The following is an 81,476-nucleotide window of genomic DNA, read 5'->3' as shown; positions in this document are numbered from 1 at the left end:
GGATCCGGATCGGCCAAGACGGCCTGGCTTTGGGCTTATGCCCGCGATGACAGGCCCTTCGGTGGCAGTAGCCCGCCGATGGTTGCCTATCGCTTCGAAGATAGCCGTGCTGGCGATCGGGTCGCCCGGCATCTGAGTGGCTATCGCGGTATTCTGCAGGTTGACGGACATGGTGCCTATAACAAGCTTGCCAGATCTGACGGAGGCAATGACGGCGTGATGCTGGCCTACTGCTGGTCCCATAGCAGGCGCAAGTTCTACGAGCTCCACGCCTCAGACAGCTCCAGGATCGCCACCGAGACGGTGGAACTGATGGCGAAGCTCTGGCAGGTGGAAGAAACAGCTCGCGGGCAAAGCCCTGACGCCCGTGTCGCCGCGCGCCAGGCGACATCTGCTGCGGTTGTCACGAAGCTCTTCGCCCTCTGGCAGAAGACCCTACCTCGGATCTCTGCCAAGTCGAAGCTGGCCGAGGCGATCCGCTATGCCACCTCGCGTCGCTCCATCTTCGAGCGCTTTCTAACCGACGGCCGCATCGAGCTCGACAACAACATAGTCGAGCGTGCAATCAGACCCCAGACAATTACGAGAAAGAACAGCCTCTTCGCCGGCAGTGATGGCGGTGGAAGGACCTGGGCGACAATTGCCACGTTGCTCCAGACAGCCAAGATGAACGACGTCGATCCGCAGGCCTGGCTCACCCAAACCCTCGAGCGCATCGCCAAAGGATGGCCCAGCAGCGATCTCGATGCACTCATGCCGTGGAATTACACGCGCTGAACGGTCTCAGCTTGCCGCTTACGTACTAATGAACGCGCTTGAACCTCAAATCTGTTCAGCAGAAAATGGCGTTGGAATTGCTTGCGTGCCAGATATAGCAGTATCGGGACAGTTAGAAACCGGCTCTCTGATTAGCGTATTAGAGCCCTATCTTGAGGACCGAGCCAAGGTCAGCATTATGTGGCCAACAAGTCGGCATCTCTCGCCTAAACTGCGCGCTTTTTTAGACTTCGCAAGTACGGAACTATCCATGATATTGTCGATGTCTTGAAAGTTGATTGATCGCTCCGCGATGCATAACCCCCTACGGGTTAATCGCGCGCGGCATGCCACCGCGAAACTTCCGATAACCGCTCCTTGTCCATGTCCATGGTAAGAGATGCCTTTGCCCGGTCAAATGCAAGCCGAGCCTGTTTCAGTGCCGCAGCCTTGAAGTCATCGTCCCCCATAAGAGCGAGGGCGGCCAAAGTCTTCTGCATACGCAGTTGCACTTCGATCAGGCCAGCGCCGTCCCGCGCCATCAGCATGAAGGCATCCTCAAAAAGATCATCCGAATTGAGCGGTGGAACATGAACACGCGGATAGTCCGGCTCATAATCACTATCTTCGCGTTTGCTCGCGCTCCAAAGACTTAGCAGGCGCGTGTTGCGACCAATGACGTCAATCGCTGCGCCTGGATCGTTCGTGGCGGGAGAAAGTGCGCGTGAGCCGATTTCGCTCATCACCGCCAATCCGAAACGTGGATCCTGATCAAAGGACCGCTCATCTCCGACAGTGAACGCAGCTCTTACCCGCTCCACAGCGGCATCTGCGCCCTCGATTTTCCCATCTGCGATCCAGGCAAGAGGCGTATGCGGATAGACGAAGGTGCCGGGAACGGCGTTGACATACAGATCTTTGTCGTACTCTTCAGAGAACCGGGCAAGTGCGGGTATGTCCACATGCTGGATATACCCGATCGTGTCAGTCGTCACCTGAAAGGAGGCTGGCGGATCCTGCGCATCAGCATTCGGCAAAGGCACCCCGCCGAGATAGGGCTGTCGTAACCGACCCTCAAGAGCTTCGCGCGTCGCCTCCTCTACCCTGTCGGTCGTCTCCCCGACGCGGCCAAGCCGAGTCAAATGATCGATCCATCGTAAGAGAGAGATGACAACAAGTGCGATGACGGCGATCGTCACGATGAAGAGAACAACCCGCCCACGTTCGCCATAGGCTCCCGTTCTAAGGACGATCAGGCCGACGATACCAAACAGAAAAGAGCCGATGAATGTCGACAGAACCGTCTGTGTCAGGCGATCCTCAATCAACAGCTTCGTTGCACGTGGCGTGACATTGTTCGTCGCAGAGCCATAGGCGGACACCATAATGCTCAACGAAAACGTCGTCACGGCGAGCATGCTGGAGGCAATTATCGAAAGAATGCTGTCGACCGCATCAGCTCCGATACTACCCGGCATATCCCACGGAATATACCTCTCCGCGACAGCAGCGAGAATGGCAGCGAAGATGCCTAACGCGCCGATCAATGTGGCCCGAACCCACAGCCGGCGCGTCATTTGCGCCATCAACCATCGCCATTTTGGCATTTGTTCCCCTTCGCATACTGCAACTCAGAGGAATATTTAACGGAAAAAACCGCTTTCAAAATATTAATTCACGACGACGCTATAATCTGGAGCGAGATACGCCCTCATTCTTGCAAATCGAGTTAAAAGGCTATTTAGATTTTTTGAAAGATAACGCTTCATCCCGGTCACGTAGACTTCTGCTCCGCGGTCCTGCGGTATCGTAGGTGAGCGCAGTGTCGTGTTTTCTGCGACGAGGAGTTTGACACTTTCTCTTATGCTGCGCTTGATCGCGGTATATTTGCGCGTGGTGCGCTGGCCGCCGCGCGATTGCTCCCTGGACGAGCGCCAGGCGAATACGACATGCAGGATGTTTTGGGCCTTTGATCGCAACAACCCTATGATGTAGCGAGATATAGGTGGAGCTGAAACCGTCAATCGAGCTTTACCTCAGTCCGCCGATTGGAGAAGGCACAAACTAGCTGCAGGTTTGCTCAGGGCGTATGGAGCAATGAAGCGGGAGGAAATTGAAAGCCGCCTTCTCTGCACACTACGCAACCGGACGACCATCATTTTTTATCTCACCGAAAGTCGAACTCAGCATTCATCGAGCGACACCCTCATCCTGCTTGGATTCCTCTTTCAGCCAGCCGATGAAGTCCTGCACTGCAGGCCGCCTGCCAGCATCAGGCGAAGTCATTGCATAATATGCGAACTCTGCAGGCCATGGCCGATCCAGTGCAAGCGCCAAACGTCCGGAGGCGATTTCTTCGGCAGCATAGACATCCCGCACAAGGGCGAGCCCCTGACCGGCAATTGCCGCCCGAACAAGGCCGGCAATAGATCCCGCGAGGTCGAGACAGGATTTCGGGGAGAAAGAAAGATGGAGGAGGCGCATGGCCTCGATAACGTGAGGCAATGCAGAGCGGCGGCGAGGGCGGCGTTCCTGCGTTAAAGACTCCCACGTCACCACGAAAAAGTCAGCTTGCCCATCACCGTTCGCCCGTCGCCGTAGGTGCAGCCGAATGTGCCGCAGCTGGCAAGAAATTCCCTGTTTGCGATATTTTTCAGGTTGAGAGAAGCTGTAATGCCGTCCTTCTTGTAGGTCAGCGCTGCATCAAACAAAGTGACTGCCGCCAGATCATAGGTATTTGCGCTGTCGCCATATCGCTGGCCGACATACCGAACGCCGGCCCCGATGCCAAAGCCCTGCAGCGCTGTGTCTTCGTTGAAGCTATAGTCCAGCCAAAGGCTTGCAGCATTTTCTGGAATATTATCCGGCCGTTTTCCATCGTTCAGCCGACCTTCGATTTCCGCATCCATATAGGAATAGGCAGCGCGTAGGTTGAGACCGTCCATCAGGCTGGCAACGCCCTCAAGTTCCAGCCCTTTGACGCGAACACCGTCGAGCTGTGTCGTCACGCCGCCGACCGTCGAAGAAACGTTCGACTGACGCAGGTCATAGAGAGCGGCCGAGAAGAAACCATCCCAATCTTCCGGCTGGTATTTCACGCCGACTTCGACCTGCTCACCCGCCGTTGGTATGGGAGATGAGAGCGTTGCCGTCGGAAGAACAGGCTCGAAGGATGTGCTGTAGCTCACGTAAGGGGCAATGCCGTTTTCAAAGACATAGCCAAGGCCCGCCCGGCCGCTCAGCTCGTGATCATCCTGGTCAAGCGACCGCGGATTGATCGCACTTGTTAAGGCGAGCCCGTTAAGCGATGTCCCACGCGTGCTTGCCCAGTCCTGCCGGAGGCCGACCGTTGCGCGCCAATTGTCGTAGGAGAGCTCGTCCTGTACATAAATGCCGACTTGCGTAAGGTCGGATTTAACCGTCGTATCGAGTGTCGGCGCAATCAGCGTGATCGGGCCGCCGTAAACGGGATTGAGAATATCTAGCGGCGTTGCCCGGAAGAACTGGGTGCGGACGTTGTTGCTGAAGTGGCGATAGTCCAACCCGACCAGAAGCTTGTGTTCAATGTCGCCGGTATCGAATTCGCCAAGTAGATTATTATCAACGCTAAACGTGTTCAGGGATTCGTCTTGCAAGGTCGCGTTTCGCAAGATCGATTGACCGTCCGACCCGACGCCGGGTCCAAGAACCGCACTCGCAACCGTCGAGGACATGCCAAGCGACCGATAATCCCAGTCGAAGTTCGAAAAGCGCAGGTTCTGGTTGAAGGTCCAGGTGTCACCCAGGTGATGCTCAAGCTCGTAGCCGAAATTGGTGAGGGTGCGGTTGGAATGATCGAAGCTCTTGTCGCCGACGTAGAAATCCGGGCCAAGGGTTTTGCTTGTGGCGTTGTAGGAGAAACGTGGCGGTATGCTTGACGGCGTGCTCGGATTGTCGTGTTGCACACTGGTCAGCACCGTTAACGTGGTATCTTCATCAGGCTGCCATGTAAGCGCAGGCGCGACGAAATAGCGGTCGTTGTCCAATTCATCGACTTGCGCGCTGGCGACCCTTGCCAGTCCTGTCATGCGATAGGCAAAATCCGAACCCTCCGTGAAAGGCCCACCGAAATCGAAGTAAATGCCATAGGTATCATAGGAGCCGATTTGGAAGCCGACTTCACCGAAACGGTCAAAGGTAGGACGCTTGCTGATAAGATTGATGATCCCACCTGGATTCCCTTGGCCGAACATGACCGACGCAGGTCCACGCAGTACTTCGATGCGCTCCAGTTGATAGGGATCGACCGACGGCGCGCCTGCCGTGCGCATCATGCGTAACCCGTTGAGGTATTGCGCCTGGCGACCATCGAAGCTGCGAATTCTGGGAGAATCGAAGCGGGGGTCCGAGCCGTTCGGCTGGCTGACGACGCCGGGTGTATAATCCAAAGCCTGGCTAACGGTTTCCGCGTCCTGGGCTTTGAGCTGATCGGTCGTTATGACGGATATTGATTGCGGTGTTTCGAGAACGGGCGTTCCGGTCTTCGTGGCGGTGGAGCTTGTCCTAGCGACAAAGCCCTTGATCGGCGCCTTGGGGTTTTGGGACTTCTCGCCTGTGACGATGACGGGGGCAAGTACGGTTGCGCCCTCCGTGCTTTGTGCCAGCACCACCGATGACGTCGTCGACATCAAAACAGCAAATGCGAGCGACGTGGGATAACGAGAAATCGAGTTCATTTGAAAAGCCCAGGCGGAAAACTGGATTTTTCTATTCATATTAATGGGAATCTTCCAATAAATGGGTTAGGGAGTTTTCAGAACTATGACTTCTGAAAACTCGACCAGCTCTGGCTTACAGATGGTCCCGGAGACCCTATGGACACCAAATCGCAAAAAGTCCCCGCATTGGAGCTTCGACATCTTCGTTACTTCATTGCACTTGTAGAAGAGCGGAATTTCGAGCGTGCGGCTTTCAGATTGGGTATCGCGCAGCCGGGCCTCAGCCAGCAGATTCTCAAGCTGGAAGAAATCGTTGGCGTGTCGCTAATTGATCGAGCGCGCCGATCGGCGAAACTGACGCAGTCAGGCCATACTCTTTACGAGGAGGCGCTGAAGATCGTTGCTCAAGCGGATGCGGCTGTGACGGCGATCAAGCGGATAGGCCGCGGCGAGATGGGGCGTATATCGGTTGGCTATGTTGCATCAGCCGCCTATTCAGGGGCGGTGGTGGACTCAATTCGGGAATTTCGGCTTGAGCATCCCAAGGTCGATGTTCATCTGGTCGAAATGGAGTTGCGCCAACAGCTGTCGCGCATCGGTGAGGGACTTCTGGACTTTGGCTTCATTCGCTCGCCAGCGCCAATTCCAGAAGGTATTTCAATCCATGTGATCCGCCGCGAGCGGCTCATACTAGCGGTGTCGGAAGAGGAGAAGCGCTCCCTTTCCGGTGGTGCAGATCTCGAAACATTCGCAAACCACAGGTTTCTGGTACCCAACCAGCCAAGAGACGTTGGTTTTCATGCCACAACAATCGAAGCGTGTCAGCTTGCTGGTTTCGCACCCGAGATCCAGATCGCAGGATTCGACTTCACCGGCGTCGGCAGCATGGTCGCAATTGGCGGGGGTGTCGCTCTGGTGCCTGCTTCGCTGGCCAATGTCACTTTGCCGGGACTTTCGTACATTGAACTGCCAACCCAATCCGTCACATCCGACATCGCGGTTGCCTATCGAAAGATCGAACCATCGAGAGTCGTACGCGCATTCATCACCCAGAGCAGGCGGATAAAGCCATGAGCGGAGGGTTGTCTGATCAGTAGGTGCTCATTGGCGAGCATACCAAGCTGTCACCGGTCAACTTCGTTATTGTTCCAGCTCCGAGCGTGAGTGAGGTCAAGTATGTCGAAGCGGGATCGGCAGGGCATTTTTGCGACCCCTTGACGACATCACTCGGCTTCGCGGTCCCGGAAATGGTAAAGGCCTTGGCGGCAGAAGCTGCGAGCAATCGAGGGTCAACTGGCGGCAGATCTGATCACGAGACCATCGCGGCAGCTGCATAGCTGCGTTGCACAATAAATGTTTTCCTATTGGTCAAAAATCAGGCATAACGCCTCTAGCTGATGCACATGACGGTCACCTCCCAGTTCCGTCGCAACAGCTGTTCCCCTCTGGAGGTTTGATAACTCCACACTTCATGGGCCGCGGTTTCCGCAGGCCCATTTTTTTATTCTTCGTTCGCCTCGTCCAATGAACCCAAGGGATTTTTGCCGAGGCCAGTTTTGCGTAAGCACCGCCGGTCGGCAGATTGAAGAGCAATTATTTCAAGGTACCGGTGGCGCATAGCCTTCATGTCGATATCTCCTCGGATCCATTCTTCCACCGCGGCGAGGAAGGCGGGATCAGCGTCAATCGGCGCACCGCGCGTTATCGCACGATCAAAGACACGCTGCGCGATGGCTCTCCGGGTCTCGGGTGTTGTGCTCATACTGTTTCGCCTGGCATTCCTGATGAGGCGAGATCTAGCAGTCGATGATACAAATCGCGACTTGAAATTGCCCTTCGTCAACAATATCTGAGGAACACTCCCCGATGAGACGGTGTCCTGCTTGCTGCAATCGCCGCGGCGTTTGACGTTGTCCCGGGATACAGAAGAAGGCGCTCCTCTCACGGGTCGAGCGCCTTTTTTGTGTCTGATGCCACCGCAAATGCGGTGCTGCACCTTGACCTTGTCACCTTTGCGAATGAGATCTGCACTAAAACACTTAGTGGGAACACATGCCATTTTTTCTCGTGACGCATACATTGCTGGTTGAAGCTCAAGATGAGCGGGAGGCCGCTCAAATTGGCGTCGATCGCCTCCGCTCCGGAGGAGAGATTACCGTCGCGGTCAAATCGGATGAAACAACGATCACGCACGTTGTGGTCGCCGCCGTGGTCGAAGAGCCTCTGCCGGTCTCGCCATCCGAGGCCGCCGACCCGCCGCGTGCTACTGCCGCTATCTCCGAAGCTGGTCCTGCTGCACCGGAAACCAAGAAGCTGATCCTGAAGCGTATGCTTGCCGATGGTCTGGCTCTTCTTCGGCGCCGAACGTAGTCTCTTCCTTGATGGTCGAGCCTTCACCATTCTATCGTCTTCGAGCGCCGGTTCGAATTGAAAGTGGGTTTACAACGCCGATAACCTCTACGTCGCCGGCAGTTGCGTTCTTCCGACCGGCGGGCACGCAAATCCGACGATGCCTGCAGTGGCTCTTGCCATGCGCCTGGCGGACCATCTTGCTGAAACAATCAGGGCTGTCCAATCTATCGAGTTGGCCAAGTCCCGAAACGCTGGTACCTGCGACACCTAGACTCGACTTTTGCGAGGGTGCGACAGGGGATAGCCATTCTTTTTTTCAAAACTGGGGCTGAAGATCTCGCTCAGCATATCAAGGACGCGCTGAACGCCTGGATTTCGGCAGATGTAATAAACCGTCTGGCCGTCCTTGCGCGTCGCGACTAGTCCATCGCGGCGAAGCTTGGCAAGGTGCTGTGAGATAGCCGACTGGCTCATATTCAGCCGCTCAGCCAGACTGCCAACCGAGCTCTCATTTTCGCAACAAAATCTCCAGCCTGACCTCGTTTGAAAGATTGGATAACAATCTCGCCTTAGAAGAATTTGAGTACATGGTACCGATCCGGAACTGTTCAACCTTGTCCTGACCTCGTTTGATCAACATCGGACAAGTAGCGATCAGATACGCCAAGCTGCGCTTTGCCCTCAACTCTGAGCTTTCCCATACTATGCAACAAACTTAAGGCGGGCAAGTTATGCATATAGTGCCGTCATAGGTTCAACTGACAGCAATGGAAAAGAGATGCGCGACTTCAACGATGACATAAAGTATGTCGGCGGTTTGAGCGATTCCATCGGGTTCTTTAGCTGGGTTCTTGCCGACAATCTTCTTTTTGCCGATGCGGTATTCGCGTCACTCTATGAGATACCCGTTGACGATGTAGTCAAGGGCATGCCTGTCGAGACCATCCTCTCAAAGATCGTTGAGGAGGACAGGGCGGTGATTGCCCGGAATACGCATGAAGCAATAATTTCCGGCAATACATCCGCGTCATCTTACGCCGTGCAGCTCAAAAATGGCGGGCGAAAATGCCTCGTCGCCTATGGGCGATGTCTGAGGGACAGCAATGGCGAACCGTCTGTGTTCACGGGGGCTGTGATGGATGCCGTCATGCCGGACGTTACATTTGGCTCCAATGCGCTTGAAGCCCATTGTCGCGCGGCCTATGAGATTGCAAGCCGAAACGGTGACGTTCTTGCTGCGCGCTATCTCAAGTCGGCGTTGGCACTCGTATCGGGATCGTGACACGCGCCTCAAGAATACTGAAATTCGATGCGGGCGTTGGAGGTTCAATGACCACGCGACATCTACTGATCCTGTTTTTGGCAAGCGTCTTCATCTCTGGCGCGGGTGCAATCGATGCGGCGGAGCAGGCCCGCAAGGACGATCACATTATCGTCTTTATGCGCCACGGAGAAAAGCCGTCAAATGGCTTGGGCCAGCTGAGCTGCCGGGGCTTGAACAGGTCCTTGGCACTGCCGGCAGTTCTCACGAGATTGTTTGGCAAACCTGATCGTATCATTGCGCCCGATCCATCCCGGCTAAAGCAAGATGGTGGTGAGAGCTACGCCTATGTCCGACCGCTTGCGACAATCGAGCCAACAGCGATTGCAAACGGCCTGCCAGTAGAAACGTCGATAGGCTACGACGACGTCAAGGAATTGGTGAGCACTTTGGATCCCACCGATCATCCAGACCATGTGACCTTCGTCGCATGGGAGCACAAGAAGCTGGTCAAGGCTGCAAGGGCGTTGATGGAGGCTGAAGGCGGGGACCGTGATGAAATCCCTAAATGGTCAGGCGATGATTTCGATAGTCTTTATGTTCTCAACTTTCCTGGGAACGGCGGGAAGCCGCAGTTCAAGCATATAACGCAGGGACTGAGTGCATTGGCCGAAACATGTCCTTAATGGTCGCGGCTTATAAGGCGCTCCGTCCATTGCACCCGTAATCCTATTGACTGATTTGGTTCTGCAAGACTTGCCCGTGTCCTGCTGGCGGTCCTTGTGCCCCTATGTATTCACGGAGGTTTTTCTTTTTTCCTGGTAGCGGCTCTGAGCCCGCGGAGCGCGGTCCGCGATGCCGTCAGCGCAGGTGCCGTCGCTTCATGGTGACTTACACAGATATCTCCACCTCCAAAATATCGCCCATCCAAAAGCAGAGTGGGTCGCTACCCGCAATTTCTCTAAATAAGAGGCGACTGATAGATAGCCAAATCGATGTTTGAGGATCCCTTGAATAAAATCAAATCGTCCATCGTTGCGAAGATTTTTCTTGTCTGCTTCGTCAGCGTCCACGTGCCGCTCATTGCTCTTGTTACGTTTCTGTCGCTCGGCTTCCAACCAAGTGCCCTGTCGATTTTTGGTCTTGTCCTCAGCGCAACACTGGTCGGGACGGTTCTGTGTCTTTACGCGATCTGGCGTCTTATCAGTCCACTTAACCGGCTTGCATCGGTTTTGAAGCGTTATCCGGACGACAAAACGATCCTGACCCTCCCAGCAACTGCACCAGATGAAATCGGCACCGTTACCGATAGTGCGCGTTCCATGCTGCTGAAGGTCGAGGACTTGACCAGGAAGCTCAAGCATCAAGCAAGCACGGATTTTCTCACGGGCCTCGGAAACCGCAGGGCACTGATGGAACGCATGCCGGTTATTCAGGCCCACGCCAGCCGGTCTGGAGAAGCGGTTTCCATCATCCTCTTCGACCTAGACCACTTTAAGCGGATCAATGACGAATATGGACATGAGACCGGCGACAACGCGCTGATGGCGGTTGCCGAGGCCGTCAAGGATCACTTGCGCCCCTATGATTATGCGGCAAGGATCGGCGGCGAAGAGTTTTGCATCGTGTTGCCCAGGGCTGACATGACCTCGGCGCTGGTCGTGGCTGAACGGCTGCGTAACGCCGTCGCTGAATGTGTTGTCGAGCCGCTCGCGAAAGGCCGCATCACCTGCAGTTTCGGCGTTGCTGATGCTCGACAGAACGAGAAGCTCCAGGAGCTCCTTCTGAGGGCAGATGCCGCGCTATACCAGGCTAAACACGGTGGGAGAAATCTCGTGAAGAGCGCCCAGTCAAAATGACTTGGGGTGAACAAGATAAAGAGCCGTCCGACGGATAGTAAGTGTCACGGTCGACGGCCTTTTCCTGTGGCCAGAGAGGCACGGCCCTCCGGTTGAGAGCATGAGCAGCATTTTGACCCTCAATTCATCTCTCAAAGAATGAAGTGAGCCCCTGCGCCAGTTCTAAAGGTGCCTCTTCCGCCATGTGGTGCCCGCTGTCTATTCCCCGCCTTGAAACCGGATGCGTTGACCAGGGTTGCCATATTGCCAGGACATCTCCGTATAGTTCTTCAAGGTCGTCCTGCATCGACCACAATACCTGCAGCGGGAGACTCAGCGGCATCTGAAATGCCTGACCTGACAGCTCATGGCGCGCGACTAGGCAGGCGACGACAGTGAACGTCCAGAGCCGGACGCGTCGAAGATCTCGCCCTCGTATTTACTATCAGGAACTCATCGACCGCCGCAGCTTCGAGCGCTGTTCGAGATGGACATGATCACCTGCAAGCACGCGATGCAAGAGCAGGTCATCAGTGAACTCCAGCATCGCGACGATGCGCCTATGCATCATCCGGCGGCAGGGGCGACCCTAAACGAAGGCGCTTGATGCGAAACTTGCCTAACTTCGATGTTTGCGGGATGGCGGGCAGGGCGATAAACCGTTCCTTGCCCCTCAAGACGAAAATCCGGCCCGTGCCGGACTGCCCTTCTTATTCGCTGCGGTCTGAACCGGCGGCCGGGCGTTTCAAGGCCGCTGTCGCGCCGCGGAGCGGCCGATCCAGCCTCCCTGCGCGAGAGCAGGCTCGCGGTCCCAAGCAGGTCGAAACCTGCTGGCACGCAAACCTGCCCTGCTTGCTCAGCCGGCTCGGACCTGTGAAGCCGCCCGTCCTTTGCCGGTTCCTGTCGTCCGCATCGAAGGGCAGACCGGCATCGGCCGGAACCGCTTCGGCAGCAAAGGAAGGAACAGACATGGCCAAGCCCGCAACTCCCAACCGCTCCAACGCACGGATCTCGCAAGCTCGCCGCGGAGCAACCCTCGAAATGGTCCGCCTCTCGTGCCCCGACGCCTCCCAGGCACTCAAGATCGCCGAAAGCTTCGGTACAGCAGTCGTCGACAGCGATGGCATCCGCAGCCTGCATGAACGGCTGATCGTCGAAACCGCCGACAGCCTCTCCGAGGGGTTGGGCGAGAGAGCCATGCAGATCCATCTGCAGCGCATCGTCGGGGCCTTCGTCGGATCGGCGCACGGCGCCGGGCAGTTCTACTCCCGCGCCGTGACCGAGGCGCGCGACGCAACCGCCAAGGCATACAACGACGCCCGCGACGAGGATCTCGACGGCCCGGTCGGCTATAACAGCGCCGCCCAGCGCAAGCGGGAATTCGCGGCCGATATGGGTATCCAGTCCCATGCGCTGCGCATGGCAGCCGAGGGCGCGGTGGCAGCCTATGAACATGTCGTCGGCGAGACCTGGAAGCCATTCGACCGGCCGGTCGAAAATCCGGGTGCATCCCTCGACCGCAAAGCGGCGGAAGTTCAGATGGCCGCTTTCGGTTGACGCACTTGGCGGGGTCGCGCCCCGCCATTTCTCTCTTTTCAGGCTGGCGCCCACGGGCGCCGGCTTTTTTCATGTCGAAAATAAGGCTGGCCACACCCCGATCGCGGCCGTCCCGATCGGCGGTCCTGCAGGAGCCGGGTGCCCATGCAACGGCTTCGCCGTCCTCCACGCTGTTGCGGCCGTTCCGGTGCATGGCCACACCATCGGCCCCTGTCTTCGGACCTCCGTGACGGACCGCGATCGGCGCGTTCCTGAAAGGAGAGGAAAGTCATGGCAAAGAAATCAGAATTGGATCGTGTGGACATCTACACGCGGATCACCGGTCGGATCGTCGAGGATCTGGAAAAAGGCGTCCGTCCCTGGATGAAACCTTGGAGTGGGGCCAACACCAACGGCCGCATCTCGCGGCCGCTGCGCCACAACGGTCTGCCCTATTCAGGCATTAACGTGCTTCTCTTGTGGTCCGAACAGTTGTCGCGCGGCTTCGCCTCGTCAATGTGGATGACGTTTAGGCAGTCCCAAGAACTGGGCGGGGCCGTGCGCAAGGGCGAGACCGGTTCGACCGTCGTCTTCGCCAGCCGCTTCACCAAGTCTGAAGCGGACGGGCATGGCAACGAGGTCGATCGGGAGATCCCGTTCCTGAAAGCCTATTCAGTGTTCAACGTCGAGCAGATCGATGGGTTGCCTGATGAATATTATGCCGCTCCGGCCAAGGTCCTTAATCCGATCGCGCGGATCGAGAGCGCCGATCGCTTCTTTCTGCATACTGGCGCAGTCATTCGGCACGGCGGCAATCAGGCATACTATTCCCCGGTTATGGACTACATCCAGATGCCGCCTTTCGAGGCGTTTCGCGACGCTGCCGGATACGCGGCTGTCCTCAGCCATGAGGCAACCCACTGGACGGCGGCGGAACACCGTCTAGGGCGTGACCTGTCGCGCTATGCCAAGGACCGGACCGAGCGGGCCCGGGAAGAACTGATTGCCGAACTTGGCAGTTGCTTCCTTTGTGCCGATCTCGGTATCGCACCGGAGCTTGAACCGCGGCCGGACCACGCTTCTTATCTTCAGTCGTGGTTATCGGTGCTGGCCAACGACAAGCGGGCGATATTCCAAGCAGCGGCTCACGCACAGCGTGCGGTTAGCTTCCTTCATTCCTTGCAGCCCGAGACGGATGTGCAGGCTGCGGCCTGACGCTCGAGCGCGGTCGTCACCACCGGTGGCGGCCGCGTAGTCTATATCACGCTATTCGCTAAGACCTTGCGCAATGTGAGCATTCAGCCTTCCCCAGATCGACGGTTTTGCAGTGTCGGACTGGGGTTTGCGGGACGGTTTGCGTTCGACGATGAACGGCTTGGTCTGCTGACGCATTGATCCTCCCGGCTAAGATTCGTGAGGGCAACGATATCGCACCGGGCGCAGTCAGCAAGCGGGCCAATGTTAGCTGGAACGCTTGTCCCCTGATGAAGCCGACGATGAGCGGTCCCGGCCTGCGTGGCGCGGGATGGCCTTCGTACCCAAGGCAGGCGCAGCGGAACGCCGTTGCCATATCCCTTCCCGTCGGAGTTTCAGGCAACCCATCTGCGGGCTCGATGAGGCATGTCTGACCGGAGACCGGCTGCGCCTCGATCGTCTTCCCGCAACGGCCACAACCACTTTTCTTACCCCTGCCGGCTACGCCGCCATTCCTCTCCGACTAACAAAAGTGGCAGTTGCCGCCCTCCACTTTGTTCCGGCCTTATCAGGTGCGGTCCGATCGTCACCGGTCTTTGCGACAGCCATCGAGGCCGCGATGGGCGCGGCCCGAACTTAAGAAAAGGAATACGACGATGGCAACCATCGGCACCTTCACCTCCACCGAAAAGGGCTTCACCGGCTCCATCTGCACTCTCGCCCTCAACGTCAAGGCTCGCATCGCCCGGGTCGAGAACCTCTCAGATAAGGGCCCGCAGTTCCGCGTCTACGCCGGTAGCGTCGAGCTGGGTGCGGCCTGGCAGAAGACCTCCGAGCAAGGCCGCGACTATCTCTCGGTCAAACTCGACGATCCGAGCTTCCCCGCGCCGATCTACGCAACGCTCGCTGAGGTCGAAGGCGAAGAAGGCCTCCAGCTCATCTGGTCCCGCCCGAACCGGGACTGATTGAGGTCACGGGGCTCCGCGGCTGGCGGAGCCTTTCCTCTGACCGAAGTGTCAAAGCCGCACCCGGCATGGAGCCAGGTCCGGCTCTTTGGTTCCATACGGAGGGGAAGGAAACCTGCTCAGTATCCGATGATGATGCCGACGGGATTGCCGTCGTCAAGGATGAGCGGTGCCCCCAATTTCGAATTGGCAGCGAAGCCGCCAACACGAAATCGGCTTGGGAATTGCGGCGGCCGCGACGACTACGATACAGGAGCATCTGTCATCTACGCTGGAGAGGCTTTAGGGCGGGTTTGGCAAATAGAAGCCGAATAGGGCCGGTAAGAAAACGTCTGAGTCGTCAAGGCCCCAGCTTGGCGAACCTGTTGGGCCTGGCTTGCATATCCATTTCCTTCCTCCTGAAGTAGATCGCCCGTCCGCAGCGGATCGGACTGTGGCCCTGGACGATAATGATCTGCTCGTCCTTGCGCATCGATTGTGTGATTTCGTGCGGCATAATGAGCGGTCGGCGCTGGAAAGTGATGCTTTCTGATTTCCGCGATGCGCTGTTTTTCGTACCCCAGCCGAGATTGCGAGAACTGCCTTTGACTTCGACAGTCATTTCTCCACATTGGGCAGAGACGTTGCGGGCGGTATCCAGTGCCTTGATCGCGGCGTAACTCGCGAAAGCGCAGCCGTCGATCCACGACACCGCACCGTCTTTTCCGAAGTGCCGTTCCAGTTGCCCGACGGACTGGTACATCAGCATCATGCTAATGCCATACTTGCGACCGCGATCGCGCGCCTCTTCAAGCACGCGCATGTAGCCAAGCAGATCGACTTCGTCCAAAATGAATAACGCTCGCCTCGTGAACGCACCATCCGCTTCGATCATCGCGTTGATCAGCGAGCCGATGATCACCCGACCGATACCGGGATAGGACCGCAGGATCGATGCGGGGATGTTGATAAAGACGTCTTTCTTTCCGCCAGCGATCTCGCTCGATTTGAACGTGTTGCCGCAAACCAGTGCCGCGTAATTATCGAGCGACAGCCATTGCGTATCCTTCGATGCCGTCGAATAGACGCCTGAAAACGTTTGCTCGGTCATGTTAACAAAGACGCCGAGTGTTTCGCGGATGAAGGCGGACGCGGAGTGTTCCTGTACGTCGCGCAGCATGGCGAGCACGGAGGTTTCCGGCTCGGAGACGATCTGGCGCAGGCTGCGCAGATTTCGCTGTCCTGCATATTCCGGTGACAGCATCACATGCGCCAGAAGACCAGTCAGCAGATTGTGCGCCTGCGATTGGAAGTAAGAGCCAGTCGACGATTCGAAGCGTAAGCTTTCCGAGAGTAACATGTGCGCAATGCCGACAATGTCCTCTTCCTTTTTTAGCGAGTGCTCGATTCCGTCGAGCACGTTAAATCCCATGACCGGATCTGCCGGATCGAGCACAACAACCTCTCGGTTGAGTTTATCTCTTCGGTGGTCAACGACCATCGGGGCCACCTCGGTGGAAGGATCCAGGCAAATGAGGGGACCCGTATATCTGAGCGCCGTCGGCACGACGTTGCTGGTGGTCTTGAAGCCACCGGAGCCCGCGAAGAAAAGCATGTGAGTCGAATCGAAATCCTGGGCGTAGGTCAGCAGCGGGGCTTTGCCGCCACGTCCCCAGGTGGCCGGATTGTTCGGATCGAACGGCAGCTCATGGACGAGTTCCTTGTCGACCCTGTAGCGCTCGCCGATGACGATTTCGCCATCATCGGGAAACAGCCGTGCCGCCGCCGACATCGGCAGCCAGTCTGCATCTCCGAATGTTCCGCGCCTGGCGCGCGTCACCTGTTCGGGCACGACGCTGGAGATGCGCGCCGCGACCGCGGCCGCCACGAATCCCATCGCTGCGCCAATGACCGCAATCATGTCGACGAATGAGAGCGCCCGATCCCAGGTCAGCACACCGCTCTCTACGAGCGGCTGAAGCCGCCCGAACTCGCGCAACGCGTAAAAGCCGGCCATCAGGAGAAAGCAGAGAAAGCTTGCCAACGCCACGGGTCTTCGCCGATGCAGGGGCAGCGCCCAGACCGCCAGCAATCCAGCCAGCGGCCCGAACAAAAGGACGGGCACCGGTGACGCCCGAAGGAACCAGTATTGCGTCTTGCCTGTGATGCCGGTCGCCAATTCAGGCCAACGCCAGTGGGCGACGTAAAAGGAAAATCCGGTGACGGCGATGGGAATGATCATGAGCAATTAACCGACAATCTGGCAAAGGTTCGTGCCAGCCTGACCAATGGCGGGGCAGTCGTTGCGCGCGAGGATCTTGGCCTCGAAGCGGCATGGTGGGCGCAACTTCCGGGCAATTTTCGTCACCGCGCGCGCTCGGGCGCGATCAGCTCGAAGAATTTCGCAGCATTGTCACCGTTCCATTCCTATCCGGTCGGACAGAAGGACGGCAATGAGTGGGGACCTGCCGTCGCCGTGCTCAAGACCGCTTCAGGCTCGCCTTACTACTTCAATCTCCATTATGGCGATCTGGGCAACACCTTCATGTGCGGTCCGTCCGGAGCGGGTAAAACCGTGATTGTCAATTTCATGCTGTCACAGCTCGAAAAACACGACCCGCACGTGGTGTTCTTCGACAAGGATCGCGGCGCGGACCTTTATGTTCGCGCCGCCGGAGGCACCTACCTGCCACTGAAGAACGGGGTCCCCACCGGCTGCGCTCCCCTGAAGGCCCTCAACCTGACGCCGGAGAACAAGGTGTTCCTGGCGCGCTGGATCGGCAAGCTTGTGGGTTCAGGGGCGCGGGAACTGACTGTCACTGAACTTCGCGACATCTCCGGCGCGATCGACGGCCTTGCCGACCTGCCCGCTGATCGACGGACAATAGGGGCGCTGCGGGCTTTCCTCAACAATACGGATCCGGAAGGTATCGCGGCGAGGCTCCGCCGGTGGGAGGAGGGAGGGCCGCTCGGCTGGGTCTTCGACAATGTCATCGAAGATATCGGATTTGGCGATTTCGGCGAATCAGGGAAGTTCATCGGCTACGACATGACCGACTTCCTCGACAACGAGGAAATTCGCACACCGCTGATGGCCTATCTCTTCCATCGCGTCGAGCAGGTGATCGATGGGCGACGGATCATCATCGTCATCGACGAATTCTGGAAGGCGCTACAAGACGAGGGGTTCCGCGATCTTGCGCAAAACAAGCTGAAGACAATCCGCAAACAAAATGGGTTGATGCTGTTTGCCACGCAAAGCCCACGCGACGCGCTGAACTCGCCGATCGCGCACACGATCATCGAGCAATGCCCGACACAGATCTTCCTGCCCAACTCGCGCGGCAACCATGCCGACTATGTCGATGGCTTCAAGCTCACCGAGCGCGAATACGAATTGATAGCGCGCGAGCTTTCCGTTGAAAGTCGGAGGTTCCTGTTGAAGCAAGGACACAACAGCGTCGTAGCCGAGCTCGATCTCAACGGTTTCGATGACGAGCTCGCCATCCTATCCGGCCGGACCGCCAATGTCGAACTTCTCGACTCGATCCGCGCGGAGGTTGGAGATGACGTTGAGAACTGGCTTCCCATTTTCCAACAGCGAAGGAGTGCTAGCTGATGACACCACCCTATCGACTTCATGGCGTACTGCTCAGCGCGGTGCTCATGTTTGCCGCTGAAGGCGCGTCAGGGCAGGGGATTCCTGTCAACGATCAGGCTGCGATTGCCAAGCAGATCGAGAGCATCGCGCAGCTCAAGTCGCAACTCGACGCGCTCAATGAGCAGATCGGCCAAGCTCGGCAGCTTTATGGCTCGCTGAACAAGCTGACCGATATGGCGGATGTCGCCAAGGTTCTCAACGATCCGTCGATCCGCAGGGTGCTTCCCTCCGACTTCGCTGCCATCGAGGGTTTGCTCAAAGGCAACGGCACCGGCGTGTTCGGTGATTCCGCCTCAAGGTTTCTGGAAGGCAACTCGACTTACCGCACTGATGCCGATGATTTCTACGCTCAGGAATTGTCCCGGCTTCAGAACAAGAATGCCGGGCAAATGAGCCTTGGTGAGCAGATCTACGATGCGGCGACCAAGCGCATCGACGGGATTGATCAGTTGCGGGAAAAGATTTCCACGGCTGGCGACGCCAAAGAGATTGCCGACCTGCAGGCTCGGCTGCAGGCCGAACAGGCATTTCTTCAGACCGACGTTTTGCGGATGGAGGGGCTGAGGATGGTGCAGCAGGCGTACAACCAGGTCGACGAACAACGCAAGGCGGAGGACTGGCGCCAACGGATGGACGCTATGAAGGCGGCGTTGCAGTGAGTCGCCCTATCATCGTCTTTTCCCTCGTGCTTTTGGCGGCTTGCTCGCAAGAGGCGGACAGGACTCATACCGTGGACGAGTTCGTAGCCGACACCGAATTGCTGTCCCGCACGATTACCGAGTGCCGCAACAACCCGGGTGAATTGCGCCAGACGCCCAATTGCCTGAACGCGGAAGCGGCCGAGGTTAAGCTCCGGCTGCAGAACATGCGCAAGGCATTGGGAGGCTGATCCAATGTACCAGGTGTTTGAGTTTATCGATGGTCAGTTCAAGCGGCCGTTGGAGATTTTCGTCTCGGATGGAACGTCGAACATAGCAGAATGGGTCACTGGTCCGTTGACGGTGGCAGTGACCCTTTACGTCGTCCTCTACGGCTATCTCATCCTTCGGGGCTCGGTCCAGGAACCCATCCTTGACTTTGCCTTCCGCGCGATGAAGCTCGCGATCATAGTGATGCTGGTGAAGAACGCCGGCGAATACCAGACCTATGTCACAAACATCTTCTTCGATGTATTGCCACGCGAGATCGCTCAGGCGCTGAATGCAGGTACGGCGCCGAGTGCCAGCACCTTTGACAGTCTGCTAGACAAGGGCCAGGCCTCTGCGACCGATATCTGGACCAGGGCTTCCTGGCCGATTGACATCGTCACGGGTGTGGGCGGCATAATGGTGATCGGCGTCAGCTTTCTGGTGGCGGGGATAGGTTATGTTGTTTCCCTTTATGCACGGTTGGCGTTGGCGGTCGTCCTGGCGATCGGGCCGATTTTCATTGCGCTTGCCATGTTTCAATCGACGCGCCGTTTTACCGAGTCGTGGATCGGGCAGCTCGCAAACTTCGTGATCCTTCAGGTCCTTGTCGTTGCCGTCGGTTCGCTTTTGATCTCCTGCCTCGACTCGACCTTCACCGCAATCGACAGCTACAGCGACGTCCTTATGCGCCCTATTGCTTATTGTGCCATCGGGATAGCTGCCCTGTACGTATTCTACCAGCTACCCGGCATTGCATCGGCGCTGGCGTCCGGCGGCGCCTCGCTGGTCTATGGTTACGCGGCCGCACGCGATGCGCATGAAGGCATGCTGGCCAGAGTAGCCTCCCACACCGGCCGGATGATCGGTCGCGGTGCCCGGTTTGCCCGCAGCGCCTTCGGATCAAGAAATGCGGGCTTATGACACCCATTCCAGAACATTAGATAAAGGCCCGCTGAATGATTAAGCCTGCCCTGTTGATCGTCTTTTCAGCCGCACTTGTCGGCTGCGCTTCAATGACCCACCCCTTGCCGAACTGCGACGGCTATTCGCGCCGCCCAATGAACCGCTCGATGTGGGACTGGGAGGGCGGCAGCAAGCTGAAACAGCAGCAATCCAACACGAGTTCGTCCACTTCTCTCACACCTTTCGTAAAAGAGACCAACGAGACTTCCGCTTTTGCGCATCTGGACATCGACGGCTCCTATCGTCGCTGTGAGGTATGACACATGGTGACGACAGATAATCTCAAGAGCTACTTCGACAAAGCACGTCGTTTCGACCAGGACCGGATGATCCAGGTCGAACGATCGAACAGCATTGCCTGGTCGATCGCCATAGTTTCAGGCATTGTCGCCGCTGTAGCCGTCTTCGCGGTCGCGTGTCTCACACCCCTCAAGACGGTTGAGCCCTTTGTGGTGCGCGTCGACAATTCGACCGGCATCGTCGACGTCATTTCGGCGCTGACATCGACGGCTGGCACCTACGATGAGGCGGTGACAAAATACTTCGCTGCAAAATATGTGCGGGCCCGCGAGGGTTACGTCTGGAGTGAAGCAGAGGGAAATTTCCGCACCATCGCCCTCTTGTCGACGCAAGCGGAGCAAACGCGTTTCGCGGCCCTCTACCGTGGCAGCAACCCGCAATCGCCCCAGAATACTTATGGTCGCGGGGCGACAGCAAGGATCGATGTTGCTTCAATCTCCCTCATCAACCAAAATGTCGTTTCCGTACGCTACATGCGAACCATCACTCGTGGCGAGGAAGTACGAACGACCCATTGGGTTGCGTCGATTACCTATTCCTACGCGAACGCTCCGATGTCCTCGACGGACCGGCTCGTAAACCCGCTTGGCTTTGTCGTCAGCGAGTATCGGGCTGATCCGGAGGAGGTGAGATGATGCGCATCCCTCGAATTTCTGCACTCATCGTGACCCTTTCGATGTCGCCAGCGTTTGCGCTTGAGATTCCCCGAGGTGCCTCGCAAGACAGTCGTATCCGGTTCGTGAACTACCAACCCTACAACATCACGAGGGTGGTCGGCACTCTGCGGTCATCCGTACAGGTCGAGTTCGCGGCGGACGAGGAAATCGCCCACGTCGCGCTCGGCAATAGCGTCGCCTGGGAAGTTGCGCCAGCCGGCAACATCCTGTTCCTGAAGCCACGCGAGAGCCAGCCGGTGACGAATATTTCCGTGGTTACGACGCGCAGGGACGGCTCGACACGGAGCTACCAGATGGAACTGACAGCGCGCGACGGTTCCGTAGAGGCTGGTCAAAACACCTACTTCTACGTGAAGTACAGGTATCCAGGTGATGACGCCGAGCTTCGCCGCCAACAGGCAGCGTCGAGGGCTCTCGCGGCCCAGGCGAAGGACGCCGACAATGTGCTGGCGCTTCACGAAGCCTATGGCCCTCGAAACTGGCGCTATTCTTCTCAGGGATCGCAGGCACTGGAGCCGCAAAGCGTCTACGACAACGGCAAGATTACGACGTTCGCCTTTGTGGGTAACCAGGAAATGCCCGCGATCTATATGGAGAATTCCGACGGTTCCGAAAGCCTTGTTCCGAAGTCGGTAGATGGAGATCTGGTGATGGTGCATGCGATCAGCCGCAAGTTCATCCTGCGTCGGGGCAAGGATGTGCTCTGTGTCTTCAACGAAGCCTACGACCGCGTCGGTATCAATCCTGACACCAACACAACGTCTCCTTCGGTGGAGCGCGTCGCAAAGAGCGACATTACCGGGCAATAAGGAAGGAACAGTCATGGCTCAGGAAGACGAGGATCGCATCCCCGGAGAGCGTGCCGAAACCCTCACCAATCGTCAGATCGACAACAGCCCTCTTTTGAAACGCGGCGCTGTCGCTGTTGCGATCATCGCGTTTGTCAGCTTCGCGCTCTGGTCGACGACGGGAAAGAAGGGAAGGGATGAAAATGTTCAGCCCCAACGGATCATTATTCGTCAGACGACCCCCTTCGAGGCCGCAAAAGAGAAAGTTGAACCGGACCAGGCGCTCCCTGAAGTAAAATTGCCAACGCCTGTCGTCGAACCGGTCATTGAAGAGCAGGACAAGCTGCTCGATTCCGCCCGTCGCGCCCCCGTGATGGCCTTCAGTGCAGGGCAGAGGAATCGGAAAGAGCTGAGGGAAAGCGACAGCTCTTATCCTTCCGACAACAGTAATTTCGTGCCGCTGGACAACAATTCCGTTCAGAACCGGCAAAACAATGAGCATCAGCGTTTCGATGACCTGCTGCGGCCAACACGGCTTGAAGGATCAAGGGCCGGTGCACTCGGAAACCGCAATTTCATCGTCGCGATGGGAACGTCCATTCCCTGCGTTCTTGAAACCGCGTTAGCATCCGACCAGCCGGGATTTACCACTTGTGTGATCAACCGCGATGTTCTTTCTGATAATGGCAGAGTGGTCTTGATGGAAAAGGGCACGCAGGTTGTCGGCGAATATCGTGAAGGGCTTCAACGCGGGCAAAAGCGCCTGTTCATTCTCTGGAATCGCGCGAAAACGCCGAAGGGCGTTATCGTCACTCTCGCATCACCATCAACCGACGCACTTGGTCGTGCCGGTGTCGACGGCCATGTCGACACCCATTGGTGGGAGCGGTTCGGCAGCGCTCTTCTGCTTTCCGTTGTCGGGGACGCGACGAACTATGCAAGCAGTCGGCTGCGGGACAGCGATGGCGACGCGCAAAAAACAACGAGTACCAGTCAACAGGCGGCCGCCATAGCGGTCGAGCAGTCCATCAATATCCCGCCGACGCTCAATAAGCACCAAGGTGAAGCGGTTTCGATCTTTGTCGCTCGCGATCTCGACTTTTCCGGCATCTACGGTCTTCGGGTGAGCGAACCCAGAAACCGCGTTTTCGATCGTGCAGTCCTGGGGGATTTCGCGCCACGATCAACGCTCCTGACGAAATAGCGCGCGAAATGTCAGACATGCAGGAATCGGCTGTCGTCAGCGAGCTGTTGAAGCCGCTTTCGACATTCCTTCAGGACGGGTCCCTTTTTGAAGTCGTTGTCAATCGGCCCGGCCAGGTGCTGACGGAAGGTCCCGGTGGTTGGCGGACCCATGAAATGCCGGACCTGACCTTCGAAAAACTCATGCGTCTTGCCCGGGCAGTCGCGAGTTTCTCTCATCAGTCGATTGATGAGACGCATCCAATATTGTCTGCGACGCTACCAGGGGGTGAGCGGATCCAGATCGTCATTCCCCCGGCGACCATCAATGAGACTGTCAGCATGACAATCCGCAAGCCTCCCTCGGTCGACTTCAGTCTTGATGATCTGGAGGAAAAGGGATTTTTCCAGACAGCGTGCGCAGCGACCAGTACCTCCTCCTCCGCGCAGGATGAGGAACTTTGCGAAACATATCGTGCCGGCCATTTCAAGGATTTCCTGCGACAGGCGGTCATCGCTCGAAAAAATATCATTATTTCTGGCGCTACAGGTTCGGCGAAAACAACGCTTTCCAAAGCATTGATCAAATATATTCCCGAAAACGAGAGGGTCATTTCAATCGAGGATACTCCCGAGCTCGTTATCTCACAACCGAACCACGTGCGCTTATTCTACTCGAAAGGAGGGCAGGGGCTTTCGCGTGCCGGACCGAAAGAGCTTCTCGAATCCTGTCTTCGTATGCGGCCAGATAGGATTCTGCTTCAGGAGCTTCGCGATGAGACGGCCTTTTTTTATATCCGGAACGTGAATTCGGGCCATCCTGGCTCGATAACTACTGTCCACGCAAACTCGGCCGAATTGGCTTTTGAGCAGCTGGTCTTGCTCGTTAAGGAGTCGGAGGGCGGAGCAGGCCTGGACCGGGCTGACATCGTGGCTTTGTTGAAGGCGAGTATCGATATCGTTGCTCAGTGCAGGCGAGAAAAAGGGAACTTTCGGCTGTCTGAGGTGTATTTCAGGGGCGAGCGTAGAGCCAAGGAATAGCAAACTGAGCGGTTCACGCAGTTTCGCGGAGGTGAGACGGGATACTCAACTTTGCCCAAGTGGCCGGCACGCCATCGCCAAACAGCGCGATGGCAAATGCCATTATTCCCGTCCGCGAGCAATCCCAGCCAAATTGCTTTCACAAGGTCCGATCGGCCTTACCCAACACCTGTCGCAGGCCATCGATACTGAAAGGCTTGGATAATTGCTGCGCATCGGAAATGCCCGAGGCTGTCTTGGCGTTGTCGTCACCGCTTGCGAAAACGATCCGCACGTTTGGCCAGCGTTCCCTTACATGCCTGGCAAGTTCGATCCCGGACATGCCGGGCAGACCGACATCTGTCAGCAACATGTCGATCCTGTTGGTCTCAAGGACGCTGAGGGCATCTTCCGCTGAGTTAGCCTCATGCACCGTGTGACCAAGCTCCTCTACCATGTCGACCGTCGACATCAGGATAAGCGGCTCATCCTCAACGATAAGGACATGCGGTTTTGTGGACACCGTTGGGCGGCTATCACGCGGCTCCTGCTCGGGTGCAGGCGCGGGCTCCTGGTGCTCCATCCGTTGCAAGGCAATCCTGTGTTGCTGCGCGTTGTTCAGGACGTGGCGGACTTTGCGGGCCAGTGCCTCGCGCGTGTAGGGTTTGGATAGCAACTCGACACCAGAGTCCAACCGGCCGCCGTGGACGATCGAATTTTCGGTGTAGCCTGAGGTAAATAACACGGCCATGCCAGGGAACTGAGCCTTGGCCTTCCTCGCAAGATCTGTGCTGCGCATCGGGCCTGGCATCACGACGTCCGTGAACAGCAGGTCGATCTGAACGCCACTGCTGACGACGGCGAATGCGGACTGTGCGTCTCTCGCTTGGAGGACGCGGTAACCAAGGTCCGTCAGCAGCGCCACCGATGTTTCCCTAACGCCGTCATCGTCTTCCACCACGAGAACAGTTTCAGTGCCACCCGTCACCGCAATGGCCTCTGGATCACTCAGGCTGTCTTCGACCTGCACCGTGCGCGGCATATAGAGTTTCATGGTCGTCCCATGCCCGACCTCGCTGTAGATTTTGAGGTGGCCGCCGGACTGCTTAAGAAAGCCGTAAACCATCGACAAACCGAGGCCGCTTCCCTTCCCGTCCGTTTTCGTGCTGAAGAACGGTTCAAGGACATGTTCGATGATATCCGGCGATATTCCTGACCCCGTATCGGTCACTGCAACGAGTACATATTGTCCGGGACGGACATCGTCGTGCGAACGGGCGTAATTGTCGTCGAGAACCGCATTTCCGGTCTCGATTGTCAATCGTCCGCGGCCTTCCATCGCGTCCCTCGAATTGATTGCCAGGTTAAGGATGGCGTTCTCCAACTGACTCGGATCGATCAGCGTATTCCATAACCCGCCGGAGACAACGGTTTCGAGTTCTATCTCTTCGCCCAGTGCCCGGCGCAGCATATCGTCCATATTCTGGATGAGTTTTCGAACATTGACGACCTTGGGCTCGAGCGGCTGACGGCGACCGAAGGCCAAAAGCTGCGATGCAAGCTTTGCGCCGCGGGCAACGCCGGCCAAGGCATTATGCAGGCGTTGTTCTGCCCGCCTGTTGCCGTCGATATCTTTGGAGAGAAGCTGCAGGTTGCCGCTCACGACCTGGAGAAGATTGTTGAAGTCGTGCGCCACGCCGCCTGTGAGGTTACCTAGCGCTTCCATCTTTTGCGCCTGCCTCAGCGCGATCTGTGCGGTTTCGCGCTCGACAGTTTCTTTCTCTAGCTTCAGAAGCGCAGTTCTCAGTTCAATAGTGCGTTGCTCGACTTTTTCCTCAAGGGTGTGGTTAAGGCTCTGAAGCTGATCCTCAGCCCGCTTTTGGTCCGTGACATCAAAACCATCAACGAAAATCCCAGTCACCGATCCCTTGAGGTCAAAGATGGGCTGATAGATCAGGTGTACGAAGCGCTGATCCGGCTGCTTTTTGCCATTCCGTTCTAGAAACACCGGCACATAACGGCCGATATATGGTTTGCCCGACTGGAAAACGCCGTCGAGCAATTCGAAGAAACCCTGTCCGGCGATCTCGGGAAGTGCGTCTCTGACGCTGAGGCCGACGAGCTTGCGGTGCCCGACAAGCTGCATGTAGGCATCGTTGACCAGCTCGAAAGTGTGCTGAGGCCCGCTGAGGATGCACATGAAACTTGGGGCTTGCTGGAACAGGGCGCGCATCCGATCTCGCTCCGCGGTCCGAAGTTCCACTTCTGAGGAGAGTTGACGATTGAGCTGCTCGAGTGCCAACGCTGCTTTTTCCCGGATCTCAGCAGCCTCTGCAAGCGCCGCTGCCCGTCGGCGTTCCGTTTCGAACGCTTTGGCGCTCGCCAAGCGCGAGGTGATCTGGCCGGCAATCAATTTAAGGAAATCCAGGTAATCGTCGCTGACCGCCCGATGCGGATTGAGCCCGGTGATTATTACCCCTTTGGGTTGGTCGCTGGCTTGTCCGACCAAAGGAACGACCGCAGCCTGAGATGGCGCTCTTTGCCAGGGCCCCGACGGGATGGCGTCTGTGGCCGACAACTTTATCAGATCCATGGCCTGTTCTTGCCAGGCGCGTTCAAGGTTCCAGATGCCCACACCACGGTTTATTGTTACGGGCAATAAAGTGTCGTCTTCAGTTGTGCCGCAAACCCACCGGCGCATCGCATTGCCGTTCTCGTCAAAGACATAAAGCGCGCAGAAGGGAAGATCCTGAGGGTTGTCGTTAAGCGCTTTGCGTGAAGCGTTGAGGACTTCGACCTCGGTGTCAGCCACGGCAAGACCCGACGCCAGGGAGCGCATCGTTGCCAGCCGGCGCTCGCTGATGACCCGTTCGGTTTCTTCCGTGACCGCGCAGAAGACGCCCTCGACCTTGCCACTGTCTCCGATCAGCGGACTGTAAGAGAAGGTATGATACGTTTCTTCCGGATACCCGTCGCGTTCGAGAAGCAAGAGCAGCGCGCGGTCCCAGGTTGCCTCTCCGCTTGAATAAACGGTTTCCAAGCGCCCTTTGATATCATTCCAGATTTCAGACCATAAAATCTTCGTTGGCACCGCAAGCGCGTTCGGGTGCTTGCTACCCAATGTTGGACGATAGGCGTCGTTATAGAAAAATGCGATCTCTGGGCCCCAGCCGAGCCACATCTCGAATTTCGAGGTGAGCAGCAGCCGGATCGCGACCTTAAGCGCTTGCGGCCATTCGTCCGGGCAACCGAGCGAACTATTCGTCCAATCATGGCGCCGCATCATCTGCGCCATTTCCCCTTCACCAACAAATATGTCCCGATAACGGTCCGAAACCAACGCCATTCCACTTCCATCCCAATCAAGCAAATCTGCCCAGAACATTGATAACGCTTCGCTGGCCGGCTAGTTCTAGATCAACGGCAGATTTTGTATAGCGCGGGAGACATTTGAAATTGAGCGAACAAACGTCGCGACCCGAATGGAGTACAGAGGAACTCAGGCGCGCCATTCGGTCGGCCGGGGTGGCACTTTGGACCTGGATCGTCAACGACGACACGTTTGTGATGGACGCCACGGCTTATGAACTTTGGGACATTCCTAGCGAGACGAACCTTACCTTCGAGCATCTTTCCGCAAAAGTCCATCCCGCCGACCGGGACCGCGTCAGGGCTGCGTTCGTCGCAACTCGCGCCATTGATGGGCCGTTTGAAATCGATTTCCGTATTTTGACGGACGCTTCCGACGTTCGTTGGATTTCTGCCCGAGGTCAGGGCAACGAGGGAGACGCCACAACCGAAAAAATGACAGGCATTTTCCTCGACGTGACGGGCCGCAAGCAGGCGGAGGAAGGCCACGAGCTCCTTGCAGGCGAGATGAGCCATCGCGTCAAAAATATTCTGGCTCTGGCGTCCGGATTGACAAACATCACCTCGCGGACCACTGAGACGAAAGAGGAAATGGCGAAGCAGTTGACCCAGCGGCTCACGGCCCTGGGCCGTGCCCACGAACTGGTGCGCCCGCTGCCCGACGGTCAGGGGCGGGCGGCGCTGCTCGGAGACCTCTTTGCGGTGCTCCTTGCCCCTTACGACGATGTCGGCGCTTTTGCCGGTCGCATCCGCGTGGCTGTTCCGCGCATGGGTCTGGGAGAGCAGGCCGCAACCAGTCTTGCCCTCGTTATCCACGAGCTGGCAACGAACTCGCTGAAATACGGTGCTTTGTCGAATGATGCGGGGCTGCTCGATATCTCCGGCTCCATCATTGAAGATGAGGTTGAGATTGTCTGGAGCGAACACGGAGGCGATGCTGCCCAGTCGCCGAGATCGGCAGACGGGTATGGCAGCAAGTTGTTGCACAGGACAGTCTCCGGACAACTCGGTGGCTCTATCGACTATAACTGGGTCGAGGGCGGCGTCGTCGTGACCCTGAGGATGAAAGAAAGCCATCTTTCCGGCTAAAGAGCGAGCTTCTTGGTTGTTACAGCGACAATGCCGGGACTGCCACGTCGATCTTGATCACCTCTCGGGCTGTGTAGCCCTCAGAATCCTCCGAAAACCGAAAGTCTTCTTCCAGACTGTTTTAAAACAGGGACCTCCGCCCAGATATCCCTCTTCCGGGACAGGAGGTCATAAATGAATGTACAAAGGTTCAGTATTTCAGATGCCAAGCTGGCCAAGTCACCCGGGCAGAATGCCGAAATTTACGTTCGAAATCTCGTGGATGAAAATCACGGCGGCTCAATCACCATCGGCTACGGTCGATATGAGCCCGGCCAGTCTCTGGCCGAGACGTTGGCCGTGGACGACACGATGATCATTCTCGAAGGGAGTCTTTCCGTGTCAACGAGCGACGGCACAGTGACCGCGGGACCTGGAGACATCGTGTACATGCCGAAGGGTCAGTCCGTCACGATCACCACACAGGGCGACGGTGCTCTCACAGCATATGTCACCTATCCCCATTGGCCACAATTTCACAACGACTGAACAGGAGCCCAACGGCCTATCTTCGGGCGAGGCCGTCCCACCCGTTTCTGACGCAGTCGGCAACGAAACGAGAAAAGAGCTTCCTCATTTGACAAACGTACCGCTTTTATAAATCGGCCAAACCGGACTGGCCTTTAAGGGGAGCATGTACTTGCATAATGCGAAACTTTCTCGAAGGACACGGCCACTGAGCTGAGGGTCGGCGGTTCGATACCATTCAAGGCGTTAAATTCTTCCATTGTACAGCTCAGCATCGTATTCAGCATAAACACAAATTGTCTTCCTCATCATTCTTGACCATCCTCTCGGCGCGTTTCACCTAAATCAGTTCGGGTAATTGATTAGCGAAAGGCGGTGCCCGTGTACCTCTCGCTTACCTCGTGCCACCGAGTTCGGACCTCAATTTTCAATCAGACGGCAAATGAATTTCAAATGGTCAAACCTTGACTTTCAATTAGTCAATAATATATTTTCAAACGGTCATTGAGAGGAATAAGGCTGTGATGCTCTATCCAAGGCACGTCGAGCAACGTGTTGCCGATGCCATGTTAGACACAAGGGTGATTCTGATCGTCGGTCCCCGACAATCAGGAAAAACGACACTGGCAAAGAAGATAGCCAAAGAGGCCATGGAGTATTACACTCTAGACAATGCGACGACCCTGGATGCAGCGCGACAGGATCCAGTTGGCTTCGTAAGGCGTATAGATCGCGCCGTCATCGATGAAATTCAACGCGCCCCCGAACTGTTGCTCGCAATCAAAGAAAGTGTGGATATTGACCAGCGCCCGGGACGTTTCCTCCTGACCGGTTCAGCTAATATTATGACGCTGCCACGCGTGGCGGACTCGCTCGCAGGACGCATGGAGGTCGTTCGATTGCTGCCGCTTGCGCAGAGCGAGATCAGGAGCGCGGGCAGCAGCTTCTTGAGCGACGCCTTTCAAAATGAACCAAAATCCGGAGAGCCCGTCATCGGTGACGACTTGATGGCTGCGGTCCTCGCCGGTGGATATCCCGAGGCATTGAGCCGCAAAACGTTGAGCCGCAAACACGACTGGTATGCGGACTATATCCAAGCGATCGTTCAACGCGACGTTCGTGATGTTGCCCAAATCGAGCAGATTGCGCAAATGCCGCGCTTGTTGCGGATTCTAGCTGAGCATTCGGGACAGCTCGTGAACTACTCCAGAATTGGCGCCCCCATCGGGATGAACCACGTCACAACCCAGAAATACGTCGGTATATTCGAGAGCCTGTTCCTCGCCGGAAGTGTTCAACCTTGGTTTTCCAACAAACTAAAGCGCTTGACCAAAACCCCTAAAATACATTTCCTCGATTCTGGTCTGCTCGCATCTCTTCGTGACCTGTCTCTCGAGAGAATGCGGGACGACAGAGGGCAGTTCGGGGCGTTGCTTGAGACTTTCGTTTTTGGGGAGATACTCAAACTCGCCAGTGCCGCACATACACGATTTGAGTTTTCGCATTTCCGTGACAAGCAGCAGAATGAAGTCGATATTGTCATTGAAGACAGGCGAGGGCGGATTGTCGGCATCGAGATAAAAGCCGCAGCATCCGTCACAAATTCCGATTTCTCTGGCTTACGAATTTTGGCCGAAGAATGCGGAGAGCGCTTCGTATCAGGCATGGTCCTTTACGACCACCACAAGGTAATTCCATTCGGAGAACGATTAGCGGCGGTTCCAATTTCGGCGTTGTGGCATTAGCGCCTGGGAATTCTCTCTAGGCTCCAGACGCGCGAGCGGTCCTGGAAGTCCGGCGGAAAAATGGGAGTTAGGTTCAATTCCCTTCACGAGCTAAGATCTGACCAAGGACCCAATTTCCCACGAGGGCATTGCGTATTGAGGGCGGGGGTCATATATGTAGGTACGTTTCTACATGGAGCTTCGTATGGGTACCATCAGTTTGACCAGCCGCGAATTGAACCACGATGTTGGCAGAGCAAAGAAGGCTGCTGAGGCTGGACCTGTCGTTATTACTGATCGGGGCAGGCCATCCCACGTCTTGATGACTTACAGTGAGTTTGAGCGTCTGACAGGGAAACGCCATAATCTTGTTGACGCGCTATCAATGCCGGGTTTGTCGGCCATCGATTTCGATCCTCCTCGATCGATTATAGCAGCCCGCGAAGTTGATCTGTCTTGAAATATTTGCTCGATACAAACGTTGTCTCCGAACTTCGAAAGGTGGGCGACGGTAAAGCCGATCCGAATGTAACGGCTTGGATAGGTGCGCATGATGCTCGTGATATGTGCATTTCTGCGATAACAGTCTTAGAGCTTGAGCGCGGAATACTTAGCGTTCAGCGCCGCGACATTGCGCAGGGCTCTCGTTTACGCGCATGGATGGATGGCCGGGTTCGCCCGGAGTTTGCTGAGCGCACCATTGTAATCGATGATGCGGTGGCTACTCGTTGCGCCCATTTGCACATACCAGATCGCCGTAATGAAGCTGATGCAATCATTGCCGCCACGGCGCTTGTCCACGGGCTGGCGGTGGTGACACGGAATATTCAGGATTTCCAGGGAACAGGGTTAGTCCTTGTGGACCCTTGGAGCGTCTAAGGCCAAGATCGCAGGGGCTCGGATCGTCCCTGCGAGTTGGGCAGTAATTGACGTGTCGCCGGTTCATATCCCTTCAAGTGCTTACCATGCAATTTTCACAGTTTGACAAACTTTGCCATCACTGGGTATCTTGAAGCATCAAGGAGACTCGAATGGCGACGATGAATGTATCTCTGCCGGACCCCATGAAAGACTGGGTTGAATCACAGGCAAAAACGGGTCGGTACTCGAACGCGAGTGATTACGTCAGAGACCTGATCCGCAGAGACCAGGCCCGCACGGACAAAATCGCCGAGATGCAGCGCTTTGTCGACGACGGGCTCAAGAGTGGCGTAGGCAGCCGTTCGCAAGACGGACTGTTCGCTATCGCTACCGCGCGAGCAGAAATCAACACTGGACGCGATTAATGCCCTTCAATCTGCTTGCCGAGGCGGAGGAGGATATCGTCTCGATTGCGGAGCAAGGCATTCGCAGCTTTGGCCCACAGGTCGCCAAACGATATCACGATGAGCTTTTCGCGATATTCGAGCTGATTGCTTCGAACCCGCGAATGGCTCGTGAGCGACACGAAATTTCTCCTCCGGTCAGGATCCATCCGTTCAAGGCCCACTTGGTTGTCTATCAGATCAACGACGACGGGAGTATTTTTGTCATCCGTATTCGCCATGCGCACGAAGATTGGGTTGGAGATTCCTTCTAACGTCCCCAGGATGCCGGTAGATTGGCAACCGGCCATCTTGCCACGGCTGACCAGCCGAGGGGTTACCTCCTCCGCTCAAGAGAAGTTTTCCAGCACCGCCAGATCCACCTTGGGGAAAAGACGATGGATGAAATCCTTGAAGAACTTCCCGAATTGACCGACGATGATCCAGTCGATGCAGATTTGCTTGCAAGGATGCGGCCTGTGGCACTCTGGGAAATTCGCGTTCATGATCAACTGCCAGAAGACGTCCATCATGAGCGCTGATCCGACAACTTGAGCGAAGATCAATGAAGAGTGGACGATATCCCCGGTGGGCCGAAGAGTGCATCAGCTATTTCCCGAAGCGCCGCACTATCGCCGCTCATAGAGTAGCCGCCCCGGCTCGACTTGGCACGGGATGCAAAGACAAACGGCACGTCCGCTCCTTCAAGAATAATTGACGCTGAGACGAGGGTTTCATCATCGGCGCTAACGTCGAGGATCGCGGCGTCCACGCCTCCCTCCATCACTGCATCAAGAACGTCTGCGAGTGATCGGAGTGGCCCTATAAGAGTTGCCTCCGCGGTCACTAGCCGATCACGGCATGCCGCAGTCAGCATAAGTCGCTGCTCCACAATTAGGAGCTTCTTGCCTCTGAATTGCCGTAGCACGAGAATCTCCTCGCTCTGGTTGGCGCGGTCCCCACGCCCGGCGATGGTGAAGGTCTCTCCCCCGCCTCCGCACAACCATCAGCTTCTGCGTCGAAAGGCAAGGATAACAACGAGACCCTATCGTTAGCCACGACCCGAACCACAATGCCGGTTAACTGTTCCCCAAATCTCAGACCGTCCTTCGGGGGTAGTGCGCTCCCTCGGAACAAAACACACAGGATGATGTGTGAGAAAATATGCAGCGATACTGCTGCCACGTGCGCGAGGCTGACGGTCTCTTGGTTGATAAAGTGGGCACGATGCTTTCGAACGCGAGCGCGCACGTGTCGAAGCTGCGCAAACGGCCAGAGAGACTCTAGCAGAGAAACTTCTGAAGAACGAAGTCGTAGATGGAGCAGAGTTTGAAGTTGTCAGGGGCGACGGTGTTTTGATCCCGGAAATCCCGCTGAAATCGGTGATGCGGTTTGAGTAGGCTCTGACCCAGTATGCCAAGAACCCGTTTGAAAACGTTTGCCTTCAAATATCTAACTCGGAATATTCCTCTTACTCATTCTGCAGTCGCCCGCGGTATGTTAGAGATAGATTTCCACTGGAGAAAACGCGCCGTGCAATTCGGTTGTATTGCCGCGTGCGCACGAATTGACCAGCGCATTCCCGGGCCAACCCATCAAACGTCGATCACTGGTCGGGCTCGTCGCATTGGGATTCGGTATCTTTTTTCAGCGCCTCGTCAATCTCGTCTGCGGAGACCTGCAGAAACTGGCGCGTCACTAATTGGGCGGAGACAGCAGGTATCTCAAGATGTGTTGCTATAGGTTGATACGATGGGAAACTGAGACCCTCGACAAGTTGTTCATCAACAACCAGACGATATGTTCCAGCTTCCAAGGGCGTTACCAAGCCTTCCAGTACGAACGGATTAGCGAAGGTAATTTCAGTGTATGTCTTTCGTTCCTTCATAATCATATCCTCTTTTCAGCCGCGAGAGTTCGGGCACCCTGGGGATTAATAAGGGCATCGCTTGTTGTGCCTGCCCCACCTTTGTTCGTCCTGGACTGTTCATCGACCCTTAATCGATCGATCGCCCGGTTTCCTGAAAAAGTTCAAGACGTATATCGTGTTGCGGGGGACGGTTTTGAGGACATCAATCACCGGCGGTGATTGGTAAGAACGGTCAAATGAGTGCGCTCTCCCTAGACGGCGCCTCAATTGCCCTGCGAGAGCATCGGCAGATGTTTCTCCAGCGAGGAACAGTCTCATTACAAGAAACGCGGCCGTGTTGTATTGTCGCTGGTCGTTATGCAGCAACGCGGCGTTATAGCCAGCACTCTTTAAGACCGACTGGATCATCTCCATCTCATCTGGGGAGATGGCTGCGAAGCTGGGGTGGGACGACATCCTGCCCTCCTCTCGTTGGGGCCAGGGTAACCGACCCTCAACCAGTAGTGCCCGTGACATCGCTACCGACGCTTTACAGTGCGCTTGAATAGCTCCAGACGCAAGCGATTACGGGTAATGGTAGAACCTTAGCGAAGCTCACCAGCCAGTCGCTGGGCACCATGGAGTGGCGGCTGCATTCCAGCGCATTGGAATTCCCTTGCTAATGAACCTCAGAACGCGCAGGCTGATTCGTCGGCAGCTTTTTAAAAGGGCGTTGCCGCTTCAAGGTGAAATCCCTTGGCCCCAACGAAAGGAGGACGCAATGTCGTCCGCCACAGAATACGGCCCGATTTCGTCTCACGACCTGAATATGTTACGGTCCCTATTGTCAGAGGTTGGCTTTGAAAACGACGCGCACGTGAATGGCGATCGGTCATTCAACAAGCCCACCCGAAAGATAATTGATCTTTTTCAGGGCGGGATGACCGACCCTTCAAAACTCAAAGGCGAAATGCTGTTCCTGTTCGGGGTACAGAAACGGGAAAGTGTGTCGTCTCGCAAACCACTCCCGAGATATGCAATCCAGGGTCTCCCGGGGTTCGGCAGATAGCGGGGAAAGACCTGTGCGCGCATATGTTCTTGGAAGCATGATGCTTTGGTCCGCTTTCTTCCTGGTCTGGTATTTTTTGACGCTTTATACCGCGAGTGGCGAGCTTGAAAAAATGCAATTCGGACCCTCAGGAGCACCAGTTATGTCCGCGGCCGGATGCGCTGTCGAAGTGGCGGCTCTTCTCGCGATGAGCGACAAACTCCTGAAAGCGGGCGGACCAGAAGTGCCAGCAGAGTTGCGCACCACCATTGAGGGCTGCATCTCCTTTGACGCGGTGAGTAGAGATACGCTTGCGAAGACGCAGCTCATAAGGTTTTTCCCGGGAAAAAGATAAGCTGCGGAAAGCGGCTTCATGCCGCGGCCACATACTGTTTATCGGGTGCGGACCGTGCGGTGATGTCGTACCTTTTCCAGCGCTTAGTTTATGGAACCGCAAGACCGCCCCTTCGGGTCAGCGTGGTAGCAACGCTGATCTTTTATCGTTGACTGTCGCAGATCGAAGCTCATCCAGTCGTTACGAGAGTCCGTCAGATATTTCGCCGATCATCCGAGCCGGCGCGAAAGCGGGTATCCGGGCGCGTCGTAGAGGACGCGGATCTGCCTTTGACTGTATCGGGCCTCGCCAATCTCCAGAAGAGAGCCCCGTTGTTGACTGTACGGCATGTCCTCTACCGCGAACCGCAGAGCTTAGGCTGCTGTTTCGAACCGTCGGTAGCGAGGGCCCCTTGTCTCGACTTTCGACTTGCCGGCGTAAACGCCAGCTTCGCCTGTATAATCGAACCGGGTCAAGCTAACGCCATCGCTTCTGTCGCGACAGGCAGCGTCTTGAATGGCCCACTTGCTATCCCGCAGTTCGAGCTTGCGTCGCTGCAACCCCGTCGGAACGTTCAAAAGCTTTTCGTAATTGGATCCGGCTTCTTGGGCGGGCGCGCTGAAGAACGCCTTTGCGGATTTTAGGATGGTGTAGTTTGGCATTGATTCCTCGAAAAAATGAGCGGGTATTGTGCTCTCTGGCAATGACATTGGCCTTAACAGCCCCCGCCGTGCTATTTCCTGCTGAAATTCGCAGAGTGTCGGGCCGCAACGCTTACCCTGAGCGCCAGATGGCGCGGGTCCTCGCTGCGGTTTCGTCTTTCGTCGGTTTGCGGCATTCTCGGTTGCTGCGCGCTTGGCTTTTGGCCATGCTTTTTCCTGTCCGAATGTAGGCGCTTTTTGAGCTGATAGACTTGGCCCGGCGCTTGTCTCGAATCAAATCGGCTAAGTGAGGAGGGGCGTCCTTCCCAATTACGCACTCACGTTAAGCAATCGGGAATCGGCTTGTTGCTCCATGGAGCGGTGCAGGATTGTCGCCGAAAGCGGTCTCTTTATTCCTGAGCCGTATGCTTTCCGAGCCGCTCAATCAGCACCCGAGCAGCCTTGTCCCTTACGGCCTGTTGTTTCTCATCGCGGAAGCGATGCATCCCAGCGTCCTCAAGGAGCTCATCGAGTCGGTTGAATTCGTATAGGGAGAATAGCGCGGTGGAAGACATAGCGTCCTCCTTTTCTAAGCTGGGGCTAGGGCACTTGGGCCACCCTTGACGACAGCGCCCATATCATTGGCTGCCGATAGTTCTACCTAGGACAGGATTGTGCTCGGACGAAGGCGGACTTTCTAAAATGGCTAATTGGATCGTTGATGGCGGATCCAAGGGGAGACACTGTCGGAAACGCTTTGCCCACCTACGCAGCTGTCGCTTGCGCAATAGATCCGGGCATGAGGCGCAGTGAGTCCAGAGCTCGGCGGGCCAAGCCGACCGTCCGCTTCTCCAGGGTTTCTTATATCGGTCTTCAGGGCGCAATAGCGAGCCTCGTCCTCCTCCAAAGCAAGGATTGCCTCGCCTGCATTCGATACGACGAGGTTACTCGAAGCCCACTTCCCTCACAACGTCCTCAAGATTTACATTGATGAGGATTTCATCTTCAACGATGAGAACAAGCAGTTTGCGCGCGTATCCGCTGACGATTTTCTGAGATGTCGCGGCGGAACCATCGACTATCAACAAGCCCTGCGATAGGCAGCGACACGGTATGTCTATCGTCGCGACTGCTTAGAATGTGGGGGATTGGTCAGGGATGGCTGAGCGTCCTGATATGATTATCAGTTGCGCATCGGTTTTTCGTCATGCTCCGTGAAGAGCCGACGCCTCGCCAAAATTGGTCCGATGCGCTTCGATACACCATAGGGAGCGCGACCGCGCGAGAATGGCGCTACCTCAATCCTTCCATCCCACGGGCGCGCCGCTCAGGCCGGGTCGAGTGCGTTGACTTCAACGGCCACGTTCATCGACAGGAAGGTGTCCGTCGCGCCTGTGAAACTACCTGAAACCGGCACTGCATGGGTGATGTCGCGGCTCACCGCGACCGGAATCAGGTTGGCACCACCCATACTGCGGTTCGTCGGATCAAATGTGATCCAGCCGGCGCCGGGAACGAAGACCTCTGCCCAGGCGTGCGTAGATCCCTGGTCCGCCGAACCAGTGAGTGTCACGTCCGGACTGAACAGATAGCCTGAGACGATCCTGGCCCCGAAGCCCAAGCTGCGCAACGCCTCGACGAACAATACGGCAAAATCCCTGCATGAGCCCCAACCCCGATCAAGGGTGTTGAGCGGCATCTGCGTGCCTTCCTCTTCCCGGCTCTGGTAGGAGATAGATGATGCGATGCCCAGACTGATATCCTTGAGCAGGGATAGCGTATCCGTCGGGCTTCCGGCGACAAAGGCGCGCGCCCATGTTGCAAGGCGCTGCTCGGCATCGTCATGCTGCTGAACGGTCAGCGCTCCGAGGTCGATCCAGTCGTTATCGGGGTAAAGGAAAGGATAGTTGATTGCCGACGCTGCGATGTCGAAGACAGGCCATGCCGACGCCGTCAGGTCTACGGTCGCCGCGCTGTCCACAACAAGGCTGTCGCTGCGGGTCTGAAATGTCGCTGAAGCGATCGCATTGCCGAATACGTCGTGCGACCAGCTCAGTTCAGCCTCGGGGGAAGTGAAAATCTCATGTCGCAGCAGCCTAAGTTCGCGGCCTTCACGTGGCCTGAGGATAAGGCGATGCGGCATCAGCGATACGTTCTCTCGAAAAACGTATGTCGTACGATGATGAATGTTGAGCATCGGCATGGAAACGGACCCCTAAAAGCTGATGGTGAGACCGATGCCCCGGGACAGGGTAAAGGCGAATCTTCTGCGCGCCGCTCCGGCTCATTAAGGCACCAGTCCGGCCGCCCGAAGTGCATCGTTGATCACCTTGCCGACGCCTTAGTCCCGAACGTCGGCGTTTTGGACCGCGCTTGATTTTGCAAGCCATTCCTCTGGCGAGAACAGCTTCAATGCCTGAGAGACTGTTGATCTGGTCCGGGCCAGGCGCGAACGCGCCTTCGGTCACGGCGACATCAGCGTCACCGGCAAGACCCCAGAACCAAGCTTGGCTTTCCCGAGAAATGTTCCTCGGTCGCCGGTTCGGCGGGTCAGAAGAGTCGCGAGATTGCTCAAGGGGCAATAGATGGCGCCAACGTTTTTTCAAATTCCTCCCTCGATACCGGCCACGCCTCGGTGCGCCCGTTGGAGTTAAGGAGTAAGGTCATTGTCGTATGATAAGCCTCCCATGTGACATCGATGGGCTCCTCATCAATCTGAAGCTCGAAGACGCCTGGTGGATGAGGTTGCGCCATCCCGGGAAGCTGAAATGGTCGAACGATAGTGATGCTTTTCACTGTTGTCTTCATGATGGCACCGTTCCTGTCGGGAGAATGCTGGAATGCCGTGTGGCGGGGCAATCCTCTATCTGCCGGCATTTCGGAGGAGGTCTATTTCCCTGGCGATGGGGCCCAGGAGCTTCCGCAATCGGTTCTCCTCCATCTGGCCGAGGCGAAACCTTTTCGCGAATTCGCTCACAAGCACAGTTTTCGCTGCTTCTGGTTGGAGCGGTGGAACTGATTTGGCTGGACGATGCACGATCATATCCTTTCAGAATCAAGTTATGCTCAACGAAAATGCGTAAGATCAAGCATAATGGCGCCGGATCGGGCTTTTGAATAAGCAGAGATCGCAGCCTTCAGAATTCTTGGTCGTAACGCGTCGAAGGACGCTAGGTAGTCTGCCTCGCTGGTATCTCGATGAGACTTCTCGCAGGCCAGGACTTCGGTCGCTAGATAGAATTTGATCTCGAACATCCCGTCGTATCCGGTGAAACGGACACAGCGGTTTCTGTTGTCAAAACTACGAGCTTCGTTTGGGAAGGAGATTCCCATCAGCGCCCGCCCTCATCTTGCCAGCGTTCAATAGCGCTACTCTTGGATTGGGGATCAAGGCTCGCTCGTGTCGACGACCCTTCACAGTTGGCGAGTGAATTCAGGAGAGCCGATTTTGTCCTCACACCCCTGCGGAATTCGGTTGAGAGAAAGAGTAAGGCGTCACGTTTCACGTCGGAACTCGCGTACGACTGAAATCCCCGGAGGCCGGCGGATCTTAAGACTTCCCTGACCAATTTGAAGCCGGCGGGTTCGATATGCGATGCTGCTGGGTTGGAAGACATCACATCCTCATTTGTTGGGGCAAGGTTCTGCACCCTTGGAGACAGCGCCCTGAAGACGAGCCGTCACTGCCATCTTAAGTCGTAATGAAAAACTGGATTACAAGGGGCAAAGAGTGCGGAACTATTTCCAGGGTCGGTCACTACGCTCGACAACTGAAAAGGGGATAGAATTTTTGGCCTCGACGCGCGACGAAATAGCCGGCCAGAAGGTCAGCCCCTTCAAGAGCGAACGAACGCCCACAATTGCCCGTTTCCTTCTCGTAGTACGACTTGAAAATGCTATCATTTTTGTGCTGGTGATATCACAATGAAAATGTTGATAGGATCGGATAAATGGCGGCGGTGACCATACGAAACCTCTCTGATGAAACACATCGGGCGTTACGCGCGAGAGCAGCGTACCACGGTCGTAGTACCGAGGCCGAAATTCGTGACATTCTGGAAGCCGCTGTTCGTCCATCTGGACGCGTGAAACTCGGCTCGCTTCTCGCGGCCATTGGCCGTGACGCCGAAATGTCAAACCGTGACGTCGAAGTGCTGCAACAACAGCGTGATCGGACACCGGCAGTACCTATGACTTTCGAATGATCTTGCTAGACACCAATGTAATATCTGAGCCTTGGAAGCCGGCTCCTGATGCTGCTATGCCCGCTTGGCTGGATGCACAAGCCATCGAAACGCTATTCATTTCCGCGATTTCAATTGCCGAACTTCGTTTTGGGGTTGCCTCAATGCCAACGGGGAAGCATCAGACGATTCTCCACGATCGCCTTGAAGGTGAAGTCCTACCGATTTTCGACGGGCGTATTCTGCCTTTTAAGGCAGGCACTTCCAAATTCTACGCGGACCTGATGACCAGCGGGCGAACGTCCGGAAAGGCGATCGGGAAGGCTGGATACATTGCTGCTACGGCTACAGAAAACCGTCTCGCGGTTGCGACGCGAGATACAAGCCCATTTGAAGCAGCCGGATTGAGAGTTATCAATCCCTGGGCCGCCTAAGCCTCCAAAATTGCAGGTCGCTAGGTCGACTCTCATCAGGAGCTGAAATACGATTTGAATCATCACTCCAACACGCCTCCGCTCACTCTTCTCGATAGCTGGCGCGTCCCTCCAAGTTTCCGAAATGGACGGCTGCAAGTTCCGGATTGGACGAAGTTGCAATCCGAATTGGACGCATATAAGCTCCGACCTGAATGCATCGGCCATCCTAGCATTTGGTAGCGATCAAGGAGGAAAAATAGATTGAAAGGGGAAATTCCTTCTGACCTCCTTTATCCGAGAGGCACAGCCGAGCGAATTAGGGGCGCGCTCGAAGATACGCCAGTCGTACTTGTGAACGGACCGCGTCAGTGCGGCAAGACGACGTTGGCTCGAACCCTGCTCCAGGCAGATCGTCCGTATTTTACGTTAGATGACGAAACGACTTTACTATCTGCAAAGACCGATCCAGTCGGCTTCGTTCGTCAGATTGATACCGCCATCATAGACGAGGTGCAGCGTGCACCGGAGTTGCTGCGTGCCATAAAACAGGCTGTAGACAACGATCGGCGGCCTGGGCGATTTTTGTTAACCGGCTCAGCTAACATTCTCGCGCTCCCAACGATTTCCGATAGTTTGGCCGGGCGGATGGAAGTCGTAACCTTGTTACCCCTGGCTCAGTCCGAAATTCGACGCAACCAGTCGAACTTCCTCGATTCGGCTTTTGCCGGAACGGTCACAGCCCCTCGCAATCCAACGGTCGGAAGCGACCTGATGGAGCGAGTGCTCATCGGCGGATATCCTGAGATGGTCAGTCGTGGCAATCCCCGCCGTCGATCCGCATGGGCTAGAGAATACATAAGAGCCATTGTTGAACGAGATGTGCGCGAAATTGCCGACGTCGAACGCCTGGACCAAATGCCGCAGCTTCTTCGGGCGCTCGCGCACCATTCGGGACAGTTGCTCAATTTCACCCAATTGGCCGGCCAGGTCGGCATCGATGACAAGACCGCCCGGCGATACATCGGGCTCTTTGAACAACTGTTCCTAGTTCGTCGCATCGAGCCCTGGTTTCGAAATCCTTTGAAGCGTCTTATTAAGACACCAAAGCTCCTGTTTCTCGATAGCGGTCTCTTAGCTGCGTTTGTCGGAATGACGATCGATCGAATTTCAAGTGACCGAGGACTATTTGGTTCATTGCTTGAGACGTTTGTCGCCGGCGAAATCCTCCGGCTTGCGACCTGGAGCGAAGTCCAATCAACCTGCCATCACTATCGCGACAAGGATCAGGACGAAGTAGATATCCTTCTCGAAGACGAAGCTGGCAATATGGTTGGACTTGAAGTCAAGGCCGCGGCAACGGTGACCGCAGCAGATTTCAAAGGCTTACGCAAAGTAGCCGTGGCCACCGGGCGCAACTTCAAGGCAGGCTGGGTGCTGTACGACGGCGACAAGATTCTGCCATTTGGCGATAATCTTGCGGCGATACCGCTATCTTGTCTATGGGGCGATTAAGCTAAGGGCAGCAATTAAGTTCGATTCCCTTCAAGAGCAGTGGGAGGACATCCTCGGCTCCCGCCACCGGGCGCTTGTAAGCTGCTTGCCTGTTCATAAGTCATTCCTTTCAAACACGGCTCAATTGTGCGAATGTCGCCTCGTAAAACGAGGCCATCGTCTCACAAACCGAAAGGACGACAATGGCGCTGATAGACTACTCTGCCAAACCTCGGACGTCACTTGCCAGCCTGATCAAAGCCACATCAGTCATCGAGCGAGCGCGCCGCATCGATGAGGTGATCGCCACTATCCGCTCCAGCGCTCGATCTCTGATCGGGTGCGAGGGCATTGCCCTCATCCGCCTTGAAGGCGACCTCTGTCATTACATCGATGAGGACGCCATCGGCACCCTCTGGAAGGGACAGAAATTTCCAGCGACAGCCTGTCTGTCCGGTTGGTCGATGATTAACCGGCAGACCGTCGTGGTGCCAGATATCGCCAGGGACGACCGAATCCCACACGAGCTTTACGCGGGAAGCTTTGTAAAGGCCGTCGCGATGGCGCCTATCCGCACAGAAGATCCCGTCGGCGCGATTGGGGCCTATTGGTCGAAACCACACGAACCGACGCAGTGGGAGGTTGAAACGCTGGAGGCGCTGGCGGAGGCCATCGCGACCGCCGTCGAAAAGATCGGCTTCGCAGCGACAAACGAGCTATCAGAGGGCGCGGCGTCCGTTCCGGGGGAACCTGCTAGCTATCAGTCAGATATCGACGCCGTAGCCGCCATCGCGGCGGTGCCGACCATACTCGACGTTGCGCTCCGGATGACCGGAATGGGTTTTGCTGCAATCGCGCGCGTAACCGAGACTCGCTGGATCACCTGCAGCGCGCTTGATCACGTCGGGTTTGGTCTAAGGCCCGGCGACGAGCTACCAATCGAGAGCACGCTTTGCAATGAGATTCGCGACCATCGCCAGGCAATCGTCTTCGATGACGCTTTCGCCGACGGCAGGTACCGCGACCATCACACGCCCCGCATCTACGGTCTGCGAAGTTATATATCGATGCCGATCATCCGGGCGGATGGCTCATTCTGGGGAACTCTCTGCGCTATTGATCCGAAGCCGGCGGAGGTCGACAATCCTAAGGTCATTGGAACGTTCAAGCTGTTCGCTGAGCTGATCGCACATCATCTGGATGCAGGGGAAAGGCTGCGTGCGACGGAAGTGTCGCTGCAGCGCGAGCGCGAGTTGTCGGAACTGCGTGAGCAGTTCATCGCCGTGCTCGGTCATGACCTTCGCAATCCGCTGGCGGCGCTTGACGCGGGGACCAAACGTTTGCTCAAAGAAGGCTGGACGGCTCGCAGCCCGCTGGTCTTGAACCTCATGAAGGCCAGCATCTCCCGGATGACTGGCCTCGTCGACAACATCATGGATCTGGCACGAGCGCGGCTTGGGGGCGGTATCTCCCTTGATGTAAGCGAAACCGACCTAGTAGAGGTTCTGCAGGTGGTGGTGGACGAAATCCGTTCGGCACATCCAAACCGCGACATCCGTCTCAATCTGGACCTGCCGCAGCAGGCACTTGTGGACCGACTTCGGATCGCGCAATTGTTTTCGAATCTCGTTTCGAACGCTGTCAGCCATGGTGCCGAAAAGCAACCCGTGGAGATCAACGGTCAGCAGAACAAGCAGGGTATCGAGATCTCTGTGCGCAACGGAGGCACTCCCATTCCCAAAGACGATATTCAGAGGCTTTTTCTTCCGTTCAAGCGCGGAGACGCGTCCCGCAGCGGCCAGGGTCTGGGACTCGGTCTTTTCATTGCGCTAGAGATCGCTAAAGCACACGGCGGGACAATTGATGTCTCCTCTGATGAGATGGCAACATGCTTTTCCTTTAAGGTGCCGCATAAGCGATTGACCTCCCTCTAAACGCTGCTGTCGAGATTAGTACGGATATGTGCTTCCAACCTGAGGCCCTATCGGCTCCTCACATCGCGCCAAGTGTTCAGACAGGGTTATCATCGAAACCGCTCAAGGCTCGCCCCAACCAATGTGTGGAAAGCAGGCCAAGAAGAAGGCAACCGCCGTTCATAAACCGATCAGCCGAGCCATCGTTATTAGAATGAACGAAACTGTTGGGATTGAGTTTTGATGGGGCATCCAACGGCTTTCGGCAACGAACATCCTAGCAAAGGTTGCTCGGGAGCATGAAATGCTCCCGAGCTCGGTTTTCAGAATTCTTCCCAGTTGCCTTGCGTAGCGCTGCCAGAACCCGAAACTCGGCGTGGCTTGGATCTGCCGGCAATGTCGCTAGATGGCAGCGGCGGTACTGCCGCCATAGCACGGGCTGAAGTGCGAAGTGCTGCGGACTGCGCCGAGGCCATCCCGGTCAGGTTGAATTGCGAAAGCTGGGCGGTCAGTGACGCAGCTTCTTTTGCAAGGCTGTGACTGGCAGCGGTGGATTGCTCAACCATAGCGGCATTCTGCTGCGTGCCCTGATCCATCGCGTTTACAGCTGTATTGATCTCCTGGAGACCGATTGACTGTTCTCGCGATGCTTCAACGATCGCACTAACATGCCGGTTGATTTCCTGAACTTCCGAAGAGATGTTCTCCAACGACCTGCCAGCCTCTCCCACCAAATCGACGCCGGCCTGCACATGAACACCCGAACCGCGTATGAGTGTCTTGATTTCCTTTGCAGCAAGAGCCGAGCGTTGGGCCAACTCTCGTACCTCCTGAGCGACGACTGCAAAGCCCTTTCCAGCTTCGCCCGCGCGCGCGGCCTCGACACCGGCATTCAATGCCAGAAGGTTCGTCTGGAACGCAATCTCGTCAATGACGCCGATGATGTTGCTGATCTCCATGGAAGACTTTTCGATCGCTTGCATTGCAGCAACGGCGTTGCGAACGACCTCACCCGATTGTTCCGCTCCCTGACGCGCGCGCCCTACCAGGGCCCCAGCTTCTTCTGCACGCCGGGCGGAGTCCTTTACCGCTGTTGTGATTTGTTCGAGCGCCGCGGCCGTTTCTTCGACAGAGGCAGCCTGCTGTTCCGTTCGTTTCGAAAGATCGTCTGCAGCAACGCGAATTTCGTTTGCACCGGCGTCGATCCCATGGGCGTTCTGACCGACCTGAAGCAGCGTATGCTCAAGTTTTTCGAGCGAAGTGTTAAAATTCTCTCGCAACCGATCAAGCTGTGTCACGAAGGGAGTTGTGATGCGATAGGCGACATTGCCCTGGGATAGCTCCTCCAGGCCGGTTGCCAAACCATCGACAGCGAACTGTGTGTCCGCAGCCTCACGGGCTTTCTGTGCCTCGCGTTCAAGCCGCTCTTTGTCAGATAGCGACCGGTTGTTATCCGCCTCCTGTTCCAGCCGCAAGCGCTCGATAGCGTTGTCGCGGAACACGGCCACGGCTTTGGCCATCTCTCCGACTTCGTCACGCCGATCTGTGCCATCAACCGGTGCCTCGCTCTGGCCTGCAGCGAGCGACAACATGCGTTCGCGAAGTGCAGCGATTGGGCCGGTAATGCCGCGCGAGATAAGAACGAGCGTCAGCGCAATGCCAACGGCAAAAACAGAGCCGACGACGAGAAGGCTGTAAAAGATTGTGTTTCTCGTTTCCACGCCGAGCGCGGCAGCCTTTTCGGCTATACTTTTGGAGTAGCCGTTGATCCAGCCTCGCATTTTCGGCAGGGCGACGGCAACCTTTTCATCGGCCTGGGCGAGAAGCTGCTTTGCCTCCGTGTCGCGGTTCGCAGCCCCTGCTTCAATCGCCTTGTCAGTGATGCTGAAGACTTCCTTCGCGTCCGTTTCAAAGGCGGTGAAACTGCTTGCCTCGCTCGGAAGCAGGCCCCTGGACTCATTGATAAGTTCAAAGAGACGCTTCTTGCTTTGCTGGTAATCGTCCTGCGCTACTTTAAAGCCACTAGTAGCCGCGTCGTACGCGAAAGCCTGGTAGGCATCGTAGACGACAGCGACCAACCTTTGGCTGGCAATCGCCATGTTTATCTCGGCAGAGGTCTCGTTTGAAATGAAGTCCGTATACGTCTCACCGGACGAGCTGTAGTTTTTCGCAATGAGAATGTCGCCTCCAATACCGACAAGACAGAGTGGAAGTATGAGCGAAAGGATCTTCGTACGAATGCGGGCATGTTGAAGGAACGACATGGGGGGTTCCCCTTCGATTCAATGCGGGGGACTGAGCAAGACATTCATCGTCCTGGTCGCGCGCGGGGCGTAGCAGCTGGATCGCTGTCATAATTGTTGTATGTTAAATTTGTTATTTTATTCTTAAATATTAATTAACGTATTAGTTGCGCCTCTGTGAAGATTCAAACCTTGATTGCTTTGCTTTTTGCTGCTCTACGCGGCTCTGTTCGACCAAGATCGACGCTTACCCCATTGTGCTGCCGATGATCTTCATCATGGTTCAGATTGCAGACAACCGGGAATGCACTGGGTCTGCATTGACGTTTGTTTAGTTTCTTATCGGGAACTATATCGAGCCCAAAATTTCGGGAAGTGAATTGCGATTTCGCCTTTTGTGGTCCTCAAAAGATTTTTGTTGCAGCTTCCGTCGGGCTTGCATGGCCCGTTTATCGGGGTGCCGATCACAATTGCTGGCTCAGCATACGGATGCCGTACCAGCTCGAGCGAGCGATGCCGGCGGTGATATCAGCAGCAAATCGCTCTTCCTTCCCATTAGAAGATTGTGAGCACTTTTAGCGCGACGACAGGGTCGGTGAGCGCGCTTTTAACGACGTTCAATATCATCATAACGCTGCCTCAGTTGAAGAGAGGCTTCCCGCCATCGGAACGATGGCAGGAAGCGCGTTATCGATGCGTTTGTTGGAATTTCGCGTAGTACTCGTCAGCCATTTTACGGAGCGATCGGCCAATCGCCGCGTACTCGTACTCGTTGAGATTGGCAAGCGACGCCCGACCAGAGGGGTGCTGGGTGCCAAAGCCGCGTCCCGGCAGCAGAACGATTCCGGTCTCATCGGCAATTCTGAACAGCAACTCGTTCGGCGAAAATTCGTGTCTGACCCATGCTGCGAACTCGTCGCCAAAAAGCCGGCGGGAAATCTTCTCAAGATCCAGCAAGGTATAATAATCGACCGAATTCTGGTCATCCGGAGCGTCCAGGCCGAGCTCAGCGTACAGGGCCGCCTGTCTACGCCGGATAAGTCGCTTCAGTGTTTTCTTGTAGTTGTCGTTTTCGTCCATAAGGGCGAATAACGAAAACAGCACCGTTTGGACCTGCTGAGGCGTTGATAGCCCTGCGGTGTGATTGAGAGCCACGGTACGGCTGTCAGCAACCAAGCGATCGATAAACCTCAATGCCGAAACGTCCGTGACAATCGATGAATACCGCCTGTCGAGCGAGGCTTTGTCTTCCTCCGGCAAGTTTCTGATCGCCCGATCAATCACGTTGTCCCGTCTCAATGCGACGGTTCCCAGCCGCCAACCCGTAGCTCCGAAGTATTTCGAGTACGAGTAGACCAGGATCGTGTTTTTTGGGCAGACAGAGAACAGCGATTTGAAGTCGTCTGCGAAAGTCCCGTAGACGTCGTCGGTTAGTATCATCAAGTCTGGCCGATGATTGTCGACGATGTCGGCGATCTTTTCCAGGCTCCGTTGATCGAGCTTTACCGACGGAGGGTTGCTTGGGTTGATGCAGAAAAAGATCTTGATCGAGGGGTCTTTAAGCTTTTCGAGTTCGGAGTCCGGATATTGCCAGCCAGCCTCTGGGTCCGCCCTGATCGAAACCTCTTCAAGCCCGTATGCGTCCAGTTGTGGAATCTCGATATACGGCGTGAACACAGGCATACCGATAGCGACCTTGTCCGATTTTTTGATCAGACGGTTTTTCTGTAGCGTGTCGAAAACATACGTCATTGCTGCCGTTCCGCCCTCAGTGGCAAAAACGTCTATATCCTGTGGCGATATTTGTCCGCCAATCATCTCTTTCGCCAAATACTGACGGACGATCTGTTCACTGACACGCAGCATGCGCGGCGGAACAGGATAGTTGCAGCCCAATATGCCTTCCACCATCTCGTGGAGGAAATCGGAAGCGGAAAGTCCGAGCTGGTCACGCACGTAACTTATGGCGCGACCAAGAAACACGACGCCTTCCTGGTCTCGATTGTCTGAGACGAAGCGTTCGAATCGCGCTTCGATGCCTTCTATGCGCGGTAAGCCACCTAGGTGCTGCTCCATGTAGGAGTATGAAAGCTCTGATTCCGCGACAGCGAATAGGCCGAGCCTGAAGAAGCCTCGCCGGGGCAGGGTTGCCAGAAAATTCGGGTTGCCGCGTCCCGCGTTCAACATTTGTTTTTCTTTTTTCGTGGACGCCAGTTTGATGAGCTCGTCTTTAAGTTCGAAAGGGCTGAGTTTTGCGAACTGACTGTAATCGTTCATACTTCTCTCTCCTGTCTGTTAAACGAGTGCCACCACGAGTGGGCCCAGCAACGTCAGGAAAACGTTGGCAAGTGCGTATGTTATGGCAAAAGGGGTCGTGGGAATGGAGTTTCCCGCTTTATCGAGAATTTCTCCGAAGGCGGGATTTGCGCTTCGCGATCCGCTCAGAGCACCGGCGAAAACCGCGACATTGTCGTACTTTAGAAGGTAGCGACCAACGAGCATTGTTATCAACAGCGGTAGCACCGTGACGACGACGCCTATCGCAAATATCGAAAGACCACTTTCAGCGACGGTGTGTACCGCTTGTTGGCCTGACTGCAGGCCGACCACGGCCACGAACCCTGCCAAACCGAGATCTCTCAGGAGAGTTGAAGCGGGTGTCGGCATGTTGCCAAGCGTCATATTACGGCTGCGATACCAGCCAAATACGAGACCGGCGAGCAAAGCTCCGCCGCCTGCACCAAGCGTTAGCGGGACCGAACCGATCCTAACCACGAGAAGACCAACCAGCAGGCCGATGGCCACACCAAAGCCGTGGTATACGAAGTCTGTCTTGTCACTGGGAGTTAAGACGCTGCCAACTCTGTTCGAGAGGCGCTGTAAATCCTCCTGTACTCCGTGCACGGTCACTATGTCGCCGGCACGTATAACGGTATCGTTGTTCAATTCCAGTTTCACACCGGCCCGAGTTACCTGTATCACGTAGATTCCGTGGCGCAGTTCTTTGCTTCGCTCCAATATCCGGGAGACGGTTTGGTCGGCGAAGTCCCTGTCTTTTACGACGATGTCACGCGTTGTGACCACGAGTTCCAGGCCTTCCGCCGCCGCCACCTCCCTGCCGATCAGGTTTTCAAGACCGACGACGCCCGCACGACGTCCGACTATCAGCACGAGATCACCGTCCTGCAGACCAAGACCGGGTTCAACGCCAACCAGAGCGCTGCCTCGTTTCACGCGTTCGATCGTTATAGGCCCTTTTTTCGACAGTGCTTCCAATTCGGCAATGCTTTTCCCAGCCGCGCCCTCGACCCTGAATATCCGTCCGACGAGATCCGGAAGGGCCGGTGCTTCACCGACGCCATACACTCGGGCGCCCTTGAGCATCTCTGCTTCCGCCTTCACGGCGTCATCCCGGATTCCCCGCTTCATGAACCAGGGAAGAATATTCACGCAGACGATGATCGCTCCAAAAGAACCGAATATATAGGTGACCGCGTAACCGATCGCGACGTTCGCCTGGAGCCTCTGCGTCTCATCGGCGGCAAGGCCAAGTTTTTCAATAGCGGAGCTCGCCGTTCCGATAATGGCTGATTGTGTCAGCCCCCCAGCCGCAATGCCCGCGGCGATGCCCTTATCAAGACCTGTCAATTTTGCGAGCACGACCACGGTGGCAAGACCGCTGATCGCAAGAACCGCAGCCAAGACGATCTCTCGTATAGATTGTTTTCCCAAGGAGCGAAAAAACTGCGGACCGCTTTCAAAACCGACGGCGTATATGAAAAGGGCAAAGAGAACGGATTTGATCCCATTGTCGATTTGAACTCCCACCTGGCTTATCACGACAGCTACGAGGAGGGAGCCCGCAACACCGCCGAGCTGAAACCTGCCAAACTGGACCTTTCCGATCCAATAGCCAAAAGCCAATGACAAAAAGAGTGCGATTTCAGGGGATTGGCGGAAGATTTCGGCAACGGACGACATTCGACATCCTCTCAAGACGTGTAATCAAGCGTACAACCGGACGGTTAGAGCTAGGCGCATGATGGATAAACTGTCTAGGCGTAAACCCACGAAAACTGTGGTCGGGATCAGTCACGGTTAACGAGAGATTTGGACCAGACTTATCTTGGACGGTTATGCGACATTGTCATATGGAAGATTTTACCAGTGACTATTTCAGCAACCAAAGGTTAAAACAATCGTTTCTTTTCTTTTCCTTATCAACTAACTTTCGTCCAATGATTGTCTGCGAGGAGCTATAGCCGCCGCAAAATTCATGGGATGCGTTTGAAGCATCAACCGATTTGCGCGGGAGATTTCAGATCAGATAAAACTCTGATTTTTTGCAGGTCTTGTGCGGGGGCACGTTTGATGCGTAATTCAAGCCAGAGCAGAATACCCGGTTTCTTTTCCTTTTCGCACGCCGGTGCGTTTCAGTTGAAGCTTGGACTGCCGCTTACCAGCGCCTTGCTTTTCTTTCCCTACACCGGAACGGCACTTGCAGATTGTACGCCGACCACGCCGTCTTCTGGTGATACGGTTGTCTGTGATGGCAATCCGGCGGGCTTCACCACAATCGGTCTGGGCAGCCTGAATGTCCAGATACAACAGGGCACCAACCTCAATGGTCCGTTCACGGCCAGCACCATGGACACTCTGACGGTCGACTCCTCAGGCAATCTGCAGAATGTTCTTATCACTGACGTCAACCGGCTCGTCTTCGACAACCGCGGCACCATCAATGGTGGTCTGGTGGTGAATGGCGATGGCGCCTACATCGTCCACAACTACGCCAACTCCTTCATCAATTCGGCCTTCAGCTTCACCGGCAACAGCACCAACGTCATCACCAATGACGGCACGCTGAACAATGGCATCACCGTCAATGGGAACGGCCAGACCAACATCACCAACAACACTGGTGCATCGCTGAACAGCGGTATCTTCGTGACTGGCGCCAGCCAGACCTATGTGCAGAACTACGGCACGATCCAGAGCACCGTTTCACTTGGAACGGGCAATGACACGATCATCAACTACGATCCGGGCCAGATCAACGGCAGCGTCTCGCAGGGGGCCGGCAACGATATTTTCGACATGCGCGGCGGCCGCGTCAGCGCGACGGTCAATCAGGGCGATGGCGACGACCAGTTTCGGCTGTCTGGCGGCGAAGTCACGGGATCTCTGGTAGCAGGCTCTGGCGCCGATTCTATGGTCTGGATCGGCGGCCTGATCGGCGGTATCGACATGAGTACCGACAACGACACGGCCTATTTCTCTGGTCTCACCGAGGACCATCTCCGCGGTATTCAGATCGATGGCGGACTCGGCACAGACATTCTGACCTGGTCGAATACCAAGGGCAGCAATCCCGGACGGCTGATCAACTGGGAACGTATCGAACTGACGAACGGCTCCGAACTGACGATGAACAATACCCTGACATTGGGGGACACTGGAACCCTGACAGGTGGTCTCGTCATTGACGGTTCCAGCTATCTGCGGGCCGGTAGCGGCACGTGGAGCATCAACCCGGCGGTTGGCGGTAATCTGGTACAGGTTCAAAACTCCGGTTTCATCGATCTGACCAACGGTTCCAACTCGACATCGGACAGCCTCACCATAGTCGGCAACTATCGCGGCTTTGGCGGCCAGCTCTGGCTCAATACCGTGCTGGCGAGCGACAGCTCCCCCTCCGACAAGCTGGTGATTTCCAACGGCACGACATCTGGCACCACCGGCCTCGTCGTCACCAATGTCGGTGGCGCCGGTGCGGAGACGACGCAGAACGGTATTCTCGTCGTGGAAGCCATTAACGGTGCGACCACAGGCTCGAGTACCTTTAATCTCGCCCGCCGTGCCTCTGCCGGTATCTACGAATACCAGCTCATTAGGGGCGGCGTGACCAGCGGCACCGAAAACAACTGGTACCTGCGCAACAACTTCCAGGGCATTGATGCCAGCAACCCGAACCTGCCAGACTGGCTGCTGCCAGGTGGCGGTGGCGAAGAAGGTGGCGGTGACAATAGTGGCGGTTCGGGCGGCGGCGGTAGCGGCGATGGCGGTGACGACGGCGACATCACACTGATCCGCCCTGAAGTCCCGATCCTCAGCGCGACGCCGACGGTTGTTCGCGGCCTGCTGCGCGTCGCGCTTGGCACGTTCCATGAGCGTCATGGCGAACAGGCCTGGTTCGGTGACGAAGCGGACAAGGATATCGTCTGGACCCGCTTCTTCGGCGATCAATACCGCCAGGACCTCAGCTCCTTTGCCGATCAGCGCTTCAAGGGCAACCAGTGGGGCCTGCAATTCGGTGCGCCGGTCTATCGTGCCGAACATGATGATGGCCAGCTTGATACCTTTGGTGTGATGGCCGGTTATGCCCGTGGCTGGGGCGATATGCGCGCTCGAAACATCTACGACCGGGTCATCGAAATCGGCAACATCGATGTCGACGCCTATAGCCTTGGTGCTTACTGGACGCACACCTGGGAAGACGAGTCCTACATCGACGCCATTCTCATGCATTCCTGGCTCAGTATCGATACGGACTCAGTTGCCGATTACAGCACCAGTTTCCGCGGTCGGGAATGGACTGCTTCGCTGGAGGCCGGCAAGAAGTTCGACATTTCCGAAAACTGGGTTATCGAACCACAGGCGCAGGTCTATTGGCAGTACCAGAATTTCAACGAGGCCAACGATCCGGGCGGCCGGATCAGCTATGACAACAACGATTCTTGGACTGGCCGTGTCGGCATGCGTCTGGAAGGCGACTACACGATCAACGAGCGACCGTTCAGCCCCTTCGTGCTGGCCAATCTCTGGCATCAGTTCAAGGCCAGCGACACGATCCACTTCAATGAAACCGCCATTCGTCCATCCTGGGAAGAAACCAGCCTCGAACTCGGCGTCGGCTTCACCACCAAGGTCTCGGAAAATGCCTCGATCTATGCGAACGCGTCCTACGAGTTCAACCTCGGCGGAGAAAACTTCCGCCTCTTCTCCGGCCGCGTCGGCGCCCGCATCATCTGGTAGAACCGGTTGATACCGAAACTTCTCGCCGGCCGCCTCGACCTGGTTTTGATCAGGCCGGGCGAAAAGCTCAGTCGCAACGTCACGTAAAGAGGTTGTTTTCGGAAACTGTCGTCGTTGCCGTGCCAATTCATAGCATGATTGCGCAACAGGAGGAAATTTCGATCAGCGATCTTGCAGACGAACCGCTCATGTCCCCGAAAGGCGATCGCGGCCGGGACCCGCCGGGACCAGATGCTGGAGGTATCGGACAGCAATCTTGAGCGTAAGCATCCAATGCATGAACTTGCACAAGCGATTCATTGAGTCAGTCAATTTGGGTTTCGCCGCGGCCGGCCCGGCGAATAGCCGAAACAAATGCCCCGCGGACACTTGATCGCTTGCCCCTGTTATCAGGTTGGGCGAAGCCTCTGAATGGGTTGATTTCCATTCGTAAACGAAACACGTCGCTGGTTCGTGTCCGCTCAAGGCGTAACCAACAGCGATGTAGCGTGCCTATGTTGTCCTGACACATAGGGCTCGCTCAACGTGCTGTACCGTAGGGATGGCTAAGCCTACTCAAGTGCTGATGTATCCGGTCTATGATCGCAGCGCGTGTGCCTGCCCGCCTTTCCAGCAGCCCGATCGGTCGTAGTATCTGAGGTTCGCCGAACGGCACCGAGACGATCGGTACGGCGACGTCTCTTAACGCGATCCAGGGAACCACGGAGACGCCCAGACCGTGAATGACGCAAGAGACTACCGAAGCAATCGTGTCTATCTCGGCTATCAGATTTGGCACGATTCCGGTTTTTGCAAGCTCGATCTCTATGAGCTGGGCCAGCCTGAATTTACTGTTGAACCTGACATAAGGCATCGTCGACAGCAATTCGAGGCCGGACATTCGAGGCGTTTCCTCCGGACCGATGACCAGGAGAGGTTCATTGATAAATGGGTGCCATCTCAATGCTGAAGGAATTCCTGAATACTCGGCAACCATCGCGCAATCGAGACGGCCGGACATGACGTCGTTCAGCAGTTCGTCCGTATTGGCTGTTGGTTTCCACGCAGAACTGAGCCGGTTAGGCGCATAAGGGGATGCGGACGAAAACTTGGACCACTAGGAGGTAGTTCATGTATTCCTACGCAGACAGACTTCGAGCCGTTGAGCTTTATATCCGCCTTGGCAATCGGCTTAACGCGACCATTCGCCAGTTGGGTTATCCCACCAAGAATGCGCTGAGGGGCTGGTACCGTGAGTACTTACAGCATCTCGACCTACGTACTCAGCCGGTAGCGCGAGCGCCAAAATATTCAGAGGCTCAGAGGCAGGCGGCACTTGAGCACTTTCGCACCCCAATCGTTGCATCTCTGCGACGATGCGGGCACTTGGCTATCCTGGACGAGGAACTCTAACCGCCTGGGTCCGGGAGGCCTTTCCAGAAACGCGAACATCGATGGTCGGTCGATCGTGGCACCCTGGTTATTGCGAGGAGATCCGGAAGACGGGCGTTATCGGACTATGCGGTGGAGATGAAAGCGCTCAACAGGTGGCTGACCGGCTAGGCGTCTCAAGGCCGACATTGTACGCTTGGAAAGATCAGCTTCTCGGTCATGAGGCTCCTTCATCCATGAAACGCCGCAAAGCCAACTCCAAAGCGACAGAACGGGAGGAACTCGAGCGACAGCTTGAAGCTCTTGAGCGTGATGTCCGCCAGTTGTAACTCGAGCATGATCTCCTGAAGAAGGCAAACGAACTCCTAAAAAAAGACCTGGGCGTCGATCTGCAGATCCTGAGTAATCGGGAGAAGACCCAGCTGATTGACGCCCTTAAAGAAGTTTATCGCTTGCCAGAGCTGCTTGCCCAGCTTCGGATTGCCCGCAGCTCCTACTTTTACCATCGCGCCTGCATGTGCCTGGCAGACAAGTATGCCGCCGTCCGCCACAGCCTAGCTGAGATCTTTGAAACGAACCGTCGTTGCTACGGTTATCGACGACTGCAGGCGTCGCTGACCAGACAAAACGTGGTAATCTCGGAAAAGGTTGTCCAGCGATTGATGAAGCAGGAGCAGTTAGTTGTTGCCAGGCCGCGTCGACGGCGTTTTGGATCATATATGGGAGAAATCAGTCCGGCACCCGAGAACCTGATCAATCGCGACTTCCATGCTGAGGCGCCGAATGTGAAATGGCTGACAGATATCACCGAGTTCCAGATCCCAGCCGGGAAGGCGTACCTTTCGCCTATCATCGACTGCTTTGACGGCATGGTCATCAGTTGGTCGGTCGGGACGCAACCAGATGCTGGCCTAGTCAATACCATGCTGGACGCCGCAATCGAGACCGTGACCGACGTAGCGGAACGGCCAATCATCCATTCTGATCGTGGAGCGCATTATCGATGGCCCGGCTGGTTAACCCGTATCAGCGAAGCAAGACTGGTTCGCTCGATGTCTCGAAAGGGTTGCTCGCAAGACAACGCCGCGTGCGAAGGGTTCTTCGGTCGGTTGAAAACCGAGCTCTTCTATCCACGAGACTGGAAGGTCATCACGATCGAGCAGTTCGTGGCAGAGGTGGACGCCTACATCCGATGGTACAATGAAACGCGCATCAAAATATCACTGGGATCACTTAGCCCGGTCGAATATCGTAAGAGCCTCGGCCTGAACTTATAGAGCAGTCCAACTTTTTATCCGCACCCCCACCGGCTCAGTTCCGCGTGGAAACCAACAGTATAGACGTCTCGCGCTCGCAAATTAAATATATTGTACTTTTTTAACCGCATGTCTGCCTTCAACCGACAGCAGACAGGGTAGCGGTAATCGGTTGGTGACCCAACCATTTATTCAACTCCTCGCGCGGCATCGGCTGGGCGAACAAATAGCCCTGGAAGTGGTCGCAACCAAGTCGGGTCAATAGTTCCCGCTGGTCAGTCGTCTCCACACCTTCGGCCAAGGCACACATACCCATGACATGCGATATCTCGATGATCTTTCCGAGAAGCTGCTGCGCGCGCTCTTGCCTTGTGGCCTCGATAAGGAACTGCCGATCAATCTTTAGCTTGCGCACCGGGAGGGTACGCAACGTTGCCAACGAGGAGTATCCGGTCCCAAAATCGTCAAGCGCCCAAGAGGCGCCACTGGACGCCAGCACTTCCATCCGCTCAAGCACGGCCGAAGTATCGGTGGCCAGTGCAGTTTCGGTGAGCTCGAACTCCAGCAAGGACGGATCAATACCCGCCTCACGAATGATCCTCGAAACCGACGACACCAACGAAGGATCCTGAAGTTGGACAGGACTAATATTCACCGCGAGGCGTAGCGCTTGCGTGCGTGGGTTGGCTGACCAGTGACTGAGGGTCTCGCAGGCCTGACGAAGCACTTCCAGCCCAATCTCGCATATCAGAGTGCTTTCCTCCGCGAGATCGATGAAGGCATCGGGTGACAGCAGCTTACCGGACGGATGCCGCCAGCGCACGAGCGCCTCAGCACCAGTTACAATGCCACTATCACGCACTTGTGGCTGAAAGTACACCTCGATCTCACCGTTACGGACAGCTCGACCCAACTCGCGCTCCAACCGCAGGCGCTTTCCACTATCGATGCGGTAGATGGCAAACACGACGGCCAGCAGCAGCATCGACGTCGTCGTATTCAGCTTTGCACCCCATGCGCGCACCTCCAGTGGCGGGGAGATAGCTGGTGCGAGGGGGTCTAGCGCGCCCATCGCGAACGCAACGAAAGCGGCGATGCAAATCAGGGGGAAGATAAGCGTTCCATAGCGCTCGTGTCGCTCAAAAGTAAAAGCCGCTCCAGCGGCAAGCGGAAGCAGAAATAGGTGGGCCGACCGAGGAACCCAGGCGATGGGTGCATCGATCAGCGAAATGGCGCAGACGACCACAAAAACCCCGTGGGCAACGACAAGAAGCGATGAGCTATCGCTTCGCTTGCTGCGATGGCGGGCGAGCACGCCCACGCCGGTCAATCCGATGAACACTACCGACAGCTCGTAGCGACCAAAATAGAGGTAGCAGAGCGTCCACGCCAGCCCGAGACCGATGCAGGCCACGCCAGCCAGCTTGAGGATCACCGCCACCTTCTGTCTTCGCGGCTCGCTTTGCAATCTCATCTGAAGCGTAGGTAAGTCCGCCGGGGGCCCATCTTCTTCTCTTCTCACCATTCGTTGAGGCACCTTTTGTCGCGATTCAAAGGTGATATCTCCAACCGCCGCGGGATTAACCGGCGCGAGTGTCGACTATAAGACCATGGCCGTATCCGCCAACCCAGATAGCTGGATTTCTACTGTGCGACCAGTTCCCGATCTGATCAGGGCTAACGAAGACTTTTATCATAGAGGCAAATTTCACCTAATCAGGTGCCCTGGGCCGCTGAGAAGGGATGGAATCGTCAACCGCGGAGTAAAGACCTCCCAAGAGGTGGAGAAAAAGTCGGCCACTTTTGCGCCCCATCTTCGCGACGCAGGCGGCACTCATACGATTGCCGGCACTTCGCGCTACCTTGCGCCAAGGCAATGCGGGCATGACAAAAGGGCTGTCGCAGAAGAGGTCGATAGGCTGGTGTCGCTACTTCGCCAGGTGCTTGATGACGTTGGGACACGTGAGTCGTGACTAGCTCGCCAAGTGCCCTTATCAGGAAAGCTTCATTCTTGCTGGCAGCCTCAAATGCACGTGATGTGCAGCGGGCTATTGAGCACAGTAATAGCAGGGTGCCTTGCCCCACCAGCTCGCCGGATTTCGACACAATCAATGACCCAAGCGCTACATCGAATCAGGGCACCCCGGTCGTCACTAACCGCAAATGATGAGGTACGGGATCGGCTGAGGGTTGTTGCCTCGTTTCGGTTGACCGTGCTGCCTCAACGCGGTTCCGTCCAAGGGATTTCGCGCGGTACAGCGCGCCATCGGCGCTTGCAAGCATCCCGGCGAGGTCGTGGCAGTCTGGTGCCGCAAGGCCGATACTGACGGTGGCATGGGTTTTCAAACCCTCTGCCCGAGCGGCTGCTTTGGCGAACCGGCTTGCAATGGCCGAGCCGCGACTGAGAGCTTGGGAATGGTCGCACCGTGGCAGAAGCGCAGCGAATTCCTCCCCGCCCAGCCGGACAATAAGCGCGTCGGGTCCCGCTTCTTCGCGGGCGGTTTCGGCGAACAACTGCAAGACCTTGTCTCCGGTTGGATGTCCATGAAGGTCGTTGATCGCCTTGAAGTGGTCGAGGTCGAAGGCGAGCAGTGAGACGGGGTCACCATGCCGTTCCCGGAGGATCCGAGATGCCTGCTCAAAAAAAGCGTGACGGTTAGCAAGTCCGGTCAACTGATCGGTTTGTGACAGGCGGAGCAGGTGGAGCTTTTCCTCCTCTCGAATAATCATCAGAAAGGACATCGGCATCGCTACCGAGTACAAGACGGCCTCGTACATCGTCGCCTTCCCGACCATGGAGATTATATCTTGCCCGTACCGTTCAAGGAGAACAGGGGCAATGAACGCTCGGCCAAGGTAGAACAAGGCATGGACGGCCGAGATCGATACTGCGATCGGACGTGAGCGCAATCGCTGGACCGTGCGGCTGCGCAAAAGTGTCCATGCCGTCAGGCCGCAGGTCAGCGCGATGGGGATAGACGAGACATGGTTCCAGAAGGCGGTCGGGAAGTGCGTGCCAGCGATCGCCCAGGCGATGGCTAGGAAGCTTAGCGTTGCGACGGACGACCAGAGATACCGGTGACCGTCGAGGCCGGCGATGGCGTTAAAGACCAGAAGGTAGCCCAACATCATTAGGATGTTGATCGCCCCCATGCCGAGCGCGACCGGAAAGGGGCTGCGGTTCATTGCAAGCACGCAGCCGAGAATGAACGCGAAGAGTGCTGCGGCTAGAACACCGAGCACGCGTGCGCGACCTGGATGAGCCTGCCTTTCCCAAAGGAGAAGCGACGCTGACACCAGGAGCGTTCCGACGGTTAAATACCAAAGGGTTTGTAAATCGATCTGCATTGCTCTGCCTGCCTTACGTCACAGCCTACAGGATCGCCCCTTTAAGATTCTTTACGCCACCTCTCATATTGCCGACATGGTTGGCGTAGCGTTAAACATGCTGTTGATGCCGGCGCTAAAGCTAGAGAAGCGTTCCGTAAACGTGTTTGCCCGTTGATCGAATTCGACGATATGAGGGCGGCCTGTCTCGCGAGAGTGGTAGCGGTGCTTGGACCATCGCTCTATACAGGGAGCCCGCTGCATTTGCTTGCCGAGTAAGTCCGCGCATTTTTGGGCTGCCTTAACAATGAGCAGGGTGTGCAAAGATGGAGTAGACTATGGCGGGAAGCAGGCCACACACTCTCGACAGTGGGTGGCTTTGGGATAGCCGGCTACAGCATGAGCTGCCGCTATAGCGAGCCTAGAAGAGGCTATGTTTTCACGAGCCCAAAACCGGCGCCTCTTGATCAACGCAATAGATAAAGCGCCGATGCATATCAAACCGGTCAGAGGTTCGAATCTTTTCTGGAGCCGTTGATTCGGAGATCTTTATTCCCAACCGCTCTGAGGGGTTCGCCATCTCACATCTACCAAGCTTTCTCATGGACCTCTTTATTTTTGCCGATGGCAAAACATACGGCGGCTGAACGTGGTATAGTAGGTTGCGGCACGATGAGGTGCCCATGGAGATGGCCATGACCAAATTCGCACTTTACGTTCCACTTGAAGCAAAACCCGGCAAGGAACAGGAGGTCGCCGATTTCCTGAGATCAGCCATACCTCTCGTCAACGCGGAGCCGGGCACGATTTCCTGGTATGCGATACAGGAAGGCCCAAGCTCGTTTGCAATCTTCGATACGTTCGACGATGAGGACGGAAGGGATGCCCACCTAAATGGCCAGGTGGCTGCGGCTTTGATGGCGAAGGCCGCCGAAGGCGACTTATTCGCCAAGCCACCACAGATACACAAGTTATCCATTATCGCCGATAAGCGGCCGTAAGTGTCGGGCTGTTGTCGTGGTCATTCTTGGCGGCGCTTTCGTTCGCCTGAGAAGCAGAAAGAGCGAGCGTCCTAGCCGATCCCTTCAGGTCAGTCTGGCGAACTATTGCGATGCTGCTGGTGGCAGCGTCGTTGAGAAGAGTGGTCAGTGCTGTGGCGAGCTGGGCGTGAACGAAAGGCTTCTGGAGCAGAACGCTGAAATAGAGAGGCTGGATGCATGGAGTGATGGACATGTGTCTGTCGACGCTTGGCTGGGTCCGCCAGGCGTGCAAGCGTCCCTGCGATCAAACGGTCGGGGCGCCGTCGACGAGGTCAAAATTTTTCGACCGGTGCTCTTACGACATGATCAGCCCGCCATCGACATTGATGGTTTGCCCGGTGATATAAGCCGCATCGTCGGAAGCCAGAAACGCCACCAGTGCGGCGACTTCGGCGGGCGTTCCGGCGCGGCGCATGGGGATGTTGCGCACCCATTCGGCCATCAGTTCGCCGGGCTTGTACTCACCCAGCATCTGGCCCCAGACGCGGTCGTTATAGTCCCACATTTCGGTGTGGATGATGCCGGGGCAAATGGCGTTGACGGTAATGCCTTCCGGCGCGAGTTCCTTGGCAAGGCTTTGCGTCAGGCCGATAACGCCGAACTTCGAGGCGGCGTAATGCGGGGTATAGATGAAGCCCTGCCGTGCCTGACCGGAGGCGGTATTGACAAGGCGGCCCATGGTGCCGCTTTCGCGGAAGCGGCGGATCGCCTCCTGGCAGCAGAGGAACGCGCCCTTGGTGTTGACGTCGAGATTGAAATCCCACTGTTCCTGCGTCAATTCCTCGATCTTCGAAATGGTGATGACGCCGGCGTTCTGGACGGAGATGGAAAGCGGGCCGATCGCTTCTTCGGCGGAACCATAGGCCTCGCGCACCGCTGCCGCATCCCGAACGTCGAGGATCACGCCATGGGTGACGCTGCCGGTTTCGTCAGCGAGTTTTTTCGCGGCATCCTGCGTGTCCTTGTCGACAGAGGCGATGGCGACTTTCGCGCCTTCCTCGGCAAAACGGCGGGCGATGCCGTAACCGATGCCCTTGTTGCCTCCGGTCACGAATACGGATTGACCTTCAAAGCGCCTCATGTCTCCTCCTTTATGGGATTTTGGCTATGGTTCCTGGCCGACCAATCGTTCGGCGGTGAATTTATCGGTGACGAGAACGTCGATGACACCTGTTCTGAGCGCACCGGCGATTGCCTCAGTCTTTTTGGAGCCGCCCGCGAGCGCAATGACGCGATCGACATTCGAGAGGTTTTCCAGCGGCAGCCCGATGACTCGGTCGTCAAGCGGGGTCTTAACGGGCTTGCCTTGCTTGTCGAAGAACCGCAGCGATATGTCGCCAACTGCGCCAGCATGGGCGAGATCGGCGAGTTCCTTGGCGGAAAAGATATTGCCGGAACGGGCGAGAAGCTCCGATGGTTCGACCGCGCCGACGCCAACGATCGCGAGCGTGATCGACCCGAAAAGATCGATGGTTTCGCGCACGAAGGGATCGGCGAGCATCAGGAGCTTTGCCTCCCGCGAGGTGGCAACGCCGGGTACTGGTAACAGTTTCGGTTCGGCCTCAGTAAGCCGCGCCAGACGCGTGGTGATCTGGGTCGCATGCGTCTGCACGGAGGGATCGCCCATGCCGCCCAGTGTCTGGACAATATACCGCGCTTTCGCGCCTTTCAGCGGGTGAATGTTCTCCACCATCTTGAAGATCGTCTGGCTCCAGCTGGAAACACCGATGATCTCGTTCTGCGACAGCGTCACCTCAAGGAAATGCGCCGCTGCCTCGCCAATGCGGGCCATGATCGCGCCGTCGCGATCCTCGCTGCAATCGACAACGATGGCTTCCGGCAGGTCGAAACGTTCGCGCAGCTGCGCTTCCAGATCGCTATAGGTGCCGGGCGGCGGAATGATGCTGGTGCGGACGATGCCTTCTGCCTCGGCACGCTTCAACATGCGTGAGACGGTGGCCTGCGACAGGTTGAGATGCTGCGCAATTTCCGCCTGCCTTTTGTGCTCGCTGAAATACATCTGCGCCACGCGGGATATCATTCGAAGTTCGTTAAGCCTGCCCATAAGCCCTCCAGGGTGAATTTTTATTCACCATTACCCGAGGTTACAGGCAAGGTCGAGCGGGCAATCGCATCGCGCCAGATGCCGAGCTGCTGGCTGTTTTCGCTCGCGGACGGCGCGATGGTGTTGCCGTTGCTGTTCAGCGCCGCGATGGCATCGAGATCGCTCCAGACACCGAGGGCGAGGCCGGCGAGATAGGCAGCACCCAGCGCCGAGGCTTCCGGCGCATCGCGCTGGATGACGGGGTGTTGCAGCATGTCGGCGACACATTGCATCAGGAAACGGTTCTGGCTCGGGCCGCCATCCACGAACAGGCGTCCAAAGCCCAAAGGCGACTGCGCGCGCATGGCGGCGAAGACGTCATGGACCTGAAAGGCGATGGAATCGGTGACGGAGCGGGCCATCTGGGCGCGGGTAGTGCTAAAATTGATCTGAGAGAAAAGCGCACGCGCATTCGTATCCCAATAGGGTGCGCCAAGACCAACGAAGGCTGGCACGAAACCGGGGCCATCAGGCTCGGCGGTGGAGGCGAGCTCCACCAGCGCGGCGACATCCGGCAGGCCGAGAATCTCCGTCATCCAGGGCAGGGAGGCGGCGGAAACGAGAATATTGCCCTCGAAGGCGAAGGTGGGTTTGCCGGCGAGCCGCCATGCGACGGTGGTGGTGATGCCGCGTTCGGGCGCGATGAAATGCGGCAGCGTCGTCATGACCGAGGAGCCGGTGCCGAAGGTTACCTTGCCATCACCCGGATTGAAGGCGCCATGGCCGAAGAGAGCGGCGTGGCTGTCGCCGATGGCGGCGAGGATCGGCGTGCCGTCCTTGATGCCGGGAACGCCTGATGTCACGCCGAAATCGCCGCTGCTGTCGCGCAGATCGGGCAGGGTGTCGATATCGATGCCGAAGAGTTCGCAAAGCTCATCGCTCCAGACTTGCCGATTGAGATCGAGGACCTGGCTGCGGGCGGCATTGGAGGCGTCGCAGGCATGGACCTTGCCGCCGGTGAAGCAATGGATGAGCCAGCTGTCAATGGTGCCGAGGCGGAGCCTGCGGCCCTTCGGCGCGCGCTCCAGCAGCCAGCGCATTTTTGCGCCCGGAAACATCGGGTCGATCGGCAGGCCGGTCAGCGCCATGACGCGCTCGGAATGGCCCTTCTCGATCAGCTCGGCGCAGTCCTGCGCCGTGCGGCGGCATTGCCAGCTGAGCACCGGGCCGAGCGGCTCGCCGGTCTCGCCATCCCAGATGGTGACTGATTCGCGCTGGTTGGAGATCGCGATGGCTGCGACATCGACGGCGGAGGGCGCGGCGGCAAGGCAGGCGGAGACTGCCTCGCAGACCGAGGCCCAGATGCGCTGCGGCTCCTGTTCCACCCAGCCGGGCTGCGGATAGGCGATGCCGACTGGTGATGAGCCGCGCGCCAGCAGCTCTCCGCTTTCCGAGACGAGAATGGCCTTGGAATTGGTGGTGCCCTGATCGATGGACAGAATCGCGCGCATCATGGGAGTCTTTCGTCGGCAGTTTTCGTTTCCGCCTTGCGGCGATTAAACGACGATATTGCAGAAAGGGTGTCGCCGCGCATCCGAAGACACGCGACGACTCTGGGAGGAGACTTTATTTTCTCTTGATCAGCGCTTCGGCCGCATCCGCAATGGCGGCCGGCGCCATGCCGAATTCATCGAGCAGCCATTCGGCCGAACCGGTATGGGCGAAGACACCCGGAACGCCGAGGCGCTTCATCGGTACGGGGGCCTGTTCGACCACGACTTCGGCAATGGCCGAGCCGAGGCCGCCGAAGATCGAATGTTCTTCAGCCGTCAGGATCGCGCCGGTGTCCTTCGCTGCTGCGACGATCGCCGCCTCATCGATGGGACGCACGGTCGCCATGTTCAGCACACGCGCCTTGACGCCACGGCTGGCGAGAATATCGGCGGCCTTGACGATGCGGTGCGTCAGCGTGCCGTTGGCGATCAGCGTCACATCGGAGCCTTCGCGCAGCAGGTTGGCGCGGCCAAGTTCGAAGACATGGCCTTCCGGCAGCAGATCCGGCACGCCGACGCGCGACAGGCGCAGGAAACAGGGCCCGGCATAGTCTGCCGCCCATTTGACTGCGGCCGCCGTCTCAATGCGGTCGCAAGGGGCGATGACCGGCAGGTTCGGCAGAACGCGGGTCCATGCGAAATCCTCGATGGAATGATGCGTCGGGCCGAGTTCGCCATAGGCCATGCCTGATGAAATGCCGATCAGCTTCACATTGGCGTTGGAATAAGCAAGGTCGGCCTTGATCTGCTCCAGCGCGCGGCCGGTGAGGAAGCAGGATGCGCCGCAGACGAAGGGCAGCTGGCCGCCATTGGCGAGACCGGCGCCAACGCCGACCATATTCTGTTCGGCGATCCCGACATTGACGAGGCGCTCGGGGAATTTCGACTTGAAGCCGCCGAGCTTTGAGGAGCCGACCGAATCGTTGCAGACGGCGACGACCCTGTCATTGCCGGCGGCCAGCGCTTCCAGCGTTTCGGCGAAGGCGTCGCGGCAGTCATACAGTTTGGCGGCGGTTACGGGCGCGTTCATTACAATGTCTCCGAAAGTTCTTTGACGGCGATTTCATATTGTTCCCTGCTCGGAACCTTATGGTGCCAGTCGACGCGGTCCTGCATGAAGGAAATTCCGTGGCCCTTGTTGGTGTGGGCGACGATGCAATGCGGACGGTCGCCGCGATGCTCCAGCGCCGGCACGACTTCCACCATGGCATTGCCGTTGATTTCGCTGACTTCCCAGCCGAAAGCCTCCAGCTTCGGGCGAAGCGGTGCGATATCATTGGTTTCCGAAAGCGCCGCACCCTGCTGGAAGCGGTTGTGATCGACGATCAGCGTCAGGTTGTTCAGGCCGAACTGTGCGGCGGACATGATGGCTTCCCAGTTGGAGCCTTCCTGCATCTCGCCGTCGCCGGTCATCACATAGGTGTGGTAGTTCGCACCAGAAAGTTTGGCTGCTTTTGCCATGCCGACGGCAACCGGCAGTCCGTGACCGAGCGGGCCGGTATTGGTTTCCACACCCGGAACCTTGTTACAGTTCGGATGGCCGTTGAGGCGCGAATTCGGCCGCAGGAAAGTGGAGATTTCCTCTTCCGGGATGAAACCGCGCTTGGCAAGCGTCACATACAGCGCGCAGGCCGTATGGCCCTTGGAAAGCACGAAACGGTCGCGGGCAGGGTTTTTCGGATCATCCGGCCAGATGCGCAGGACGCGGAAGTAAAGGGCCGTCATGATGTCGATAGCAGACATTTCGCCGCCGACATGGCCCGCACCCGCTTCGAAAACAGCCTGTACGTCGCGAAGGCGAATCTGGCGCGCAATGCGCTCTAGCTCCTGGGACTGCATGGAATCCTCTTCAAAACATGCGTGTGAATATTTATACAGCTATTTATATAATTGCAGAGATGCCGTTTCTGTCAAGCTCGAATTGTAAATTGTCCTGTTTAGATCCGCGTGAGCGGGCATGGGGATGGTGCAACATCCCAAGCGGCGGATACCCACGCAGCCCTCATTCCTGCGCTTGTCACAGGAACCAGCGAGCCTACGTCCTTGGGCTGTAGGGGGTCTTTTCGCCTCGCAGACGTGCGTCGGCTGGATTCTTGTGACAAGCACAGGAATGAGGGGAGGGGCGACAGGCCTCGCCATTAAGGCCCTATTGACAACCTTCTCGAAACTAGCTTATGCATGTTTCACCGATGATGAATAATTATTCTAATCGGTTTAAAAAAGGCAAGACTGTCACCGGGAGGAGCCATGTCCGCGATTGAACGCAATGAGGGGGTCACGCACACCAGGAGCCCGCTTGCCTGGTTGAGCGGAGCGACCGGACCTCTTTTGGGCCTGCTGCTGCTCTGCGTGTTTCTGACCTTCGCCAGCGAGAATTTCCTGTCGCTGCGCAATGGGCTCAACATTCTCGACCAGATCACCGTTCTCGGCATCATGGCCGTCGGCATGACCTTCGTGATCCTGCTTGGCGGCATCGATCTGTCTGTCGGCTCGGTTCTGGCGCTGTCGATGATGATCGTGGGCTGGACGGCCAATGTGGCGGGCATGCCGATGGGCATGGCCATCGTGCTGGCGCTGATCGCGTCCGCCGCCTGCGGCCTCGTGGTAGGTATTCTGGTTACGGCTTTTCGGGTGCCGGCCTTCATCGCCACGCTGGCCATGATGTCGGTGGCGCGCGGTATCGCCAACATGATCACCGATGGACAGCAGATCGTCGGTTTCCCTGACTGGTTCATGATGCTGGCAATCGACCGCCATTTCGGCGTGCTGACAGCGACCGTGCTTTTGATGCTCGTCGTCGTTCTTGTTTCCTGGCTGTTCCTGCGCTTCCGTTCGGAAGGCCGGACGGTCTTTGCGGTCGGCGGTAACCCGGAAGTGGCGCGCCTTGCCGGCATCAATGTGCCGCTGGTGACGATCTGCGTTTATGTAGCCTGTGCGGTTCTTGCCGGTCTTGCCGGTATCGTTCTTGCGGCACGTCTCGACTCGGTGCAGCCCTCCAGCGGCTTCGGTTACGAGCTGGATACGATTGCGGCCGTCGTCATCGGCGGAACCTCGCTTTCGGGCGGTGCAGGCGGCATCGGCGGAACGCTGATCGGCGTGCTGATCATCGGCGTGCTGCGCAACGGCCTCAACCTGCTCAACGTCTCTCCCTTTCTGCAGCAGGTCATCATCGGTGTCGTCATCGTGCTGGCCGTGGGTGCTGAAACATTGCGTCGCCGCAGAAGCTGAATTTGCTTGCGGATGGCGCTGAGCCGTCCGCGCAATAAACGACCCTCCCGGCAAGGGAGGCGTGAAAAACGGCCGGAGGGGAGGAGGTTCGATCTGCCCGAAGGTCAACAATCAACAAATGGAGGAATAATCATGAAATTTTCACGCATTCTGCTGACATCCGCCGCCCTTCTCGCCCTGTCGCTCGGCCAGGCCAATGCCGCAGAAGTCAAGAAGATCGGCCTTGCCGTCGCCAATTTGCAGGCGAACTTCTTCAACCAGATCAAGCAGGCCGTCGAAGCCGAAGCCAAGACGCGCGGCATTGCCGTCGTGACCGTTGACGCCAAAGGTGACGGCCCGACGCAGGTCAACCAGATCCAGGATCTGCTGACCCAGAATATCGACGCACTGATCTATATTCCGGCTGGCGCCGCTGCCGCCACCGTTCCCGTGAAGCTTGCGAAAGCCGCCGGCGTGCCGGTCATCAACATCGACCGCAATGCCGATGGCGCGCCGGGTGATACCTTCCTCGCCACCGATTCCGTCGCTTCCGCCAAGGCGGTTTGCGATTACATCATCAAGCAGGCTGGCGGCTCGGGCAAGATGGTCATCATCCACGGCCAGAAGGGCACGACGCCGGAAGTCGACCGCACGAAGGGATGCATGGAATCGGTGAAGGCCAATTCCGGCGTGAAGATCGTTGCCGAACAGTGGTCCAACATGTGGAGCCAGGATGAAGGCTTCCAGATCATGCAGAACATGCTGCAGGCCAATCCTGATATCTCCATCGTCTTTGCCCAGGCTGACGGTCTGGCGCTCGGCGCGGCACAGGCGATCAAGGTTGCCAATCCCTCGCAGAAGATCGTCGTTGGCGGCTTCGATGGTGATACGGCGGCCCTTGAGGCGCTGAAGAATGGTGTCTTCGACGTGACCGCGACGCAGCAGACCCAGAAGATGGGTCGCACGGCTGTCGAGATGGCCGTCAAGATCGTCGGCGGCGAGAAAGTTCCGGCCGTGCAGCTTTCCGATGCGACACTGACCACCAAGGAAAACGTCGCGGGCTTTATCGCCAACCATCCCTGATGCATCCGCCCCGCGCGTCCGCTGGGATGCGCGGGGCTCTCACTGGTTTGTTTTTATGCAATTTGGACAAAGGCGTGGCGTATTTCCGCCGCGATCGTGTCCTGGGAGGTCCCGTCATGCGCGAGCCGGTTCTTTCGCTCCGTGGCATCAGCAAACGTTACGGTCCGCTTGAAGTCCTGAAAAACGTCGATCTCGACGTTTATTCCGGTGAAGTGGTGGCCTTGCTGGGTGAAAACGGTGCAGGTAAGTCGACGCTTTCAGGCATCATCGCCGGTTCGCGTGAACCGTCCGAGGGCACGATGACATGGTGCGGTGAACCCTATGCGCCGTCCTCACCGCGTGCGGCGATCGACAAGGGCGTCGTTCTGATTCACCAGGAGCTCAAGCTTCTTCCCGAGCTTTCCATAGCCGAGAATGTGTTTATCGGCCGCTGGCCGATGAAGAACGGCATCGTTGACCGGGCTGAAATGGTGCGCAGAGCCCAACAGCAGCTGGCACGCCTCAACCTTCACATTCCCGCAACCCGCAAGGTGGCGGGTCTCTCGACTGCCAATCAGCAGCTGATTGAAATCGCCAAGGCGCTGGCGCTGGACGCCAAGCTCCTGATCCTCGACGAGCCGACGGCCGCACTTGGCGGCGCAGAAACGCAGGCGCTCTTCGAGCAGGTGCGCAAGCTGCGCGCCGAGGGTGTGGGCATCATCTATATTTCCCACCGCATGGAAGAGATCAAACAGATCACCGACCGCATCGTTGTTTTACGCGATGGCGAGCGTGTGCACGAGTTTGCCGATAGCGCGACGCCGGTGCGCACCATCGTCGAAAGCATGGTCGGCCGCTCGTTGGAGCGCCTGTTCCCGGCGTTGCCGGAGCCGCAGGACAAGGTAGTGCTGGAGGTCAAGGGACTGACCGGCGCGACCAACGCCTTCCGCGACATCAGCTTCGGCGTTCGCGCCGGCGAAATCCTTGGCATTGCCGGTTTGATCGGTGCCGGTCGCACCGAGCTGGTGCGCGCCATTTCCGGCGCCGATCCGACCAGTGCGGGCGAGGTTCTTCTGGATGGCAAGGTGCTGACGCTGAAAGGCCCGGCAGACGCAATCGCCAGGGGTATCGTCATGGTGCCGGAAGACCGCAAACTGCAGGGGCTGGTTGTGGAGCACGAGATCGGTGAAAACCTGATCTATGCCAATCTTGACCGCGTCGGCTCCGGCTGGATCACACCCGGCATCAAGCGGGCCTTCACAAAGGAGGCGATCGCAAAGTTCGGCGTGAAGGGGCGCAGCGAACAGCCGGCCTCTGATCTTTCGGGCGGCAACCAGCAGAAGGTGGTGATTGCCAAATGGCTTGCCCGCAATCCCCGCGTTGTCGTGCTGGACGAGCCGACGCGCGGCATTGATGTCGGCGCGCGGGCTGGCATTTACGATATCATCGTCGGTCTGGCGAAAAGCGGCGTTGCCGTTATCGTCGTCAGTTCCGATCTGGAGGAAGTGCTGGGCGTTTCCAACCGCATCCTCGTGCTCGCGCAGGGAAAACAGGCCGGCATCCTCAACCGCGACGAAGCAAACGATGTCTCGGTCATGGAACTGGCAACCATCTGAAGAAGGAAATAAAGATGTCCACCATCACCCTCAATGCGCCGAAACTGTTCGATCTCTCCGGCCAGGTGGCGCTCGTCACCGGCGCCGGTTCCGGCATCGGCCAGCGGATCGCCATGGGGCTTGCCCAGTCCGGCGCGAATGTCGCGCTGCTCGACCGCCGCACCGATGACGGTCTGGCGCAGACGGCCGACTTCATCGCCAAAGCCGGCCGCAAGTCTGTCCAGATTGCGGCTGACGTCACCAGCAAAGAGGCGTTGACTGAAGCGGTTGCGCGTACTGAGGCCGAGCTTGGCGCGCTTTCAATCGCCGTCAATGCGGCCGGCATCGCCAATGCCAATCCTGCCGAGGAGATGGAGGAAAGCCAGTTCCAGACGATGATGGACATCAATCTGAAGGGCGTTTTCCTGTCCTGCCAGGCGGAAGCCAACGCCATGCTGAAGAACGGGCGCGGCGCAATCGTCAACATCGCTTCCATGTCCGGCGTCATCGTCAATCGCGGGCTGATGCAGTGCCACTACAATGCCTCGAAGGCAGGCGTCATCCACATGTCGAAATCCATGGCGATGGAGTGGGTGGGTCGCGGCATCCGCGTTAACACCATCTCGCCGGGTTATACGGCAACGCCGATGAATACCCGACCGGAAATGGTGCATCAGACCAAGCTGTTCGAAGAGCAGACGCCAATGCAGCGCATGGCAGGCGTGGATGAGATGGTCGGTCCGGCGATCTTCCTGCTGTCAGATGCAGCGAGCTTCGTGACGGGTGTCGATTTGCTGGTGGATGGCGGTTTCTGCTGCTGGTAGGTTTTTTGTTTCTGGCGCTCTGCCTCGGCGTGGTGGGCCGGATGTTCAAGACGGGGTATCGGCTGCGAAACTGACCGCCAGTTTGTTTCGGACCCTGCTCCATCAGATCGACGCCCGGCGCTTGCCGGGCGTTTTCGTATTCGGGACACAGTGCGTGCAGATCAGGCGACCTGCTTCTGCGCCACCTCTTCGACGATCTCACCCTTCAGATAGGAAACCAGATCCTTGATGGTCACGATGAGCAGGCCATGGCGTTCGGCGAAGAGCCTGAGCTGAGGCAGGCGGGCCATGGTGCCGTCATCATTGGCTATTTCGCAGATGGTGCCGCAAGGGTATTTTCCGGCAAGACGGCAGAGATCAACGGCCGCTTCGGTATGGCCGGTGCGGCCGAGAACGCCTTCCAGGTTGGCGCGCAGCGGGAAAATGTGGCCCGGGCGGGCGAAATCATCCGGGCGCGAAACCTCCTATACCAGCGCGCGTACGGTGTTTGCGCGGTCGGTGGCGGAAATGCCCGTCGTGGTGCCTGGGATGTAATCCACGGACACGGTGAAGGCCGTCTTCATGGATTCGGTGTTGCGCGGCACCATCAGCGGAATGTCGAGCGCATCGAGGCGCTCGCCCGGCATGGCGACGCAGATCAGCCCGCGTGCATGGTTCATCATGAAGGCGATCTGCTGTGGCGTGATGCTGTCGGAGGCGGCGATGATATCGCCTTCGTTTTCACGGTCTTCGTCGTCGACGACAATCACCATCTCGCCACGGGAAATGGCGGCGATGGCGTCTTCAATCTTGGCAATGGTCATTTTCTTTCAAGCCTTTCAAGGGTTATGCCGTTTTGCGGCATTTTCGCGCTTCACGAAGCGCCAAATATCCCTTGGGCGAACAATGCAATTCGAGCCCGCTAAACGCGGGTATCCGATGCCTTGTCCTCTTCCATCCGGACTATACCGTCGGCTCCGGCCTCTCACCGGATCTGCTGACCTTCCGGCTTTGGAGACCGGAAGCGCTCGCGGGCTCCGGGAAAATCCCGATACCGCCGGTGGGGAATTGCACCCCGCCCTGAGAACAAGCTCAACATAAATTATCAAATGAGAGGGAATCAAGAGGCAATGACCTCACGCAGGCCTTGCGCATGAAAAGAAAGCGTCGGCAGTATACTGTGCCCTTTTGCGTTTCTGATCTTCTCAAGAGCATTTAAGCACTTTTTTATCCATTCTCCTTAGCATTAAATGGGTGCTTGGGCGACGTTACGCTGCGGGAGAGAGGTTAGAGCATGAAATTGTCCCAAAAAGCGAAATCTATCGGTTTCAGAACGTCGAGTGGGATGGCTTTATTGCTCATATCGGTTCTCCTGGTGGCATTTGTCGGAATTAGAGGTATCGGAAGCCTGGCAGGCGCCGTATCTCAGACAGTGGATACGTCAAAGGTACTTATTGGAGCCAATCAGGCTGAAGGCGCTATTATTCAGTATCTTGTCGGTAAAGAACCGAAGCGCATCGATGAAGCGACCAGCGCCCTCGAGACGGCGCAGACGACGCTCAATTCTCTGGCGCTGTCAAAAGAACAAGGCTCGCAGCTCTCGGATGGCATCTCGATGATGTCGAATGCGGTCAAAGCTCTCGCAATATCCCAGGACGCGGTTCAGAACGCAGGCGTTGCTCTGCGCGATGCGACCGGAAGCTTGGTCTCCTTGGCCGAGCAGGCTGAAAAGAGTGCCCAGGATATCGCCAACCAAGCCGAGACCAATTCGAACAACGCATTGATAACTCTGAATACCATCCGCATCCTCATCCAAAACGCCGGCATTTTCAGCAACGCAATGAATGCTGTCGAACTGGCACTGGTAAAAGCCTCCGCTTTGGGTAACCAGATATCGCCCGATCAGATCGCAGAACCTATGGCTCGTGCCGAGGTCAGCCTGGCTGAAGTTGTTAAGCTTGGTGGAACACCAAACATCCAGCCGATCGTCAGCAGCCTGGCAAGCACCTTCGCGGAGATCCAGACGGCCCTGTCCAAGGACAACGGCGCCGCTTTGTCATCGACGTACGACTTTGCGCTTTTCACTAGAAGTTCTGCTGCTTCTCAGAAGCTTAACGAAGCGCTACGCATATCGGCAGAAACGGAACTGGCTTCCAAAAGCGAGAAGGACAACGCGCGATCCAAAGCGCGTATCGTGTCCGGAACTGCACGCAACTTCGCCAATGTGTTAAAGGATACCCTGGTTCAAGTCGAGCGATATCGCCTCCGACCATCCGATGACGCCGCCGTGACCGTCACTGCAGGCCTGAAAAAGGCGCAAGCTTTGGGCGGCATGCTTGCCAAGACGTCCGGCAATGATATGACCGCCAGCCTTGCCCAGCTGAACGAGACCTTCAACGCCTTGAAGACGAATTTGGCATCGTTTGATCAGCAAGCCTCGCTGGTCGTCTCGACGTCAAAGAGCGTCACCGATGGCATTGTCGAGATTGCGGGCGAAATTGCGTCGAAATCCGAGCTTCAGGGCAATCAGGGTACGTCCTGGATGTGGGGTGCTGGTTTGTTCAGCCTCTTACTGGCTATGGCTATTGCGTTCTTCATGGTCCGGTCCGTTGCACGGCCGATGATGCAAGTCGCGCAGGCAATGGCGCGGCTGGCCAGGGGGGAGTCCGATACACATCTGAAGCTCGCCAAAACCGACAATGAGATCGGGGAGATGATCGGCGCGCTGCAAGTGTTCCAGGAAAATGACCGCGCCCGGATCAATGCCGAAGCCGAGGCTGACCGCGAACGGCTGCAGGCGGAAACTATGCGGCTTGAACGTGAAGCCGAACGTATGAGTGAAGCGCAGGCAATGGAACATGCGTTCCGCCAAATTTCGGGTGGTCTGGATGCACTCTCCAAAGGGGATCTGACAGCGCGCGTCGGAGTGGTCGATTCGAGATATGAGGGGATCAGAGACCATTTCAACAGCGCGGTTTCCACTTTGGAGGAGGCAATCGATGCTGTCATCCTGAGCGTCGGGACGATCCAGTCGGGATTGTTTGAAATATCAAGCGCCTCTAACGATCTTGCACGCCGGACGGAGCAGCAGGCCGCCTCTCTCGAAGAGACGGTTGCCGCTCTTGGTGAGGTGACCAGCGGCATCAACGCCACCGCGGATGGTGCAGGCCATGCCCAGAAGTCTGTGGCGCTTGCCAAGACGAACGCCGAAAGTGGTGGAGCAGTGGTGGAGCGTGCAATCAGTGCGATGGGCGAAATCCAGGGCTCGTCTGCAAAGATCGGCAACATCATCGGTGTGATCGACGAAATCGCGTTCCAGACGAACCTGCTGGCTCTCAATGCAGGGGTTGAAGCTGCTCGTGCCGGGGACGCGGGCAAAGGTTTCGCCGTCGTGGCGCAAGAAGTACGCGAACTTGCCCAAAGATCTGCGGGAGCCGCTCGCGAAATCAAGGGATTGATTTCAACCTCGACAGCCCAGGTCACAACAGGCGTGAAGCTCGTCGGAGAGACGGGGACATCACTTAGGGAAATTTGTGAGCAAGTGGGCGGCATTACCGCCATCGTAGACAAGATTGCGATGGCGGCCAGGGAACAGGCGTTAAGCCTCCGTGAAGTTTCCACGGCGGGCGACGAGATGGATAAGGTTACGCAACAGAATGCCGCCATGGTTGAGGAGACAAGCGCGGCATCGCAAACTCTCGTACATGAGACCCAAAAGCTGGCTCAGATGGTAGGGCAGTTCGCAACCCGCCGCTCGACGAATACGGGACTGCGGGCCGCTGCGGCGTAACGCAAAAATTTGGCGATCACCTTTGTCCAGTCTCACCATACGACTGCCCCAAGAAGAACGGTGGTATTTCATGGCCGGCAAGTGAACGTGTGATCCGCTGCCGGAAACAGCGGCAGATTTCGGTAAGATGGTGTGGCCGCGTCACGGCTAGCCCGTCCGGGAGTATAGCCGTCGGCTACGAAACAGCGGTCGCTAAAACTGACTGCTCGCAGGTTCATGTCCCTCGAAGAGCGATGGCAGCTATACAGGCTCCAAACGTCAGTCCGCTTTTGATCGCGGGATGTGTCGCTGGGCTGGACATGGTCGAGCGTATGACTTGGGGCTTCTGAGAAGGAAGGACTCGCGTAGTTGCGAAGGAAAGTGTGATCCGACGCTGTAACATGCGTATCCTCATCTCTTTAGATCGCTCACCGCATTGGCCGCAATTCTTCCGGCCGAACACCGAAATGATCAAGAATGATCTGGACGTTGCGGCGATGCGATTTGAAATAGACGTCGAAAAGATCGCCCAATAACGGCACGCTGCCGACGATTGAATCCATCGCCACGTTGCCAATCATCTTTGCGAGTTTATCCTGCGGAAGACCGAGCCGGCGGGCCTCATTGACAATGTAGAGCCCGACGAGCGCGCCAGCTCCATCACCGACGACTGGAACGAGCCCAAGTACGGAATCGGCCCCGAAGCGGAGGCGCGTGCCGGGAATGCCAACTGCCGTATCCATCAGGCGTGATATGCGGGATAGGCGGCGCATTTTTAAAAGACGCTGTTCTACGTCAAATGTGCTGCCAGAGGTATTTGTACCAAAACCGCCTGCATTCCAAGTTCGTGCTGCCACAGTAATCTCCGACACCGGGAAACGTTGTGAGAAAGAGATGGTGGAGTGGCGCTGAATTTCAAGCCGAAGCCATGGGTCTTTGAATGATTTCGAAATGCCGAACAGGGACGGTCACTCTCAGAGTTCAAGGATATTCGCTCTCAGGAGGGTGAGGCTGCCAATACAATCGCCGGATCGAGAAACTCAAAGGGAGTTTATTGTTGAACGGGCCGCTCGCTGGGGGATTTCGAGCGACACGCCAAGAACTCGACGGGTGCTTTTGTCGCGCAGCCTCCCCCAAACTTCCTCCAACGTCTTGCGCCGCTGCTGAAACCGCGCCTGTTACACAGTCGCCCCAATTGTCTCAAGTTCGGCGATGGCATCTGCCGGTAGGATTAAACTGCCCGCCGCCAGGTTTTCCGCTAGATGCACTATTGATGACGTGCCCGGAATGAGCAGAATGTTCTGCGCGCGGTGCAGAAGCCAAGCGAGCGCCACTTGCATCGGCGTTGCTCCAAGACGTTCGGCGACCACGTTCAGCGTCAAGGATTGCAGTGGGGAAAACCCGCCTAGCGGGAAGAAGGGTACATATGCGGTGCCCTGCTTTGCAAGGTCGTCGATCAGTGCGTCATCTGCCCGGTGCGCCAGATTATACATGTTCTGCACGCAAACAATCTCGGTTATCTTGCGACCTTCGGTGATCTGCGTCGCAGTGACATTGGACAGGCCGATATGGCGAATGAGGCCTTGCTGTTGCAGCTCGGCCAAAACCGTCACCTGTTCTTCAATCGAGCCTTCCGCGGGGCCATGCACGTCAAGCATCGAGCGGAAGTTGACAATGTCGATGACGTCGAGGCCGAGATTACGCAGATTGTCATGAACGGCAGCCGTCAGTTCTGCTTTCGACATGGCCGGGATCCATTCTGCATTCGGACCGCGGCGGGCAGAAACTTTGGTAACGATCGTCAGGTCCTTGGAATAGGGATGAAGCGCTTCGCGGATAATCTCGTTCGTCACATGCGGCCCGTAGAAATCGCTGGTGTCGATATGATCGACGCCGGCCTCCACGGCAGCACGCAGAACCGCAACAGCGGCCGTTCTGTGCTTCGGTGGGCCGAAGACGCCGGGACCGGCCAACTGCATTGCGCCGTAGCCCAGCCGCTTTACTGTTTGGCTGCCCATCTTGAACGTGCCAGCCTTGGAAATGTCGATTTTCTTGGTGTCGGTCATGGCCCTTCCTTTCGCCCTTTCATAAATAGCGTTGGTAGAGTGGAAATAGCGCCTCGCATGGTCTCGGATAAGGCGATAGGCTCTGGACGGGTTGTACGCTGTGACGGACAATAAAGCGGACTACCGTCGAGCAAAGCCGGAGGATTGATGGCTGTCGAACTGGGTGATCTGAAAGCCTTCATTGTAGTGGCGCGGTCTGGCGGTTTTCGCGCTGCCGCGCGCTCGGGCGGTGGCAGTGCTTCTGGCCTCAGTGATGCGGTAAGGCGGCTTGAGACGCAGCTCGGGATCAGGCTTCTCAACCGGACCACGCGTTCCGTTTCGCTAACCGAAGCAGGTCAGGGCCTGCTTGAGCGACTTGCACCGGCAATTTCGGAGATGGAGGCGGCGCTCGACGTCGTGAACGGTTTTCGCGAGCGCCCGGCGGGTGTCCTGAAGCTCAATGTGCCGGTGAGTGCTGCTCGGTTGGTGCTGCCGTCGATTGTACCTGATTTCCTTGCAGCCTATCCCGAGATCCGCCTCGAATTTGTCGTCGAAGACAGTTTCGTCGATATTCTCGCCTCTGGATGCGATGCCGGTATCCGCTATGACGAACGGCTTGAACAAGACATGATCGCAGTTCCGATCGGCCCGCGGGTGCAGCGCTTCGCTTATGCCGCCTCCAAAGACTATCTTGATCGACGCGTACGCCCGCAGCACCCGCGCGATTTGATGACCCATAAGTGTATTCGCAACCGGTTTGCGAGCGGTGCTATGCCAGACTGGGAGTTTGAACGTGATGGCGAATTGGTGATTGTAGACGTGCCGGCGGCGATGGTTGTCCAGACAGGCGGCAGCGTCGATCTGGGGATTGCCTGCTCGATTGCCGGAAGCGGTGTCATCGCGCTCTTTGAAGATTGGCTAGAGCCATATTTCGAGGCAGGCAAGCTGGAACCGGTGCTTGAAGACTGGTGGCCCGCATTTCCAGGGCCGTTTCTATATTATCCAGGCCGGCGTCTGGTGCCCGCGCCTTTGCGGACTTTCATCGACTTCATCAAGGCCAGACCGGGTGGGCGTGTGCCTTCACCCTAGATCTGAACGCGGTCGGCACAAGGTGTGTGGGAAAACAACACGCTTTTCGTTGCAGGCCAATCCACTCTTTGCCGAAGCGGCTGTTTGTGCGAGAAAACTACGGAGCTTCCTCCGCAACGTCCTCAAGTTCCTCTCGCGCGTGATGCGAACGCCAGAAGGAATTGGCGCTCATTGCAATGATGTCGAGAAGCATTGCACCAGCGACCGTCAGTAACTGTCACAGACCATCGCCTATCACCTTCGGTGAAAATCTCATAACGCCTGGCGCTCGCTGGAAACGTTTTTATTGAATGGGTGATGAGCACGGTGGAGCCAAGGGCCGCCGAGATATTCCCACAAATCTAGACCCAGGATTTCTACCTTGTAGGGCGAGAAGCTTTCGGTCAGAGCACGGTAGAGCGCATCCGCTTTGGCCTTGGACGCCTTGTTCTGAACCGTGACGTGCGGCTGCCACTTTTGCATATCCTGTGGGCCCAGCCACGACATGAATTTGACCTTCAGTCGCTCGCGAACCTCTTGCAGGGAGGGGCTGGTAATCGAAAAGGCGACGCCGGCTCCGAGGTGGCGCAGCCCAGTGACGTCGGCCGTGATGGCATCTAGTTTGCCTGCCACATCGGCGAGATCATCAAGGATCCGCCCTTCGTATTCGCCCGGCAGCCGATAAAACATCGTCAGATGGGCACGAAGCATGTTCCTATCAGGCGGGAAATGCGCCTTACGCAGCCGATCGAACAGTTCCAGGGCGTCGTCTGCAATCTGGGCCGTGAGAATGAGGGGCTTGCTGGTTTTCAACCGGAATTCCTATTCGTGATCGTTGCTAAGAAGGTGCCCTATTTTCCCAGCCCCGCAAACCAGTCGGCGTAGGGTGTGTTTTTCACGAGATAGCGGTTGAAGTCCGGAGCGCCATCTTCCCACCAGACAGGGCCCCGTTCACCGAGCGCCATTTTGGCTTCGTCGACCCTCCGGCGCGCCTCCGACACCGCCATCGGGTCTTTCTTTGCTTGAAGAATAGCGCGCCGCGCCGACATCAGTGCCTTCACCAATTCTTGTCTCATGTGCTCGTTAAGCGCCGGATTGCTTTTGCGCCAAAGACGTCCGCGAACGACGAAGTATCGGCCGTCGGGTGTGTCGGGATAGGAAGCGGACTTCGGATGGCCGCTCATAACAGGGTCTTTTGCTCGGGCTCCTTGCCCGCTGAAGTCTCAAGCTCGCCCCGTCTTTCCAGTTCCGTCCGCGCGCTGAACCGGACATCGACGTCTCGATCTCTCAGATATTCATGAAGTGTTTCCGTGCCGAGACGGTCCCAACTCTTGCCGCGATCCGAGCCCGCTGGCACGCGGGGTAGGAGCCCCGGTTCGGCGCTCCACGCCAGAAGCTTTTCGAGCGATGCGGCGTTCAACAGGTCTCGCAGATGATGAGCGGTTACATAGGCGTCCGGCATTGCCCTATGCGCCGGTAGCCCGATCTCATGGACCAGACCCGCGGGTCGGCGTTGATAGCGTAGCATCTGGTTGGAAAACCGTGGCAGTTCGGGCCAAACCCGCAGCGCACATTTCCAGGTACAGATCCATGGCAAGCCGCCGGTGAGCCGCGGCGTGCAGTATCGCTGTTCGAAGGCTGCCCGATGCGCGGCAAGTGCATGGATTTCACCGACAGGACGCAGAACCGTGGATGCAATTTCTTTCCAGTAGGGCGCTGCTTCGACCTGCTCGTCGAGAATGTGATGAATGGCCATCGTGTCAGGCGAGATTGGTCGGCCGGGATTGACCAACAGGGATCCGCGATCCTCGGTCACGACCCATTGGCCGCGATCTTTCTGCACGACATCCTGCCAGCCGATTTCGCAAACATCATTTGCGCCGTTTCCAGCGGTCTCAAGGTCAATGACACGAATGCGGGCTTTCGACACTGGCTTCGTTTGCCTCCGTTGCTTGCCATCTATAAATCGCGCCAGAGGTGATGTCGTTCCCTGATATGAGGAACGTTGGTTGTCCATGTCGATAAGGCCACGCATATAAGCCGCAGCGATCTCTTGTCCCCATAAACGCTTCAAGCGGCATTGCGGATGTTTAAAGTAGAAGCTCATCAAGCACCAAATCGCTCGACCTCGGCACGAATATCTTCATCGCTCAGGCCGGCCCCAAGCAAAACCGATAACAGGACACGTGCCTTCTGCGAACTCAGGTCGCCCGCGAACGCGACGCCACCTTCCGCCAGAGTTTTGCCGCCGCCATTGCCATATATCGGCTTCACGCGTCCGCGTTGACATCGGCTGGTCATAACTACCGGGATGCCGCCCTTGACGAGATCGATGGCCGCCGCCGTCACGGCGGGCGGCGCGTTGCCCCGTCCGAAGCCCTCGATCACCACAGCTTTGACGCCTTCGGATGCGGCAAAGCGCATAAATCGCTCGCTCGAGCCCATGCCCAGTTTGACGATCTCTATATCGCTCTCGACGCGTCCCGCCGGAATCGTGCCACGGATCAAAGGACGCCGATGGACAATGATCGTGTCACCATCGACCTCGCCCAGCTTTCCATGCTCGGCGGAAATGAAAGTATCGACCCGGGAAGTATGCGATTTCGTTACGTCGCGCGCTGCGTGAAACTCTTGCTCGAAGCAGAGCAGAACGCCGAGACCACGGGCTTTGGAAGATGCTGCAATCCGGACCGCATCGGAGATGTTGCGTGGTCCGTCCGCACCCGGTTCGTCGGCCGCCCGTTGCGCGCCGGTGAAAACGACCGGCTTGTCACTGTCGATCAGAAGGTCAGCCATATAGGCACTCTCCTCCATCGTATCGGTGCCATGGGTCACAACGACGCCATCGATCTTCGGGTTGGCAAGGTGGTTTCGTATCACGCCGGCAAGTGTAAACGCATCCTCGAGCGACAGCGCGAAACTTCCGACTGTCATGAACTCGTCAACGACCACATTCACACCCTCTAGGCGGCTGTTGAGCGTCGCGTGAAGGGCGCTGGCGCCGAGCTGGGCGGTAACGTGGCCCGTGCTGGCATTCATCTGCGATGCTATGGTTCCACCTGTCGTCACCAGGCAAACGGTCTTGGTATGATCTTTCCCCTTATCTTTGAACATCACGTAACTTGGTCTGACCAAGATTGTCAAATGCGCATTAAATGAGCGAGAAATGCCTATTTTTTATCGTTGACGGCCTGACCAAAAAACGATCATGATGGCAAAACTGGATTTTGGTCAGGCCAAGATGGGGTTTTGAACGTTTGATTGAAAAGACGATCACGAAGCGCGGCGTTGAGGGCGCGGCTGGCGGGCGCGCGGTTGCGGCGACCGTCAAGGCTCTGGTCGCGATGATCGGAGAGGGGCGTTGGTCTTCAGGGACAGTGCTGCCACCGCAACGCGAGCTGGCTAAACTGTTGCAGATCAGCAGAGCAACCCTGCGCGAGGCGATTTCCGTTCTGTTGACGACCGGTGAGATCAAGGCGCTGGACAATGGTCGCGGGTTCACGATCGCTGACCCTGCGGATGAACCGAAAGGGCCTGTCTGGCCACATGCCGCGCGTTATTCGCTGCGCGAAGTCTACCAGTTGCGCCACGTCGTGGAGAGTTATGCCGCGCAACTCGCTGCGATGTCCCGAACTGACGCCAATCTCGTGGAATTGCGCCAGGCGCTCGAGGCGTTTCGTGCTGCAGCCGTGTCAGGCGATCTGATGGCCTATACCGAGGCCGACTTCGAGTTTCACCGCCAGATCCTTGCGATTTCGGGAAACCGGCTTCTCGTCGATATGCACCGCACATTCGCAGGAGTGATGCTGGAAAGCCAGCGGATGCCAGCATTTCGCCCGGGCGATCTCTGGCCCGCGGTCAAGGAGCATGAACTGATCCTCGAAGCCATCGAGCGCGGGGATCCGGATGGCGCCAACTATTACATGCGCAAGCATATCAGCACGGGGGGCAGTCGTTCCGGCCTTGCCCCAACAGAACTGCCCTGACATCAATCAGGCCGATCCGGCCGCGGGAAAGGAAGAGATTATGGCGAAGGAAATACTGGTATCCTACGGTATCGACGTCGATGCCGTCGCTGGCTGGCTTGGATCCTACGGCGGTGAAGACAGCCC

The 81,476-nt window shown here is 57.0% G+C and carries 71 protein-coding genes, 5 pseudogenes and 1 riboswitch (1 of these 77 running past the window's edge); of the genes and pseudogenes, 44 read left to right on the top strand and 32 right to left on the bottom strand.

The genetic code is table 11. The annotated features are described in order from the left end of the window. On the top strand, positions 1–777 hold a 777-nt coding region (gene tnpC, locus ACFVTJ_RS17955), incomplete at its 5' end, for an IS66 family transposase (RefSeq protein ID WP_386909655.1). Continuing rightward, complete coding sequence (locus tag ACFVTJ_RS17950) at positions 746–1,048, top strand: LysR substrate-binding domain-containing protein (RefSeq protein WP_386909653.1); 303 nt, start codon at positions 746–748, stop codon at positions 1,046–1,048. The genes tnpC and ACFVTJ_RS17950, both read left to right, overlap by 32 nt. Before the next feature lie 40 nt (positions 1,049–1,088). On the opposite strand, the gene ACFVTJ_RS17945 is transcribed toward ACFVTJ_RS17950, so the two are convergent. Continuing rightward, the gene (locus ACFVTJ_RS17945; protein ID WP_386909651.1) at positions 1,089–2,363 is read right to left on the bottom strand and encodes a DUF2254 domain-containing protein; all 1,275 of its coding nucleotides are present in this window, start codon (positions 2,361–2,363) and stop codon (positions 1,089–1,091) included. Positions 2,364–2,550: 187 nt separating this feature from the next. Between ACFVTJ_RS17945 and ACFVTJ_RS17940 the strand changes: the two are divergent. Then, positions 2,551–2,729, top strand: a pseudogene (locus ACFVTJ_RS17940) (dihydrodipicolinate reductase C-terminal domain-containing protein); the annotation flags it as partial. 217 nt (positions 2,730–2,946) lie between these two features. Here the strand turns inward: ACFVTJ_RS17940 and ACFVTJ_RS17935 are convergent. Continuing rightward, positions 2,947–3,240, bottom strand: a complete 294-nt coding sequence (locus ACFVTJ_RS17935) for a LysR substrate-binding domain-containing protein (protein WP_386909649.1) — start codon at positions 3,238–3,240, stop codon at positions 2,947–2,949. 68 nt (positions 3,241–3,308) lie between these two features. Further along, positions 3,309–5,471, bottom strand: a complete 2,163-nt coding sequence (locus ACFVTJ_RS17930) for a TonB-dependent siderophore receptor (protein WP_386909647.1) — start codon at positions 5,469–5,471, stop codon at positions 3,309–3,311. 138 nt (positions 5,472–5,609) lie between these two features. Between ACFVTJ_RS17930 and ACFVTJ_RS17925 the strand changes: the two genes are divergently transcribed. Beyond that, the gene (locus ACFVTJ_RS17925; protein ID WP_386909645.1) at positions 5,610–6,527 is read left to right on the top strand and encodes a LysR substrate-binding domain-containing protein; all 918 of its coding nucleotides are present in this window, start codon (positions 5,610–5,612) and stop codon (positions 6,525–6,527) included. A gap of 427 nt (positions 6,528–6,954) precedes the next feature. Here ACFVTJ_RS17925 and ACFVTJ_RS17920 read toward each other — a convergent pair whose 3' ends face one another. Beyond that, the gene (locus tag ACFVTJ_RS17920) at positions 6,955–7,215 is read right to left on the bottom strand and encodes a hypothetical protein (RefSeq protein ID WP_386909643.1); all 261 of its coding nucleotides are present in this window, start codon (positions 7,213–7,215) and stop codon (positions 6,955–6,957) included. Positions 7,216–7,505: 290 nt separating this feature from the next. Here ACFVTJ_RS17920 and ACFVTJ_RS17915 point away from each other — a divergent pair, with 290 nt between their 5' ends. Further along, positions 7,506–7,823 (top strand): hypothetical protein, encoded by a 318-nt coding sequence (locus ACFVTJ_RS17915; protein WP_386909641.1) that lies wholly within the window; start codon positions 7,506–7,508, stop codon positions 7,821–7,823. A gap of 249 nt (positions 7,824–8,072) precedes the next feature. Here the strand turns inward: ACFVTJ_RS17915 and ACFVTJ_RS17910 are convergent, their stop codons facing one another. Beyond that, positions 8,073–8,279, bottom strand: coding sequence for an ArsR family transcriptional regulator (locus ACFVTJ_RS17910; RefSeq protein WP_386909639.1), 207 nt, complete (start codon positions 8,277–8,279; stop codon positions 8,073–8,075). Positions 8,280–8,583: 304 nt separating this feature from the next. Here ACFVTJ_RS17910 and ACFVTJ_RS17905 point away from each other — a divergent pair, with 304 nt between their 5' ends. The 6 genes from ACFVTJ_RS17905 (at position 8,584) to ACFVTJ_RS17880 (ending at position 14,599) form a co-directional block, all read left to right on the top strand. Further along, entirely contained in the window at positions 8,584–9,087 is a 504-nt protein-coding gene (locus ACFVTJ_RS17905) for a hypothetical protein (RefSeq protein ID WP_386909638.1), read from the top strand. A gap of 47 nt (positions 9,088–9,134) precedes the next feature. After that, entirely contained in the window at positions 9,135–9,752 is a 618-nt protein-coding gene (locus ACFVTJ_RS17900; protein WP_386909636.1) for a hypothetical protein, read from the top strand. Positions 9,753–10,076: 324 nt separating this feature from the next. Beyond that, entirely contained in the window at positions 10,077–10,925 is an 849-nt protein-coding gene (locus ACFVTJ_RS17895; RefSeq protein WP_386909634.1) for a GGDEF domain-containing protein, read from the top strand. Positions 10,926–11,873: 948 nt separating this feature from the next. Further along, positions 11,874–12,461: a hypothetical protein gene (locus ACFVTJ_RS17890; protein WP_386909632.1), complete on the top strand. Its 588-nt coding sequence runs from the start codon at positions 11,874–11,876 to the stop codon at positions 12,459–12,461. 270 nt (positions 12,462–12,731) lie between these two features. After that, on the top strand, positions 12,732–13,655 hold the full coding sequence (locus ACFVTJ_RS17885) for an ArdC family protein (protein WP_386909630.1): 924 nt from the start codon (positions 12,732–12,734) through the stop codon (positions 13,653–13,655). A gap of 635 nt (positions 13,656–14,290) precedes the next feature. Then, positions 14,291–14,599, top strand: coding sequence for a DUF736 domain-containing protein (locus tag ACFVTJ_RS17880; protein WP_386909628.1), 309 nt, complete (start codon positions 14,291–14,293; stop codon positions 14,597–14,599). Positions 14,600–14,939: 340 nt separating this feature from the next. Here the strand turns inward: ACFVTJ_RS17880 and traG are convergent, their stop codons facing one another. Further along, the gene (traG, locus tag ACFVTJ_RS17875) at positions 14,940–16,820 is read right to left on the bottom strand and encodes a Ti-type conjugative transfer system protein TraG (RefSeq protein ID WP_386909626.1); all 1,881 of its coding nucleotides are present in this window, start codon (positions 16,818–16,820) and stop codon (positions 14,940–14,942) included. Here traG and ACFVTJ_RS17870 point away from each other — a divergent pair. The 9 genes and pseudogenes from ACFVTJ_RS17870 to virB11 form a co-directional block, all read left to right on the top strand. Continuing rightward, positions 16,821–18,197, top strand: a pseudogene (locus ACFVTJ_RS17870) (transporter); the annotation flags it as partial. Continuing rightward, complete coding sequence (gene virB5 / locus ACFVTJ_RS17865; RefSeq protein ID WP_386909624.1) at positions 18,197–18,898, top strand: P-type DNA transfer protein VirB5; 702 nt, start codon at positions 18,197–18,199, stop codon at positions 18,896–18,898. The pseudogene ACFVTJ_RS17870 and the gene virB5, both read left to right, overlap by 1 nt. Continuing rightward, the gene (locus tag ACFVTJ_RS17860; RefSeq protein WP_386909622.1) at positions 18,895–19,128 is read left to right on the top strand and encodes an EexN family lipoprotein; all 234 of its coding nucleotides are present in this window, start codon (positions 18,895–18,897) and stop codon (positions 19,126–19,128) included. The genes virB5 and ACFVTJ_RS17860 overlap by 4 nt, the downstream gene beginning before the upstream one ends. Positions 19,129–19,132: 4 nt before the next feature. Then, entirely contained in the window at positions 19,133–20,068 is a 936-nt protein-coding gene (locus tag ACFVTJ_RS17855; RefSeq protein ID WP_386909620.1) for a type IV secretion system protein, read from the top strand. A gap of 35 nt (positions 20,069–20,103) precedes the next feature. Further along, a complete protein-coding gene (locus tag ACFVTJ_RS17850; RefSeq protein WP_386909618.1) occupies positions 20,104–20,370 on the top strand; it encodes a hypothetical protein in 267 nt (88 codons plus the stop codon). Between the two features lie 3 nt (positions 20,371–20,373). After that, complete coding sequence (locus ACFVTJ_RS17845; RefSeq protein ID WP_386909616.1) at positions 20,374–21,045, top strand: virB8 family protein; 672 nt, start codon at positions 20,374–20,376, stop codon at positions 21,043–21,045. Further along, positions 21,042–21,896: a P-type conjugative transfer protein VirB9 gene (gene virB9, locus ACFVTJ_RS17840; RefSeq protein ID WP_386909614.1), complete on the top strand. Its 855-nt coding sequence runs from the start codon at positions 21,042–21,044 to the stop codon at positions 21,894–21,896. Before ACFVTJ_RS17845 ends, virB9 begins: the two co-directional genes overlap by 4 nt. Positions 21,897–21,909: 13 nt before the next feature. After that, complete coding sequence (gene virB10 / locus ACFVTJ_RS17835) at positions 21,910–23,079, top strand: type IV secretion system protein VirB10 (protein ID WP_386909612.1); 1,170 nt, start codon at positions 21,910–21,912, stop codon at positions 23,077–23,079. Positions 23,080–23,087: 8 nt separating this feature from the next. Continuing rightward, positions 23,088–24,098 (top strand): P-type DNA transfer ATPase VirB11, encoded by a 1,011-nt coding sequence (virB11, locus tag ACFVTJ_RS17830; protein ID WP_386909610.1) that lies wholly within the window; start codon positions 23,088–23,090, stop codon positions 24,096–24,098. A 139-nt stretch (positions 24,099–24,237) separates the two neighbouring features. On the opposite strand, the gene ACFVTJ_RS17825 is transcribed toward virB11, so the two are convergent. Continuing rightward, positions 24,238–27,372, bottom strand: a complete 3,135-nt coding sequence (locus ACFVTJ_RS17825) for a response regulator (RefSeq protein WP_386909675.1) — start codon at positions 27,370–27,372, stop codon at positions 24,238–24,240. Between the two features lie 155 nt (positions 27,373–27,527). Between ACFVTJ_RS17825 and ACFVTJ_RS17820 the strand changes: the two genes are divergently transcribed. The 8 genes from ACFVTJ_RS17820 (at position 27,528) to ACFVTJ_RS17785 (ending at position 32,612) form a co-directional block, all read left to right on the top strand. Then, on the top strand, positions 27,528–28,535 hold the full coding sequence (locus ACFVTJ_RS17820) for a sensor histidine kinase (protein ID WP_386909608.1): 1,008 nt from the start codon (positions 27,528–27,530) through the stop codon (positions 28,533–28,535). Between the two features lie 174 nt (positions 28,536–28,709). Next, positions 28,710–29,063, top strand: a complete 354-nt coding sequence (locus tag ACFVTJ_RS17815; RefSeq protein ID WP_386909606.1) for a cupin domain-containing protein — start codon at positions 28,710–28,712, stop codon at positions 29,061–29,063. Positions 29,064–29,563: 500 nt separating this feature from the next. Next, positions 29,564–30,787, top strand: a complete 1,224-nt coding sequence (locus ACFVTJ_RS17810; protein WP_386909604.1) for an ATP-binding protein — start codon at positions 29,564–29,566, stop codon at positions 30,785–30,787. A gap of 184 nt (positions 30,788–30,971) precedes the next feature. Further along, positions 30,972–31,226, top strand: a complete 255-nt coding sequence (locus tag ACFVTJ_RS17805; RefSeq protein WP_386909602.1) for a type II toxin-antitoxin system Phd/YefM family antitoxin — start codon at positions 30,972–30,974, stop codon at positions 31,224–31,226. Then, positions 31,223–31,645 carry a type II toxin-antitoxin system VapC family toxin gene (locus tag ACFVTJ_RS17800; protein ID WP_386909600.1) on the top strand — a complete coding sequence of 141 codons (423 nt, stop codon included), beginning with the start codon at positions 31,223–31,225 and terminating at the stop codon, positions 31,643–31,645. The genes ACFVTJ_RS17805 and ACFVTJ_RS17800 overlap by 4 nt, the downstream gene beginning before the upstream one ends. A 152-nt stretch (positions 31,646–31,797) precedes the next feature. Then, positions 31,798–32,052 carry a type II toxin-antitoxin system ParD family antitoxin gene (locus ACFVTJ_RS17795; RefSeq protein WP_386909598.1) on the top strand — a complete coding sequence of 85 codons (255 nt, stop codon included), beginning with the start codon at positions 31,798–31,800 and terminating at the stop codon, positions 32,050–32,052. Beyond that, entirely contained in the window at positions 32,052–32,345 is a 294-nt protein-coding gene (locus tag ACFVTJ_RS17790) for a type II toxin-antitoxin system RelE/ParE family toxin (protein ID WP_386909596.1), read from the top strand. The genes ACFVTJ_RS17795 and ACFVTJ_RS17790 overlap by 1 nt, the downstream gene beginning before the upstream one ends. Positions 32,346–32,468: 123 nt before the next feature. Further along, positions 32,469–32,612 carry a hypothetical protein gene (locus tag ACFVTJ_RS17785; RefSeq protein WP_386909594.1) on the top strand — a complete coding sequence of 48 codons (144 nt, stop codon included), beginning with the start codon at positions 32,469–32,471 and terminating at the stop codon, positions 32,610–32,612. 20 nt (positions 32,613–32,632) lie between these two features. Here ACFVTJ_RS17785 and ACFVTJ_RS17780 read toward each other — a convergent pair whose 3' ends face one another. Next, on the bottom strand, positions 32,633–32,842 hold the full coding sequence (locus ACFVTJ_RS17780) for a hypothetical protein (protein ID WP_386909592.1): 210 nt from the start codon (positions 32,840–32,842) through the stop codon (positions 32,633–32,635). 834 nt (positions 32,843–33,676) lie between these two features. Then, positions 33,677–33,958 (bottom strand): hypothetical protein, encoded by a 282-nt coding sequence (locus tag ACFVTJ_RS17775; protein ID WP_092774003.1) that lies wholly within the window; start codon positions 33,956–33,958, stop codon positions 33,677–33,679. Between the two features lie 1,043 nt (positions 33,959–35,001). On the opposite strand from ACFVTJ_RS17775, the gene ACFVTJ_RS17770 reads away from it, so the two are divergent. After that, positions 35,002–35,322: a hypothetical protein gene (locus tag ACFVTJ_RS17770; protein WP_386909590.1), complete on the top strand. Its 321-nt coding sequence runs from the start codon at positions 35,002–35,004 to the stop codon at positions 35,320–35,322. 1,030 nt (positions 35,323–36,352) lie between these two features. Here the strand turns inward: ACFVTJ_RS17770 and ACFVTJ_RS17765 are convergent. From ACFVTJ_RS17765 to ACFVTJ_RS17750, 4 genes are all read right to left on the bottom strand, one after another. Next, positions 36,353–36,517: a hypothetical protein gene (locus ACFVTJ_RS17765; RefSeq protein ID WP_386909588.1), complete on the bottom strand. Its 165-nt coding sequence runs from the start codon at positions 36,515–36,517 to the stop codon at positions 36,353–36,355. Between the two features lie 752 nt (positions 36,518–37,269). Then, entirely contained in the window at positions 37,270–38,145 is an 876-nt protein-coding gene (locus ACFVTJ_RS17760) for a transglutaminase domain-containing protein (protein WP_386909586.1), read from the bottom strand. A 368-nt stretch (positions 38,146–38,513) separates the two neighbouring features. After that, complete coding sequence (locus ACFVTJ_RS17755) at positions 38,514–38,750, bottom strand: hypothetical protein (protein ID WP_386909584.1); 237 nt, start codon at positions 38,748–38,750, stop codon at positions 38,514–38,516. A 258-nt stretch (positions 38,751–39,008) separates the two neighbouring features. Further along, on the bottom strand, positions 39,009–39,275 hold the full coding sequence (locus ACFVTJ_RS17750) for a DUF1488 domain-containing protein (RefSeq protein ID WP_386909583.1): 267 nt from the start codon (positions 39,273–39,275) through the stop codon (positions 39,009–39,011). A 617-nt stretch (positions 39,276–39,892) separates the two neighbouring features. Here ACFVTJ_RS17750 and ACFVTJ_RS17745 point away from each other — a divergent pair. From ACFVTJ_RS17745 to ACFVTJ_RS17730, 4 genes are all read left to right on the top strand, one after another. Further along, positions 39,893–40,147 carry a plasmid stabilization protein gene (locus ACFVTJ_RS17745; protein ID WP_386909581.1) on the top strand — a complete coding sequence of 85 codons (255 nt, stop codon included), beginning with the start codon at positions 39,893–39,895 and terminating at the stop codon, positions 40,145–40,147. Then, positions 40,144–40,560, top strand: coding sequence for a type II toxin-antitoxin system VapC family toxin (locus tag ACFVTJ_RS17740; RefSeq protein ID WP_386909579.1), 417 nt, complete (start codon positions 40,144–40,146; stop codon positions 40,558–40,560). Before ACFVTJ_RS17745 ends, ACFVTJ_RS17740 begins: the two co-directional genes overlap by 4 nt. A gap of 243 nt (positions 40,561–40,803) precedes the next feature. Then, the gene (locus ACFVTJ_RS17735; protein ID WP_386909577.1) at positions 40,804–42,054 is read left to right on the top strand and encodes an ATP-binding protein; all 1,251 of its coding nucleotides are present in this window, start codon (positions 40,804–40,806) and stop codon (positions 42,052–42,054) included. A gap of 182 nt (positions 42,055–42,236) precedes the next feature. Continuing rightward, positions 42,237–43,967, top strand: a complete 1,731-nt coding sequence (locus tag ACFVTJ_RS17730; protein ID WP_386909575.1) for a GAF domain-containing protein — start codon at positions 42,237–42,239, stop codon at positions 43,965–43,967. 302 nt (positions 43,968–44,269) lie between these two features. Here ACFVTJ_RS17730 and ACFVTJ_RS17725 read toward each other — a convergent pair whose 3' ends face one another. The 3 genes from ACFVTJ_RS17725 to aspT form a co-directional block, all read right to left on the bottom strand. Continuing rightward, a complete protein-coding gene (locus ACFVTJ_RS17725; protein ID WP_386909573.1) occupies positions 44,270–46,210 on the bottom strand; it encodes a methyl-accepting chemotaxis protein in 1,941 nt (646 codons plus the stop codon). 666 nt (positions 46,211–46,876) lie between these two features. Continuing rightward, positions 46,877–48,466 (bottom strand): bifunctional aspartate transaminase/aspartate 4-decarboxylase, encoded by a 1,590-nt coding sequence (locus ACFVTJ_RS17720; RefSeq protein ID WP_386909572.1) that lies wholly within the window; start codon positions 48,464–48,466, stop codon positions 46,877–46,879. Between the two features lie 18 nt (positions 48,467–48,484). After that, positions 48,485–50,170, bottom strand: a complete 1,686-nt coding sequence (gene aspT, locus ACFVTJ_RS17715; protein WP_386909570.1) for an aspartate-alanine antiporter — start codon at positions 50,168–50,170, stop codon at positions 48,485–48,487. A 390-nt stretch (positions 50,171–50,560) separates the two neighbouring features. Between aspT and ACFVTJ_RS17710 the strand changes: the two genes are divergently transcribed. Beyond that, positions 50,561–53,224: an autotransporter outer membrane beta-barrel domain-containing protein gene (locus ACFVTJ_RS17710; RefSeq protein WP_386909568.1), complete on the top strand. Its 2,664-nt coding sequence runs from the start codon at positions 50,561–50,563 to the stop codon at positions 53,222–53,224. Positions 53,225–53,744: 520 nt separating this feature from the next. Here the strand turns inward: ACFVTJ_RS17710 and ACFVTJ_RS17705 are convergent. After that, positions 53,745–54,242: pseudogene (locus tag ACFVTJ_RS17705) on the bottom strand (LysR substrate-binding domain-containing protein); the annotation flags it as partial. A gap of 92 nt (positions 54,243–54,334) precedes the next feature. On the opposite strand from ACFVTJ_RS17705, the pseudogene ACFVTJ_RS17700 reads away from it, so the two are divergent. After that, positions 54,335–55,872, top strand: a pseudogene (locus ACFVTJ_RS17700) (IS3 family transposase). A gap of 118 nt (positions 55,873–55,990) precedes the next feature. On the opposite strand, the gene ACFVTJ_RS17695 reads toward ACFVTJ_RS17700, so the two are convergent. Both ACFVTJ_RS17695 and ACFVTJ_RS17690 read right to left on the bottom strand, forming a co-directional pair. Continuing rightward, on the bottom strand, positions 55,991–57,286 hold the full coding sequence (locus ACFVTJ_RS17695) for a putative bifunctional diguanylate cyclase/phosphodiesterase (protein ID WP_386909566.1): 1,296 nt from the start codon (positions 57,284–57,286) through the stop codon (positions 55,991–55,993). 698 nt (positions 57,287–57,984) lie between these two features. Beyond that, entirely contained in the window at positions 57,985–59,199 is a 1,215-nt protein-coding gene (locus ACFVTJ_RS17690) for a diguanylate cyclase (protein ID WP_386909564.1), read from the bottom strand. 674 nt (positions 59,200–59,873) lie between these two features. Here ACFVTJ_RS17690 and ACFVTJ_RS17685 point away from each other — a divergent pair. Continuing rightward, entirely contained in the window at positions 59,874–60,179 is a 306-nt protein-coding gene (locus ACFVTJ_RS17685; RefSeq protein WP_386909562.1) for a putative quinol monooxygenase, read from the top strand. Here ACFVTJ_RS17685 and ACFVTJ_RS17680 read toward each other — a convergent pair. The 6 genes from ACFVTJ_RS17680 to ACFVTJ_RS17655 all read right to left on the bottom strand — a co-directional run bounded on the left by ACFVTJ_RS17680 (position 60,157) and on the right by ACFVTJ_RS17655 (position 65,654). Next, positions 60,157–60,411: a hypothetical protein gene (locus ACFVTJ_RS17680; RefSeq protein WP_386909560.1), complete on the bottom strand. Its 255-nt coding sequence runs from the start codon at positions 60,409–60,411 to the stop codon at positions 60,157–60,159. The genes ACFVTJ_RS17685 and ACFVTJ_RS17680 overlap by 23 nt on opposite strands. 102 nt (positions 60,412–60,513) lie before the next feature. After that, positions 60,514–61,299, bottom strand: a complete 786-nt coding sequence (locus tag ACFVTJ_RS17675) for an SDR family oxidoreductase (protein ID WP_386909558.1) — start codon at positions 61,297–61,299, stop codon at positions 60,514–60,516. Between the two features lie 24 nt (positions 61,300–61,323). Beyond that, complete coding sequence (locus ACFVTJ_RS17670) at positions 61,324–62,283, bottom strand: sugar-binding transcriptional regulator (RefSeq protein WP_386909557.1); 960 nt, start codon at positions 62,281–62,283, stop codon at positions 61,324–61,326. A gap of 20 nt (positions 62,284–62,303) precedes the next feature. After that, positions 62,304–63,773, bottom strand: coding sequence for an FGGY family carbohydrate kinase (locus tag ACFVTJ_RS17665; protein ID WP_386909673.1), 1,470 nt, complete (start codon positions 63,771–63,773; stop codon positions 62,304–62,306). Positions 63,774–63,888: 115 nt separating this feature from the next. Beyond that, on the bottom strand, positions 63,889–64,845 hold the full coding sequence (locus tag ACFVTJ_RS17660) for a transketolase family protein (RefSeq protein WP_386909555.1): 957 nt from the start codon (positions 64,843–64,845) through the stop codon (positions 63,889–63,891). Beyond that, a complete protein-coding gene (locus tag ACFVTJ_RS17655) occupies positions 64,845–65,654 on the bottom strand; it encodes a transketolase (RefSeq protein WP_386909553.1) in 810 nt (269 codons plus the stop codon). Before ACFVTJ_RS17655 ends, ACFVTJ_RS17660 begins: the two co-directional genes overlap by 1 nt. A gap of 408 nt (positions 65,655–66,062) precedes the next feature. Here ACFVTJ_RS17655 and ACFVTJ_RS17650 point away from each other — a divergent pair, with 408 nt between their 5' ends. The 4 genes from ACFVTJ_RS17650 to ACFVTJ_RS17635 all read left to right on the top strand — a co-directional run bounded on the left by ACFVTJ_RS17650 (position 66,063) and on the right by ACFVTJ_RS17635 (position 70,503). Continuing rightward, entirely contained in the window at positions 66,063–67,043 is a 981-nt protein-coding gene (locus ACFVTJ_RS17650; protein WP_386909551.1) for an ABC transporter permease, read from the top strand. 132 nt (positions 67,044–67,175) lie between these two features. Next, complete coding sequence (locus ACFVTJ_RS17645; RefSeq protein ID WP_386909549.1) at positions 67,176–68,105, top strand: sugar ABC transporter substrate-binding protein; 930 nt, start codon at positions 67,176–67,178, stop codon at positions 68,103–68,105. A 116-nt stretch (positions 68,106–68,221) separates the two neighbouring features. Beyond that, entirely contained in the window at positions 68,222–69,700 is a 1,479-nt protein-coding gene (locus ACFVTJ_RS17640; protein ID WP_386909547.1) for a sugar ABC transporter ATP-binding protein, read from the top strand. A gap of 14 nt (positions 69,701–69,714) precedes the next feature. After that, on the top strand, positions 69,715–70,503 hold the full coding sequence (locus ACFVTJ_RS17635; protein ID WP_386909545.1) for an SDR family oxidoreductase: 789 nt from the start codon (positions 69,715–69,717) through the stop codon (positions 70,501–70,503). A 161-nt stretch (positions 70,504–70,664) separates the two neighbouring features. Here ACFVTJ_RS17635 and ribB read toward each other — a convergent pair. Beyond that, positions 70,665–71,306: pseudogene (gene ribB, locus ACFVTJ_RS17630) on the bottom strand (3,4-dihydroxy-2-butanone-4-phosphate synthase). A 118-nt stretch (positions 71,307–71,424) separates the two neighbouring features. Beyond that, positions 71,425–71,574, bottom strand: a riboswitch (FMN riboswitch). A 202-nt stretch (positions 71,575–71,776) separates the two neighbouring features. Between ribB and ACFVTJ_RS17625 the strand changes: the two are divergent. Further along, complete coding sequence (locus ACFVTJ_RS17625) at positions 71,777–74,272, top strand: methyl-accepting chemotaxis protein (RefSeq protein ID WP_386909544.1); 2,496 nt, start codon at positions 71,777–71,779, stop codon at positions 74,270–74,272. A gap of 407 nt (positions 74,273–74,679) precedes the next feature. On the opposite strand, the gene ACFVTJ_RS17620 is transcribed toward ACFVTJ_RS17625, so the two are convergent. Together ACFVTJ_RS17620 and ACFVTJ_RS17615 are read right to left on the bottom strand one after the other, a co-directional pair. Then, positions 74,680–75,108 (bottom strand): DUF4112 domain-containing protein, encoded by a 429-nt coding sequence (locus ACFVTJ_RS17620; protein ID WP_386909542.1) that lies wholly within the window; start codon positions 75,106–75,108, stop codon positions 74,680–74,682. A 321-nt stretch (positions 75,109–75,429) separates the two neighbouring features. After that, the gene (locus tag ACFVTJ_RS17615; protein ID WP_386909540.1) at positions 75,430–76,317 is read right to left on the bottom strand and encodes an aldo/keto reductase family oxidoreductase; all 888 of its coding nucleotides are present in this window, start codon (positions 76,315–76,317) and stop codon (positions 75,430–75,432) included. A gap of 147 nt (positions 76,318–76,464) precedes the next feature. Between ACFVTJ_RS17615 and ACFVTJ_RS17610 the strand changes: the two genes are divergently transcribed. Then, on the top strand, positions 76,465–77,385 hold the full coding sequence (locus ACFVTJ_RS17610; RefSeq protein ID WP_386909538.1) for a LysR substrate-binding domain-containing protein: 921 nt from the start codon (positions 76,465–76,467) through the stop codon (positions 77,383–77,385). A gap of 252 nt (positions 77,386–77,637) precedes the next feature. Here the strand turns inward: ACFVTJ_RS17610 and ACFVTJ_RS17605 are convergent, their stop codons facing one another. Genes ACFVTJ_RS17605 through ACFVTJ_RS17590 form a run of 4 tightly spaced genes read right to left on the bottom strand, consistent with a single transcriptional unit; the run spans position 77,638 to position 80,478 of the window. After that, positions 77,638–78,177, bottom strand: coding sequence for a 2'-5' RNA ligase family protein (locus ACFVTJ_RS17605; RefSeq protein WP_386909536.1), 540 nt, complete (start codon positions 78,175–78,177; stop codon positions 77,638–77,640). 38 nt (positions 78,178–78,215) lie between these two features. After that, positions 78,216–78,548: a hypothetical protein gene (locus ACFVTJ_RS17600; RefSeq protein WP_386909534.1), complete on the bottom strand. Its 333-nt coding sequence runs from the start codon at positions 78,546–78,548 to the stop codon at positions 78,216–78,218. Beyond that, entirely contained in the window at positions 78,545–79,471 is a 927-nt protein-coding gene (locus ACFVTJ_RS17595; protein ID WP_386909671.1) for an exonuclease domain-containing protein, read from the bottom strand. The genes ACFVTJ_RS17600 and ACFVTJ_RS17595 overlap by 4 nt, the downstream gene beginning before the upstream one ends. Beyond that, entirely contained in the window at positions 79,471–80,478 is a 1,008-nt protein-coding gene (locus tag ACFVTJ_RS17590) for an asparaginase (protein ID WP_386909532.1), read from the bottom strand. The genes ACFVTJ_RS17595 and ACFVTJ_RS17590 overlap by 1 nt, the downstream gene beginning before the upstream one ends. A 143-nt stretch (positions 80,479–80,621) precedes the next feature. On the opposite strand from ACFVTJ_RS17590, the gene ACFVTJ_RS17585 reads away from it, so the two are divergent. Both ACFVTJ_RS17585 and ACFVTJ_RS17580 read left to right on the top strand, forming a co-directional pair. Beyond that, positions 80,622–81,350, top strand: coding sequence for a FadR/GntR family transcriptional regulator (locus ACFVTJ_RS17585; protein ID WP_386909531.1), 729 nt, complete (start codon positions 80,622–80,624; stop codon positions 81,348–81,350). Between the two features lie 40 nt (positions 81,351–81,390). Further along, a protein-coding gene (locus tag ACFVTJ_RS17580; protein ID WP_386909529.1) for a polysaccharide deacetylase crosses the window boundary here: on the top strand, positions 81,391–81,476 show its 5' end (the start). 814 nt of this gene lie beyond the right edge of the window; only the first 86 of its 900 coding nucleotides appear in the window; it begins with the start codon at positions 81,391–81,393; its stop codon lies beyond the right edge, outside the window.

Origin of the sequence: Agrobacterium sp. NPDC058088, assembly GCF_042885035.1 — a bacterium.
GTDB lineage: Bacteria > Pseudomonadota > Alphaproteobacteria > Rhizobiales > Rhizobiaceae > Agrobacterium.
The sequence above is the reverse complement of the archived record's forward strand: the minus strand, read 5'-3'. Positions and strand labels throughout refer to the sequence as shown.

Excerpts from the sequence above, each read along its gene's own strand:
- ACFVTJ_RS17950 (WP_386909653.1), top strand. The coding sequence starts at position 746 with ATGCACTCATGCCGTGGAATTACACGCGCTGAACGGTCTCAGCTTGCC.
- ACFVTJ_RS17945 (WP_386909651.1), bottom strand. The coding sequence starts at position 2,363 with ATGCCAAAATGGCGATGGTTGATGGCGCAAATGACGCGCCGGCTGTGG.
- ACFVTJ_RS17935 (WP_386909649.1), bottom strand. The coding sequence starts at position 3,240 with ATGCGCCTCCTCCATCTTTCTTTCTCCCCGAAATCCTGTCTCGACCTC.
- ACFVTJ_RS17930 (WP_386909647.1), bottom strand. The coding sequence starts at position 5,471 with ATGAACTCGATTTCTCGTTATCCCACGTCGCTCGCATTTGCTGTTTTG.
- ACFVTJ_RS17925 (WP_386909645.1), top strand. The coding sequence starts at position 5,610 with ATGGACACCAAATCGCAAAAAGTCCCCGCATTGGAGCTTCGACATCTT.
- ACFVTJ_RS17920 (WP_386909643.1), bottom strand. The coding sequence starts at position 7,215 with ATGAGCACAACACCCGAGACCCGGAGAGCCATCGCGCAGCGTGTCTTT.
- ACFVTJ_RS17915 (WP_386909641.1), top strand. The coding sequence starts at position 7,506 with ATGCCATTTTTTCTCGTGACGCATACATTGCTGGTTGAAGCTCAAGAT.
- ACFVTJ_RS17910 (WP_386909639.1), bottom strand. The coding sequence starts at position 8,279 with ATGAGCCAGTCGGCTATCTCACAGCACCTTGCCAAGCTTCGCCGCGAT.
- ACFVTJ_RS17905 (WP_386909638.1), top strand. The coding sequence starts at position 8,584 with ATGCGCGACTTCAACGATGACATAAAGTATGTCGGCGGTTTGAGCGAT.
- ACFVTJ_RS17900 (WP_386909636.1), top strand. The coding sequence starts at position 9,135 with ATGACCACGCGACATCTACTGATCCTGTTTTTGGCAAGCGTCTTCATC.
- ACFVTJ_RS17890 (WP_386909632.1), top strand. The coding sequence starts at position 11,874 with ATGGCCAAGCCCGCAACTCCCAACCGCTCCAACGCACGGATCTCGCAA.
- ACFVTJ_RS17885 (WP_386909630.1), top strand. The coding sequence starts at position 12,732 with ATGGCAAAGAAATCAGAATTGGATCGTGTGGACATCTACACGCGGATC.
- ACFVTJ_RS17880 (WP_386909628.1), top strand. The coding sequence starts at position 14,291 with ATGGCAACCATCGGCACCTTCACCTCCACCGAAAAGGGCTTCACCGGC.
- traG (WP_386909626.1), bottom strand. The coding sequence starts at position 16,820 with ATGATCATTCCCATCGCCGTCACCGGATTTTCCTTTTACGTCGCCCAC.
- virB5 (WP_386909624.1), top strand. The coding sequence starts at position 18,197 with ATGACACCACCCTATCGACTTCATGGCGTACTGCTCAGCGCGGTGCTC.
- ACFVTJ_RS17855 (WP_386909620.1), top strand. The coding sequence starts at position 19,133 with ATGTACCAGGTGTTTGAGTTTATCGATGGTCAGTTCAAGCGGCCGTTG.
- ACFVTJ_RS17850 (WP_386909618.1), top strand. The coding sequence starts at position 20,104 with ATGATTAAGCCTGCCCTGTTGATCGTCTTTTCAGCCGCACTTGTCGGC.
- ACFVTJ_RS17845 (WP_386909616.1), top strand. The coding sequence starts at position 20,374 with ATGGTGACGACAGATAATCTCAAGAGCTACTTCGACAAAGCACGTCGT.
- virB9 (WP_386909614.1), top strand. The coding sequence starts at position 21,042 with ATGATGCGCATCCCTCGAATTTCTGCACTCATCGTGACCCTTTCGATG.
- virB10 (WP_386909612.1), top strand. The coding sequence starts at position 21,910 with ATGGCTCAGGAAGACGAGGATCGCATCCCCGGAGAGCGTGCCGAAACC.
- virB11 (WP_386909610.1), top strand. The coding sequence starts at position 23,088 with ATGTCAGACATGCAGGAATCGGCTGTCGTCAGCGAGCTGTTGAAGCCG.
- ACFVTJ_RS17825 (WP_386909675.1), bottom strand. The coding sequence starts at position 27,372 with ATGGCGCAGATGATGCGGCGCCATGATTGGACGAATAGTTCGCTCGGT.
- ACFVTJ_RS17815 (WP_386909606.1), top strand. The coding sequence starts at position 28,710 with ATGAATGTACAAAGGTTCAGTATTTCAGATGCCAAGCTGGCCAAGTCA.
- ACFVTJ_RS17805 (WP_386909602.1), top strand. The coding sequence starts at position 30,972 with ATGGGTACCATCAGTTTGACCAGCCGCGAATTGAACCACGATGTTGGC.
- ACFVTJ_RS17795 (WP_386909598.1), top strand. The coding sequence starts at position 31,798 with ATGGCGACGATGAATGTATCTCTGCCGGACCCCATGAAAGACTGGGTT.
- ACFVTJ_RS17790 (WP_386909596.1), top strand. The coding sequence starts at position 32,052 with ATGCCCTTCAATCTGCTTGCCGAGGCGGAGGAGGATATCGTCTCGATT.
- ACFVTJ_RS17785 (WP_386909594.1), top strand. The coding sequence starts at position 32,469 with ATGGATGAAATCCTTGAAGAACTTCCCGAATTGACCGACGATGATCCA.
- ACFVTJ_RS17775 (WP_092774003.1), bottom strand. The coding sequence starts at position 33,958 with ATGAAGGAACGAAAGACATACACTGAAATTACCTTCGCTAATCCGTTC.
- ACFVTJ_RS17765 (WP_386909588.1), bottom strand. The coding sequence starts at position 36,517 with ATGTCTTCCACCGCGCTATTCTCCCTATACGAATTCAACCGACTCGAT.
- ACFVTJ_RS17760 (WP_386909586.1), bottom strand. The coding sequence starts at position 38,145 with ATGCCGATGCTCAACATTCATCATCGTACGACATACGTTTTTCGAGAG.
- ACFVTJ_RS17755 (WP_386909584.1), bottom strand. The coding sequence starts at position 38,750 with ATGAAGACAACAGTGAAAAGCATCACTATCGTTCGACCATTTCAGCTT.
- ACFVTJ_RS17750 (WP_386909583.1), bottom strand. The coding sequence starts at position 39,275 with ATGGGAATCTCCTTCCCAAACGAAGCTCGTAGTTTTGACAACAGAAAC.
- ACFVTJ_RS17745 (WP_386909581.1), top strand. The coding sequence starts at position 39,893 with ATGGCGGCGGTGACCATACGAAACCTCTCTGATGAAACACATCGGGCG.
- ACFVTJ_RS17740 (WP_386909579.1), top strand. The coding sequence starts at position 40,144 with ATGATCTTGCTAGACACCAATGTAATATCTGAGCCTTGGAAGCCGGCT.
- ACFVTJ_RS17730 (WP_386909575.1), top strand. The coding sequence starts at position 42,237 with ATGGCGCTGATAGACTACTCTGCCAAACCTCGGACGTCACTTGCCAGC.
- ACFVTJ_RS17725 (WP_386909573.1), bottom strand. The coding sequence starts at position 46,210 with ATGTCGTTCCTTCAACATGCCCGCATTCGTACGAAGATCCTTTCGCTC.
- ACFVTJ_RS17720 (WP_386909572.1), bottom strand. The coding sequence starts at position 48,466 with ATGAACGATTACAGTCAGTTCGCAAAACTCAGCCCTTTCGAACTTAAA.
- aspT (WP_386909570.1), bottom strand. The coding sequence starts at position 50,170 with ATGTCGTCCGTTGCCGAAATCTTCCGCCAATCCCCTGAAATCGCACTC.
- ACFVTJ_RS17710 (WP_386909568.1), top strand. The coding sequence starts at position 50,561 with ATGCGTAATTCAAGCCAGAGCAGAATACCCGGTTTCTTTTCCTTTTCG.
- ACFVTJ_RS17690 (WP_386909564.1), bottom strand. The coding sequence starts at position 59,199 with ATGCAGATCGATTTACAAACCCTTTGGTATTTAACCGTCGGAACGCTC.
- ACFVTJ_RS17685 (WP_386909562.1), top strand. The coding sequence starts at position 59,874 with ATGACCAAATTCGCACTTTACGTTCCACTTGAAGCAAAACCCGGCAAG.
- ACFVTJ_RS17680 (WP_386909560.1), bottom strand. The coding sequence starts at position 60,411 with ATGTCCATCACTCCATGCATCCAGCCTCTCTATTTCAGCGTTCTGCTC.
- ACFVTJ_RS17675 (WP_386909558.1), bottom strand. The coding sequence starts at position 61,299 with ATGAGGCGCTTTGAAGGTCAATCCGTATTCGTGACCGGAGGCAACAAG.
- ACFVTJ_RS17670 (WP_386909557.1), bottom strand. The coding sequence starts at position 62,283 with ATGGGCAGGCTTAACGAACTTCGAATGATATCCCGCGTGGCGCAGATG.
- ACFVTJ_RS17665 (WP_386909673.1), bottom strand. The coding sequence starts at position 63,773 with ATGCGCGCGATTCTGTCCATCGATCAGGGCACCACCAATTCCAAGGCC.
- ACFVTJ_RS17660 (WP_386909555.1), bottom strand. The coding sequence starts at position 64,845 with ATGAACGCGCCCGTAACCGCCGCCAAACTGTATGACTGCCGCGACGCC.
- ACFVTJ_RS17655 (WP_386909553.1), bottom strand. The coding sequence starts at position 65,654 with ATGCAGTCCCAGGAGCTAGAGCGCATTGCGCGCCAGATTCGCCTTCGC.
- ACFVTJ_RS17650 (WP_386909551.1), top strand. The coding sequence starts at position 66,063 with ATGTCCGCGATTGAACGCAATGAGGGGGTCACGCACACCAGGAGCCCG.
- ACFVTJ_RS17645 (WP_386909549.1), top strand. The coding sequence starts at position 67,176 with ATGAAATTTTCACGCATTCTGCTGACATCCGCCGCCCTTCTCGCCCTG.
- ACFVTJ_RS17640 (WP_386909547.1), top strand. The coding sequence starts at position 68,222 with ATGCGCGAGCCGGTTCTTTCGCTCCGTGGCATCAGCAAACGTTACGGT.
- ACFVTJ_RS17635 (WP_386909545.1), top strand. The coding sequence starts at position 69,715 with ATGTCCACCATCACCCTCAATGCGCCGAAACTGTTCGATCTCTCCGGC.
- ACFVTJ_RS17625 (WP_386909544.1), top strand. The coding sequence starts at position 71,777 with ATGAAATTGTCCCAAAAAGCGAAATCTATCGGTTTCAGAACGTCGAGT.
- ACFVTJ_RS17615 (WP_386909540.1), bottom strand. The coding sequence starts at position 76,317 with ATGACCGACACCAAGAAAATCGACATTTCCAAGGCTGGCACGTTCAAG.
- ACFVTJ_RS17610 (WP_386909538.1), top strand. The coding sequence starts at position 76,465 with ATGGCTGTCGAACTGGGTGATCTGAAAGCCTTCATTGTAGTGGCGCGG.
- ACFVTJ_RS17600 (WP_386909534.1), bottom strand. The coding sequence starts at position 78,548 with ATGAGCGGCCATCCGAAGTCCGCTTCCTATCCCGACACACCCGACGGC.
- ACFVTJ_RS17595 (WP_386909671.1), bottom strand. The coding sequence starts at position 79,471 with ATGAGCTTCTACTTTAAACATCCGCAATGCCGCTTGAAGCGTTTATGG.
- ACFVTJ_RS17590 (WP_386909532.1), bottom strand. The coding sequence starts at position 80,478 with ATGTTCAAAGATAAGGGGAAAGATCATACCAAGACCGTTTGCCTGGTG.